Here is a 115,343-nt window from a genome sequence, read left to right as displayed (position 1 = left end):
TCGTAAATATTGGTTTGGCAGCACTCCGCCTCGGACGGTCTTTAAAATTCGATCCGGTAAAACAGGAGTTTATCGACGATGAAGCAGCTAATAAACTGATTAACCCTGTTATGCGCGCACCATTCACCATATAGTTCACCTCAACCAAATTCTACAACAATTTTTAATTGATAACAATGATCAAGAAATTAATATTTGCGCTGTTGGCTATTGTGATGTTGCAACAGGCGATATATGCACAAGATAAAACCGACCAGCGTACCACCACTACCCGTATTGCCGACTTGCTGGCCCAGCTGCCTGCACGCGATGCCAAACAACTGAAAAGAAATATGCAGGAAATTGCCGATTTAGGCGAAGATGGTTATGTAAACCTGATTGGTGGATTAGCCCCCGCGGCAAAAGGAAATGCAGTAATTGAATATGCTGTGAGCGGATTTTCGGCTTACGTGAGTCAAACCGGACAAGAAAACCTGCGTAAAATGAGTGCCGCTGCCTATTGCAAGGCATTGGCCAAATTAAGCGATAACCCCAATAAAGCTTTTGTAATCAGTCAGTTTGAACTGGTAGGCAACGATGCAGTAGTTGACTGCATTGCACCTTATTTAAAAGATGAAGTACTTGCCGATCCGGCAGCGAGGGCTCTGGCCAAAATCAATACCGAAAATGCTACCGCTGCCTTGCTGGCGGCATTGCCTGCAACAAGTGGTAAAGCACAACTGGCTATTGTAGATGCCCTGGGGCACAGCCATTCTAAAAAAGCAGCTGCAGCTATCCAGAACCTTTTTGCCGGGAAAATGAGCGGCGATGTGGCCAAAGTTTGTCTGTATGCACTCGCTAACATTGCCGATCCGGCTTCGAAAGCAGTACTGGCCAATAGTGCCGCCAGCGTAGGCTTTAAACCCGAAAATACCAATGCGGTTGATGCTTACATCGTTTATGCCAATAACCTGATGTTAACCGATAAAGCATTAGCTACCAGCATTGCGAAAGAAATATTAGAAAAGGCAAAAGGCGACGATCTGGTACATACCCGTACCGCTGCACTAAAAATAATATCAGCTACCGAGCCCGATTATTTGTTAACTGCTTTAAACGATCCGAATTTTAAATACCGTGCCGCTGCCCTGAAATTTGCCACAGCTAATTTGTTAGCCGGTAAAGGTACAGCCGATGCCTGGGTAAATAAACTGGCTAAAGCCGATACCGAAACACAAGTAGCCATTATTAAGATGCTGGCTCAGGCTAAAGTACAAACTGCATTACCTGCAGTAAGCAAACTTATAAACAGTAAAGATGAAAGTGTAAAGTTAGCGGCTATTGAAGCGACCGGAAGTATCGGGCAGGAGACTGCGTTAGCTACTTTACTCAAATCGATGGCTAAGGCTGATACCGCAACATTAAATGCCTACAGCAATGCCTTGCTTAGAATGAAAGGCGATGGAGTAACTGCACAGGTAGCAGCCTTTATTCCAAAAGTTAAACCAGCGGCTCAGGTAGCATTAATTAATGTACTGGCGGCCCGTGCAGCGCACAATGAGTTGCCAGCCATTTACAGCCTGCTTAAAAATAAAAACCCTGAAGTTAAAAGTGCAGCTTTCAAGGCTTTATCAACAACTGTAAATGCGCAGGATTTGCCTCAGTTGTTTACTTTGTTAAATGAAACTGCCGATCAGGCAGAATTGGTAAATGTACAGGATGCTATTATCTCGGCCGTAAAAGGAGGGAACGATGCCCAGGTAGATGCCATTTTAAAACAAATGGATGCGGCTACAGCAGAGAAAAAGCCGTTATATTATAAAATATTGGCCAGCCTGGGTGGTAAAAAAGCCTTAGCGGCTGTTTCAACAGCTTTCAGTAACGGTAACGATGCCGATAAAAGTGCTGCTTTACAGGCCTTATCATCGTGGAACGATAGCGGATCGGCTGATGAGCTGATTAAAATAGCACGTACCACCACCAATACGGATTATTTGAATCAGGCGCTTGTGGGTTACTTAAGGTTGATTAATACTTCAAATGCTGCTCCAGAACAAAAATTATTAATGTTGCGCAATGCCATGGCAGTAGCCAAAACCACGCAACAGCAGCAGGAAATCTTAAAAGCTGCCGATCAGGCCAAAACTTTCAATACCCTGGTTTTTGCAGGTAAATACCTTAACGATCCACAACTGCAGCAGGCCGCTGCTACTACAGTAATGAATGTGGTAATGGTCGGAAAATACAACGGCACCATTGTAAAAGACCTGATTAATAAAACCATTGAGGTGTTAAAAGGTGCCGATGCCGAATACCAGAAAGAAGGATTACGCAAGTACCTGGCAGAAATGAAAGCAGATGAAGGTTTTGTTTCTGTATTTAATGGCGCCGATTTAACCGGCTGGAAAGGTCTAGTTGCCGATCCGATCAAAAGGGCCAAAATGGATGCCGCTACTCTGGCAACTGAACAGGCCAAAGCCGATGCCGAAATGAGAGATAGCTGGAAAGTAGTTAATGGCGAACTGCAGTTTCAAAGCCATGGCAATAACCTGGCTACGGTAAAAAAATACGGCGATTTTGAAATGCTGGTAGATTGGAAAATCATCGACGATAAAAAAGGAGAGGGCGATGCCGGTATTTACCTGCGCGGTACACCACAGGTGCAAATCTGGGATAACGCCCGTGTAAAAGTAGGTGCCCAGGTGGGTTCGGGTGGTTTGTACAACAACAGGGTAAACCAAAGCAAACCATTGGTAGTTGCCGATAACAAACTGGATGAATGGAATACCTTCAGGATTTTGATGCACGGCGACCGTGTTACCGTGTACCTGAACGGACAATTGGTAACCGATAATGTGGTGCTCGAAAATTACTGGGATAAAAACCTGCCTATTTTTGCCGAAGAGCAAATCGAATTGCAGGCCCATGGATCGCCGGTAGCTTACCGCGATATTTTTATCAGGGAAATACCAAGACCAAAACCTTTTGAGTTAAGTGCGCAAGAGAAAAAAGAAGGCTATAAAGTTTTATTCGATGGTACCAACATGCATAGCTGGACCGGTAATACCACCGATTATATTATTGAAGACGGTAATATTGCCATCAGGCCAAAACCTGGTAAGGGATCGGGTGGCAACCTGTTTACCAAAGATGAATTCAGTGATTTTATCTATCGTTTCGAGTTTAAATTAACTCCGGGTGCCAACAACGGTTTAGGTATCAGGGCTCCTTTTGAGGGCGATGCTGCTTACGAAGGGATGGAACTTCAGATTTTAGACAACGAAGCACCAATTTACAAAGATTTGCATGTGTACCAGTACCACGGTTCTATTTACGGTACCATTCCGGCCAAAAGAGGATTTTTAAAACCCGTAGGCGAATGGAATTATGAAGAAGTTGTGGTAAATGGTCCGAAAATAAAAGTAATTTTAAACGGAACTGTAATTCTAGATGCTGATATTACCGAAGCAAGAAAAAATGGTGCTGCCGATCATAAACCACACCCGGGCTTGTTACGCGATAGCGGGCATATTGGTTTCTTAGGTCACGGCTCACCGGTAGAATTCAGAAACATCAGGATTAAAGAACTTAATAAGAAGAAATAAACAAATCAATATTTATGACTGAAGAAGTAAAAGATTCAGCTGCCGATAGTTCGAGAAGAAATTTTATTAAAACCACTGCCCTTGCGGCAGCTGGTTTTATGATTGTACCACGCCATGTGCTGGGTAAAGGTTATCTGGCGCCGAGCGACAGGTTGCAGGTGGCCGGAATTGGGGTTGGTGGTAAAGGCGAAAGCGATTTAACCGGTGTATTTAAAGGAGGGAAATCTGATATTGCTTTTTTATGCGATGTAGACGACAGACGTGCGGCCAATTCAGTAAAACGTTTTCCTAAAGCCAAATATTACAAAGATTACCGCCAGATGCTGGATAAAGAATCCAAAAATATTGATGGCGTAGTTATTTCAACACCCGATCATAACCATGCCATGCAAGCCATGGCTGCTATGCAACTGGGCAAACACGTATATGTACAAAAGCCATTAACCCACGATATTTACGAAGCCAGGATGCTTACCGAAGCAGCAAAGAAATATCAGGTAGTTACGCAAATGGGTAATCAGGGAGCATCTGGGGAGGGTGTACGCAAACTGAAAGACTGGCTGGATGCCGGCTTAATTGGTAAAGTGCACACCGTTTATTGCTGGACTGATCGCCCGGTATGGCCGCAAGGCATTTCCTGGCCGGCCACAGGCGGTAACATTCCTGCAGAACTGGATTGGGATTTATGGTTGGGCAGTGCGCCATTTAAACCTTATGTAGATAAACTGGTGCCCTTTAACTGGCGCGGCTGGTGGGATTATGGTACAGGTGCCATAGGCGATATGGGCTGCCACCTGGTTGAACCACCTTTCCGCATCCTCGAACTCGATACCCCAACCAGTGTTGAGTGTAGCGTAGGCAGCGTGTATGTTGATGAGTTTAAGCGCGGTTATTTCCCTGAAAGCTGCCCGCCTTCGAGCCATGTAATTATGACTTTTGATAAAACGAAAAAAACAAAAGGAAATTTGCAAATGCATTGGATGGACGGTGGTATTAAACCTGAGCGTCCGGAAGAAATGTTGCCAAACGAATCGTTCGGCGATAACGGTACCTTGTTTATTGGCACACGCGGTAAAATGATTTGCGATACCTATGGCGCCAACCCACGGTTACTGCCATTAACCAAAAATGCAAGCGACCGTACCAAACCAAAAGCGCCACGTGTACCGGGCGATGTAGCAGGACATTATACGCAGTGGGCCGAAGCTGCTATTGCCGGTTACGGTAAAATAGAGTTGAGCTCACCTTTCGAAATTGCCGGACCGCTTACCGAAACCCTTTTAATTGCCAACCTGGCCATTCGGGGTATCGATGTACAACGCGCTAAGGCTGATGGTAAGGGCTACACTTTTCCGGGCCGGGATATTAAAATGCTTTGGGATAAGCAAAATATGCGCGTAACCAATTTTGATGAAGTAAACCAGTTTGTAAAACGCGAATACCGCAAGGGATGGAGCCTTGGTGTGTAAACTGAAACAATGAGTTTAAAACAGAACAATATAAAAGTATTGGTGGTAGGCTGTGGCAATATGGGGACATCCCATGCCATGGCTTATCACATTTTAGACGGCTTCGAAATCTGTGGATTGGTTTCTACCGGTAACAGTAAAAACGTACTGAACGAAAAACTGGGCGGTGGCTATCCGCTGTTCAGCGATTTTTACGAAGCTCTGGCTGCTACCCAACCCGATGCAGTGTGCATTTCTACCTATCCCGATACGCATGAGGCCTATGCCGTAAAATCGTTTGAAAGCGGTTGCCATGTGTTTATCGAAAAACCATTGGCCGATACTGTTGAAGGTGCCCAGCGTGTTGCCGAAGCCGCTAAAAAGGCTGGTAAAAAGCTTTTGGTAGGTTATATTTTGCGTTACCATCCTTCCTGGGAAAAGTTTATCGAACTTTCGCAGAATATGGGTAAACCACTGGTGATGCGGATGAATTTGAACCAGCAAAGCCACGGACCTAAATGGACAGTACACCGCAACCTGATGAAAAGCCTGAGCCCCATTGTAGATTGTGCCGTGCATTATATTGATGTGATGTGCCAGATGACGGGATTGAAACCGGTACAGGTGAGCGCCATTGGTGCGCGTTTAACGGATGATGTGCCTGAATGGAATTACAATTATGGGCAGTTACAAATCCGCTTTGAAGATGGCTCGGTAGGTTGGTACGAAGCTGGCTGGGGGCCGATGGTGAGTGATAACGCCTTTTTTATTAAAGATGTTTTCGGACCGAAAGGTGCGGTATCTATTGTAGCCAAAGCTGCGGGTGCCGCAGGTAATTCGGATAATATTGATGCCCACACCAAAACCGAATCTATAAAAGTGCATCATGCTGCACTCAATTCCGCAGATGAGTTTGCAAAAGCAGATGAGTGGATCGACCTCAGCGATGAACCCGACCATCAGGAACTCTGCAACCGCGAACAGCGCTTCTTCTTAAAAGCGATACAGGAAGACCTCGACCTGACCCGGCCAACAGAAGATGCCGTTAACAGCCTGAAAATTGCCTTCGCCTGCGATGAATCGGTTAAAACCGGGGAAATGGTGAGGTTGTAGAAAAAGTAAATCGTCATCTCGACTGAAGCGTAGCGAAACGGAGAGATCTACTCGAGTTAGATTTCTCGACTGCGTTGCACTCCGCTCGAAATGACGATTTTTTATTAAGCATCCGGAATATTAGGCTCTACCAGCTTAGTCAGTTTTTCTAAAGATTCCTGCCAGCCCAGGTAGCACATCTCAGCAGGGATCATTTCCGGAATACCTTCCTGTAATACTTTCAAATCGGTACCCACCATTGTTTTTTCCAACCAGATGGAAGTAGTCATCACGCCCGGTAAATTAGGATCGTCGAACTTATCTGTATATTTTAAAAATGCATTTGGTTTAACCTCCAGGTATTCGCCGCCAAAAGAGTGGCCGTTACCAGTAGTGAAATTATGAAACGACATTTTAAAACTGCCACCTTCCTTTACGTCCATATGGTGTACAGTACAAAGAAAACCGTATGGAGGTAACCACGATGCAATGGCTAATGCTTCGGTAAAGGCTTTGTAAACTTTTTCAGGCGATGCTTTAATCACCCTGTGTAATGAAACTTTATTGGTTGACATAACATTAATTTTTTTGTTTTCTACTCATCTGGCTTTTCGTTTCGCCCGTTTTTGTAATGGTTGCTGCTCCACCGCCCATGTTGCCGGGGCTATAACAAAGGTGGGAGGAAAAACTGGTTTTAAGCGTGGTAGTATGCGACAATTTTATGGGTAATTTAAGACCGGTTTTATTGTTGTATCCTAAATAGAATTGTCATCCTGAAGGATAATTTATTTTTTGCCTTACAGCGCAGTCTTGCCTCGGCTCGCCACCGCCGAAGGGCTCTTTCTTTTTGGCATCAAAAAGAAACAAAAAATGCCGGCTGAAAATTTTTCTTTTGAAGCCAGTGAGCAGGCTGGGGCAGTGGAGACCGAAAAATTTGTTAGGCCGGATTTAAGTAGAACGGAGATTTAGTACTGAGGCCCTGCTGGGCTGAAATACTTTATCAGGGATTGTAAAGACTTAAGCTAATGTGACAAACACAAAAAAAGTAAGCCATATGATATAGCCTCTTTCTACTTCAATAGCCTCGCATTAGTCGCCCATGTAAAAAATCAAACTGCCACCATTAATCAGTTGCTGATGGGTAATTTTATTTTTACGCAACTGCTTGCCGTTTAACGTAATCCGGCTAATGTAATTGGCATTTTTAGTCTTTTTTTGTGTTTTAATCAGCAATGTTTTACCGTTTTTGAAAGTTATGCTGCTTTGGTTAAACAACGGACTGGTCATCTGGTAAACGCCTGAAACCGGATCGACAGGGTAGAAGCCCAGTGCTGCAAATACATACCAGGCCGACATCTGGCCGGCATCATCATTGCCGCTCAAACCTCCTGGTCCATCGCTATATTCCTCTTCAAGAATACGCGTAACCTGTTGCTGTGTTTTGCGCGGCGATGCCGTGTAATTATATAAAAACGGAATCTGATGCCCGGGCTCATTGCCATGCCAGTATTCTTTTTTAGCAAATAAAGAATCTAACTCATTTTCGAGTTTTTTTGCTCCACCCATCAGTTTAAACAATCCGGGCATATCCTGCGGCACATAAAAAGTATATTGCCGCGGCGTACCTTCTGTAATGTAGGGCTCGCGGTGGTCGGCTTGGAAGGGGCTATACCAACTGCCGTTTTCAAATCTGCCCCTTACCATGCCCACAGCAGAGTCAAATACATTTTTATAGTTTAGCGCCCTTTTCATCAAAGCATCATAATCTGCCTTTTTGCCCAGGTTTTTGGCCACGGTGGCCAGTGCATAATCATCATAAGCATACTCTAGCGTACGGCTTACCTGCTCTTTGGTATGGAAAGCATTAACAACAGCATCCTCCATCGGAATATAGCCATATTTGAGGTAGCTGTTAATGGCGCGGCGGCCCTTGCCCTGAAGGTAAGTGGCCGAATCGGGCATTTGAAATGCATTTTGCCGCATCAGGCGGTAGGCTTCATTCACATCGAAACCGCGAATGCCCTTGTTATAGGCCGAGGCGAGAAAAGCAGTAGCATGATCGCCAATCATGGCTGCGGTATAACTGTTCCAACAGGGAAATATAGGTAACCAGCCCCCTTGCTGCCCCTTTAATACCAAAGCATTCGCAAAATCGCCAACCAGACCGGGGTTTAACAATTCCATTAAGGGCAATTGTGCACGATAAATATCCCACATGGAGAAATCATCGTAATAATTACCTTTTTGCATTACTTTTCTGGTATAATTGCCAGCAAATGCCGGATATCCACCGTCTACATCGTTAAATAAACGCGGATGTTGCTGCGCATGGTAAAGTGCGGTATAGAAAATCCGCTTATTTTTTTCAACCGGATCATTAATCTTAACCTGCCCAAGTGATTCTTCCCAAACCTGGCTTGTTTTGGCCACAACTGTTTCGAAACTGGCAGCATTAATTTCTTTTTCGAGGTTAAGCTTTGCTGCGGCTATACTGGTAAAAGAAGTTCCGGCGTAAATGCTGATGGTTTCGCCTTTTTGTATTTTAAAACCGAGGTAGGCACCCAGGTCTTTCTGGTTTTCGATGTTTTGGTTTGCAGATACCCGGCCTTCGCTGAATACGCCACTGATGGAGAAATTCTTTTTAATGCGGATAAAGAAATAGCCACTGAAACCAGCAGGCTGGCCCCAGCCCTGATAAATGCGATGAACGGGGTTGTATCCTGAAATTTCACCTTTCTGTCGGTCAATTTTAATATAGCCTTTAGCCTGATCGCTGTTTGGGGTAATTAAAAGGTAAACACTATCTGCTTTTTGCGCGGTAATTTTAATCAGGCCACAACGCAGCGTTGCGGTGGCTTCAGTTAGCAGGTTGTATTCGGGTAAATTGGTTTTGTAATAAGCGGGAGTAGCGATTTCGTCCTCATGGGTATAACTGGTAGCGTAATCGGTCGCACGGGTTTTAAGCTTACCCGAAATGGGCATAATGGTAAAACTGCCATAATCCTGTGTGCACGAACCGCTAATCCAATGGCTGGCCCTGATGCCGTAAAACTGCTTATTGTTGTAATAATAGGGGGCAAGGCATTTTTTTTCCGAAAGCTGTGTTTGAGGAGTCCATTGCGTCATGCTAAAAGGAGGGGCAACGGCAGGAATGGTATTGGCCAGCTGTTCACTTTTAGCTTCTACATGCTGACTGGCCAGTGTGGTACTGGCCGAGGTACCTGAAAAGGGTTGTACATAGCGGATCAGCGATTGCTGGGCAAATACCGAGCTGCTGCTAATTATCAAAAGAGATAAGCAGGTATAAAAAAGTACTGATTTAAGATTATGGCGCAACTGGAAAAATGACTTCAGGATTTTCATAACGGTAAAGATAAATTATGGCAGCGTTTTTACCGCCTCTTTTATATTGGCCGGTTGTTGGGTGTTTTTAATAGCTGTATGATCTGTTTTTTTCAAAATGATGGTATGGGGATTTTCAGATTGCGCTATTTCAAGCCCGTCTATGTTGAGGGTACTCACCTCATGAAAAACAAAAGCAGGTCTGAAGTCGGCTTCTTTGTAATTGAGTTTTATGTTTTTAAATGAAATACCCTTTACATGTCGTACGTAAAAACCCCAGGCTGGCAATTCCCCAAACATACTAAACTCGGGATAACCTGCTTCGTTTTCGGTTACCTGATCCAGCTGCTCTAGCGGAATGTGGGCGATAGATTTGGACGCACCGCCACCGTATGTAATTTCAATATTTTCGAGGTTTACATTTTCAATAAAATGGCCGGGTATGCCGGCAATAACCGCTGGTAATAAATTATGCGGGCCTGTTTTAGGAAGTGGTCCTTCAAAGGGGTAGCCGGCATCTGGTTTGGCATTTGGAATATCAGCTTTCAGATTCGCAATACGGATGTTCTTTACTGAGCTGTATTGAGCATCTTTATTGCGGTGACCGAGGCGGATAAAAACCGCGTTGCCCGTATACTTTGCTGTAACCCCTTCAATATCTACATCCTCAATAAAGCCCCCGTCTACAGCTTCGAGGGCAATAGCAGAGCGATAAGTATTGTAAACAGTTATATTTCTCACTTTAATGTTCCTGAAGCCTCCGTAAGAACCTGTACCAATCTTAAACCCACTGGCACTCGAACGGATGGTACAATTGGCTACGCTAATATTTTCACAAATACCTGGCCGCCCTTCCGATTTCAGGCAAATGCCATCATCAGCAGCATCGATATTGCAATTGGTAATGCTAACATTTTTGCTGTTTACCAGGTCTATACCATCGTTGTTCCAGTATTCGGTACTTTCTACGGTTACACTATCAATAATTATTTTATTGCATCCGGCAAAGTCCTGTACCCAGCCTGCGCTGTTTTTAATGGTAAGGTTTTTTACCTTAATTTCTTCGCAATCAGTAAAGGCAATTAAACGCGGTCGGTTATATTCTGACGGACGTTTAACCATCCAGGTTTCATCCTGTAAAGTGCCATCGTGCAGCAACTGTAATAAACTTTTAACGATTTCGCGGCCTCTGCCATTAATAGTGCCTTTGCCGTTTAGGGCAATATTATGCTGACCATTAGCCAAAATGAGCGCGGTTGCAGCGGCTTTGCCATAATCAAGCCGGTTGATACTGCCCAGCAATTCGGCACCTTCGTTCAGGTAAAGTTCAACACCCGATTTTAATTCAACCGGGCCGGTAACAAACTGCCCGGATGGAACAATTACACGTCCGCCTGATTTGCCGGCGGCATTAATTGTGGTTTGAATGGCTGTGGTATTTAAATGCTCCAATCCGGGTTTTGCGCCAAAATCAACAATGTTGAATGTTTTGGTTTGTGCATTAACCGCAAGGCCATAAAATAAACATATCAGGAATAAGGTCAGGATTCTCATGAAATTTAAATTAGGTTTACTGATGTGTTATACCCATGGTTTTACGGTATTTCTGATACATTTCAAGCGCAACATTCACCGGGTTTCCAATAGTTTTAGTCGGGTATTCTTTATGCTGGTTAACCCATTTCCATTCCCAATTGCTTACTTCTTCTTTAAAAAGACTGGCGTTAAAATCGCTTTGCTGGTTTAACGATTGCCGGGCACGGGTAAAGAAAAGCTGCCACCTGGGTTTATAAAAATCGCTTAACAAGCCACTCCATTGCCTGCAGGCATACTCATTTAAAGGGCTTTTGGCATCGCCCCAGAGGGTGATTAGGTCTTTGGCATTCATTTCATAAAGTGCTTTTTCGGCCGGAGTTTCTCCCCACTGCCTGGCTGCGCTAACCCATGGACCCAGCATAAAATCTTTTCGGGTAGCCAAAAGGCGGTCCATATCATCAATAAGCTGTATAAACTTGCCGCTTTCGGTATTAAAAGCAGCGAGGTCTTTTTTGCGGTAAGCCGCTACAATTTTTCTTTGTACAGGTAAAGCGTAATTAGCCATTACCTGCCGGGTTACATCAACCAGGTCGTATTGAAACCCATCGCTGTTTTTGCACAGCGGAGCTGCTTTTACCAACTCATCCCAGCCTGGCAGCAGATCTTTTTCGCGATAGTTTAAGGTAGTTTTTGCCCAGCGGGTTAGCGAATCGAAAGTAGGACGGGCCTGGATAATCGATTCGGCACCATCCCTGATGTATTTGTCGGCAGGTACATTATAAACGGTTTTTCGTAATATTTCCCAGCCTTTCAGCGCATTTGCATTGCTTTTTCCGTAGCGGTTGCGCACAAATTTGAGCAGCCAGCTATTCAGGTCAATAGGTTTGGTCTGCCAGGTATTATCCATCATCAGTTCGTAGAGTACGGGATTTTGTTCTATGCCTTCCATACTCAGACCTATGCCTTTCATTTTGCCGCTTTGCGGATTGTTAAGGGCCTCGGCTGGTGCGGTAGCCACCACATCCATCCTGCCGAACAGGTTGGTATTTCCTCCAAAATTGTGAAGCATATTCCAGATCCAGGGCTTGCCGTAAAAGCCTTGCGTCCGCTTCCAAACCGGTTCAATTTCGGTAGCCAGATCGAGCAAAATCATCTTGTCGTTGGGTACTGCATTGAGTAAGGCTTCGGTTTGGGCTTCTTTCCAGAATTTGCGGTCGCTGTAAAAAAGCCAACCCTGCATTACCCAAATGGCTTTCGGGTCGGCGGCCGACATACCATCGTATATCCGGGCGCTGAGATTGCCCAAATAGGCCGGATCGGCAGAAGGTGGTTCATTCTCATTAAAGGTATCGGCTGAGTAAAGGTGATCGGTACCCAAGAGTTCGGTTTGCTTTTGCAGAAATTGTTTTCCAATCTGCGCAAACATAGGATCTTCCGAATCGAGAATATAGGTATCTGCAAAGCCATTGGTCCAGTTGGTGGCTTTGAGCTTTGCCTGGGGGAATTTATTTTTAAAGGCTGCAGGTACATGGCCGGTAAAGGCCGGCAATACGGGTTTCATGCCCAGTGCGCGTTGGCGGGCTAAAATTTTCTTTTGCAGTTCGAAGTGGCTTTTCATCCAGGCAAGCGGGAGCGGACCTCCCCAACCATCGATGTTACCCATCCAAAACCACGAAAAATAGGCTGGCCCGGTAAAGAAACCTTTAAGATCTTCGTCAGAAAAGCCCATATCTTTATAAACAAGATACCAGGTATATTCCTCGCCGGTAATGGCAAGGGGCAGGTTAATGCCATGCAACGCCATCCAGTCAATTTCCTTTTCCCAGCGCGGCCAATCCCACCAGCTCATGCTGTAATTAAAGGTGCAGTAGTTTAAATAGTAACGGTAATCGTAGGGTGTTTCTTTCCTTATTTTCTTTTTTACTGCAGGAAGGGTAGCTGGCAGTTTTAAGTTGGTGCCATTCCAGGTAACCTGACAATGCGCATATTCGGTTAAATAGTAATAAAAAGCCGAAGCCAGGGCAACGCCGCTGCTGGCGCTCAGTACGATCTTATTGTTTCTGCTCTCAATTTCAAAAACATCTTTACCGTTTAAGCTAGGAATACTTTGGGTAACAAATGCCTGGTGCCTGGTGGGTAAAATGCGCGCAATAAGCTGGTTGGAGGCGCCCAGATAAGGTTGAGACCACAGGTTAGTCGTCAGCAGCATAAACACTACGGCCGGGAACAGTATTTTTATTTTCATATCAAATTTTTAGGAACCACTTTTTATCGAAGAGGAACTTTAAGCCAAACAATTGTATGATGAGTACGCCAGTCCATAAACCGGCCTGTTGCCATGCAGTTGGTATGGCATTAATAATTCCGCCAAAAAGGAAGGATGAAGTGGATTCGAAATTAAACAGGCCATGTGCACAAACATAAATTAAAATCGAATTGGTACCTATCCATACCATGGGCATACACCATTTTTGGTAATTGCGCACATCAATCAGGTAATAGAAAAGGGCAAACAGTAAAATGCTCCAACCGCCTGCAAAGAGTACGAAAGTGCTGGTCCACATGGTTTTGTTGATTGGGAAAAAGAAACTTCCGGCTACTGCGATTAACAGCAGTACAATTCCAGAAAGGATCAGATACCCTACTTTTTTTGCAGGATTGGGGCATAACGCTTTATCCTGCATAAATTTTCCGGTAAATATGCCCAGCATGGCCGAACAAATAGCTGGAAGGGTACTCAGCAGGCCTTCGGGATCGTAAACCGTGCGGTGTAGTTTTCCGGGAAGCAATAAGCGATCCAGATAGGCCGAAAGATTGCCTTCAGGTGTAAATATTCCGCTGCCAAAACCGGGAACGGGTACGTATTTCATCAACAGGAAATATCCGGCCAGAATAGACACAAACCAGATAATTTGTTTTTTAAGCGAGGTGTTGAGGTAAATTAAGGCAGCGAAAAAAGTGGCAAGGCCAATTCGGCCCAGTACACTGGCAAAACGGATATGCTCATAGCCTTTCAATTGCAGCATGCCATTAACCACTGCACCTAGTAAAATTAAAATCAGTGTTCTTCTAATCAGCGCGTAATAAATTTTACCTGTCGAAGCATTTCCGGTTTCTTTTTCGGTAAAATACTTTTGATAGGAAAAGGGCATTGATACCCCTGAAATGAAGATAAATAGTGGGAAAATGAGGTCGTAAAAGGTAAAGCCATTCCAGGGCGAATGATGGAGCTGGTTGCTGATGCCTACCAGTATCCTTTCGATCAGGGAAAGGTTTGGGTTGGTGGCAATGGTCCAGTTGTGCGGATCCTGTATCAATGCATGATCTTCCTTAATGCCATTGGCCAGCCCATGAAAAATACCTTCGCCGCTTACAATCCAGAACATATCAAAGCCACGTAAGGCATCAAGCGAAAGCAACCGTTTAGGTTTATCTGCTGGTTTTGCTGTAACAGGAGGCATGGTACTGCTTGGTTGATCCATTATTGAGGTGATGTTTTATTTTGGATGGTTTAATCAGACTTGTACAAATAGGATGAGCTTTATGTACACGTAAGATACGGATATTGTGCCACCCGGATGCTAATTAAGCAAATCCCCCCTCCAAAGTGGAGAGGGGAATAAAATTTTAATAACTTTTAAGCTAATGGTCAGTTTTAATAACCTGTGTTTTGTACCAATGTATTGTTGGTCGCCATTGCTGTACTTGGAATCGGGAATATACGGCGATAGGTATCGGTATTGGTTTTCGATAAACCATAAGCGTTTTCGAATTTCCCAAATCTGATCATATCGTTACGGTGCCAGGTTTCCCAGGCAAACTCTTTCGAACGTTCGTTATACAAAACATCTAAAGTGAGTGCAGTAAGCGGGGCAGATGTGGTGCGGTTACTTCTTACACTATTAACCAAACCTAGGGCAGTTGCGCCAAGGGTTGGTGTGCCGCCTCTGAATATGGCTTCGGCTTTCATTAATATAATATCCGAGTAACGGAACAAAGGCATATCGTTGTTTTGGTTGCGGTTGGTTGGATTGGTGTAATCGGCTAAAAATTTAATGTTGCGGTAACCGGTATTCCAGGCAATTTCATCTTTTCCTAAATCGTAGGAATTGGCGCCTAAACGCGAGCTGCTTAAAGGCGTTAAATTTAGCTGATAAACATAGGTTGCAGCCGGCGAACCACCTGTGTAAAACTGATCGTAGCCTAAATTGGTGGTGCTCACCATAATCGGGCTGCCATCCTGCCAGTATTGCGGGCCGGTAAGCCATTGTTTGTTTCTAATGTCGTTAGCATCGTTAAAATTGGCATAAAACTCAGTTGTGGTCATTCTTGGTCCGCTGGGCTTATTGTTGGCGAGGCCACTACCGCTGCTTTGGTTCATTACCGGGTTAGTAAACGAGCCTGGGGTTGAGCCCGAATACAGATAGCGGATGCCCAGGTTACGGTTCAGGTCGTAGCGGGCTAAAAACATATTACCCGAAGTAGTGGCAGCATCAAAAGGAATGGCAAAAATAAACTCTTTTTGCGAGGGCCCGTTGGTGGGGTAAAACATCTGCAGGTAGGTAGACATGGGTTCTATGGCATATAAACCCGAGCTGATCATTTGGTCGCAGGCCGCTATACAATCATCGTAACGCGCTGTGCCAGTGTAAACCGCTGCATTCAGGTACATTTTGGCCAGAATAGAATAAGCGAGGTATTTGGTAGGTAAACCATAAGTTGCCACACCGGTAGTTGATTTGAGGTAAGGTATAGCTGCTTTTAATTCACTTTCTACATAGGTAAAAACCTGTGCCCTTGGCGAGTTTGTTTTCAATTGGGTAGCACCATAAAGGGTATCTAAAGGTACATTGCCATATAAATCCATCATCATAAAATAAGCCATGGCCCGCATCGTTTTCAACTCTGCAAGGTTGGTGCTTTTTGCCGGACCAGTAGGCGCCGATTGGTTGATAATAGAAATGGTTTGGTTGGCGGTACCAATTATGTTGGTCAGATAAGACCATCCTGCAGCCACCCAGGCGTTATCTTTGGTCCAGGTGTGGCGGTGCAATTCCAGGTATTTGTTGCCGTCAATCCAATCAGAAGCAAAGATGGGCAATACCGACTCATCGGTAGAGCAGCTTTGTAAAAAGAAATAGGTTGTGGCATAATCGCTTCTTAAATTGATATATACCGGACCTGATGCCGAAGTTAACTGTGCTGCAGTTTGCGGATAAGACTCAGGGGTAAGCTCAGATGTAATGGGTACCTCCAGTTTTTGGCAGGAGCTGAATATCAATGCCCCACTTAGTGCACACAATATTCCAAATAATATCTTTTTCATGTTTTTAAAATTTATTCGTTTTAAAATGATGCGTTAAGGCCTAGTAAAAAAGTACGGGTTCTAGGGTAGAAGTTATTGTAATCTACACCCGGAGCAACACCGCCCTGGTTAATTTCCGGATCGATACCCTTGTAACCGGTAATGGTAAACAAGTTGTTGGTTGATACATAAACCCTGATGTTGTTTACACTCTTAATAGGGTTGCGGAAATTATAACCCAGGGTTGCATTATCCAGCCGTACGTAAGAGCCGTTTTCAATGTAACGGTCAGAGTAAAATGAGTTTCTGGTATCCGTTATTTTATCGTCGGCTGCGCTGTTTAAGATGTTATTTACCGTAGCGCCTGCTGTATAAGATAAATCGGCCCTTGTTGCGTTAAAGATTTTGTTGCCGAAAGTACCCCTAATAAATACATTCAACTCCAGGTCTTTGTATTTAAAGGTATTGCTCCAGCCCATTAACACTTTGGGTTGTGCACTGCCCAGGTAAAAGTAATCGGTACCAATACTTGGTGTAGTGGTGGTAGAACCATCGCGTTTATAAAACAACGAGTTTCCGCTGGCATCTTTACCTGCATATTTTAGCGAGAAGAACTGCCCAAGCGGGTAGCCTACTTTTAAGATTTGTAAAGTGGCATTGGTTTGTCCGGGGCCCTCAGGATCGGAATAACGGACAGAGTCGCCGCTTGAGTATGGGCCTTTTAAACTGGTAATTTTGTTTTTGTTGTAAGCGGCATTAATGGTGCTCGACCAGCTAAAATTTTTGCCCGTTACCGGCGATGCACTTAAACTTACCTCAATACCTTTGTTGTTAATGCTACCACCGTTTGCCCATATTGCTCCACCCGGAACAAGGGATGCTGAAACATTGTATTTGAAAAGCATATCGGTGGTATTTTTATCGTAAACATCTACACTACCGGTAATTTTGTTGTTCAGGAAGCCAAAATCAACACCAATGTTTTTGGTTGCTGTTCTTTCCCATTTCAAATCAGGGTTTGAACCTTGTATCGGTGCATAAGCCGCTGCCTGTACACCATTGTTGTAATAGGTACCGCTTATGCCATAAATTAACTGACCGGTATAGGCCCCAATACCCGAAGAGTTACCGGTAACTCCATAACTGGCACGGATTTTTAAATCGCTGATAACCGATTGACTTTTCATAAATTCCTCTTCGCTTACCCTCCAGGCCAATCCAATTGAAGGGAAATATCCCCATTGGTTGTTTTTACCAAATACCGAGCTACCATCACGTCTGATTGATCCCTGAAGCAAATATTTGTTTTTGTAATTGTAGTTTAACCTGAAAAAGTCTGATATCATCAATATCCGGCCGTAGGTAAGGTCGTTACCTAAATTAATGCGGTACGAAGAAATAGCATAAGGATTTCCTAACGATAGGTTAGAAAAACCGATGTAATCACTTGGGAAATTGGTGCTTGAGGTCTGGAAGCCATCTCCATAAACATTATCCTGGTAGGTATAACCCAATACAGCATTAATGCTATGATCGCCAATTTTCTTATCCCAGGTTAAAAATGTTTCGAGGGTTTTGGTCGTGTTTTCGTAGTTGCTGCGCAAAGCCGAACCATTGGTGCCAAATAAACCACCAATTAAAGTGTGGGCAATGCCAATACCCGGATCGGGATTGTTGTAAAAGTTCGATGTTGGGTATTTACCAAAATAGCTGCTGTAAAACTCGCCGTGGTTGGCAGTGGTTTTCTGGTAAGACAGGTTAAGGTTGTAGGTAAAACCAAAAGGTAATTTCACTTCGGTATTAAAACCGCCTAAAAGTACATTATATTTAGTTTCGTCCTGCGCATTGTCTGAGATGGCAATCGGGTTAAAATAGCCTGAGTTGTTCAGGTTTTCGAAATAGCTGCCATCGGCATTGTAAATCGGCGAAATGGGCAAACGTTTAGCAGCCTGTAGCAAAACAATGTTTTGTAAAGGCTCGTTTATTGATTTGCTGCTCGAGTTAGAAAGGTTCAGGCTAAACTTTACTTTATCGTTAAAGGCATATTGATCGACATTTAAACGGCCGATAATGCGGTTAAGTGAACTTTTAGATAAAATACCCTCCTTGTCAAAATAGTTAAGACTGGCGCTGTAATTACTGTGATCGGAACCACCGCTAAAAGAAAGGTTATGGTTTTGCGAAAACGCAGTAGAACGCTCAATCGATTTCATCCAGTCGGTATTGGCACCCAGATCGTCGTTTGGCGAGAAAGCTACTTTGTTGGCGGTAACGTAGGCCCTTAACTGATCGGCATTCATCAAATCGAGCTGACTGCTTATTTTTTCTGCAGCAGCATAACCGCTGTAAGCCAGCTGTGGTGCTCCTTTTTTACCGCGTTTGGTGGTAACCATAATTACGCCACTGGCTGCGCGGTTACCATAAATGGCTGTTGCTGCGGCATCTTTTAATACATCGATTGATGCAATATCTGATGGTGCTATGGCCGCAATATCTGCTCCGGGAATCCCATCAATTACATAATATGGTGCTCCCGGGCTATTTACTGTCGATGCACCGCGCAAAATCACCGCTGCAGGTTTATTCGGGTCGCCACTGGCACTGATATTCATACCCGCTACCTTACCTTGTAGTAACTGGCCAACATCGGCTATGGCACCTTTGTTTAATTCTTCGGGTTTTACTGAAGTAATGGCACTCGATAGTGTTTTTCGGGTACTTTTACCATAACCTACCACCACTACATCGGTAAGCGATGCGGTAGCCTCGTTTATAGTTACATTGTAGTTAGAGCCTGCACCAATAGTGAGTTCTTTAGGCTCGTAACCCATAAAGGTGAAAACTAATTTGTCGCCCGTTTTAGCGGTTATACTAAATGCGCCCTTGTCGCCGGTAACAGTTACCTTGTTGGTCCCTTTTACCGAAACAGAGGCCCCAATTATAGGCATATTGGCGTTATCCAATAAATTACCGGTAATTTTTCGTTCAGTTTGCGCAAAGGCAACATTGAACGATTGGCTGATAAACAGAAAGAGCAAAATAATGCAGCCATAATTTAAGCTTTTGAATTTTGATTTCATGATTCGTGTAGCATTAGGTTCATAATTTGGTTTGTTAGTTTGGTATATTAATATTTGGTTTTTAAAACTTAATGCTGGCAGGTAGATATTTGGCCACAAGCGCCTCGTAATATGGCTTTAGCTCGGCCCAGCTTTTTTGGTTGGGGTTCTTCGAGTACAGGTCGTAGGGGTTAAAAAGCCTTACCCATTTAAACATTTCGTGGTCTTTCTTGCTCATTAAATGATCGTAAGCATTTTCACGGTGCTGCGCATAAAAAGAGTGGTACCTAAGCATGTACAAACCCGGTTCAGGGATGTAGGGCTTCATCATGTGGTACACATATTCATCGTGGCCCCACGACATGTGTACGTTATCCAAGCCGCAGTTTTGGCTATATACACCCAGTTTGGTTTGGTAGGTAGGGTTGTTAATATCAGGATTGAGCTGAAAGAACTCGGGGTACACAATTTTGTCAGAATAGGCACAACCTACCGGAAAAGTATCGCCCACTACAGCCCACTGTGGCTCACCGTACAGACAAAGTACTTTGCCCATATCATGTATCAGGCCAACCAGCACCATCCAATCGGGGTGACCATCGTTGCGGATGGCTTCTGATGTTTGTAAAAGATGCTGCATCTGGTCCAGGTCTGTATCCGGGTCAGAGTCATCAACCAGTTTATTCAGGAAATCAAAGGCACTCCAAATAGGCATTTCTTCCTTGTCAAATTTCAGGTATTCAGCCTTTTTCTGCTGCACAAAATCATAGGTCTGGTAAGTGTGGTTTAATTTGTAAAATTCCTTTACGCCATCTTTCTCCGTTTCTTCGTAGTTTCTGAATTGCTCTTCTTTTTTATCCGCGTTAATGGTTGTTGGATCGGGGTAGCGGATTAAGATATCCTCTTCCCATTGGTCGAGATTTTTCAATGGATTTTGATTGTCCTTCGAAAGTGTGTTTTCGTTACTCATAAGACTAGAAATGATTTGGTTAAAAAATATGCTTTGGTTGTATAAAGTTGAGTTTTTGAAAATTTAAACTTTTATGTTTGGCCAATTTTATTTACTTAAACGATTACGTAAATTTTTACTCTTTGTTTGTTATTAGTTGATATACAGTATTTTAGCTTGATTTTGTTCTGATGGAGCTGAAGTGTACATCTGCTGAAATAGAAATGTTAAATAACCGTTATTGTTACGATTATTTTGTATTTTCGTATAAACGGATCGGATTTGTTGCAGGCAGCAACCAGCCCGTTATTGATAACCAAATAGTTTACCCTGTAAAAGAAATGCAGCAAATTTAACCCAATGCATTTTAAGTTTTTCTGTTTTTGACCAGGCCTCAAAACATGCATGGCAGTTGAGTGGCTGGTGCTGCAAAAAACAGGGCGATAAGCGGTGTGGTTATCGGTAAACCAAACAAGAACTAACAATACTTAAGGAGATTTAAAGATGTCGGGAGAGGTGAATATCAAAAGGCTTGCGCAGGAGTTGAATATTTCTATAGCCACAGTTTCGAAAGCGCTTAACGATAGCTATGAAATTAGCTTAAAAACAAAAAACCGGGTGTGGACACTGGCCAAAGAACTGAACTACACCCCAAACCCGGCGGCGAGTAACCTCAGAAGCAATAAAACCAAAACCATTGCGGTGATTATTCCCTGTGTGGCCAATAACTTTTTTTCGCTGGCCATTAAAGGAATCGAAGAAATTGCCCGGCAATACGGTTACCATGTACTTATTTACCAAACGCACGAAGATACCGAAATGGAAATGTCGTTTACCAACAGCCTGCTCAACGGCCGTGTGGATGGGATTTTAACATCCGTATCCAGTAACGAATACAATAATGAGTATTACAAGAACCTGGTTAACAAAATTCCCATGGTATTTTTCGACCGGGTTTACGAAGAGCTCGATACTTTTAAAGTAACTACCGATGATTACCAGATTTCGTACACCGCTACCGAACACCTGATTGAACAGGGCTGTACTAAAATTGCCTATTTGTATGGGCTCGAAAAGCTGCCTGCGGGCAGGGCCAGGTTTTTGGGCTACTGCGATGCGCTGCAGGCACATGGTTTGTTAGCGGCCGAAGACCTGGTAGTGCATTACAGCGAAGATGAAGCAAATAACCTGCAAAATATCAAAACCCTTTTTCAGCAGCAGGCACCCGATGCGCTTTTCTCATCGATAGAAGAATTTATTATACCGGCTTACTCAGCCTGTCAGGAATTACAGTTGCAGATCCCAAAGGATGTTAAAATCCTGAGTTTTTGCAACATGAGTTCGGCCAAACTGCTTAACCCTTCGTTAACCACCATTACACAACCCGCATTCGAAATCGGGAACGAGGCGGCCAAATGCCTGTTTAAGGTTTTAAATAAAAGGGGAATTGGCGATGATAAAGATATTGTATTGCAATCAACATTGATTAAAAGAGCTTCTACAGGTGGGTAATTAGGGTATGTTTTGAGGGCTGTAATCCGAAAACGTTTACGTAATTAAATAAAAGCAACAGGCCTTTAACGTTGGGAATTTTTTCTGAATTTTAAAAAAACCAAATATAATCATCCCTTTATGAACCACCTTTCTGTGCTCGATTGTACCGTATTTTTCATCTACTTTATTATTGTATCGGCCTATGGCTACTGGGTTTACCGCAGTAAAAAGCAAAAGCAAACCGATACCAAAGATTATTTTCTAGCAGAGGGTTCACTTACCTGGTGGGCAATTGGCGCATCGATAATTGCGTCAAATATTTCGGCCGAACACTTTATTGGCATGTCAGGTTCGGGCTTTGCCATGGGGCTGGCCATTGCCAGTTACGAATGGATGGCTGCAGCCACACTGATTATTGTTGCGGTGTATTTTCTGCCCATTTATCTGAAAAACAAGATCTATACTATGCCGCAGTTTCTCTCAACGCGTTATAACAATACGGTAAGCACTTTAATGGCTGTTTTTTGGTTGCTCGTGTATGTGTTTGTGAATTTAACTTCTATTTTCTTTCTGGGGGCCATTGCCATCGAAACCATTACCGGCATTCCTTTTAATACTTGCATTGTATTTCTGGCTATTTTTTCGGCCATTATTACCCTTGGGGGGATGAAAGTAATCGGTTATACCGATGTAATTCAGGTGTGTGTGCTGGTGATTGGCGGATTGATTACCTGTTACATGGCTTTAAAACTGGTAGCCGAGAAACTCGATACGCACACCGTGCTGGGGGCGCTGCCACTTTTAAAAACCGAAGCATCCGATCACTTTCACATGATTTTTTCTAAAGGGGATAAATTTTACAATGAGCTGCCGGGCATTGCGGTGCTGGTTGGTGGCCTTTGGATTAATAATTTAAACTACTGGGGTTGCAACCAATACATTGTACAGCGGGCCTTGGGTGCCGATTTAAAAACAGGAAGGAGCGGTTTAATTTTTGCCGCTTTTCTAAAATTACTCATTCCGGTAATTGTGGTTATTCCGGGTATTGCAGCTTTTGTATTGTATCAGCGCGGCTATTTTCAAGCCGAAATGCTTGATGCAGCTGGCGTGGTTAAACCCGATCATGCTTACCCGGTACTGATGAATTTATTGCCTGCAGGCATTAAAGGATTGGCTTTTGCAGCCTTAACTGCCGCTATTGTGGCTTCACTGGCCGGAAAATCGAATAGTATTGCCACCATATTCACGCTCGATATTTATAAAAAATACATCAAACCCGAAGCATCCGAACGCAGATTGGTTGCCGTAGGACGCTGGTCGGTGGTAGTGGCTTCGCTTATTGCCATTGTGGTGGCACCTACCTTAAGGAGTTTCGATCAGGTTTACCAGTTTATACAAGAGTATGTAGGTTTTATTTCACCGGGAATATTTGCCATTTTTCTGCTGGGCTTTTTCTGGAAAAGAACCACCTCACGCGCCGCGCTTGCTGCTGCCCTGGTAACCATCCCTTTGTCCATTTTGTTTAAGTTCCTGCCAACCCTGAGCAATGGCTCAATTGCTAACATCCCATTCCTTAACCGGATGTCGTGGGTTTTTGGTATCGTTATTTTACTGATGGTGGTGATTACCTTAACTGATCCGAAGAGTAAGGATAACAAGCAGGGGCTCGAGGTAGACCGTTCTATGTTTAAGGTTACCCCGGCATTTGCTGTATGTTCGGTTATTATCTGTGGTATTCTGGCAGCGCTTTACATTGTGTTCTGGTAAGCTGTTTTATTAATCAAAGTCAATTCAACAATAATGAAAATTAAAGTATTCATTGTGCTTGCCCTGCTGTTTTCCGTAAGGGTAGTTGCACAGCAACAGTATAACATTATAAAATTCGGAGCCATTGGCGATGGGAAAACCAACGATGCAGTGGCTATTCAGAAGGCCATTAATGCCTGCAGTGCTGCTGGCGGCGGCCAGGTGATCGTACCTTCAGGCCATGTGTTTTTAAGCGGACCCTTTGATTTAAAATCTTTTGTTGAACTGAGGGTAGAAGGAGGTGCTAAAATTCTAGCTAGTCCAGATGAGAGCCTGTACACCAAAAGTGCCTTCCGCGAAAATAAGGGTGAGGGTACCATTTGGATTGGCGGCGAAAAGCTGGAGCAGGTGAGTGTTACCGGCACGGGGGTAATTGATGGAAATTGCATTTCTTTTATGGGCGAAGAACTGAGCGATTCTTATGTATTGAAACCTTTTAATATTGTAGATCCGCGTCCGCACCTGCTTACTTTAATCGATTGTAAAAAACTAAATATAGATGGGGTAACTTTTCAGAATTCGGCTTATTGGACAGTTCATTTGGTGGGCTGCAACGATGTTTCCATTTCGAACATTACCTTGTTAAACAGCATCAAAATACGAAATAGCGATGGTATTGATTTGGATCACAGTAAAAATGTACGGATCAATAACTGTTATATCGAATCGGGCGATGATTGCATTTGCCTTAAAAACCGCCGCGAATATGAAGAATATGGTGCCTGCGAAAATATTGTGATTAGCAATTGCACCATGACTTCGAGTTCCTGTGCCATTAAAATCGGGTCAGAAAATATGGATCGCATTAGCCATGTGCTCATCAACAACTGCAATATCCGCAACAGTAACCGAGGCCTGGGCATTCAGAACCGTGATGAAGGAACAGTAAGCGATGTTATTTTTTCGAATTGTCTGGTCGAATCGAAGTTGTTTTCCGATGTTTGGTGGGGCAAAGCCGAGCCCATTTACATTACAGCCTATCCACGTGCTACTGCCAATAACAAAGATGCTGGCTGGCGTTTGCCCAAAGGCCAAACCAAAGGCAAGGTAGGAGCGGTTAGCAATATTTATTTCAGTAATATCCGTTGTACGGGCGAAAGTGGCGTGTACGTTAGCGGCGAAAGCAAGGATAAGATTTCCAATATTTACTTCGATCAGGTAAGTGTACTCCTCAATAAAAGTACTAAAGAAACCGGTGGGGTATACGATCGCCGGCCAAGCAATGTAGAAGGCCTGGTAAAAAGCCCGATAGCGGGATTTTACTTCGAGAATACAGGATACATCAGTTTAATAAACAGTTCAGTAACCTGGGGAACACATAAACCTGTTTATGCGGGTAAAGCCCTCGAACAAAAGAATACAGCCGAAACCCGCGTGGTAAATTTCCATGAAAGTAAAATGGTTGAATAGTGCTGATTGTAAAGAAAAAGTGACGAAGTGGGAGCCGATTTACTTAAACGCTTTAGTAAGTATTTAATCGAATAACTTAAACGTTTACGCAAATAAATAGCCCGAATTTAGATTTAACAACCCAAATTTTTTAACAACTTAGCCCAACAGTAGTGCTGTTTAAAGCGTTTATACTGTGTATTTATTGGTTTGAGATGAAAAAAACTATAAACGTGTTGGTCGATTTATTTGGGCAGTCGATTATTGAACTGCCGGTTACCTACACCATTAGCACAGACGAAGCCAGACCCACCGAAGCGATGGTAATCTGCAAAATTACGCTGGCTGATGAGGATGTTCCCGGGTGGCTTTACGCCCGGAATTTCAGTTTCTTTTTCTCACAAACCGATAACGCCAATGGCTCAACACTCTCTATTTGCAGGGCTGCCGGAAAACAGAATGTTTACTATGAACAAATGCTCAACGTAGTTTCCGATTATATCTGGTTAAAGGAATTTTATCCGAAAAAGCAGGAAAACAAAGTGCTGTGCTAAAACCGGTCGCCTTCTGATTATCCAAATTGATTTATGACAACCCAATATAAAAAATTAGAACAAACCTGGCGTTGGTATGGCCCCAACGATCCGGTAAGCTTACAAGATGTAAAACAGGCTGGCGCAACAGGTGTGGTTTCGGCTTTGCACCATGTTCCGCATGGCGAAATATGGACAGTTGCCGATATCATGGAGCGCAAATCAATTATCGAAGCTGCAGGCTTAACCTGGTCGGTAGTAGAGAGTGTTCCGGTGCACGAGGCCATTAAAACCCGCAGGGCAGATGCCGGCCAATATATCGAAAACTATAAAACTTCGCTACAAAACCTGGCAAAGTGTGGCTTGAAAACCATCTGCTATAACTTTATGCCGGTGTTGGACTGGACGCGGACGCAGCTTGATCTTGAAATGGCAGACGGTTCGAAAGCACTCTATTTTAACTGGATAGATCTGGCCATTTTCGACCTGTATATCTTAAAAAGACCAAATGCCGAAGCTGATTATCCTGCTTCAGTTCTGACCCGTGCCAAAGAACGTTTTAATACACTCGATCAGCAAGCATTGGATGCACTGCGGGTGAATGTGTTGATGGGCATTCCGAACGAAAAGGAAATTGAACTCGAAACGCTTCAAAACAGTATTCAGGAATACCAGGCCATAGGTTTTGATGGTTTAAGGGCCAACCTGGTTTATTTTCTATCAGAAATTGCCGGTGTTTGTGAAGCAGAAGGTATTAAAATGACCATCCACCCCGACGATCCTCCTTATCCCATTTTGGGCTTGCCGCGAATTGCCAGCACGGCAGATGATTTTAAATTTATACTGCGCAGTGTAGATCAGCCTTTTAATGGGGTATGTTTTTGCACGGGCTCGCTGGGCGCAGGGGTAGACAACAATGTGCTCGAAATTTTTAATGTGGTAAAATCGCGTACCTACTTTGCACACCTGCGTAATGTTACTAAAGATAGCGACGGAAGTTTTTACGAAGCCGACCATTTAGGTGGCGATGTAAACATGTACGAAATCATGAAAGCATTGTCAGAAGAAAATGCATTGAGAGCTACTGCCATTCCTTTCAGACCCGACCACGGTCACCAGATGCTCGATGACCTGGGCAAACAAAGTAACCCGGGTTATTCTGCCATTGGCAGGTTGAGGGGCCTGGCAGAATTGCGTGGTTTGGAGTTGGGTGTAACCGGAAACTATTAACAAGCCAATCATTCATCAGCCATGCAGCAAAAGGTATCGATAAAAGACATTGCAAACCATGTTGGCACTTCCATTACGGCAGTATCTTTTGTAATTAATGGTAAGGCCAAAGAGAAATACATCAGCGATAAATTAGCTGCAAAAATACGCAAGGCTATTGATGAGCTGGGCTATCAGCCAAATTTGCTGGCGCGGAGCCTGAGAACCGGAAAGTCGAATATTATCGGCTTTCTGGTTGATGACATTTCAAAACCTTTTTTCTCGGGCCTGGCCAGGGCAATAGATGAAAAGGCTGCCGTTCATGGCTATAAGATTATCTTCAGCAGTACAGGAAACGACCGTGAAAGAACAACCGAAATCCTGAATATTTACCAGGAAAGACGGGTTGATGCTTATGTTGCCGCCCTTGCCGAAGGTTTAGAAAACGAAATTGGAGGCCTTATTGGTGGTGAAGCACCGGTTGTACTTTTTGACCGTTACCTGCCCGGGCTTGATGCCGATTATGTATTGACTGATAATTTTTGGTCGACCGCTGCCGCCACACAACACCTGCTTGATAATGGTTTCGAAAATATAGCTTTTATTACTATCGATACGCTGCAGCAGCAAATGCTAGATCGCCTGCGCGGATATACTGAAGTGATCGATCGGTCGGGGAAAAAGCAGGAAGTACTGAAAATCAAATACCAGGATTCGGAACATGCCACACAACTAATTAAAGCCTTTTTACAAAAAAACTCACATTTAGATGCCGTAATTTTTGCGGCCAACTACCTCACTATGGATGGGCTTAAATTATCGCGTACCGGCGATGAAGGGCTGCTTCAAAGCAAAGGGGTAATCTCTTTTGATGATTTTGAACTGCTTGAGTTTATCAGGCCATCCATTACGGCGGTAGAGCAACCCATCGAAGCTATAGCCGAAAATATTATTCAGCTCCTGCTTAAAAAACTAGCTGGTGGCGCTACAGCCAAAACGGCCAAACCCGTGGTAATTAATCTGCAGGCCAAATTAAATGTAAGGCAATCGAGCAAACCCCAAAATGCTCAATCTTAAGACATATCGCCCCGCTGCTTCCCCCATTAAATGATATTGCTATACTATTAAGCTAATTTGTCAAAAAAAAGATTTCTCAGCAGAGATCATTACCTTTAATTGTGAGGTAATGACCCAATTGTCGTTTAATCACGGTCATCTCAAATAATTTTTAACCAAATAGAAAGATTTAGCAGCTGCGTGTAGCTTTGGGGCTGGGTTGCTGAATAATGGGGAGCACTTGGTGTATCTCCGGTTTTGCAAAGCAAGATATTCAATGGAAAATCAACCATCAGGACGCCGTGCGTTCATTAAAAAGACTGGTTTACTGAGTATAGGCATCATGGTTGCCAGATTTCCGGTATGGGGGAGTAGTGTATTCGCTGCAGGCTATCCAAAACACAATATACCTGCAGAAAAAAATATAGATCCCAAATGGATCGCTACCCTGTACAAGCGGAGCACTGCCACCGCCTACAAGAAAAGCAAAAATGAACTACGCTATATCGGCATGCCCGTTGGCGGACTTCACGCCGGTACTGTATATGTTGGTGGCGACGGGCGTTTATGGCTATGGCAGATATACAATGAAACCTTCGAAGGTGCACAGGAAGGGATAGAACCCAAAATCGTAAACTGGAACGACGGTACTACGGTACGAAAAATAAGGCCCAGAGATGGATCGGCCTACATAGAACCTGCAATTGCCGATAATAAACGGATACTCGATCAGGGTTTTGCGCTAAAAACCACTGTTGCCGGTAAAACCATTATAAAAGAACTTAGTGCCGACCACTGGGATGAAGTCATATTTACCGGTTCCTATCCCCTTGCTGATATTGTGTACACCAGCAAGGATTTTCCCCTCGAAGTAAGATTGAAAGTATATTCGCCTTTTATCCCGCTTGATGCGGAGAAATCGGCGTTACCCGCTACCATACTCCGTGTTCAGGTGCTCAATAACAGTACTAAGGCACTTCCGGTTGATTTAATTGGCTGGATGGAAAATGGTGTAAATAAAGTGAGTGGCAAACCTGGCTCTGGGAGTAAAACCAATACCGTAAGTTTTGGCGCTGCATCGGTTGATATTGTTTCGGGTTTTACCACTACCGATGTCAACCTGAGCAATGCCAGTGATCATGGTAGCATGTGTTTTACCTATCATGGCAACGGAGGCAAAGCCAACCCCGCACTCGATCCCTGGCCGGTTGAAACTGTCGATTTTAATCAGTCGAAAGCCCAAACTGCAAAGGTTGATGGAGACGAAAAGCTCGTTGGAGGGATCAGCCTATCGCAGATGCTGGCACCGGGAAAAACCATGCAGGCAGATTATTCAATAAGCTGGCATTTTAACAACGTAAACCCGAAGCTTAAAAAACTGGTTAAAGATGCAGAACAAGGCTATCATTATGCCAGCCGGTTTAAGGATGCCAGGGCAGTATCGGATTTTATTAAAACTAATTTTAATGAGCTTACCAGCGGTACAGAACTTTGGAACAATACCTGGAATAGTTCTACCCTGCCACATTGGTTTTTAGAACGTACCTTTCTTAATATTGGCACTTTGGCTACAGCCAATACCTACCGTTTTGCCAGCGGCCGTTTTTGGAGTTGGGAGGGGGTGGGTGCCTGTGCCGGAACCTGTACACATGTTTGGCAATATGCCCATGCCATGGCCAGGATTTTCCCTTCACTCGAACGCGACCTGCGCGAAAGGGTAGACCTTGGCATTGGTTTCGTTAAAGATACCGGCGCCATTATTTTCAGGGGAGAGAACGAGACCAGGCCTGCTATCGACGGACAGGCGGGTACAATTTTACGTTTCTACCGCGAACACCAGATGAACCGCGATGATGCCTTTTTAAAAACAAACTGGGCAAAAATAAAACTCGCCGTACAGTTTATGCTGGCGCAGGATAAAAACGGCGACGGCATGACCGATACGCCCATGGAAAATACCCTGGATGCGGTGTGGGAGGGAGAAATTGCCTGGATAGTTGGTTTATGTATCGCGGCTGCAAGTGCTGCCCAGGCCATGGCTACCGAAGTTGGCGATACCGATTTTGCCGCGCTATGCAAAGCCTATGTAGAAAAGGGCCGCAATAATATGGAACGCGAACTGTTTAACGGCGAATACTTTATCCACCGGCCTGATGCTGTTCAGGGAAGAAAAAAACTGGGTTCTTACAATACCTGCCATATCGATCAGGTGTATGGGCAGAGCTGGGCCTTTCAGGTAGGGCTGCCGCGCGTGCTCGATGAAAAGAAGACCCGCAGTGCACTTCATGCGCTCTGGAAATATAACTTTACCATGGATGTTGGCCCCTATATTAAAACGCATATCGGTGGCCGGCCATATGCGTTGAGCGGAGAGGGTGGTATGGTAATGAATACCAATCCGCATAATGAAGAAGCGCCATTTGGCGAAGATGTAAGCTGGCAGCTTGGTTATTTTCATGAGTGTATGAGCGGATTTGAGCATCAGGTGGCTGCCCACATGATGGCTGAAGGCATGCATGAAGAAAGTCTGATCCTCACCAACAGGATTCATGACCGCTACCATGCTGCCAAACGAAACCCTTACAACGAGATTGAGTGCAGTGACCATTATGCCCGCGCCATGGCCAGTTACGGTACTTATCTCAGCGCTTGCGGTTTCAGTTACCATGGTCCCAAAGGGATAATTGGTTTTGGTCCTAAGTGGAACAAGGAAAATTTTGCTGCTGCCTTTACAGCTGCCGAAGGATGGGGGAGTTATAGACAGAAATTGCAGGGATCCGCTCAGGTACATCAGCTCCAGCTCAAATATGGTACATTAAGGTTAAATGAAATCCGGTTAGAAAAAATCGCAAAGCTCGATCCAAAGCGCGTTAAAGTTAACCTGATGGGGAAAATTATTAATGCGGTTATAGCTGGTAAGGGTGAGCAGTTCAATATCAGATTGGCTCAGGAAATAACCATTCAAAAAGGTCAGACACTCGAAATTTCAATTAGTTAAGAACAGTATGGATAAGTTCAAAAAAATAAAACAGTCAGGATTCATGGGCTTGCTGGTCTGTGCCATCTGGCTTGCCGCATGTACAGGTAAAACCGGCACAAATAAAAACGAACAAACAGCTGACTGGAAAACTGAATTTAGAAAGAAATTACCTCTCCTTGGCCATCGCAACTGGATTCTGGTGGTAGATAAGGCTTTTCCCTTGCAGCAATCGGCAGGTATGGAATATATTTATGCCCCCGAAGGTATGGAGGCGGTGTTGCGCGAGGTGATCCTGGGGATCAAAACAGCTGAGCATATAAAGCCTATTATTTACCGCGACAGGGAGCTCGAATTTGTTAAACCGCTCGTTGGCGCTAAAGCAGATCAGTTAATTCAATCTACCCAGGCCATCTTAAAGGGAACTGCAGTTAATACCATGCTGCACGATTCTGTTTTTAAGCAACTTGATCGCGAAGCCGGACTTTTTAAGGTGCTGGTAATCAAAACCAACGAAACTGTACCTTACAGCTCAACCTTTATCAAATTAGATTGTGGTTACTGGGATGCAGCTAAAGAGGCAGCAATGCGTAAAGAAATGACCAGATAAAAATGGTGTTTCTAGCTGTTTTTTGTTTTTGAGGGCTGTGAAATCATTAATCTGATGAGAAAGCAGGTGAGATTTCATTAAATTAAGGAGATCTTTCCGTATTTTTAATGCAGATCAGAACAGGTCAATAATTTTAGCTCTACAGATGTTATTAACGCCCCATACACTAGCTGTAAAAAATGCAGGATTAGTTTTATTGAACAATTATCTACCCATGCTTTTCGAAAGGCTTGGCCTGGTTACCCAACAAAAGTCTTTTACCGATCTTGCCAGTCAGTCCAAAGCCGTACAATATGCCCAGTTTGTGGTAACAGGCTTATCTGTTACTGCCGAAGAATTACTTCCACTCAATAAAATACTTTGTGGCTTGCCGTTGGCGCAGCCTGTGCCCGAAGAAATTGATATTGCCGAAGATCAAAAGCAATTAATTAACGGATTGCTCCGTGCAATGATTGGCCATTGGCCCGTTATTGGCAATACTTCAATTGATGGTTTCAGAGGAAACTGGCTGGTTCGCGACGGGCAGCTAACTGAACAGGAAACGCACTGGCAGTTGCTTGTTGAAAAACGTGCCTACGATTTGCTACTGGATAAATCGCCCTTTACATTTTCGATAATTAAATATCCATGGATGCCGAAGACCCTTCAGGTAACCTGGATTTTTTAAAACAATAGTTAAGTCGCAGATACTATTTTTTTACCACCTAAGACATGTAAGGTCAATTAAGACTGTATATGCATTTATTTGCCTTATATGGTTAACTATCGCGCAATTTTTTTTCACCACCTGAGACATGTAAGCGCACCTAAGACTATATGCACTTATATGTCTTATATGGTTAATTATTATGCTAATTTTTCGCCCACCTAAGACATATAAGCGCACCTAAGACTATATGCACTTATATGTCTTATATGGTTAATTATTATGCTAATTTTTCACCACCTGAGACATGTAAGCGCACCTAAAACTATATGTACTTATATGTCTTATATGGTTAATTATCATGCTAATTTTTCGCCACCTAAGACATGTAAGGGCATTTAAGACTATATGAACTTATATGTCCTATATGGCTAAATTATTAAACTAAATTTTTCCATTAAAAAATTAGCCATTCATAAGTAAACAAGCAGGCCTGGTATCTTTTTTTGCCCCTTAATCTCATTTACCCCCTCTTTTAACCGATTTTCTACCCTTTTCCTTTCAATTTTCATCTTTTTTTAAAGGCGAATATCACAGCTTTGGTTTAAGCAAACAACAAGTCGCTTCAGCTAACCTGGTAGCGATTAACTAACCATTAAGCGCATTAACAGTGCCGCTTATCAACAAAACTAAATACTAATGATGATTAAAGAACAGTTACTTCCGAAGGATGGCTTTTTGCCGGTTCCTCAAAAGTGGCCATTACTCCTTTTGTGCTGCCTGCTATCGTGCGCCGTTTCATTTGCTGGTACCCCAGTACCCGCGTCAAGCGCCGCAATGGTAAAGATCAAAAGTCTGATTGTAAAAGGAACCGTAAAAGACAGTAACGGACAGCCGCTACCCGGAGTAAGCGTGCTGGAGAAGGGAACAAAAAATGGAACAGCAACCAACGGCAATGGCGAATTTACCATTACCGTAAATGCTAAAGGCTCGGTATTGGTTTTTTCTAATATTGGCTATATCGCTAAAGAAATAGCAACCACCGGCCCAACTTTAAATTTAACGCTCGAAGAAGATAAAAAAACATTAGATGATGTAGTGGTAGTAGGTTACGGTACGCAGAAAAAGGCCAACCTTACCGGTGCAGTAAGTCAGATCGACTCTAAAATGCTCGAAAACCGCCCAACAGGAAACCTCGGGCAGGCATTACAGGGTTTAATGCCAAACTTTAACGTCAATATCTCGAACGGTAGCCCAAATACTGCGCCGAGTTATAATGTAAGGGGCGGAACTTCTTTTACTAAAGATCCAAGTGATGGCAAGATCAAATTTTCATCGGGTTCACCATTTATTTTGGTTGATGGTATCGAGATGGATCCTAATCTGCTTAATCCCGAAGACATTGAAAGTGTAACTTTGCTCAAAGATGCAGCCTCGGCGGCTATTTACGGTGCACGTGGTGCTTTTGGGGTTTTGTTAATCAAAACCAAATCGGGTAAAAAAGGTAAATCAACGGTTAACTATTCTAATTCTTTCCAGTGGAGTGCGCCAACCGCCATTCCCGATATTTTAGATGCCTACAGCATTCAGGAAGCCATTGTAAAAGCTGCCGCACTCGAAAACGCTTCTGCAGGGAGCAGTGAACTGGTTAGACTCCAGAAAATTAAAGAATACATGGACGATCCTGAGCATCAGGAACCTTATTATTTCGAAAATCCGCAGAGTAACACCAACACCATCGTTTGGCGGGGTAATGTAAACCCTTACAAAGAGGCCTTGCTCGATTATTCACCTATGCAAAAGCACAACCTCTCTATTTCGGGTGCTAATGATAAGAACAGTTATTATGGTTCATTTGGTTACCAAAACCAGGATGGTTTATACCGTATCAATACCGATGTGTTAAAACGCTATAATGCTTTACTTAATGTATCCTCGCAGGTAAATAACTGGTTTAAAATTGATTTTAAAACGGGTTTCAATACTTCTACTTATACCGAGCCTGTTAACCCGGCTGGTAAAGGTGGCTGGTGGACAGCCATGTCGCAGGAGCCTTCGCGTAACGTAAGTATGCCGATGCTTGTACCCGCTTCATTGGGCGTAAAAGCCAAATACACAGATAATATTTTATCATTTATGGATTACGGCTCTTCCAATAAAGAAACCAATTCGAACTTAATTTTAACCGCTTCGCCAACCATTACCTTAACCAAAGACTGGTCTGTTAAAGGCGATATTTCTTATTTGAACAATACCTCAGTTCAAAAAACCATTTTGCCTACTTTAGAGCGCCTGGAAACTACACGGAATGCTACCACTACGGTGCAAACCAATCCGGATTATATTTCCCGATATAACTTTAATTCGAATAAATACACGCTAAACTTTTATACCGATTATAAAAAGACTTTCGGCAAGCATAATTTTACAGGTTTGCTGGGTTATAACCAGGAATGGTATGTAGACCAGTCGGTATCGGCACAGCGCAATAATATCAATGTAAACGTGCCAACTTTAGGGCAGGCACAAGGCGAAAGAACGGTAGGCGATAGCGAATCGCACTGGGCAGTACAAGGGGTGTTTTACCGTTTAACCTATAACTACGCTGGTAAATACCTGTTCGAATCCAACGGTCGTTACGATGGAACGTCTAAATTCCCTTCGTATTCGCGCTTTAAGTTTTTCCCTTCTTTTTCTGCCGGCTGGCGATTGAGCGAAGAGTCTTTTGCGCAGTGGATGAAACCTGTGGTGAACGATTTTAAATTACGTGCTTCGTATGGTAGCCTGGGTAACCAGAATGTAAGGAATTACCTGTATATTTCTAATTATGTTACCGATTCGCAGCTTAAATACCTGCTTGGCGGGGTAAGGCCTGTAGGCAACAGTGCTCCAAACCTGATCGACCCTAACTTAACCTGGGAAACTGCTACTACGATTGATTTTGGTTTTGATTTGGTTACCCTTAAAAACTTCGAAATCAATTTCGATTGGTACAGAAGAAGAACAACTGATATTTTAACCGATGGTTTAAAATTCCCTTCCGTGTTGGGAGCAGGCTCTCCGCAAGTAAACTCAGGTACTATTGATACACGTGGCTGGGAGTTGGTGATGAAATATAGTAATACCACCGATTTTGGGTTGGGTTACGATGTTTCGGCGACCTTGGGCGACTATCAATCAAAAGTAGTTAAATTTGAAAATAACCCTAATTACAACATTGCCGATCTTTATGTTGGGCAAAATATGGGCGAAATATGGGGATACGAAACCTATGGTATCTTTCAGAGCCAGGCAGAAATTGCCGCCGCTCCATCACAAAGCTTAATTTCATCGGGGCTTTGGTTTCCTGGTGATGTGCGCTATGCTGATATAGATGGCGATGGGAAGATCGGTTTTGGAAATAATACAGTAGGAAATCCGGGAGATAGAAGGATTATTGGTAACAGTACCCCGAGGTACCAGTATGGCATCAACACTAACCTGCGCTACAAAAATTTTGACCTTAATTTCTTTATACAAGGTGTGGGTAAACGCGATATATGGATTGGCAATAACCTGTACTGGGGTGCTGGTGCTACCGGTACTTATGAAACCTACAACAACTCGTGGACTCCTGAGCGTACCGATGCCTTTTACCCGGCTTATAAAAATGCCTCGCGTAACCGCAACGTGCAAACCCGTTACCTGGCCAATGGTGCCTACCTGCGCCTTAAAAACCTGGCATTGGGCTACAACCTGCCAAACAGATGGATAAATAAAATCGGCTTCCAGAAAATCAGGCTAAATGCCTCGGCTTACAACCTCTTCGAGTTTAAACATGTACCAGATACTTTCGATCCGGAACTGGTAAGCATGTCGTACCCGATTATCCGCTCTTACGCTTTTGGCGTACAGGCTATTTTTTAATTGCCAAATGTGAAAAAGATTAATTTTTAAAATTGAAGGAAATGAAAAATACAATAAAAATATACCTGGCAGGCCTTTTATGCGCAGCAAGCTTATTTGCCTGTAAGAAAGATTTTTTAGACAGGTACCCACTCGATAATATTGTTGACCAGAATTACTGGAAAAACGAGAACGACCTGAAGTTGTTTGCCAACAGTATGTATCCGCGCTATATAGTAGGTTTTGGTACCGACTTTGCCGATGGTACCGTGCAGCCATGGGGCGTAAATGTGAATACCCTGGTGTATGGTGATGTAATTACTGATAATGCTGCACCTTTAACCTATTCGAAAGTAGGTACCAACGAGTACAATGCTTATCTGTCTGCTCAGGCTGGATCAAACGGATGGGATTTTACAGGCATTAAACAGCTCAACTTTTTTCTGGATAATTATAAAAGGGCAGAGCTATCAGCTGATGTAGCCAATAAATACCTGGGCGAAGTTTATTTTTTCAAAGCCATGGATTATTTCACCAAGGTTAAACTTTTTGGCGATGTGCCCTGGTTAAGCCACGCATTGAACATAAACTCTCCTGAGCTTTACGCACCAAGAACGCCAAGAGCACAGGTAATGGATTCGATCATTAACATCCTCGATAAAGCCATTGCTTACCTGCCTGCAAAAGGAAGCGAAGAAACTAACCGCATCAATAAAGATATGGCGCAGTTTCTTAAATCGAGAATTGGTCTATTTGAAGGTACTTTCCGTAAATACCATACTGAACTGGGTTTAGATCCGGTTAAATTCTTAAAATATTCTACTGATGCATCAGAAGCCTTATTGCCAAAATATGCATTAGTGCAGGGCGATAAAAACACGGTTTACAACAGCTTGTTTGCTACAGAAAGTTACCGTGGCAATACCGAAGTAATTATGTGGCGCGAATATTCTGCAGCTTTAACCTATGGTGCCGCTTTTAGTCGTTACTTTGCGCAGAATTTGAGGCACCAGTTTGGTGCAACACGGAGTTTGGTTGATGAGTATCTGTGTAGCGATGGGCAAACCATTTCTACCAGTCCGGTATTTCAGGGTAAGGGTTCTATTCAGGCTGAGTTGCAAAACCGCGACCCGCGTTTAACCCAAACCATCTGTAATTTTGGTACCTATGCTTTAGCCAATACTTCAATCCAAGGGGCTAACAATGCACCTTTGCCTAACCTGCCAGGTTTGAGTGGTAACAAATGCCCTACAGGTTACCGCCTGGGCAAATGGTTTTACAACAGCCCAACCGATTGGGATCGTGTAACCAATGGTCAACAAGCTGCACCTATATTCCGTTATGCCGAAATTTTGCTTAACTACGCCGAAGCCAAATACGAACTGGGCGAGGCTACACAGGCGGTAATTGATCAAACCATCAACAAATTGCGCGACCGCGTGGGTATGCCACGCTTAACAATCGGTAGTGAGCCGGCCGACCCAAGACTGGATGCCATTTACCTCACTTATGCGGGTAAAACCATCGCACCTTTGTTACGCGAGATTAGAAGGGAGCGCCGTGTAGAAATGGCTTTCGAAAATACTCGCTGGGATGATTTAATGCGCTGGAAAACCGGTAGGTTTATCGATGTGCCTGTAGAAGGAATTAAGTTTGTACAATCGCAGTTCCCAACCGTAGTGGTGAATAAGGATATATATTTAAGTACCGAAGGTTATATTCTGCCATACTTTAAAACCATTCCGGCAGGTCGTAAATTCGACGAAAGCAAAGCATACCTGTTCCCGATACCAAACGAAGATATTTTATTGAATAAAAATCTGAAGCAAAACCCGAACTGGTAAAAGCTTACCGGCACTGATATTTACCGGATCGTCATTCCCGCGCAGGCGGGAATCTGAAAGCATCAGATTACATACAATTAATCGTGGTTCCTGTTAAGGTGGGAGCCACGATTTTTTATTTATAGCATACTGCGCAAATTGTTTGAACCAGATTACCAATCAATTGAACGAATAAGCCAAGTGCCTTTGCCTGACGATAGCCAATTTTGTAAGCAACAAATCACTTAACAAAAAAGACTATGGCACTAACAGGTTTAGGAATTTTTCATACCATTATTGGTATCGCTGCCATTGTAGCGGCAATCGTTTCGTTTGTACGCTTTGGCAAGATTAATTTAACGCAGCTCAGCGGTAAAATTTACTTTTATACCACTGCTGTTACGGCTTTAACTGCACTGGGTATATCCAAACACGGAGGCTTTAATGCCGGGCATGTTTTTTCGGTATTCATTTTTATTTTGGTTGTAGTGGCTTTCTGGCTTTCGGTAAAGCGCAGTGCCAGCATAAAGGCCCGCTATGTTGAGAATTTTTTACTATCATTCAGCTTCTTTCTGTCACTCGTGCCCACCATAAACGAAACTTTTACCCGCGTACCGCTTGGGCATCCGCTGGCCAAAGGCCCATCCGATCCGCTGATTGCCAAAACATTGCTCGTACTTTTTATCGCATTTATTGCCGGTGCGGTTTACCAGTATATTAAACAGCGCAGGATGGCAAAATTGAATTAAGAACAATAATTAACAGGCTAATGTATGGTTGCTGAAAAAACCAAACCCTGCATTAGTTTTGCTATTTTTATAGCCGAAGGTTTTTGAATATGATTATCGACCATAAAAAATATGATCTGTTTGGCAAATCCATGGTGCAAAACATCAGGATTAAGGCACCCTTTACCTTCGATTTTCCCATTACCGATAACGCCTGCTTTTTGTACATGTTACAGGGCGAAATGCAGTACCACCGTGATGAAGCCCGCGTAAACATACCGCATAAACATGCTTTGTTTTTAAATTGTATCCAGGCCAGCAAAACCATCAGTAACCTCAATGCCGGTAGTGTTAACGAAATAATGATCGTTAATTTTCACCCCGATATTTTAAAGCGGGTTTACGATCGCGAGATGCCGTTTATTTTACAAGCTTCCGAACGCATGGTTTCCAACAAGAGCGTAGAGGTTTTAAACAACAATTTCTTAATCGAAAAGTACATTGAGGGGCTGTTGTTTTACTTTCAGCATCCGGCATTGGTTAACGATGATATACTGGTTTTAAAGCTCAAAGAAATTATCCTGCTCCTGGCCCAAACCCCAAATGCCAGAGCCGTACAAACCATATTTACGCAGCTCTTTTCGCCCACTACTTACACCTTTAAACAAATTATAGAGGCTAACCTGTTTACCCAACTCAGTATCGATGCCCTGGCCCGGTTGAATAATTTGAGTGTTTCTTCTTTTAAACGCGAGTTTGCCCGGCATTATAACGATACGCCTGCCAATTACATCAAAACCAAAAGGCTCGAAAAAGCTGCCGAACTGCTGGTTATTTCAACCGAAAGGATTAAAGACATTGCCTTTAATTGCGGTTTTAACGATCTGGCTAATTTTACCAAAAGCTTTCGGGAGAAGTATCAGTGTACGCCGGGTGAGTTTCGCGTGGGCTAAGATTTAGGTTAGGCCTAATGCTTTTTAAGCAAAAGCTTTATAACGTAAAAACCACCCTACCGCAAGATAGGATGTTTTTTATGCAATGGGTTTTGCTTTTATGGGTTTAGCTCAGGCTGGTCATCTACAAACACATAAAGCTTTTGCACTTTGCCGTTTTCAATTATAAACAAATCCATACCAGTTGTAAGAGGTGCTTTTCCGGCTTCGCCAAACTGCCAGAATAAACGGGCAACATCATGGTGTGTATCTGCAGGCTTGCGACTGGTAAATCTGGCATTTGGGTTTTTCTGTTGTAAACCATTTACGAAATTGTTAATCTCAGCTGCTCCGGTGGCGATAAAATGCCTGTCTACCATTTCAATATTGCTGGCATAAGCCGCTGTTATGATTTTGTTTCTGGTGTTAAGATCTTTTTCGTTCCAGATTTGAAGGTGTTTTTCGATAACCGATAAAATGCTGTTATTTTCCATGTTGTGGTTTGTTTTAGTAGTATTGATAAGCTGATCTTTAGGCGACCATAACTTTGTTTGAGGGTTGTTTTTTTCGTATCCTTTTCCATTGGGATAAGATACCAGCTCCATTTTAGATTGCCATGGCGTAAGAAAGTATATCCAGCTTTCACCAGCGGTATCTCCGGCAGGGGTAGTAAATACTTCTCCTAAAAACTGAACGCCCCTGGTTTTGAGATAAGCTACAGATTGGCCGATATCAGGTGTGTAAAAGGCAATGTGCGTAGCGCCGGCATCATCGCCACCCGGCTGTTGCAGGTCGCCTTTATTCGGACTGTAGGTAAAAAGCTCAATGTTCGCACCATTTTCACCCGAAACCATTTTTATCGTTACCGGTCCGGTTGCCGGGTTAATGTTGTTTGCCTTTTTCCATTGCGCATCTAAGGCGATAGGGCCAATTTGGGTAACAGTTTTAAAACCCAGTACATCGGCAAAGAACCGTTGTGCCTGCGCAAGATCCGGCACATTGATACCGATATGATCTATCCCCAAAAGTTTAGGGCTTTGCGCTGCGGCAGGTAAGCTATTGAAGAAAGCTATCGAAGCCGAAAGTACAGTTGAAATAGCTAGTTTTTTATAATGTTTCATGATCTATTAAAAAGATTAAGTGTATTAATTGGTATAAGCGGCTAACCATTTGGCTTTAATAGCAGCACGGGCATCAATAAATTCCTGATCTGTTCCCTGTGCAATCGCATCGAGCGGGAATCGCAAAGGACGTTCGCCTTTTTTCATGTTAACCAGCTCGAGTACACCATCGGCAATAGTTTGCGGATTCATATCGAATTGTTGCATTTTGCCAAACAGCGCTGTGCCCAGGGCGTTAAACTTATCGGTAGCTTCTTCGCCGTATTCGGCAATAACATTCGCCTTATCTGCATGTACACCTGCTTTACTGCCATTGTTCATCTCGGTTGGGTACACCCCCGGTTGTATGCTTACATTTTCGATGTTATAGGCTGCAAGTTCATCCTGAAGTCCTTCGGTAATACTCTCTACCACCAGTTTTGAAGAGATATACGGAATCATAAAAGGCAGGGTGTGTCCGCTTGCGCCAGTGGTGATGTTAATAATCAGCCCTGACTTTTCTTTTCTCATGGCAGGTAATACCGCCTGATAGGTGCGCAATACACCGTAAACATTCACTTCGAACATTTTGCGGATTTGATCTAATGAATAACCTTCCAGTAACCCGAAACCGCTTACGGCTGCATTATTGACCAATACATCAATTTTACCGTACTTGTTCAGTACATAATTAATGGCTGCCGTTACCGAGTTGTCGCTTGTAATATCAATATCTACTATTTCTATATTGGCTATGGCCGAAAGTGCTGCTGCCGCAGCTGCATTTGCACCGGTTACATTACGCATTCCGGCAATAACTGAGTGCCCTGCGTTGGCTAAAGTGATGGCAGTAAGTTTGCCGAATCCTGTACTTGTTCCTGTGATAAAAATTGTTTTTGACATTTTCTTATTTTTTAATTTGTGATTGATTGCTTTGAACACTACAAAGATGGCCGATGGCGAAAAGCTGCACATTGATTTGTAATAAGAAAGAAATTGATGTAGATCAAGCGGATGGCTGCTTATTCGAATTGTTTAGTGTTAAAAAGGGATTTTGTATTAACTTTAACGCCAGTATGTACGAAGTTTTTCAGCATTATATTGAGCAGCAAGCCACACTTAGTCCTTCAGAATCAGACCGCATCCGTTCGGTGGCCGTAATTAAAAAGCTGCGGAAAAAGCAGTATCTGTTACAGGAAGGTGATGTGTGGAAATACAATGCCTTTATTGCGAAAGGATGCCTCCGTACCTATTCTATTGATGAAAAGGGCAATGAGCATGTAATTGGATTCGGAACCGAATCCTGGTGGATGGGCGACCGCGAGAGTTTGCTGTCTGGTGCCCCATCCCGCTACAATATCGATGCGATAGAAGATAGTGAGCTGGTGTTGTTTACCAAAGCGAACTTTGATTTGCTTACGGCAGAAATTCCCGCATTTAATGAAATGGTAAATGCTATATTGCAGCGTAGCTTTATCGCCTCCCAGAACCGCATTAATGCCACTCTGAGTTTTACAGCCGAAGAAAAATACCTGAATTTTATTCAGAAATATCCGGGTTTTGCTACACGGATTCCCCAGTCCATGATCGCATCATTTTTGGGGATGACACCCGAAACCTTAAGCCGGATCAGAACCCAAACACTAAAAAAGAAGTAGCTATTAACCTGTTAAGGTTCCTGAGTTACCTTTTAAATTATTTGAATACTGGCGATCATGTTTTGGACAGCAGTAAGTTCAGTCTCATGAACAGGCAGAAACTTCTGGGCGCTATCAATGGTGAAGGTGCAGATAAAAATATCGTTATGCTTTCCCGTTATCCAGTAATAGGTAATATGTCCCTCGCCATCTTGCACCGATTCTTTTTGGTAATGTGCGCAGTTGTAATTGCCTAATCTGATGCTTTGACTCCCCTCGTTTTCTTCTATCTCGCTGGTAATGTATTCGGCTGCCCGATCTACATCAGGGTTTGTAGTATCAGGCCATTGGAAAGCAGTAATTCTTAAATTCCCCGTCCATGGCGATTCTGTTGCATGCCAGAATGCATGCGTAGCCTCATCGTCGTCATCGTATTCTGCCCATCCATCTGCTAGTGCGAAACTAAATGAGCCATCTCTTGAGATATAGTTATTTTCCATGTATCAGGTTAATTAGAATAAGCATCAATATTTATATCCCCCCAAATTTGTGCTTTGCATAAACAAGGCCATTCTGTTCGCTATCAAATTTATAAAATACGGTAAGTCCTCCGCCATTTCTTAAATCAAATCTTTTTCGCTTATACGTTGTATAAAAAGGTATTAAACTAACAGAGAAGTCATTATTGCTTACTTTTAGGGGTATTATACGAACCAGTGTAATATGCCCTCCATGAGTTTTTATTATTTTTTTTAATTGGATATAGTCGGGATATTGAATTTCAATGTTATTTATTTGTTTTGGTAAACTGTCTGTTAGCAAATAATTAGGTTCTACGTAAATAACTTTATTGTTTCCATTATTTTTTTGGATAGCATTACAATAAATGGCTAACGCATTTCTGTAAATATTGGTAGTGTCACTTTTTTCGGTATTAAATAAATTTTGTGCAAAACAAAAGTTCGAAAATAAGATCCCGAATAAGATAAATAAGTTTTTATTCATTTAATTGCTTTTAATACTGATTATCTGATGAAAGCGGATGAACCAAAAAGATTTTTATTGTGAGCATTGTGAAGCGTTTAATTTGATTTTGTTTTTGCAACCTACCAATAGTAAGCAAAATAAACAAGTAGTCTAATCAAAAACGATCTTTTAATAGCTTTTCTTCCGGGTTCTGACTGCGAGACAATTTTCAAAAATTTGCTCGGCTAATTTGCTGTAATTGGCGAAAGTTGCTGGTTATTTTAGTAGCTTCAACAACTAAACCATACTTAACCCATTATAACAACAACCATGACTAAAAAAGCAGAAACTACCGAACAGGAAAAACCAGCAACCGTACAAAAACGCCTGCCACGCAAAAAGAAAAAAATGGGTAAGAGCGGTAAAACCGGAGGATAATATTCATTTGATATGGAAAATACCACCGGACAGGTTAAGGGCAAAGGCGGAAAACCTAAAGCCATTAAAGATCCAAGAAGTTTTAAGGTAACCGATTACCTGGCCTTGCACCAGCTTCAAATTCCCGATGCGTACGACTGGACAACTGTAAAGAAAAGTGCATGGGGTGTATTCGGGAACGATAGCCTTAACAATTGCACCTGTGCAGCTGCTGGCCATATGATTAAATGCTGGTCTGCCAATGCCAGTACCGAATCTGAAATTTCGGAAGAGGCGATTTTAAACACTTACATCACACTCTCCAAATACGACCCCATCACGAAGCAAAACGATGATGGTGTGTATATGATTGATGCCTTAAAATACTGGCGTAAAAATGGCATCGATCAGCACCATATCCGGGTGTTTGCTACCGTACCGCACGACGCGAAATTGTAAAAGCTTCCATTTATCTTTTTGGCGGAATTTATGTTGGCCTTCAGTTGCCTAAAAGCAGCGAAGATCAGGAAATCTGGGCAGTTAAACCTGGTGGGCTCACAGGTGATAACGAACCCTGGTCGCTGGGTGGCCATGCTGTGGCTATTCTCGCTTACGATGAAACACACCTGACCTGCATTACGCTGGGGCAGGAAAAGAAAATGACCTGGGATTTCTGGGAAACCTATAATGACGAAGCCTATGCCATCATTACCCAGGATTTTATGAAAGGCGACAAAAATCCGCTGGGGCTTAATCTCGCAGCGATGGAACAAGACTTAATGAGGCTCACACAGGAGAAAATCAGGCTTGCCAAACGTTTAGCGGCAGACCACCCCGAAAACGTTAAGCCAATATGATCGAACTCATCAGACAGTTGGTGTTGGCTGAAGTTAAAATCGCGCCTGAAATTATCAACCGGATTTGCGATCAGGCCATCCCCAAGCCACATTACGATTTGGTGTACAGCCTCACTTATAATCAGGCGGAGCCAAAAACAGCTGACCTGATTGATTTGATGAAAGAACACGGCCTGGTAAACGGGCATCATATTATGGAAATTATGGCGGGAAACGGATATGAAAGTCATGAAGTGGCCCAAAGCCTCCCCGGTAATCATTACAGCTGTTTAGATAATGCCGGTTATTTTTCCCGCTTTCCCGGATTAACTTACCTCAAGGCTGACTGTACCGATATCCATTTCAGGCATACACAGCAGCAGGATCTCATTTTTATAGGCAGCGCCAATGCTTCCATGTGTATGCTCACTACCTTAAAGGAAGTGATGCGGCTGGGTGTTTTCCTCCAAAATAACATTAAGCCGGGTGGATTAGCCATGCTGGCTTACTTCGAAGAGGAAGCGCCGGTTTCCAATTTCATGATCGATTATTCGGTAAAGGCCATAACCAACCATGCGGTAACCGGTTTTAACGGTTTGTATGCGCATTGGTTTAGTGCCGTAAAATACGATGTTGAAAAGCAATTGCACCATTACCATGATTTGGTTGCACTTACGCCTGATGATGAACTAAGCACAAGTACTGCCTACCAGCAAATTGTTTACCATGCGCAACCTTTTATTGCCCGTAGCTGGCAAACAGCCATTGTAACCGAGCTGATGCAAACTGCCGGTTTTGAGTATGTGGGTAACAAATGGAACCCCGACTGCCGCTTTATGCCTTTTAAGAAAGTTGAAAATAAGGAGCAGGTAGACTATTTGGCTTATTGAGCGTAAAAAGCAAGTGCTGACACCGAATGCATCTAAACATCAAATTATTGCAAAATAAGTAGAGACATTGTGCTTAATACTATGGCCAGGGGGTTAGATAACTATTAATGCTGTTTTCGTTTCAGTTCAGAATCATTTAGCAATCATATGAATGGTATGTAGCCATGTTTCTACCAGCTGAATCCAGTTATTGATGGGTAAATTGGTTTTTCTCACACCAAAAGCATGCTTTCCGTCAGCATAAATATGGTATTCTGTTGGCACACCCGCTTTGTTCAACGCCATATAGTAAACTAATGATTCTTCAATATCATCAACAGGATCATTGCCTGCTTGCAGCAGGAAGGTTGGGGGCGTATTACTATCAATCGGGATGGTAGGATTTAAGTCATATTCTTTTGTGGTATGCTCACGCATGTGGCCAGGATAAAGTGCAATGGCAAAATTGGGTTTACAACTTTCCTTATCAGCTGAATCTGTTATAGGATATATTCTTTCCTTGTAATGTGTGCTGATGTTAGCGACTAAATGCCCGCCTGCAGAAAATCCAATTACACCAACTTTATTTGGGTCAATATTCCATTCTTTAGCATGAAATCGCACTAAGCCTAATGTTCTTTGGGCATCCTGTAAAGCAAGAGGTTTTACAGGGTCTTTTTGACAGTTACAGGTTGAATCCCAGTAAGGCCCTGATTTAGGTACACGATATTTCAAAAGTATCCCGGTAATACCTATTGATGCCAGCCATTCACATATTTCAGATCCTTCGATGTCAATAGCAAGACCCCGATAACCTCCCCCCGGAAAAACAACCACTGCCACACCAGTATTTTTTGCTTTGGGCGGATAAATTGTTATTCTTGGATTTGAAACATTCGTAATCCCTGTCCAATATCTCCCTCCAACAAGTGGTTTTGAGATTTTGGCCGTTGTTTCTATGCCTTTAATTATTCCCGAATCGGGCATAAATTTTGTCCATATTGGTATTTCTTTTTGAAGAGCTGTTAAATATTGATTGGATTTCTTATCGTATCCGTTTTGTTGATTTTGATTACAGGAAATAACACCGATACAGAGTATTCCTAAAAGAAACATGGGAAAAGACACTTGAATCTTTTCTCTAATGATATGCTGGGTTGAAAATTTTTTCATTTTATATATGAATTGATTAAGCAGGTGGCAATGTTCATTTCCAAATATCTCTTATGGTCATTAGCTTATTTTTTAAATAACTTGTTTAAGCATGACTTATTTAACTTCATAAAAATGAATAACTGCCTACTTAGAAGATGATGATAAAACTGACAAACAGAGGAGGAAACTACGCGTTTAGCGCAAATAGGCGGAGCCAATGATACTGATCTTATTCGATAAATGAAGTCTTTTTGATATGGCTCGCAAGAGCTTAGGCAGGTATTTCCCATAATCCTGATGGTATTTAGTTATATTATTATGGGATGAATTAAATCTATAAATAATTTTTATAGATCCAAAATTTATTGCAAATATTAAACCCCACCTACTATTCGTAGCATTCTGCCGGAGTGATAAGGATTAGCCAATAGAAAAGAGTCTTTGCTAAGCGCTTTATTTTATTACAATTTTCTTTTATTGATAATACTCATGAAATTTTCTCTGAATTTTTCGCTTATCGGTATGCGTTTACTAGCAATATAGATATGATTGTCTTCAATTTTAATGAGCTGTTTCGTATTGATGATATAGGAATTATGTACCCTGATAAAGGGTTGCGGAAGCTGTTCCTCAATATCTTTTAGCCTTCGATAAATGAGCAACTGTGTTTGTGCAGTAACCAATCGTGCATATTCTTTTTCGCCTTCAAAATAAAAAATATCATCCAGCAATATTTTATTCAAAACCTTGCCCGATTTTACAAAGAAATACTCATTACTAAAAGGTGCAGGAGCAGCCGGATCCGCATCATACTTTTTAAAATAAAACTCTATTTTTTGTACCGCGAATAAGAAACGTTTTAAGGTGATCGGTTTCAATAAATAGTCAATCGTTTCATAAGAATAACTTTCTGCTGCATGTTCGGAATAAGCAGTTGTAAACACAATTTTAGTTTGTGCAGGCAATAAACCAGCAAGTTCCAAACCTGAAAGCTGGGGCATATTTATATCCAGGAAGATAAAATCAACCTTGTTGGATTTAAAAAAATCAAGCGCTTCCAAAGCGTTATAACACTTGGCTTTCAGCTCCCATCTTGTTGATTGTTGAATCAATATTTCCAGCAGATTAACGGCATTCGGCTCGTCATCTACAATAATACAGCTTAGGTTCATGCTACCGGAATCTTTAAAAATGCAATAAACGTTTTATCATTTGTAGCTGTATCTAGTTCGAAGTTGGTACCATACAACATAGTTAGCCTTTTTTTGAGGTTAGCTATCCCAAAACCATTGAGTTTTTTTTGGGGATCGACCTCATATATTTTGTTGTTTGTTTTAAAGTACAGGCAACCATTTTGTTGTGTCAGCGCAATATCTATTTGGTTTTGGTTGCTTGATTTGTCTATTCCGTGTTTAAAAATATTCTCAATAAACGTCATCAACAACATAGGCGGGATGCGGATGTCAGGGTCATATACTTTTGTAAAATGAATATTGACGCCGTGCCTGATGCGTATTTTCTCCAGCGAAATATAATTTTCCAAAAATAAGATCTCCGTGTTTATTGCCACATCCTCCTTAATGGTTTCATCTACGAAGTAGCGCATAATTTCCGACAAGCGCTCAATCAGGTAAGCTGTTTTAGGCGCTTCTTTGTAAGCCTCATAGTAAATGTTATTGAGTGTGTTGAACAGAAAATGTGGTTGTACCTGCGACTTTAGCAAGTTCAACTCAGCCTGGCTTTTCTGTGCCATTATCTCTTCCGTTTGTTGTTTTAATTTGAAATATTCAATCGCAATGCGAAATACAAGGCTAAGTATATAAACCAGTATACCTGCTGTTATGTAGTTGAGCAATGCCCCAAGCGTGATCAACCTGGTTTTTCCCGGAAGGAAAAAATTATACGCACTTATAATTGCATAACCCCGTAACATCCCTGCAATTATTAAAAATAATATAACAAACAGGACATACCATATCCGCCTGCCTTTTTGGTAAAACACCGGGTACAGCAGCAGAATATTAACGTATATGATAACTGCGTAAAAAAAGGTATTAATCACCGTATAGATTACGGACTTCCCGGCACCCTCCATCGGCAGCATAGAAAAAAAAGTAAGCAGCAAAACAGCCAGCCAAATCAGAATTTGCAGCAATGTGGTATTGGGTTTCGATTTCAATAATTGCATGCTTAAAATTACCATCCTTTTGCAATAAAAAAATAAGATTTTAAACCGATTGCCCTGATTGCTCAATAAATGGCCGCAAAAAATCAATCGTTGCTGACATGATCAATTATAGCGTAAATATCCTTATTTATTAAGAATAAATGGCCAATAGTTGAAATGTTTTTTGAGAGCGCGGCACAAAGCCCAGCTTTGGTGTATAAACAAAAAATATAAACAAAATGCAAAAGAACAGAACAACAATTGGCAAAAAATGGCTCGCTGCATTATTTTTTACGTCTACCATCATTGCATACTCATCCTGCAGCAAAAGAGGTAAATGGAGTAACACAGCAGTACACGAGCATACAATGAAGTTTATTGTTACAGCAACTATTTCTGCAAGCTTTAAAGATGTTATAAACGTATCTTTTGATGGTGCACCGGTTTCTGACAGCTGTGGCACATTGCGAAGCGTGAATGGTGCAACACAAGCAAATCAATCGGGATTTGTATGTAACGCCGATGCCTTTCCGCCCGCGAAGACAACCACCTTGTCCATGCAATCTGTTATGCCCATATCAAAAGCCGGCATGGGCATATCCTTTCAAAATGCGCTAAATATACCAGGCTGCATGCTAAGCTACCAGGCTATAGTTGATAGATAAACTGTAAATAATGATCAAAACATCAACATCACTTCTAACAACAGTTATGCGCACAATTAAAACTATGGTATACACACTAAAAACAAAGTGCCATTGTACTATTAAATGAGTAAAATAAAAAACATAAAAACATGAAAAAGTTAAAATCAATAGCAATCACCCTCATTATCCTTTTTACTTCAGCTGGAAGCTTTGCACAACAAAACAAGCCCAGAATTAGCTTGCCGGATACCGCAAGAGGAACAATAGGAAAAGCCAATATCATCATCGCTTATAGTAAACCATCCGTGAAGAACAGGGAGATATGGGGAGGCCTTGTAAAGTTTGATTCGGTTTGGCGCGCGGGAGCTAATGAAGCAACAACATTTGAGACAGATAGAAATATAAAAATAGAAGGGAAGTTGTTGCCGGCTGGAAAGTATGCTTTCTTCCTTATCCCTAAAGAAAAAGGTAAATGGATTACCATTTTTAACAAGGTACCCAAACAATGGGGAGCATTCAAATATGACCAGTCGAAAGACCAATTGCGTCTGGAGATAGCGCCTGAAAGGGTTGCCGATAAGCAGGAAGTTTTGATGTATTCCATAACCGCGACAGGCTTTTCTCTGTTATGGGAAAACGTAGTTATACCGATTCGCATTAAAGCCCAATAAAATTAGCGTATTGTGTTTGCGCAGCAAATATTTTTCTTGATGCTGATTTTATCGCTAATTACTAATGTATCAACGAATAACATTGATCTACTATGATGCATGTCTCCTTGCCAAACGAGAGGAAAGGCTACGGGTAGACAGGCACGAAAATAAATGACCCTATGAACAATCTTTTTATGGCTATTAAGTCCATTTTATCAATTCTATTGTTAATTGCCTGTACTAATGTATCGGCACAAAATAATGGAAACATCAGCGGCACGCTATTAGATGCAATGTCATCTGAAAAAATGATTTCGGTTACGATAACAGTGTTGGATAGGCAAACGAATACCATCGTGAAAAAGGCATTGACAGATACTGCCGGGATATTTACGATTAATAATTTGCCCGAAGGGTTATTTGTTTTAAAAGCAGATTATCTCGGATATCGTCCTTTTGTTAAGGATAGCATTGCGATTACTGCCAGTAACGGAAATATAAATTTAGGAAAGATAGAGATGAAAATATCGGAAAAAAATACGCTACAGGAAGTGGTGATTGCTTCGACAAAAAGCAATGACAAAATAAGCATTGGCACCAAGAAATTTGCCGTAGAGCAAAGCCTGGTAAGCAAAGGCGGAACGGCAACAGATTTATTGCAGAATATTCCGACAGTGACGATAGATGGCAGTGGTAATATAAGTTTGAGAGGATCATCAAAAGTGAATATTCTGATCGATGGTAAACCATCCCTTATTGGTGGGGGAGACATTACGCAAGTGCTTCGATCGCTTCCGGCAAGTTCGGTCGAAAGTATCGAGCTGATTACCAATCCATCTTCGAAATATGAGGCGGCAGGTGATGCCGGTATCATTAATATTATACTAAAGAAAAATAAAAAATCAGGATTTAACGGCACTGCAAATGTCTTTGCAGGTACACGGAATAATGATAACGGAGGAGTCGGCCTAAGTTTTGAAAACAGTAAGGTCAATTTGTATACAAATTATGATTTCCATCGCAGTAATGTCTGGAGTAATGGCCACCAGGATATATTGTATTTAAACCCGGCTGACAACATCGTTTATGCCAATGAAATTTTTCCATCTACCACTATCACCAATGCACATAATATCAAAGCTGGTATTGACTATTACGTGACACCCAAGAGCCTGCTCAGTTTTTCTGGTGGTTTTAATTCAACAAAACTTAACAGGAACGAGTCTTTAAGCATTCAGCAGTACAATGGAGATAAAGCTTTGTTACAGCGTGTTAATAGTATTAATCTCATGAATAAGAATGGAACAGCTTTTAACGCAAACATCGATTTCGTTAAAACATTCAATAAACCCAAAGAAGAACTGGTTTTTAGTATAGGGTATGCGCACGGAAATGGCAATGAACTACAAAATTATACGTCATACATTGCCAACATAAACAACCCTGTGAATACATTAGATACGACTATTTTTCATCCTGTTAATGATTATAACAACAGTTATTATAACGTACAGGCAGATTATACCTTACCAATTGGTACAGGAACGCTGAGTGCCGGCTATCGCACACAGGTACGTTTGGATAATAGAAACCAAACCGCATACAGCTTTAACGCAGGCACGCGAAACTACGACGAGTACTGGCCTTACAGTGCGTATTTCCACAGCAACAACCAGATACATGCCTTGTACATTAGTTACCAGGGTGAGGTAAAGCGCTTTAGTTATCAAATTGGTGTAAGAGGAGAAGCAGCAAATCTGAAAGGGAATGTTGCGGGCTATGATCTAAACAACAATCCATTGAATACGCCTGTTCAGGTGATCAATAACAGGTTATACCCCAGTGTAACGCTATCGGAAAAACTGGGAAACAACCAACAGTTACAGTTAAGTTATACCCGTAGAGTTATACGTCCTACACCACGTAACTACAGCCCTATACCCGACATCTCAGATCCGGTTAATTACGATGTAGGTAACCCCAATATTCAACCAGAAGATGTTCATGCTTTTGAACTGGGTTATCAAAAAAACTGGAACAAAATAAATTTCACCTCCAGTCTTTATTACCGTATTACAAATGATTTTGTAACGCATGTGGAGCTTCCTCCGGTTAACGGCATCATTACAACTACGGCCGAAAATATTCCACATGCTTACACAGGCGGGCTGGAGGTAATTAGCCGCTTTAATTTAGTAAAGGCATGGAACTTTACTGCAAATGTAAACGTGTATGAGAACAAAACGGATGGCTTACCCGCATACGGCATTACGAAAAGTAGCGGTTTGAGCTGGAATGCTAATATTACCAACAATTTTACGATCGCTAGAAGTATTTCATTGCAAATACGTGGTGATTACCAGGCGCCGAATGTTACTGCCCAGGATAATAACCGAGCAAACTTTGGTGTAGATGCCGGTGCCAAAATAAACTTGTTGCATAATAAAGCAACCCTAACCATTAACGGAAGAGACATTTTTGCCACCCGAAAATGGGCTTTCCTAAGAGAAGGGAATGGAATTTTATTAGATTTCGAAAGGAAAACCACAGGAGCAAGAGCGGGCATTAGTTTTACCTACAATTTTGGTGGTGCTATTTTTAAGAAAAAAAGCATAGAACATAGTGCAGAACACCAGGAAAACTAACGTATCTCTTGATAAAGCATCTCTAAATCAATCTACCCCTTTACCATGTCAAGAAGATACTTTCGCCAAAGTAAAATGACCACTTGCGCCATCCAAATTGCCTCCCTTCGAATTGCATTGGTTTACTCAAGATCCTCTTTTAAAAAATGATACAAAGCCAGCGAATGCCCATGACCTAAGCCAAAATCTGCTTTGAGCCATGCAATTACTTCAGCTGGTTTTACGGCAGATTTCAATTTTCCTTTTTCAAAATATCCTTTAGTAATTGCGAGTTGTTTAAAGTCGGCAGGCGTTTTTCCCGTTTTTGTTTTAATTGTTTCAAAGTATTTATCTATCGGGATTTTGTTTGCCATTTGTATAGTGATTTAAAATTATTAATTGCCAAACTGCCTGAGGTGATGGTCGGTATGTTTGTAAATAAATTGTCCTAACTGGGCTTTGGTCATCTTTCCAAAGAAAAAATGCACGAACGCTTCGTTATGGAATGTTGCATATTTTTCTACTGTTGATTTCCATTTTTGCTTTTCGGCTTCTACATCTTTTATATCTCCCGTTACTTTAAAAAAAGGTGAAGTAGGTGCATTTTTTGAAAGGATAGCGCTATTATCTTTCAATATTTTATTTATGGCAATTTTTCCAAAAATCCTCCCTAAAAAAGACCTGTTAACTTTTGTATTGCCCAAATAATAATCATCGGTAAGTGAGCAGTGTAGCATCATTTGCGCCACTGTCATTTTTCCCCAAAGAGGACTACTGTTTGCATTAAGGGCATCAATTCTCTTAATTACGTCGTCTCTTGTTTCGCTGTCAAATATGGATTTCATAATTAGGATTGTTTTGCTTTTTGTGTCAACGAAAACCAGTTGCCCGAATCATCTTTAAACACTGCAGCCACGCCGTAAAATTCTTCTTTTGGCGCTTGTGCAAATTCTACGCCTTTGCTTTTCAGTTCTTCATAAGTTGCATAAATGTCGTTGCACTCAAAACCACCGTGCCCGAATGTTCCTTTTCTTATCAGCTCTGTAACCGCCTTTACAGATTCTTTGGTGAACATCTCACCTTCAGTTACCAACAGCAGGGAGATTTCAATTTCGGGCTGGTCGGGCGGCGTAACGGTCAGCCACCGGTTGTCTTTTCCGATAGGTGCATTGGTATGCACTTTGAAACCTAACTTGTTTACATAAAAATAGTAAGCGCTTGCCTGGTTTAAAACATAAACGGTTGCGAAAACTAATTTGTTAATCATTGCTTTTTATTTTTATTGTTAATAATATAGCAAAGATGAATCAATGATTTGTAAGCCGTTATTCCAAAATTGCTATTTTTTGTGCCAGCCGAACTGGTGGGCAAAACAACCCGGAATAAAGCGGAATGGTTTGTTCTGTACCTGCATTTTTCTTTGCTGCTGCGCTTCCAAAAAACCTGATGGTGTACTGCCTACCACACGCTTAAAAAGGCTTCCGAAAGAACTTAAACTTTCAAAACCTACGGCATAGCAAACATCAGTAACCGGATGGTTGGCCTGTAATAATCGGATCGCGTTTTGTATGCGCACTGCGCTTAAATACTGGTGCGGTGTTTTGCCGTATATTTTTTTGAAAAGACGGATGAAATGAAATTTAGAAAAATACGCCTCGTCGGAGATATTGTCGATATCAATTTTATCAGCATAGTTTTGATCAATGAATAGCTTTGCCTGAACAATTCTTTTGTACAAATAATTTTTCGGGTATTGTTCTGATGTCATTTCTCTCGCTTAATTTTTATCGAAGATAATGGGAAACGGCTTGGCAAAGCAATCGAAGTACTTCCGTTAAACTAATATAAAAAAAATAATAAAAGTACACAAGCCGAAATTTACCCTTGGCTTCTACACTTAAAAAACGTGAAATGTGATGCGCGGCATTATTGAAGTTCAAAGTCAAGCCCATTGGAATAGGGCTCCATGCGTTCAAAGACCCCTTCTCTTATAATCTGCACCACAAAACTGGCATTTAGCCCGGTTGACTATCGAAAAATCGCTGCCATCTTCTCAAAGCATTGCTCCAGCCCTATTTGTGCAAAATTGCTCATCCAATGAAAGTCTAAATCTAATTTAAACAGCCTAATCTTTGCACCGATACTCCCAGGTTTTTTTCTGGTGAATCCGGTGTGACGTGTTGAGGGTTTTCCGGCACAAGATAGGCCAGTACCTACTGAATTATTTTAACCGACTTCTTGTGTTCATCTATGGCAACGAAAGTAAATTCGCCGTGTACTGCCAGATCACGCCCTTCAGCATACATCTGTTCCACATAAATTTCAACCGATACTTTCATACTGGTATTGCCAACATGTTTAATGCGGCCCACCAATTCAATGATCGTACCAGCGGGAATTGACTTTTTAAAATCAATGCGGTCGCTGCTTACTGTCACCATCACCTGGCGGCTGAAACGTGTGGCGGCCATAAAAGCCACCTCGTCCATCATGGCCATGGCGGTGCCGCCAAATAGCGTATCATAGTGGTTGGTGGTATTGGGGAATACGGTCTTGAACACCCGTGTTTCTGAAGCTTGAATACGTTCCTTTAAATTCATCATCACTTAATTAAATTGACCATCTACTATTTGTGTAGCATTTTCTTCGTTCCAACATGGATAATCAATATATCCTTGTTCTCCGCCACCATACATGGTCGCCCGGTCAGGCTCCATAAGAGGAGCATTTTTTACAAACCGTTCAGGCAGGTCGGGGTTTGCGATGTATAACCTGCCAAAGGAGATCAGCCTGGCAATACCTTTTTCAAGTTCTGCTTCGGCGGAAACCTTATCATACCCTGCATTGGCAATAACTATCTGGCAAATCTTCCTGCCAAATAGCTCGATTTCGTCTTCAACCGCATAGTGTTCAGGAGAAGGAAAATTTGGGCTGCACCTCATGAGTTCCACATAGGCGAAGTCCATATTGTTCAGTTTTTCGATCAGATAGGTATAGGTAGCAGCAGGGTCATCCAGTACCATCTCACCATAGCAGTGGAAAGGAGCTATTTTAATACCCACCTTTTCACCACCCACCACGCGGATCAATTCCTGCATCACCTCCAGTACGAAGCGGACTTTGTTGGGGATGCTGCCGCCGTAAGCATCCGTCCTTTGGTTGGAACTTTCAGCTAAGAATTGGTTGGGCAAATAGCCATTGCAGGCGTGAAGCGCAACCCCATCAAAACCTGCTGCTATCGCATTTTTCGCGGCTTGGCCATAGTCTTTTATGGTCTGCCTGATTTCCGCGATCGTCATTTCCTGAGGTATCTCGAAATCCTTTCTGCCTTGAGAAGTAAAATGCTGCATTCCCAGGATAGGCAAGGGTGATGGCGCAAGCGGGAGCTTGCCGTTCCGGTCTACAGAATGTCCCATACGGCCAGTGTGCCAAAGCTGGGCGATTATTACGCCGCCTTTATCATGTACGGCTGTGGTTACCTTCTTCCAGGCTGCTATTTGCTGATCGGTAAAAATACCAGGCGTAAGCGGACTGCCGGTAGCCTCTTCACTGATCCTGATGGCTTCGCTGAACAGCAAACCTGCACTTGCCCTTTGTGCATAGTATTCTACCGTGATATCACCCACCAGACCATTGGGGTCTACACGGCCCCTGGTCATCGCTGCCATGGCTATTCTGTTTTTTAGGCTGACATTGCCCACCTGTATTTTTTCTAAAAGCTTCATAGGACTATTTTTCTTCTTTTCGCCGGGCCATACCCTGAGCGATGATGCTGGCGGCTATCAATTGCAGGGCATGATAAAGCATGAGTGGCAGCAATACAATACCGGTGATCGTACTGTGCTGAAAGAGCACTTTTGACATAACGGTACCATGTACCAATGACTTTTTAGAACCACAAAATAATACTGTGATGCGATCGTCATCTGAAAAGCCGAACAAACGGCTGAGTAATCCGACGCAAAAGAATACGGCAAAAAACAAAGCCATCATCCCTGCGGCAAGTCCCGCCAGTTCAAGCGCGGTAAAGCCTGCGAACAGATGTTCGGAGAATGACTTACAGAAAGACGTGTAAATGATGGTAAGGATGATTGCCTGGTCGAAATATTTCAATTGTTTCTTATACTTTTCGGCAATGGCGCCAAAACGTGCGTTGAGACTGATGCCAATGATGACAGGTAACAACACTTGAAGAACCAACTTGATCACGATTTCGGTGACATCAAAATCGCCTGTTGCAGAAGCGATGAACAGCCCAACCCATAGCGGCGTCACCACTACGCCGATCAAACTGGAAATGCTTGCATTGAAAATGGCCGCGGGAATATTGCCTTTAGCGATGGAAACCATGACCACCGAAGAGGAAACGGTGGATGGTAAAGCCGCAAGAAAAAATATACCCAACCAAAGCACTTCGAAATCGGTACCAACGAACAGCGGGCGGAACGCCAGAACGATGAGCGGAAAAAACAAAAAGGTGGTCAGCTGGACGATGATGTGCATTTTCCAGTTGACAAGCCCGGCTTTAAGTTTCTCTACACTCAATCTTATTCCATAAAACAAAAAGATCAGCGAAACGCCCACACCTGCGATCTGCTCCAGCGAAACAGGTTCTTTGACCATGCCCGGCTGCGGTAAAAAATAGGCCAGCAGGATCATCAAGCCTATCATGAGCAGGAAACCGTCGAAACCTGCTTTACTTAATATTGCTAATAACTTCTTCAATGTAATTTAATATATTCCTAACCCGCAAATTCCTTGCGTATGATCTCTGCGCCTGCGCTCAGAGCATTTAACTTTCCTCTGGCTACCACTCTTGACAAAGGCGCCATACCACAATTTGTAGAAGGATAAAGATTTTCGATATCTACGAACTTAAGGGCGCTGCGCAGCGTATTGGCTACTTCCTCAGGTGTTTCGATTGTGCCCGTTGCCACATCAATGGCGCCAACCATTACTTTTTTACCTCGAACAAGTTCCATTAGATCCAAAGGAACATTTGAGTTATGGCATTCTAATGATACCACATCAATTTTAGATTTTTGAATTTTGGGAAAAATTTCCTCGTATTGACGCCATTCTGAACCCAATGTTTTTTTCCAATCGTTATTGGCCTGTATGCCGTAACCGTAGCAGATATGCACCGCAGTTTCGCACTTTAAACCTTCAATTGCCCTTTCCAGCGTCGCCATTCCCCAATCGTTTACTTCATCAAAAAAAACGTTAAATGCAGGTTCATCAAACTGGATAATATCTACTCCAGCATCCTGCAATTCCCTGGCTTCTTGGTTGAGTGCTTTGGCAAATTCCCAGGCTAATTTTTCACGACTTTTGTAATGACCATCGTACAACGTATCTACCATGGTTAACGGTCCCGGGAGTGCCCATTTGATGGGTTTATTGGTCTGTTTACGTAAAAATTTGGCGTCGTCAACAAAAACTGCTTTTTGTCGGGCAACATCGCCAACAACCATAGGAACACTCGCATCATAACGGTCACGGATTCGCACCGTTTTGCGATTCTCAAAATCTACACCGCTTAGATGCTCGATAAAGGTGGTTACGAAATGTTGGCGTGTCTGCTCGCCATCGCAAACGATATCCAGTCCTGCCAATTCCTGTTCCTGCAATGTAATGCGTAAAGCATCCTGTTTCCCTTCAAGCAACTGATCGCCTTCCAATTTCCATGGTGACCACAGTTTTTCGGGTGGTGCAAGCCAGGCAGGTTTAGGCAAACTTCCCACAATTGAGGTGGGCAATAATAATTTCTTCGTCATAGCAAAATTTTAATGTGTCGTATTAATTAAAGTGAGAAATTGGCAGACCATTGCTCAAGAACATCCTGGTAAGGTTTGATGAAATGCTCTTCGGCATATTTACCCTGTTCAATGGCCAACCGGCTACGCTCTTCGCGGTCATACTCTACTCTGGTTAGTGAATAATCTTCGTGTTTAAGACTAGGTTGATAGATTTTCCCGGCCACTGAATTTGCATTGTAAATTTCAGGGCGATAAATCTTCTGGAAAGTCTCCATTGTGCTGATCGAACTGATCAGTCCAAGATCAGTATAATCACTGAGCAGCTCTCCGGAATGATAAAAGGCCATCGGTGCCACAGCGCTTGGAGGCATGAAAAAACGAACTTTTAAGCCCATTTTAGCGAAATATTCATCGGTGAGCGAATACTGGTCCTGCTGGTACTCAAAACCCAGAACGGGATGTTGGTACTCCGTGCAGGTATAGGTTTTATTGCCCGATACGCTTAAACAAATGATTGGTGACATCTTAAAGTGCTCTTTATAGGTTGCTGAATTCACAAAGCACTTGTAAAGTTTTCCATGTAAATCGCCAAAATTTTCAGGAACGGTAAAACTAGCTTTATCTTTATTGTAGTCAATCAATAAAACACTGAAATCATAATCACGCACGTAAGAAGAAAAATTATTTCCGGCAACACCTTCGATTTGCTGACCGGTCTTGCGGTCAAAAATATTCGTTTTTAAAACTTCGATCATCGGCAGATCGTTAATGCCGTTCTTATCATCGATATGCATCGTTACGGTGAGGATTTCGAGTTCTACATGGTAACGATCGCCTTTTGGATTATCTACATGAGCTAATGCATTGAATCGATTATTAATCATATTTAAGGCATTACGTAAGTTTTGCTGGCGGTTAGCTCCTCTGGCCAGATTTGCGAAATTGGTTGTCAGACGCGTCTGACTTGAAGGGTGATAGTTTTCATCTAAAGAAGTGCTCTTTAGCGTGAACACAAATTCATTTCCCTTGGTATCTTGGATATTTTCCATGTATTTCTTTAACTTTTTAAATGGTTAATAATCATTAAAAATTCCTTGATTATTCAGGATACGACAGGCAAAAGAAAGGATTTAAGAAGGAGAGATATACACAAACGGGCACGATCAACCCCTGAGGGTTTGCACCTTTAAGCTATACAATCTGACCAATAACCTCTTTACGCGGAAGTATCGTCAATTCGGAAAAGGCAGGTATCCTGACTTGTAACGGCTTTTACCAGCCTTCCCGTTTGCACAGTGACCATGTTTGGTAAAACCTTTTGCGTTACTTACAGTTGCGCGACAGTTCGTGATTTGCACACGATTCCCTATTAATTCACCACTAAGTAAAACCTTTCCCGATTGCTGAAAAAAGCAAAGAACCATGAGTTTTAAACTCTGTACAAAGTTATAAAAACAGTTATTAAAGTCGATTATATAAGTTATTTCAGTCAAAATTACTTTAAATTAAATATTTGTTGATTTTTTATGCGGTTTATTCTTACTTTTATCTGCTGAAACAGTGATTTATGCTATGGAACAATTGGATGAGATCGATCTGAAACTCTTAAAAATATTAGGCAACGACTCAAGTCATACCATCAAAGAGCTCGCTGCGAAGGTAAATTTGACGCCATCGCCGGTTGTGCAACGCGTAAAACGCCTGGAAACCAGTGGTTATATCAGGAAATATATTGCGCTGCTTGCCCCGGAAAAGTTCAACCAGGGTTTTATTGTGTTCTGCAATATCCGGCTCAAACAGCATGACCGAAAGGTGGGCCACAGCTTTGTAGAGGATATTCTCAAAATCGAGGAGGTTGTAGAATGTTATAATATCTCCGGCGATTATGATTTCTTTCTGAAAGTGTATGCCAAAGACATGAAGCATTACCAGGACTTTGTTTTTAATAAATTAGGCTCCGTTGAAAGTATTGGCAGTACACATAGTACTTTCGTGATGGCCGAGATCAAAAATACACACAACATCAGTTTTTAATATCGGCGGAAGTTAGGGGTAATGGGTACCTGTTTTTCGTTCCCCAATCCATCAACGTCCGGTACAGAGCAGCTATACTGAACGGGGAGCCCAGGCAAAATACCGTTAACTTTCAAACTAGAGATATTTCTCTTAAAGTAGGCAGTGCATTATCAAAAGTATTAATTTCTGAACCCAAAAGTTGATACGAATGAATTTCACCGAGGGCATTTCGGCAAAAATGGACCAAACTAACGGACTGTTTCGGTCCAAGCTGTACGCGCTGATCTTTAGATCAGGATTTCTTCACTCAGCGGGTCCAATTAATTTTCTAAGTTCGGGTCAAATTAAAGCCTCAGAATCAAAATCGATATCTGATGTAATATTGGCTCCATCAGATGGGATTTAGTCGCTTCTGCGTATCTTTTTAATTGGTTTTTTGCTTACATCAGAAGAATGATCAAAAAAATGATCTGGAGTAAAACGTGAAATGTGGACATTGAATCAAATGCTTTAGAGTGCCCGAGGGAAGAAAGCAATTTGCAGCCAGGCCGCTATGAGTTCAGAAGGAAAGGGAATGAATTAACAAAAAATCCGGCAGCCAGATTCGCGTACAGTTTGGACCGAAACGGACTGTACAGTTTTAGTGAAATATGCAGCTAATGAAAGGGAAATGAAATATCTTCAGAAAAATAAAAAACATATTTTTACGAAGTGAAATTTAAAACGTAAAAAGGTTAGATATGAAAAAAATTAATGCCTCAATCAATATCAATGACAAAAAATATTCCTCGTATCTCAAAAATAATGCTTGGACATTGTGCTTAGGAGCGGGAATTTGTCAAGGAATACTCCCTAACTGGTTCGAATTAACGAGACGGGTAATCAATTCTACTTTTAAGTACAATTGGGACGCATTTACATTTAAAACTATTACCGAATCAATCCCATTTTCGCTAGACGGATGGCTTCAAGCTTGTCAGAATCATCTAGTTTCTAATGGTTCGACAATCGAAGATTTCTACTCAATCTTGGAGCAGTCACTTTACTATGAATTAGTGGAAAAAGCCAAAGTCAAAAAATTGGAAAAGGAGTTGAAGATATTTTTAAACAATCCGAAAAGACTAACGAAGTCTCAACTATTGCCTTTATGTGATTTTTTTGATTCCGAGTATCAAAGGACTACCATTCTTCAGCTTAAGGATATTTTGTTAAATAAAGATCGTAGAATAACTCGCCCTGCAGAGATTATCACCTTTAATGCAGATCCTTTGTTAAGTTCACTTTTGATAATATATGCTGTGAAACTTGGATATGAAGAAACAGGGATTTATAATTTTCAGTATGAAGAATATATTAAAGTTACGCGTCCTTTTGAAACCGGAGTGAAAAAAATTCCAATTTATCATCTACATGGGTCGATAGCACCGCCACAGCTGGATTCTTTTTTATCCAAAAAAGAAGCGAGAGATAATCTTGTCTTTGCTGAAGGTGCATACACTAAGATTGCTGGAACGATGCTGTCATGGGCTCAGAATATGTTTCTTCATTTTGCTATCAATCGCAAGATGGTATTTTTAGGCTTGTCAATGTCCGATCCAAATATCAGAAGGTGGCTCAGTTGGACCACTGAAAACATGAAGGCACAACTTGAAATCTATACTAAATCCAACCCGGACTTTACAAAACATTTATGGATAACGCGAATTAATAAGAACTCAGAACTAAATGTAGTATTAGAGGCTTCATTAAAACACATGTCTGTCAAACCTGGTTGGATAAATAATTGGAATGAACTGGAATTGGGACTATTAAATCTAATGGGGAAGCATTGATGGTTGGTGATTTGTATTTTAAACTCTATGGTGAAATTACCCTAATATCGGTAGAGTTCCGCAGGAAATATATAGATTATCCAATGGAAATGAGTATCCGTGGATATTTCGGTAAAAGTGGGGAAGAACCACTTTCGCTGAAATATGCATTCAAATATAACCAGATTTGAATTTCCCGCTCTTCGCCATGTTCCCCAAGCCATGTCGAAGTATTAATAAATCAGGATTTCTAATCCTAAATATCAATTCCTAATTTAAAAGATTTTTAAACAAAAAAAGCCCATCTTTCGATGAGCTTTTTAGCAGTAGAGTCAATCCGCGGAAGTTCGAACTTTTATGAGCATTGCGAAGCGATAGTAAACTTTGAAAAAGTGGTGAAGAATAAAATTGAGGGGCAGTATAGGAAAAAGAAATTATTGTAAGTGTTTTTCTGTATCTGTTGATGACAAGCTAAGGCAGGATGAGACATCTTTCAGGTTCAGGTTTTACCTGTTCAGAACAATATGGATTATATACACCTAATTGTAGGCTATTTCTGTTTCCATTTGGCAGACACCTAAACTTTGTAGCTTATTTTTCTATCGTCCTAAATTGAAATATTTATCTAAATCATTCTTTATAGATCATTATAAAAAGAACAATTGTGGTTTTGGCCATACTATTATTTACAGCTACCGCCTTTGTCCAAATACATATAAGCCATCATTAAATACGCCAATATAAATCAGGTACTTCCCGGAGCTACATTAAAGACACTCAACCAATTGCCTCATAAAATGTAATAAGGTTTCCGTGAAGATCAAGTATCGAGAAATCCCTATGCCCCCAATGCTGTTCTTCGATGTCTGAATGTTCATTGTGGAGCACTCCCTGTGTTTTATACTCTTGATGTAGTTCATCGATTCCCTCTACCTCTATCCTGCAGCTCGCTGTCCCTGCTAGAAATGTTTCTGCGCCGCTCCAGATTGGCTTTAGAAAAAGCATTATGCTTCTATATTTCCAGCTCCGGTCACAAGATGCCCATAGGTGAATTTCGATTCCACCCCGTACAACTATTGCGAATGTTTCCTCTTTGTGACGCGTAGTGAAACCCATCCTGTTCTCATAAAATTCTACAGCCTTCGCTATACTTACAACCGGCAGTGCCGGAATGCTTTTTTTAAATCCTATCATAAAAATTTATCTATTTTCCAGCATTCGATAAGCGCTTTTTTTTTGCTGTTCTAAAAGAATTATTTGGCAGAACAGCAGGTTCTGTTTTCCTGTATCGGTGGACACTTTACTGTTCCGTAACTACAGAAGACACAGCAGTCACCCTGTAATGGTTTTAAGCGCTCGTGACAGTTTTCACATTCGTAAAAATACTGGCAGGCATCCGTAGGCATTGACTCTTCCTTTTGATGCTGGCAAAGTGGGCAGGTGATTATTGATTGCAGGAATATTGTTTTAGTTGACATCTTTTTTTTTGCTTTTTACTTTATAAACGGTTTCATGTTCGATGGAAGAGACTAACTGCACAATTGATATCTGGGTACTGTCGAACTTTACAAAGGATTCACCTTTTAAATATGAAGTTCTGACTTCCAGCACACCCTTTCTTTCCCGCAAGGCATGATTTACATGACCTTCACAAGAAGAACAGCTCATTCCCTGAATTTGAATAACAGTCTGTTGAACATTGGAGTTAATGCTAATTTCTTGTTTTGGCAATTTCTTTTGGAGGAACTTTGCATAATACGGAAAAGAAGCCAGCACGATTGAAAGTGCTGTTACTATCCATAAGAAGCCTTTGGATTGCAGCCAGTTTTTCCTTTCCGGGCAACCACATCCATCTTTTGGAGTGGGTTTATATGCCCTGTAAAAGGCAAAACCTAAAATCAGGGCAGTTGCCATTAACAGGTATGGCCTTAAGGGAGCGATCCAACTGAACATGGATAAGGTACTTCCCGTGGTACCCAGCAGTGCCAATAATGGAACAATACAGCAAAGGGAAGAACTGAGTGCCAAAAGTATTCCCGAACCTATGAGTTTGTTGTTATGTTTTACTTTGCTCATACTGTTTCAATTAAAGCATTGGCTTGATTAATCATAGTAAAGAAAGGCTGCATCAGTCTTAGGTGTTCATTCCGAAGGGAATAGAATATTGTCTGACCGTCTTTTCTGAATCCTATAATATTGCCATCTTTCATCTTACGCAGATGTTGAGAAACTGCCGGGATGCTCATGCCAAGGATATCACTTAGATCACAGGGACACAACTCCTTTTCCTGTTGCAACAGATAAAGTATTTTCAGGCGGACTTCATTTCCAGCTAAGGATAATATACCCGACAATTGGGAAAAAGAGTATGCGTTTTCCTTGATCTTGTTTCTGCATCCATTAATCTGCATCGGGTTTGCTTTTTCCCGGATACAGTTACTCAGATTGTCCGTGTTTTTTATCATCAAGGGCTAAAGGTATGGGTATATAATTATTTAAGCAAATGCTTAAATACTGTCTTTTTGATTTTTTTTATACGGAAAGTATATGATTTGTTTTGACGGATACTTTGAACCTGACCGACTGCAATCATAATCTTATAACATTTTCCGGAAATTATATAAACCTGTAATCTGATTTCAGGTTAACTTTACTTAGTTCATCTAAAATATTCTTATATTAGAATTGTGAAACGTACAGCAGTCATAATAATAACAGTGATCTACATGCTATCCTCTTTAGGGATGGCTGTAAACCGTTTTTATTGCTGTGGAAGACTGGCTTCAGTAAAACTTATCCTTGCTTTACCAGACCAGAACGATGTTAAGGCCAAAACAAAGGATAACTGCTGTAAGAACGAAAGGAAAAGCCTTAAAATTAAGGACACCCATTTCAGTGCTGATGTGGTGACCTTGGATGTTCCTATGCCAGCGGTCCTTCCCGAACCTATACGGTTTTCACAGGTAAATCTCTTTACTGATCGCGCCGACGTTCAGCCTTATCAGGCCAATGCCCCGCCCAGGCAGCCCGAGACACCGATCTATATCCTCAACTGCACTTACCGGATTTAATCCTCTTTTCTGCCTTTTCCTCTCTGGAAAAGATTGCGGAGCATTCCGTTTTTAATCAATTTTCTTAATTATAAATCACGCGTAGGCCATTGTTTGGCTCTATGCCATTATTCAATTCCTAAAATTCCAACACATGAAAAAATTAGTTTTTGTGGCATTTGCCATGCTGTTTTCTGGTATCTCCCTATTTGCGCAGACACCCGCCAAGCCCACCAAACAGGCTACCGTAAAAACAAAAAAGGCTGTTGTGCCCAAAGTGCAGTACACCTGCACGATGCACCCGGAAGTTTTAAGCGATAAGCCCGGGAAATGTCCCAAATGCGGCATGACGCTCGTAAAAAGGGAAGCGCCTAAAAAGCAAACAGGTAAAATGAAAATGTAAGTTCATCATGCCCGGAACGGCGTGTTCCGGGCCAATTATAATTAAGATGATCAATCAACTTATTTCCCTGTCCTTAAAGAACAGGTATATTGTCCTGCTGGTCGCAATAGCCTTATTTGCATGGGGCAGTTATGCCATCCGCGAAAACCCAATCGATGCCATACCCGATCTTTCGGAAAACCAGGTAATCGTTTTTACCGAATGGCAGGGCCGGAGTCCCCAGATCATGGAAGACCAGGTGACCTATCCCTTGGTGAGCAACCTTCAGGGCATTCCCAGGGTCAAGGCGGTCCGTGCTACATCCATGTTCGGGATGAGCTTTGTTTATATTGTTTTTGATGATAAGGTAGATGTCTACTGGGCACGGAGCCGTGTGCTTGAACGGCTAAACTATGCACAACGTTTATTGCCTGAAGGTATTACGCCAACACTTGGCCCTGATGGAACTGGGGTTGGGCATGTGCTTTGGTATACCCTTGATGCGAGGGGCATAGATCTTGGCGAGCAGCGCGCACTCCAGGACTGGTATATCAAGCTCGGCCTGCAGACGGTTCCCGGCGTAAGTGAAATCGCTTCCTTCGGAGGGTTTGAAAAACAGTACCAGATCAATATTGACCCACATAAACTCAATTACTATAACATTCCTTTATCCCAGGTACTTAAGGCCGTCAAGAGCAACAACAACGATGTCGGTGGCCGCAAGTTTGAAATGAACGGAACCGGCTACATTGTCCGTGGCCTCGGTTATATCAAAAGCCTGAAGGATGTTGAGGATATCTCGATCGGCACGATAAAAAGTGTTCCTGTCAGGGTACGCGATATTGCCACCGTTCAGATGGGCGGAGACCTGCGCCTGGGCATCTTTGATGAGAACGGCACAGGTGAGGCCGTTGGGGGGATCGTGGTGATGCGTTATGGCGAAAACGCAGACCAGGTTATCCACGCGGTCAAGGACAAGATGAAGGAGATCGAGCGCGGACTGCCTTCAGGTGTAAAGTTTAAGATTGCTTACGACAGGAGTGAACTGATCGAAAGCGCCATCAGCTCGGTAAAGCATACACTGATCGAGGAGATGATCACCGTATCCATTATTGTCATCCTGTTTCTGTTCAGTTGGAGAAGTGCCCTGAGCATCATCATCCAGATACCCATTACCATCGCAGCAAGCTTTATCCTACTCAATGCATTTGGCATCAGCTCCAACATTATGTCCCTGACCGGTATTGCACTTGCCATAGGCGTTATTGTAGACAACGGCATTGTCATGGTCGAAAATTCACACCGCAACCTATCCATTGCACAAGAAGAAGAAACGTTATGACCACATCCGAAAGAATCAAAATTATAGAAGCCTCCTGCAAACAGGTTGGCCGGGGTGTCTTTTTCTCAACCCTGATCATTGTCGCTTCTTTTCTGCCGGTATTTTTGCTCGAAGGGCAGGAAGGCAAGCTGTTTGGCCCGCTGGCATGGACAAAGACATTTATACTGGCCATAGATGCTGTTCTGGCAGTAACACTGGCACCCGTGCTGATCTCGTTTTTTCTAAAGGGAAAGCTAAGGACTGACGCGCATAACCCATTGAACCGAACCCTTGAAAAAATCTATCAGCCCATCCTCAGCTGGTGCATGAAATGGAGGAAGACAACAATCGGGATCAATATCATTGCACTTCTGATCAGTGTCCCATTGCTGCTCAGTCTGGGCAGTGAATTTATGCCCCCGCTTGACGAAGGATCGATCCTGTTTATGCCGGTAACCCTGCCCGATATTTCCAATTCGCAGGCCAAACAGTTATTGCAGGTACAGGACAGGATCATTAAAAGTGTACCCGAAGTCAAAAATGTACTGGGCAAAGCCGGCAGGGCAAATACAGCCACGGATAATTCTCCAATCAGTATGGTAGAAACGATTGTTCTTCTAAAGCCCAGGAGCGAATGGCGCAAGGGCATTAAAAAAGAAGACATCATAAATGAACTCAATGCGAAGCTTCAGATCCCCGGGGTGGTAAACGGATGGACCCAACCGATCATCAACCGCATCAATATGCTCTCTACCGGTATCCGTACCGACGTAGGTTTAAAAGTTTATGGGCAGAACCTGGATACCCTCTACGCTTTATCCGGCAGGATGAAGCAGGCACTACAGGGACTGAACGGGGTCAAGGATCTATATGTGGATCCGATTACCGGCGGGCGCTACTTGGATATACAGGTTGATAAGGAAGCAATAGGAAGATATGGACTCAGTGTAGACGATGTAAACCAGGTGGTAGAAAGTGCCCTGGGCGGCATGAACGTTACGCCAACCATTGAGGGCCGGAGGCGCTTCAGCGTAAACCTAAGGCTGGCACAGGATTATCGGAGCAGCCTGGATGAGATCAGGCGCACACTGGTGCAGACCCCATCATTCGGGCCTGTCCCGCTATCTTCGGTTGCCCATATTACCATCAGTGACGGGCCGGCGATGATCCAGTCAGAAAACGCACTGCTGCGCGGAACGGTACTCTTTAATGTACGTGGCCGTGATCTGGGCAGTACAGTCAAAGAAGCGCAGGATAAACTGAACGGTATGGCGAAAACCCTGCCCAAGGGATATTTTATAGAATGGAGCGGACAGTACGAGAACCTGATCCGTGCCGAACGTACGTTGAAGCTCGTTATGCCCATTGTGCTGCTGATCATTTTCGCCTGCCTGTATTTTGCTTTTCATTCGATAAGGGAAGCCTTCTTCAGTCTTATCTCTATCCCCTTTGCCCTGATCGGCGGGGCATATATGGTTTATTTTTTTGGTGTGCATTTATCTGTTGCTGTTGCAGTAGGTTTTATTGCCCTGTTCGGTATTGCCGTTGAAACGGGGATCGTGATGGTCATATACCTCAATGATGCCATGCAGCGGCTGGTCGCGGAGAAAGGTAATTCCAGCGAAACAATCAGTAAAGAAGACCTGCGGACCTATGTGATGAACGGCGCGGTAAAGCGGCTGCGCCCAAAACTGATGACTGTCTGCGTCGCCCTATTTGGTCTGGTTCCGGTATTATGGGCTACAGGGACAGGAAGTGACGTGATGCTGCCGATCGTGCTTCCCATGATTGGCGGTGTATTAACCTCTTCAACGCATATACTCCTTGTTACCCCACTCATTTTTCTAATGGTCAAAGAGCACGAACTCAGGAAGTATGGCAAACTGGAAGTGCTGGACGTAAAAGAATAAAGCCATGAAAATAAATCATCGAATAATATACGGCCTATTGTTGTGTACCCTTAGCTTAACGGTTAAGGCACAGCAGGAATACCTATCATTGGACAGCGTGCTGGCAAGGGTTGCGGCCAACCCCTTATTGCGGACTTACGACGCGCAGATCAATGCGCAGAATGCCTACGCGGGCTCTGCCAGAAGCCTGGATGCCCCAAAGCTGAGCGCAGGACAGTACCAGACGCCTTATCAGCTTAAGCCCGATGGCGGTTCCTTTATGGTTACTGCCGATCAGATGTTCACCAACCCGGCCAAGCTCCGTGCAAAGGAAAACTACATGAAAAGCATATCCAGGGTTACCGCCGAAGAAAAGAAATACATGAACAACCAGTTGAACGCACAGGCCAAACAATATTATTTTGAGCGGGCAATCCTGGAAAAGAAACTGGCAGTTTTGGATAACACCAGTGGCTTACTGGAATACATGTTAAAGGCTTCCAATATCCGGCTTACCTATGGAAAGGAAAAACTGGATAATATCTATAAGACCAAAGCTGAACTGTTTCAACTGGACAATAGCCGGGAAGAAATTAAAAGTGAAATCAAACAGAAAAATATCCTGCTCAATACACTGATGAACCGGGACAAGGGGCAGGATTTTATGGTAGACACGAGTCTTGTGGTCAGGGATTATGCGGCTACAGTGACCGATACGGCTACACTTGCATCGGTACGGAGCGATATCAGGGGGATTGATCGCAGTATAGAACTGCAACAGCTTAATGCCAAAGTAGAATACAGTAAACGTAAACCCGACTTCGGGCTGCAGGCGGGACATATGTTCAGTTATGGCGGGATGCCCAACCAGTACATTTTAATGGGTTCAATCACCATCCCAATTGCACCCTGGTCTTCCAAGAGCTATAAAGCAAACCTGAAGGGCAATCAATACGAAATAGATCAGCAGCGCGAACGCAAGATCTCGCTCCTCAACCAGGCAGAAGGAGAGCTGGCTGGACTGAAGGCTGCATGGACAGGTAAATCCAGGCAGTTGAAAAACTACCGGCAGAACATTATTCCCGCCCTACAGAACAGTTATAAAACATCGCTCCTCGTCTATGAACAGAATACCGGTGAACTGCTGCCAGTACTGGAAAGCATAAAAAGTCTGCAGACAGCAAGGATAGATGCTTTAGAACGGTTAGGGGAAATATTATTAATACAGGTAGCTTATGAAAAAGAAAATGAAATGCATTAAGATCATATTACCGGTCATTCTTTTTGGTATGTTGCTGATCGCCGCCTGTTCCAATCCTAACCAGGCACCGGTCGGGTCTCAATCCAAAACCGCTGTACAATATACCTGCCCGATGCATCCACAGGTACTGGAGGATCATCCTGGTAATTGTCCGATCTGTGGGATGACACTGGTAAAAAAAGCAGGTCAGGCAAGCGAGGGTTCGGGCATCAGCTTAAAAACAGTTTTGGAGCCTGTTAACAGTACGGTGATCTCCTCGGTGGCTTTTGCCTTGCCCCAAGAAAAAGAAGTGGCCACGCAGGTCTCCGCAGAAGGTTATCTGGATTTTGATACCCGGACATTTAACAATATCGCCTCGCGTTTTTCCGGACGCATCGAAAAGGTGTACATCAAATTTGCCTTTCAGAAGATCCATCCGGGACAGCGCATCTTTGATATATACAGTGCAGATATGGTAACCGCTCAACAGGACCTGATCTATATCGCAAAGAATTCTTCAGGCGAAACCGAGTTGCTCAGGGCTGCTAAGCAAAAACTATTGCTGCTTGGAATGACAGCTGTCCAGGTTGAGCAGGTAGTCAGAACGGGCAAAGCATTTTATAGCTTACCAGTATACAGTGCCTACGAAGGGCATGTCCATGATGCTGCACATAGCCAGATGGCTGGGGCAGTGGGTTCAGACCAAGGCCCTGATTTCAGTCGTAACATGCCCCTTGCTATAAAAGAGGGGATATATGTAGAAAAAGGACAGACTTTGTTCAATGTTGTTGACCCCCATAGGCTGTGGGCCATTATCAAGATTGACAGAAATTCACTGGCCAGCTTACAGTTAAATCAACCGGTTAAGATTACACTACCCGATCTGCCAGGTAAAACGCTATATGGGAAAGTAGATTTTATTGAACCTACCCTTCAGCAAGGTGACAAAACAGTTAGCGTCAGGGTTTATCTGGACAATATGGAACATCAGCTGAAGGTAAACAGTTTAATCAATGCCTCGATAGGGACGGGAAAATCCAAAGGGCTTTGGATACCGAGGTCTGCTCTGCAGGATCTTGGGCAGACAAAAATAATCTGGTTAAAAAAAGGCGGCTCATACTATGCACATAGCGTAAATATTGGGACTTTCAATGGGAACGAAATACAGATAACAAGAGGCCTTTCCGCAACCGATACGCTGGCAGTAGATGCAGGGTATTTAACAGACAGCGAGAGTTTCATCAAAACAAAGGGTCATGAATAATATAAAAAGAATTAACCTGAAAAGGATCTGTGTCTTGCTGTTTGTGGTGCTTTCAGTAAGTATATTCAACAGCTGTAAACAAAAAGTACAGCCGGTGGTAAAAGTAAAAAGCAAATTTTACTATACCTGTTCGATGCATCCACAGATACATGAAGACCATCCGGGCAACTGTCCGATCTGTGGTATGAAGCTGATCAAAGTTGAGCTTACTGGTTCAGGGAATTCAGCCACGGAAAAAATAACATTAACCGCAAGTCAGATCCAGTTAGCCGGAATAATGGTTGATACAGTAAGGAAAGAAAATACAGGGGGTGAAAAACTGCTGACCGGAACTGTTGTTACAGATGAAAGTAGGGCAGAAGAGATCAGTGCAAGAATAGCCGGACGGATACAGCGTTTATTTGTTAGGTCTGTAGGAGAGAAAATAACAATTGGTCAGGCAGTGTATTCCATTTATAGTGAAGACCTCTTATCGGCCGAAAAAGAATACCTTTTGGCAAGACAGCAACAGAAAGTTTTAAATAATCCCGATGTAGATTATGAGGCCCTGATCAAGACAGTAGAGCACAAATTATTATTGTGGGGGCTGAACACCGCCCAGATCAAAAGCCTTTCTTCTTTATCCAAAGCATCGGCAACAGCTACCATATACAGTAAGGTCAATGGAACGGTAAGTGATATAGCGGTCCATGAAGGTGACTATGTAACCGAAGGGATGGCTATATTAAAAACCCAAGGGTTGAACAGTCTATGGATAGAGGCGCAGTTATATGCCAGCGAAAGCGGAAACTATAAGGAAAATGACATGGTGAATGTCTCTTTTCCAGACCTGAACGGACAGGTTATTAAAGGTAAGGTCGGATTTTTAAATCCTGAACTATCAGATGAATCTAAGGTTGTGCTCATCCGGATCGCAGTTCCAAATACGCAAGGGCTGATCAGGCCGGGGATGTTGGCATACATTTCCATTGATAATGGAAAACAGAATGCTGTTGCTGTGCCCAGATCTTCAATACTCGCAGGAGGTAAAGGCAATAAGGTATGGATCAAAAATAGTGATGGAAGTTTTTCTGGAAGAAAGGTCAGTACCGGAGCAGGGAACGAGGGTTATGTGCAGGTATTGTCCGGCATTTCACCAGGTGAAATAGTGGTCACAACTGGAGCCTACCTGTTGGAGAGTGAATCGATATTTAAAAATGGAGGGTAAGGTTATGATTTGGTGCGTCATATGTTATGGATAAATACCCATGGTAAGTAAAATTTGGCATAGTATGTAACTTGATTGCGCTAAATACTGTCTGGACTTTGTAGAAAAGCAAATCCAGCATTTGACAGGTCGGAGTCGGCGAAACGAAATTACTTTTCGAGGGGCCGAAAAATATTGAAACAAGTTCAATGTCAGAAATTTGAGGTGATTTTCTAATATAATTATATAAAAGATATGGAAAATTATATAAATTTAATTTCGCATCTTTATATAGATTTGTAGTCTGATGAAAACCAAAGCCATCTTTCTTTTAGTGATTTTTCTGCTCAACACTGTTGTTGGCTTTGCCTGTGCAGTTGGAATGGAAAGAGATAATCATGGAGAAAGTGGTGTACATGTTTCCTCTAAAAAGAATAATCACAAACATGATCATCAGCATAAAGGGGCACATGTGCATAAACACAGCGCTTCAAATGGACCGAATCTTTCAAAAGAAGAACCCTGTTGCAATACTCTTGTCAACGACCTTGTGGTTCAGGGGAAGCTTGTTCCCCAAAGCGTTAAAAACCAGGTTATCCTACCTGTTCTATTGCTTCCAGATTATCATTACAATTTTTTAATTCCTTCTGTCAAACTGGTTCTCAAAAAGAGTGTTTACGCCGGACAGCGGGAGCGGCCACCCAATAGGGACATCCGGATAACCATCAATAGCTTTCAGATATAAGATTTCACCACGAATTACCAATAGAGCCCGTGTTACATTGACATGGTGCCTGACTTTCGCGCGGACAAAACTCCTGCGGAAATAGCGTAAACATTTAATCTTAAAATCATGAAAAAAATATTTCTTCTGGTTGTCCTATTGGCAATCGTTTTCACTGGCCGCGTCATTGCGCAAAATAGCCAGACACAGTCACTTTTAACTTCTTATTACGATATCAAAAATGCATTGATAAATGCAGATGCGACAGTCGCCGCCTCAAAAGCCGCTGAGTTTTCCAAAGAGTTGGTCAATATGGACATGAAATCAATGGCAGAAGCCGATATGAATATATTTATGGGTTTGAAGGATAAGCTTGCCTTTGATGCCAAACACATATTGGAGAGTAAGGATATTGCCCATCAGAGAGAACATTTCGCAACTTTTTCTGCCAATCTTTTTAAACTGGCGAAAGCGGTTAAACTCACCAAAGCGCCTGTTTATTATGCCTACTGTCCGATGAAAAAGAGCTATTGGCTTTCTGATAACGCTGGCATCAAAAACCCTTATTTCGGTAAGCAGATGCTGACCTGTGGTGCAGTAAAAGAGACTATCAAATAATTCATATTGTTATTGAACGGACATTTAGCATTGAGATGTTTTGGTCCGTTCAATATAGCTGTGCATATATTCTACATACAGCTCGAAATAATTTATTCAAAATATATCAATAACAATGAAAACATTAATATATAGCCTTCTGGGCCCACCATTTTTCCTTGCCGCCTGTACAAATGGCAAAAATGAAAAGCAAGATTCTGCTGTAGCGGATTCCACGACCAAAAATGTTTCTAGGGAAACCAATAAGGTAAAAAAAAACCAAACGGCTGCGCTTTTATCCGGCTATCTGAAACTGAAAAATGCCCTTACCACGGACGATGATAAACAAGCTGCTGCCGCAGGCAGTGAAATAGTCGCAGGGTTCGCCAGTTTTGATGAAAAATCATTGACCTCGGAGCAGGCCAGGGCATATAGCGATATTCGGGATGATGCCAAGGAGCACGCAGAGCATATCGGTTCCAATGCAGGCAATATTGCCCATCAACGTGAGCATTTCGATATGCTGAGCAAAGACATGTACGACATGATCAAGCTCCTTGGCACTGACAAGCCCCTGTATGTTGACCGTTGTCCCATGTACAACAACAACAAGGGTGCGATGTGGGTGAGTGAGGTAAAGGAGATCAAAAACCCTTACCTTGGAAAAACGATGCCGACCTGTGGTACTGTTAAGGAAGAACTGAAATAGCACAAAAATGACGGGCATAAAGAAAATCTTTCTTGGGCTATTAGTTATCTTCCTGCTTATGCAGATCTTACAGCCTGCACGCAATAAAAGCGCGCAGGTTATGCCTCAGGATATATCCACACTTGTTCCTGTGCCTGATGATGTACAGGGGATACTTAAAAAATCATGTTATGACTGTCATAGCAACAACACAGAATATCCATGGTATGCCTATGTTCAGCCGCTTCACTGGTACCTTAACAGTCACATACGATCGGGAAAAGAGGAGCTAAACTTTAATGAATTCGCCGGCTATACCTTGCGAAGGCGTCAGAACAAACTTCGGGCCATAGAAAATAGCTTAAAAGATGGTACAATGCCGCTTTCTTCTTATATCATGATCCACAGAAATGCAATATTAGATCCGAGGGAAAAGTCGATACTCATAAAGTGGGTACAGGATTCAAGGGATAGTTTGACCAGAAAGAATCTCACTGCTCTTTAAATTAACAAAGAAATGAAAAATATATTAACAGTCTTTTTATTGATACTCTATTCTGTGGTTTCCGCCCAGGATATGAAGGGAATGAAAACGGACAAGAACGGCAGTGCTGGTCAGTCCAGGGTGATCTATACCTGTGTGATGCACCCGGAAATACAATCGGAAAAACCCGGGAACTGTCCAAAGTGCGGAATGAAGCTTATCCTGCAGAAAGGTAAAGCGGATAAGGCAAAGACAGCTGATCTACTCAATAAGAAACAGGAAGCAAAAAAGGGGGCTATGGAAGTCATGAAAATGCCGGCAGAAAAATTGGAAAGTAAGCCGAAACCAGAATCAGTAACCTATACCTGCCCAATGCACCCCGAGATCCATGATTCCAAACCTGGCAACTGTCCCAAATGTGGGATGAAGCTTGTTAAGGAAAAGCCCAAGGCTAACCCTGAGAAGAATGGGGAAATAAAGGAAAGTTCCAAAAAGAGTGAGGATATGGGTGATATGGCGGGCATGGCAATGGATGATAACGGTTCTGACATGGAAAATATCAAAACTGCAAAGGCTAATTTGGGCCCGATTAGAACCGTTTCGAATAAATTTCCGCCACGCACCGTGCGTTATGATCTTTACATAGCCGATACAACGGTAACTTATGGAAAAAAATCAAAGCGGGCAATTGCGGTAAACGGACAGATTCCTATGCCGACACTGACCTTTACGCAAGGCGATACCGCACTGATCTACGTGCATAATAATCTTGACGAGGAAACCGCACTGCACTGGCACGGACTTTTTCTTCCGAACAAGATGGACGGTGTTCCTTTTCTGACCCAAATGCCGATCAAACCGCACGCTACTTACATCTATAAGTTCCCCATCGTCCAGCATGGAACGCACTGGTACCACAGCCATAGCGGCCTTCAGGAACAGATAGGTATGTATGGGGCATTTATAATGAACAAACGTACGGAGTGGGATATTCCAACCCTTCCAGTAGTCATTAGCGAATGGACAGATATGAAGCCCGAGGAGGTTCATAGAAGCCTGAAAAATGCCAACGACTGGTTTGCAATCAAAAAAGGGACTACCCAGAGTTATGCAGAAGCGATCAGGACCGGACATTTTAAAACAAAGGTAGCCAATGAATGGAAGCGCATGAATGCCATGGATGTGAGCGATGTGTATTATGAAGCCTTTCTCATCAATGGGAAAAATCAGAACGAACAGCCGCAGTTCAAGGCTGGGGACAAGGTAAGGCTGCGTATTGCAAATGGGGGTGCCTCAGATTATTTCTGGCTTAAATATGCAGGGGGCAAGATTACCGTTGTGGCGACTGATGGAAATGATGTGGAGCCTGTAGAGGTCGACAGGCTGATTATAGCGGTTTCCGAAACCTATGATGTAGTGGTCACGATTCCGGAAAATAAGAGCTATGAATTTTTGGTCACTCCTGAAGACCGTACGGGATCAGCATCGCTATGGCTGGGCAAGGGAGAAAAGGTGCATGCAGAGAAAATGCCCAAACTGAAATATTTTGCCGGAATGAAGATGATGAACGATATGATGGATATGAGCGGCAATATGGTACAGATGGAAGGCATGAAGATGCAGAACCAGCTTATGGATATGAATACGGTGATGTACCCGGAGGTAACCGGCGAAGAAAATCCGAAAACAGAGAAAAAAATGAAAGGGATGCCGGGTATGCAGATGTCTGTTGACAAGACCATGGCAGGGATGAATATGGAGGCAGAAACCGCCGATATCGTTACTCTGAACTATAATATGCTTCGAGATCCAAAGAAAACAACCCTGCCAAAAGGCCCATGGAAGGAACTCAAGTTTGACCTTACGGGAAATATGAACCGTTACGTCTGGACGCTGGATAACAAAACTGTTTCTGAAAGCGATAAGATACTGATAAAAAAGGGCGAAAATGTTAGGATAATCCTTTACAACAACAGTATGATGCGCCATCCTATGCACCTTCACGGCCATGACTTCAGGGTAATTAACCGGCAGGGAGAATATGCCCCAATGAAGAACATTATCGACATCATGCCCATGGAGCGGGATACCCTTGAATTTGCAGCAACAGAGCCAGGAGGCGACTGGTTCTTCCACTGCCATATTCTCTACCATATGATGAGCGGTATGGGAAGGGTATTCAGTTATGAGAATTCTCCGCCTAATCCCGAAATTCCGGACCCCAAGCTGGCACAGCGAAAACTTTTCAGTGATGACAGGGCATTTCATCCAATGGCACGGGTTGGGATTGAAACAAACGGAAGTGATGGTGAGTTTATGCTCGCCAATACCCGTTACCGCTTTACCACTGAATGGCGGATTGGGTTTGACAAGGAAATGGGCTATGAAAGTGAAAGTCATTTTGGAAGATATATCGGGCGAAACCAATGGCTATTGCCCTATGTCGGATGGGATTTTAGAAAAAGAACGGTTGATCCCTTGGACAAGAATGTTTTCGGGCAATCACTTTCGCCGGGAAACAATCTTTTCGGGCAGGGAAATACCAAAAATTTCAGGCAGGTATTTCATTTGGGAGTTCAATATACCCTACCGCTGTTGATCGTTGCAGATGCTTCCCTCGATCACAAGGGGAATGTCAGGTTTCAGCTGATGAGGGAAGATATCCCTGTTTCCAAAAGACTGCGCTTCCAGTTTATGGTCAATACCGATAAGGAATATATGGCCGGATTCAGGTACATCGTTACGAAGTACTTTGGGCTTTCAACACATTACGACAGTGATATGGGCTATGGCGCCGGATTGACATTAAGCTACTAACAAATCAAAAACATGGAACACACCTATAAAATAACTGGAATGAGCTGTCAGGGCTGTCGGAGCAAAGTTGAAAATGTGCTGAATGCGATTGATGGCGTTTCTGCACAGGTAACCCTTGAACCTGCTGAAGCCGTCATAACTATGCAAGAACATATCCCCATAGAAAAGCTGCAGGAGGCTCTTTCTGCCGCCGGACATTATGGTATTGAAATGGCAGTTCAGGGAAAACATGTTCTAAATTCGTCAGAACATCATAATCAGGATCATTCAGCCAATGAGCAAAGTCCCGCGGCTCAAAATGATGATAAAAATGAAGAGGGAGGCCTGTTTTATTGTCCTATGCACTGTGAAAGTCAGAAGACTTATGATAAGCCAGGTCACTGCCCTGTATGCGGGATGGACCTGGTAAAACAGCCTGCCAAGAAACAGGCATCTCAATTTACCTGCCCCATGCATCCCGAGATTATCAGGGACAAATCAGGATCATGTCCGCTCTGCGGAATGGACCTGGTGCCTACTGGGACAAACCTTGAAGAAGAAGATAAAACTTATGAAACCCTGCTCAAAAAGTTCAAGATAGCAGCAGGTTTTACCATACCCATTTTTGTTATAGCCATGACTGAAATGATTCCAAATAATCCATTGTTTGATCTATTGGAACTTAAATACTGGAATTGGGTTCAGTTTTTTCTTTCTATTCCGGTGGTCTTTTATGCAACCTGGATGTTCTTTCAGCGGGCATGGCAATCTATAATAACCTGGAAACTGAACATGTTTACACTGATTGGGATTGGTGCCGGGGTTGCCTGGGGCTTCAGTATTGTTGCCCTTCTATTCCCCGGAGTTTTTCCTGATCAGTTTAAAACACATCATGGCACCGTTTTCGTTTATTTTGAGGCGGCAACCGTGATTCTTACGCTGGTACTGCTCGGTCAGCTTTTGGAAGCCCGGGCGCATGGCAAAACCAACAGCGCCATTAAGGAGCTGTTGAAGCTGGCCCCTAATTCAGCAACAAAAGTGGTTGGGGACAAGGAAATATCAGTATCTATTGATGATATTCAGAAAGGAGATCTGCTGAGGGTCAAGCCTGGTGACAAAATTGCGGTGGATGGTAGTATTAAGACCGGGGAAGCTATAATTGATGAATCAATGATCACAGGAGAACCCGTTCCTGTTGAGAAAAAAATAGGCGACAAGGTAAGTTCAGGCACCATCAACGGCAATAAGACTTTTGTGATGCTTGCCGAAAAAGTGGGCTCAGAAACACTGCTGTCACAGATCATCGAAATGGTCAATTCCGCCAGCCGCTCAAAAGCGCCCATCCAAAAGATGGCGGATAAAATCTCAGGTTATTTCGTGCCTGTTGTGGTATTGATTTCCATCGCAACGTTCGTGGTGTGGGCAGTATACGGCCCCGATCCAGCCTACGTTTATGCTTTTGTAAATGCAATCGCGGTATTGATTATTGCATGTCCATGTGCGCTGGGCCTGGCTACCCCAATGTCCGTAATGGTGGGAGTAGGGAAGGGCGCCCAGTCTGGGATACTGATCAAAAATGCGGAATCCCTTGAGAAAATGAATGCGATTGATGTAGCGGTCATCGACAAGACGGGTACGGTTACAGAAGGTAAACCTTCGGTAGAAAAGGTGGTCAGTGTAAATCCAGATTTTTCTCAGAAGAATATACTCGAAAAAATTGTGGCTTTGAACAGCAGCAGCGAACATCCATTGGCTCAGGCAACTTTGCGTTATGGGGAGGAAAACGAAATATCCGTTAAGGCTATATCTGACTTTGAGGCCGTTACCGGGAAGGGAGTAACAGGCAGTCTGAATGGGGAAAGACTGGCTTTGGGGAACCAAAAACTGATGGAGCATGTTAAAGCGGTGATTGATCCAAGTCTGGCCGAGCAGGTTAGTGCCGCTCAAAGGCAGGGTAAAACAGTTTCTTATTTGGCGGTTGAAAATCAGGCAGTGGGGTTTGTCGTGATTTCGGATAAGATCAAGCCTTCCAGCGCAGCTGCGATTCTAAAGCTCCAGCAGGAAGGCATCAAGGTGATTATGTTTACCGGAGACAATGAGGATACAGCGAGGGCAGTAAGCTCAACTTTAAATCTGGATGGTTTCAAAGCTCAGATGTTACCGGAAGATAAGCTGAATGAAATAAAAAAACTACAGGCCCAAGGCAAAAAGGTAGCCATGGCAGGTGACGGCATCAATGATGCCCCTGCACTTTCCCAGGCTGATATCGGGATTGCGATGGGCACGGGAACGGATGTAGCGATCCAGAGCGCCGCGATTACATTGGTGAAGGGAGATTTAAACGGGATCGCAAAAGCAAGGTTGTTAAGCCATAACGTTATGGCAAATATCAAAGGAAACCTGTTTTTTGCCCTGGGATACAATATATTGGGCATTCCGATAGCGGCAGGTATTTTATATCCGTTTTTTGGAATTTTACTTTCTCCAATGATCGCTGCACTCGCGATGAGCTTTAGCTCGGTTTCAGTTATATTAAATTCCCTGAGATTGAGAAATGCCAAAATCGACTGATATTTTTTAATTAAGAAATAAGGTAGATGCTGTTACCGATGGACGTTATTGAAGTACCTAATAGATCGCAGGCTTTGGTTTTTTCAAGCGGATGAAAACGTAAAATGCAGCTTTTTGATTTTCTAGTCAGCACAAATAAAAATCAAATTAATTTTGGGTTATTGATTTTATATCGTAATATTGCGATATAAAATTATGGGACTTACAAGATCAGAAATATTCACCGACGAGCAGAACCAGCTTTCCACACTGCTGAAAGCAATTGCGCATCCTGCCCGCATCGCCATCCTGCAAAGGATCCTTATATCCAATACCTGTATCTGCGGGGATCTGGTAGAGGAATTGGGCTTAGCACAGGCAACCATTTCGCAACACCTTAAAGAACTTAAAACAGCCGGGATCATTCAGGGAACGATCGAAGGCGTGAGTGTCTGCTATTGTATCAACCCTAAAACCTGGAAATTATTGGAAGAACAGTTGGGTACATTCTTTGGCTCGTACAAAGGCGAAACCAGCTGCTGCTAACCTTTTTTTATTTATATCAATCGTTAAATTGCAATATTATGAACAATGCAGAATTGACTAACTGGCAAACATTCAAAGCCACATTAGAACAACATCCAGAACTGATCCTTCAATTCCAGTATGCGGAAGGTAAGTGGGTAGACGCTTCATACCATATTACCGAAATCAAACAGGCACCGATCGTATCTGTGGATTGCGGAGGAAAAATGAATACCTGGACAGAAATTATCGTACAGCTTTGGGAGCCATCCGTACAGGAAAGCGAAAGGGCCATGCAGGTTAGCAAAGCGTTGTCGATTGTAAGTCTGGTAGAAAAATCTTTACCACTTAACCCCCTGGGAACCGTTAAGATAGAGTTTGGAAACTCACAGTTTGATACCAGACAGATGTATCCCGGCGAATTTTTGATCGATGGCGATAACCTGATCGTTAACCTGATCCCTGATTTTACGCAGTGCAAAGCAATCGGACGTGGGGGAAGTTGTGGAACAACAGAAACAGGGGAAGAATGCTGTGCACCAGCGGTGAAAGAAGAAAAACCAAAATTACAGATGGTAAACCTTGCTGGGGCGGGACAGACCTGTGAACCCGGTTCGGGCTGCTGCTAATCAGCGTATGGAAATTATAGAATTACTCCCCTTGCACTGGGAAGAGGTTAGAATTATTTATCTACAAGGTATCGCCACTAAGCAGGCTACCTTTCAGACCGATGCCCCGGCATGGGAAGAATGGGACAAAGGCCACCTGGCTGGTCTCCGCTATGTTGCTATCATTGATGGTAACGTGGCAGGCTGGGCAGCTTTAACCCCTGTTTCAGGCAGATGTGTCTATGCAGGGGTAACAGAAGTGAGCGTTTATATACATGAAGGCTATCGAGGTAAAGGGATAGGTGGGGCGCTATTGCAAAAGCTGGTTACCGAAAGTGAGGCCAGTAACATCTGGACGCTGCAATCAGGCATCTTTCCTGAAAATACGGGTAGTATCGCCCTGCACGAAAAGCTTGGTTTTAGAGAAATCGGTTATCGCGAAAAGATCGGCAAGATGGACGGGGTATGGCGGGATACAGTGCTGATGGAACGAAGAAGTAAAATAATAGGACAAGAATAAAAACATGAAAAAAATATTAGTACTCTGCACAGGAAACAGCTGTAGAAGCCAGTTGGCAGAAGGTTATTTAAGGCATTTTGCCGGAGATCAGGTGGAAATATACAGCGCAGGGATTGAAACACATGGCGTAAATCCAAAAGCTATCGCAGTCATGGCAGAAGATCATATCGATATTTCGGGACATACCTCGAACCATGTAGATGAATATGGCGGAATTGATTTTGATGCAGTAATCACTGTTTGCGATAATGCCAATGAAGCCTGTCCTTTCTTTCCGGGAAAAGTAGACCGTTTCCACAAGAATTTCCCTGACCCTGCAAAGGCTACAGGAACGCCAGAGGAAATGATGGACGAATTCAGAAGGGTACGTGAGCTGATCAAAGCCTATTCAGCAGATTTTGTAAACCAGTATATAAACAGATAAACCATGAGTGCAAACAATTGTGCCCCCGTTGAAGAACGAAAAAAACTGGGATTCCTTGACCGTTACCTGACCCTATGGATCTTTATCGCGATGGCGATAGGGGTTGGCATCGGCTATTTTATCCCATCATCTTCCGGTTTTATCAATTCCTTTTCCAGCGGTACAACCAACATCCCACTGGCCATCGGCCTGATCCTGATGATGTACCCGCCACTTGCCAAGGTAAAATATGAAAATATGGGCGAAGTGTTTAAGGATACCAAAGTGTTGAGCGTTTCCCTGGTGCTGAACTGGGTGGTCGGTCCGCTGTTGATGTTCTTTCTGGCCATTACTTTTTTAAGGGACTATCCTGAATATATGGTTGGCCTGATCCTGATCGGGCTAGCACGTTGTATCGCCATGGTGGTGGTATGGAACGAGCTGGCAGAAGGTAACCGCGAATATGCCGCTGGCCTGATCGCATTGAACAGCATCTTCCAGGTATTGTTATACAGCGTGTTTGCCTATATATTCATTACCGTATTGCCACCTTTCTTTGGCCTGAAAAGCCTTGAGGTAAATATAACCATTGGTGAGATCGCAAAAAGCGTGGGCATTTATTTAGGATTGCCATTTGCAATGGGTGTTATCAGCAGATATGCACTGATCAAACTCAAAGGTGAAGACTGGTTCCAGAACAGGTTTATCCCATTTATATCTCCTATAACCCTGATCGCTTTGCTGTTTACCATTGTCATTATGTTCAGCCTGAAAGGTAACCTGATCGTACAGATACCAATGGACGTGGTTCGTATTGCCATACCGCTGGTGATCTATTTCTCTATCATGTTCATCGTCAGCTTTTTTGCAGGCAGGTATTTCGGGGCAGATTATTCTAGAAGTACTTCCATTGCCTTTACTGCCACTGGTAACAATTTTGAACTGGCGATCGCCGTGGCCATTGGTGTGTTTGGAATCAATTCGGGACAGGCACTTGCCGGAGTAATCGGACCTTTGGTGGAAGTACCCGCATTGATTGCCTTGGTTAATCTGGCCTTCTGGTTCAGGAAAAAATATTATACCACAACAGAGGCTACTAACTAACAAACAATTCTAAACACCTTTTCAGATATGAGAATTGCATTATTTTCTGACGTCCATGCCAATTTCCCCGCTTTTGAAGCCATGCTGCAAGATATGGACAGCCAAAAGCCCGATGCCGTATATTGTCTGGGGGATCTTGTAGGCTACCATATCTATCCCAATGAAGTCATTGATGAAATCCGCAGAAGAGGGATTGCAACCTTAAAAGGCAACCATGACGAAAAAGTTGAAAATATCATTACCACTCCTGAAAGTTTAAATGAACCGGAAAAAAAATATGCTTATCACCTGATTCGTGAGGATAACAGGGAATATCTGACAACGCTTCCGGCACATATCAGGTTAGAATATAAACTGAACGGTGAAAAACTAAACCTTGTTTTTGCGCACGGCAGTACCAGGAGCATAGATGAATATATCCTGATAGACACAGATGCAGACTATGTTTTGGAAATGCTTAAAGAAGCTGAGGCAGATCTGCTTTTTGTCGGGCACTCCCATAAACCGTATCACCGAATCTTAGAGACACGAGATGGACGGCTTAAACATTTGATCAACCTGGGATCCGTCGGAAAGCCTAAAGACGGTGACCTAAAGGGATGTTACGTTATAGTTCACTTAAATGCAGGCAGTTCCACAACCGATAAAAATAGTATCGAAATTGAATTCAGACGTGTTGAGTACGATGTGGAAGCATCCGCCATAGCTATCATAAACAGCCCCCTCCCCGATGAGTTCGCTGATGCCTTGAGGCTTGCAAAATAGGCATAAGGGATATACCGAACCTTATTTTTGCAAAAATTAGAAGACATTGGCAAATTCTTGGTAAACGGATGTATTAAGCCTTACCCCAAAATTTGTTTTGAGCTATAAATTAGACCAGGACATGCTCTTATATGGAAGCTATGCACGAGGTTTCCGTGCCGGGGGATTGAATACAAATGCTACCGATCCGGCTCAGGTTCCTTATGCACCGGAGAATTCAGACAACTTTGAGATCGGTTGGAAGAATATGTTCTTTGATCACAAGCTAAAGCTTAACCTGACTGCATTTTATCTAGAACAGCACAATCAGCAGATTAGTACTGCAATGGATGGCATCAACGCACTCATCTTAAATGTGGGTGAGATGCGAAATAAGGGTCTGGAACTGGAACTTACTGCGTTGCCTGTTAAAGGCTTGCAGATCGACTGGAATGCAAGCTTTTCCCGCGCACGTTATTCCTCGCTGTTACTTTATAGTGCAGATCAAAATGCAGTGGTTAACTTCAAGGGAAACCAGCCAATTAATACTCCACCCCTTAGTTCTATGCTTGCTGCACAATATACCTACAATTTTGCCAGAAGTAAACCAGGGCTATCTGTTTTTGGCAGGGGAGAGTATCGATACTTGGGCAGGTTTTATTTTGATTTTATTAACGGCCTGAGCCAGCCAGGATACACTCTTTTTAACTTCAAGACAGGTATTACGACTAGGAGATTTGAGCTTAGTGGCTGGATGAGAAACGCATCCAACGCGAAGTATGTAGCCTACGGCTCATTCAGATCCTTCATGCTTGGAAGCCCTAAAACTTATGGAACAACATTTACCGCAAAATTTTAATTCTATCCAAATGAAGAAAGTAATTTTAGCTGCATTGCTGACAATTATTATGGCAGCTTGCACAGATAAAAAAAAGGAAACAAAACAAGACGGTAAAGGTGCAGAAAAGCAAAGGATTGATTTTCCTGCACCTAAGTCAAAGATAAAAACTGTGGGTATTCTGCTGTATGATAATTACGCGTTGCTGGATGCAACGGGTCCATATAATATATTTAGTGAACTGATGGGAGCAAAGGTGTTCTTCGTCGGCCGTCATAAGGGAATGATCTATACTTCCGGTATGAGCGTGCAATGCGATAGTTCCATTAATGAGGTCAAGCAACTTGATATTCTGGTCATCCCGGGGGGCTTAACAGATCCTATTCATTGACAAAGGATACTACCTTGCTGACTTGGATCAGGAACATCGACAAACGCTCGAAATACACAACCAGCGTATGTACCGGTGCATGGTTACTTGCCGCAACAGGACTATTAAAGAACCAACAGGCTACAACACACTGGTACGGGAAATCATTGTTAAAAGATGAGTTCGGGATTAGTTCTCAAAATAAGCGTTACGTAAAAAGTGGTAAGTACTGGACCAGCGCAGGTGTTTCTGCCGGAATCGACATGAGCCTTGCAGTGATAAAGGATATCATGGGCGAAAAATATACGCAGATGGTTATGCTAGATCTGGAATATGATCCCCAGCCACCAGTTAAAGGTGGAAGAACGGATAATACTGACCCCTTCGTTGTAAAGGACATGAAGGAAATGTACGATGGGGGAATGGAAGCTGTACTGCATCCTCAATCAATGAAAACTGGCTATGCTATTGATAATAAGGCCGACCCAGTTTGTCAGATGGCCGTGGCTTCTAGTGTTAGAGATACAGTCCATTATAAGGGTAATATCTACGGCTTTTGCTCGGGCAGCTTCCAGGTTTAAGCAACATCCAGCAGCTTACAACCAGTAATAAATTTAGCTTTTGACCTGCAAATTGTAATCACGCTCTATATCTATTAGGTCTTAAGGCATAAATTAACAAAAAACAATTATAGATTTTCACCTCTCGACTTAGAGAGGTGGAAAATTGCTTTATTCGTTTTCCGTCTTAAATCCTAAAATAAGTGAAATAAAAAGTACATTATTCACTTGCCTTTTCAAGCCAATCCGCAGCCCATCAATGCAAATGATAGACCAGCTTAAATGTGAGCGGAACCTCGCAATGAAAATACTGATGCGCATAAATTATTTAATTTTTTTTGCACAGATCGCATAATACACCTATAGGTAAAGGGGCTGGATATTTGATGTTTTATCGGGTCCTATTGCAAAAGTTAATCGTGTAGCTTAAAAAGCGACCTTCGTTACTAACGCAATCTGATATTTTATATTTAACGCTATATTTATTAACTTTTATTGTCCGAAAATTTTTTTTACTTCTTTCCATCTCAAAAAACTCACAAGTTGGTTATTTTCACTATTATCTTCAATAAACTGATAGTTATCAGTTTTTCTTCAGTTCAATTTTTTGAGAAAATGTTTTGATTTAGGTGGTTGATAAAGAGATAAAGCGTGTTATTTGCCTCCATAGATAGCCCGCAGTAATTAAATTATTAAATATTTAAATTCCTTTTGGGTGCATCCCGACACAGCACATTAATTTTCTATCTCGTTTTTTAACATAAAATTTGTATTTGCAAATAAATGCATATATTTGCTTAAATTTTTCAGAATGAAAAAATATATTCTGTTTTTATCCTTCATTATCGTATCTATGAGCTGCATGCCTTGCAGTGACATATTTGCTATGGGTAAAATGTCGAATATTCCTTCTACTGAAAAGAGTGTATCCACACATTCTAAAAGTGATCAAACCAGCGATTTATGCTCTCCATTCTGTGTTTGTTCTTGTTGTAATACAACATCTGAAGTTTTACTTATCAATAGTCTTGTCATCATTTCTACATCTGTGAGCACTGAATTTGATGAGGCTTACAAGGGAGAGGTTATCTCATTGCCTTTATCTGTTTGGCAACCGCCAAAATTAAGTTAAAAATCGATTTTCATTTCGATGCTGATTTTTGCCTGCATAATTGTTTGCTGGGCAATCTCTTGCGTTGATCTGTTTTTTTTATTTTTTACTTAATTAAACAAATAATGCTGAAAAAAATTATTCAGTTTTCCATAGCGAACAAGCTAGTTGTAGCACTGTTTACATTGGGCCTGATCGCATGGGGAATTTATTCCCTAAGACAACTTCCTATTGATGCTGTACCCGATATTACCAATAATCAGGTTCAGGTCATTACCCTTAGCCCATCACTAGCTACCCAGGAGGTAGAAAGACTCATTTCCTATCCGGTAGAACAGACCATGTCCACCATACCTGAGATCGAACAGGTACGTTCCATTTCTAGATTCGGACTCTCTGTAGTTACCATCGTTTTCCATGATGATGTTGACATTTATTGGGCCCGTCAGCAAGTAAACGAAAAGTTAGCTGAAGCCAAAAATAATATTCCCTCAGGACTTGGCAATCCTGAAATCTCACCGATATCAACAGGACTCGGGGAGATTTACCAATATGTAATCCATGCCAAGCCTGGTTTCGAAAAGAAATTCAATGCCCGTGAACTCCGAAGCATACAGGACTGGATTGTAAGGAGACAGCTTCTGGGAACTCCGGGCATTGCCGAGGTCAACAGTTTCGGAGGCCTTCTAAAACAGTATGAAATTGCCCTAGATCCCGATAAACTAAGAAGTTTAAACCTGAGCATCAGTGATGTTTTTGCTGCGCTTGAACAAAATAACCAGAATACCGGGGGGGCTTATATAGACAAAAAACCTAATGCTTATTTTATCAGGAGTGAGGGCTTGGTCGGTAATCTCGATGACATTAACAAGATCGTTGTCAAAAACAATGCAAATGGTATACCCGTGCTCATACATGATATTGCCACCGTGCAGATCGGAAGTTCTATCCGCTATGGCGCTCTGACCCGGGCGACTAAACAAGGTGAAGGAGAAGCTGTCGGAGGCATTGTGATGATGCTGAAAGGTGCAAATGCAAACAATGTTGTTAAACAGGTAAAGGAAAAAATTGCTCGTATCGGCAAAACCCTCCCTCAGGGCGTAACCATTGAACCTTTCTTGGACAGAAGTGCACTTGTTGACCGGGCCATGGGCACGGTTGCCAAAAACCTGATCGAAGGAGCGTTAATTGTAATTTTCGTTCTGGTCTTGTTCCTTGGGAATTTCAGAGCCGGACTGGTGGTTGCATCGGTCATCCCGCTTGCCATGCTATTTGCGATTTCTATGATGAACCTTTTTGGGGTCTCGGGTAATCTGATGAGCCTTGGTGCGATTGATTTCGGACTCATTGTGGATGGCGCGGTAATTATCGTGGAAGCTACCATGCACATACTTTCGGAAAACAAATTGGGCAGGGCATATACCCAAACCGAGATGAATGAGCAGGTTGAAAAATCTGCCGTAAGGATGATGAGCGCTGCTGCATTTGGACAGATCATTATTCTGATCGTTTATCTTCCTATTCTTGCCCTGGTAGGTATTGAAGGTAAGATGTTCGGACCGATGGCACAAACGGTATCATTCGCCATCATGGGTGCCTTTATATTATCACTTACCTATGTGCCGATGGTGTCTTCTATTTTCTTGAGTAAGAAGGGCGCACATAAAAGGAATTTTTCAGACCGTATGATGGATTTTTTCCAGCGTAAGTATTCTCCGATGATCAAGGGTGCGCTGAACAGACGTTTTCTAGTCGTTGCATTCTCTGTTGTGCTGTTGGCCATCAGTGTTTTCATATTTACGAAAATGGGAGGAGAGTTTATTCCCACTTTAGAAGAAGGCGATTTCGCGGTAGAGACCCGGTTATTGACCGGTAGTTCGCTATCACAGACCATTGACAAAGTAAATCAGGCGTCCAAGATCCTGGTTGAAAAATTTCCTGAGGTTAAAGAAGTGATCGGAAAGGTTGGTGCAGCAGAAATTCCCACAGATCCCATGCCCATGGAAGCCTGCGATCTGACGATTGTATTAAAGGATAAAAAAGATTGGACAACAACCCACGATAGGGAGGAACTGGCAGAGATGATGAGCAAGGCACTTGAAGAAGTTCCCGGCGTTAGCTTTGGTTTCTCTCAGCCGATCCAGCTCCGATCAAATGAACTGATCTCCGGGGTAAGACAGGATATCGGGATAAAGGTCTTTGGCGATGACCTTGAAGCACTAACCAGCATTTCCCAAAAGATAGGTAAGATCGTTTCAGGTGTGGAAGGAGCAAAGGATCTGTACCTTGAACAGGCAACCGGTCTTCCGCAGATCGTCGTAAAAATCAACCGTGATCGCATCGCCCAATATGGGCTGAGTGTAGGCACGGTCAACCAAGCTCTTAACACGGCATTCGCAGGTCAGTCCGCCGGGCTAGTCTATGAAGGTGAACAGCGTTATGATATCGTTGTGCGTCTTTCCCAGCAAAATCGTCAAGGGATAGATGATGTTAAAAACGTATACGTAACCGCACCGAATGGCAACCAGGTACCACTGGATCAGCTGGCACAAATCGAATTCAAGATCGGTCCAAACCAGATTCAGCGGGAAGATACCAAGCGAAGGATTATCGTAGGCCTTAACGTCCGCGGTCGGGATATCCAGAGTGTGGTTACGGAGATTGAATCCAAGATCAATCAGCAGATCAAGCTTCCGGCAGGATACTATATCACTTATGGCGGCCAGTTTGAAAACCTGAAGGAAGCAACCTCAAGACTCTCTGTCGCAGTACCTGTAGCGCTTTTACTGATCCTACTGTTGCTATATTTCTCTTTCGGGTCTGTGAAACAATCCATACTCATCTTCTCGGCTATTCCCATGGCGGCAATTGGTGGTATACTTGGCCTTCTTTTAAGGGGAATGCCTTTTAGTATCTCAGCAGGCGTAGGTTTCATTGCGCTCTTTGGGGTGGCGGTACTAAACGGAATTGTTCTGATTACGGAATTCAACAGGCTCAAGAAAATGAATAAATACAGTATCCGCGATATTGTACTCGAGGGAACTTCCATACGTTTGCGACCAGTGTTGATGACTGCAACAGTTGCCTCTCTTGGATTTCTTCCCATGGCGATATCAAGCGCAGCAGGTGCGGAGGTGCAAAAGCCGCTGGCTACCGTCGTGATCGGTGGATTGATTACCTCAACAATATTAACCCTAATCGTACTTCCCGTGCTTTATACTTATTTTGAAGGTTGGAAAAGCAAGAAAACTGCCCTTCCAACAACTGTAGTTGCCATTGCAATGTTCATCGGACTGCTTTCAATGTCTCCTCAGACGCAAGCGCAGACCATTCCCAATCAGGGCATGAGCCTCGAACAGGCTCTGAACACCGCTTTGAACAATAATCAGGCTGTCAAGTCCTCTACCCTGCAGATTGGCCGTCAACAGGCACTCCGCGGATCTTCAACGGATCTGGGGAAAACGACTGTCGAACTACAGTACGGACAGATCAATACCATTAAACGTGACAATAACTTCTCAGCATCCCAGAACATTCCCTACCCTGGGCTATTTAAAAGCCAGCGTAATCTGTATGATGCGCAAATCAGGGGAGCGGAGATCAGCCTGCAGGTGACCCAGAGGGAACTGTCCTACCAGGTAAAAACTGTATACGCCCAGCTGGAGTATTTTATTGCCCTTCGAAAACTTTACAACAGTCAGGACAGTGTATATAGCAATTTCCTGAAAGCGGCCTCACTAAGGTTTCAGGCAGGGGAAACCAATCTGCTGGAAAAAACTACAGCTGAAACCCAATACAATGAGGTACGCAACCAGATGAGCAAAAACGAAGCTGATATTTTAGCTTACACAGCTGAACTTAAGCGTTTACTTAATACCCGGGAACAAATCAGCATTATGAATGCTGAATTTACTCAGGTATCCTGGAACATCAATCCAACCGATACCGTAACCGCTGAAAATCCAATTCTTGCACTTCAGGCCCAGCAGATTCAAATTGCCGATAAAGCCATCAGGCTGGAACGTTCACGTTCAGGTCCCGATTTCAGTGTTGGTTATTTCAATCAATCCATTATTGGTGCCCAGAACGTTGGCGGCCAGGACCTTTATTTCAATGGTGGCAAGCGTTTTCAGGGTGTTTCAGCTGGAATATCCATTCCACTTTTCTTTAAACCCTTTGCCTCCAGGATAAAGGCGGCAAAGATTGATAAACAAGTAGCAGAAAGTGATTTTGTCCTCTCCCAAACTGACCTGCGCGGGCGGTATGAGCAGGCTTTTCAGGACCTCCAAAAGAATTCCAGAAGTATAGCCTATTATAAGAATAGTGCCCTTCCAAATGCCAACTTGATTTTAAAACAATCTCAAATTGCCTTCCAGGCAGGGGAGATCGGTTATGTGGAATATCTTCAGGCCCTTAGAACTTACTCAGATATCCGTTTCAACTATCTGGAAGCCATCAACCAATACAATCAATCCGTATACACATTACAGTACCTAAAAGGTCAATAACAATATTAAAATGAAAAAATTATTTAAAATCCTAAGCCGATTATCTTATGTAGCCGCACTAGCGGTGCTTCTCTCTTCCTGCGGTAGCAAGGAAAAAGATGGCGCTGGAACGGAAGGCGCTGCGGATAGTACGGCAACTGAAGAAAGCAATTCTGTAGAGCTCAGCCAGTCACAGTTCAAGACTGTGGGTGTAGAACTTGGAAGTCCCGAACTCCGCGCACTCAGCGGTATGCTCAAAGTCAACGGATTTATAGACGTTCCCCCGCAAAATCTGGTTAGCATAACGACCCAGATGGGCGGCATCGTAAAATCAACTCCATTATTACAGGGAACAAAGGTAAGTAAGGGCCAGGTGATCGCTATACTTCAAAACCAGGAATTTGTTCAGATGCAGCAGGACTACCTTGAAAGTAAGAGCCAACTGGAGCTGTCAGATTCAGAATACAAAAGACAGCAGACTCTTGCTCAGCAGAACGTTAATGCACAAAAGACCCTGCAGCAGGCAAAAGCAGCTTATCAAGGGAATCTTGCCAGGGAAAATGCGTTGAGACAACGCCTCCAGCTTATCAACATCAGCCCCTCTACGCTCACCGCCAATAACATCCGCAGTCAGGTGAATATCTATTCCCCAATCAGCGGATATGTAACCAAGGTAAACGTGAATACCGGAAAATTTGTAGCACCCAACGATGTAATGTTTGAGATCGTCAACAGTTCAAACCTTCACGTCGAGCTAAATGTGTTTGAGAAGGATGCACAGATGGTCAAAAAAGGTCAAAAGGTACTTTTTACACTGACCAATGATTCAACCCAACGGACTGCAACCGTGCAACTGGTGGGCGGTGAGATCAATACCGATAAAACAGTGACCGTTCACGCGATTGCCCAGGGAAGTACGGGATTTATACCTGGTACTTACCTGAAGGCTTTAATCGAGACCGGTACCATGCAGGTTACCGCCTTGCCTTCTGCAGCGGTTGTAGACTTTGAGGGTAAAAAATACATTTTCGTCAAAAATACAGCAGATAAAAAAGCAAATGAACCTGCGAAAGCGGAGAACGGGGCTACAACGGCAAGCAGTGGAACAGTGCACCATTTCGAAATGGTGGAAGTGACAACAGGAATATCCGATGGTGGTTATATTGAAGTAACCATGCCCGCTGGAAGAGATTTCGCGGGTAAGGTCGTATTAAAGGGAACTTACGATCTCCTGTCCAAAATGAAGAACAGCGAGGAAGAGTAGCTTCCCGGACAGATATTTTTCAGTACACACAGTTGAATAAGGTGCCTCGTTAGGGAGGCATCTTTTTAAAGAAAAATATGATCCCAAAAAGGCGATAAGTATACCTCAAGTTCTTGCACTGAATATCCAATTAAATCAATCTACCCCGACATGGAAAACAAGAATAAAAAATCTGAAACTAAATCAACTGGCAAAAAGCCCGTAATCCGGGAAAAAGGTCCGGATGCCAAAGAAGTTAAAAAGGAGGAGACTCAGCAAGACAGTAAAACTGCAAAACGCATCACTCCGGAAACGCAACCTAATAGAAAAAAAGAAACGACTAAGAAAAAGGATTCAAATAAAGACCATACTAATGAAGAAGGCGAAGATCATGAACATGGCGGGATTTTCGGTAAAAACACCGAAATGATCTTTGCCATCATCTGTGGGGTGGCCTTAGGGACAGGATTTGGGATTTCCTTCATCGAAGGTGTGCCAGAATGGGCAAGCCTGGTGCTCTACATAACGGCCTATTTCTTTGGTGGTTTCTTTACGGCCAAGGAAGCTGTGGAGACCATACTGAAAGGTGGGTTTGAAATTGATTTTTTAATGCTGGTTGCAGCAATAGGCGCGGCTATTTTGGGTTCATGGGCTGAAGGTGCACTGCTGCTGTTTTTATTTAGCTTGGGACATGCCCTGGAGCATTATGCTATGGGCAAGGCCAGGAAAAGTATCGAAGCTTTGACCAGCCTCGCACCACCTACAGCTCTGGTAGTCAGAGGTGGTAAAGAATCCGAAGTGAGAATCGAGGAACTCGAGCTCGGGGATGTCATTATCATTAAACCAAACAGCAAGATCCCGGCAGATGGGGTTGTTGTGAAGGGGGAAGGTAGCGTTAACCAGGCGCCAATCACAGGGGAAAGTGTTCCTGTAGATAAATCTCCCGTTCCTGACCCCGATACCGACTACACCACCGATAAGAAGATTAAGCCGCAATTCCGCGTTTTTGCAGGAACCATAAACGGCGCTTCGGTTCTTGAAGTAAAAGTCATTCGCGAGGCTAAGGACTCCACCATTTCCCGTTTGGTGAAAATGGTCAACGAGGCGGAAAAACAAAAATCACCTACCCAGCTTTTTACCGATAAGTTCGAAAAATATTTTGTTCCAACAGTATTGGTGCTGGTAGCACTACTATGTTTTGCCTTTTTGGTGATCGATGAACCGTTTAGCAAAAGCTTTTACAGGGCAATGTCGGTATTGGTGGCCGCAAGCCCATGTGCATTGGCAATCTCTACGCCTAGTGCGGTGCTCAGTGGCGTCGCCCGGGCAGCACGTGGTGGCGTTCTGATAAAAGGCGGCAGACCTCTCGAGGATCTGGGTGCACTTAATGCCATTGCATTTGACAAAACCGGCACACTTACCGAAGGAAAACCCCAGCTCACAAACGTCATTCCGCTCAACGGTGTTGATGAGCAGGATTTAATGGCTATCTCCATAGCCGTAGAGAAACTAAGCGATCACCCGCTCGCCGAAGCTATTGTTAAGGGGGCAGGTGAGCGAATGAAGAAAAAAACGCTTCCCCAGGCCCATAACGTGAAAGGGATCACGGGTAGGGGCGTTCAGGCAGAGGTGGACGGCAAAAAGGTATTCATTGGGAACAAAGCGCTCTTTGAAAAAGATGGCATTCCGGACGATATCAGAAAGCAGGTTGAAGATCTGGAAAAGGGTGGACATACTTCGATGCTGGTCAGAGTGGAAAAGAATTTCATTGGTATACTTTCTCTCATGGACGTTCCCAGGGATGAAGCCAAGAATGTGCTTAAAGAGCTTTCCGAGCTAGGGATCAAAAAGATGATCATGCTTACCGGTGATAATCAACAGGTTGCCGAGGCGGTAGCCAAGCAGATTGGGGTAACCGAGGCCTGGGGGAACCTGATGCCCGAGGATAAAGTGAAGGCGGTACAGAAGCTTGCCAAATCAGAAAAGATGGTCGCCATGGTGGGGGATGGCGTGAACGATGCTCCAGCCATGGCCAAAAGCACAGTTGGGATCGCTATGGGTGCTGCAGGATCTGATGTAGCACTGGAAACGGCCGATATCGCCCTGATGGGCGACAAGCTGGAAAGCCTTCCCTTTGCTATCGGACTCAGTCGCAAAGCTAAAGGTATCATTAAGCAGAACCTATGGATTTCCCTTGGCGTTGTTGGTGCTTTGATTCCCTTGACTATTGCAGGGATCGCCACAATCGGTCCTGCGGTGATTGCCCACGAGGGTTCAACCCTTGTTGTTGTATTCAATGCGCTAAGGCTTCTCGCTTATAATAATAGCTATAATAAGAAAACTCCAAAAGGGAAGAAAAAATAAAGCATGTTTAAAAAGGTTAAAAAATTCCTGAAGGCCCTTGGGCCGGGCATCGTTACCGGTGCGAGTGACGATGACCCATCAGGTATTGCCACCTATTCGCAGGCTGGAGCGAAATATGGCCTTGCAACACTTTGGACAGTGATCATCACATTTCCCCTGATGGCAGCAATTCAGGAGATCTGTGCTCGGATCGGGCTGATCACAACGGTCGGCCTGACCACTACGCTTAAAAACCACTATCCCAAATGGGTACTGTACCTGATGATTATATTCAGTGTTCCCGCTATTGTGCTAAACATAGGCGCTGATATCGCTGGAATGGGCGCAGTGGCACATCTTATATTTCCTGGTATCCATGCCATAATTTTCAGTGTGCTGTTTACCGGGATTCTGCTATTTTTTATCATCTACCTGCCTTATTCAACATTCGTCTCGGTGTTAAAGTATCTGTGCCTGACACTAATGCTTTATATTATCGTTCCCTTTTTTACCAAGCCCGATTGGGCAGCCGTGATGAAGGCTACCTTTATTCCAACTATCAAATGGAACAAGGAGTTTATTGGCATGTTGGTAGCGATTCTGGGAACGACCATATCACCATATCTTTTTTTCTGGCAGACTGCAATGGAAGCTGAGGATGTAAAGTCTGTAAAAAGGCAGATGATGGTCAATAAAAGACTGGTCAGTATCAATGGGGAAAAACTCACAGGCGAGGAACATAAGAAAAAAGAAAACAAACTCCTCGGACTACTCATCAGCAAGATGTCGCTGGACGTGAACCTGGGTATGTTGCTTTCCAACATGATTATGTTTTTTACCATCCTGGCTACCGGAACTGCTTTGTATAACCAGGGTATTCGTCAGATCGATACCGTGGAGCAGGCTGCCAAAGCACTTGAACCCGTTGCAGGGAAAGCATCTTACCTTCTTTTTGCCCTCGGGGTGATCGGAACAGGGTTTCTTGCAATCCCCGTACTCAGCGGAAGCTTGTCCTATATCATCTCTGAGACATTCGGATGGAAAGGCAACCTGGACAGGAAGTTCAATCAGGCAAAGCCATTCTACGCAGTTATTATTGTATCGGTAATTCTGGGCTTACTAATGAACTATATTGGAATCAGCCCCGTGGATGCACTGCTCTACACGGCTATACTTTATGGTGTGACCTCGCCGGTGATCATTGCCATATTGTTGCACATTTCCAATAACCGAAAGGTTATGGGAGAATTTACCAACGGCAGAATTTCCAATATCCTTGGCCTGGCAACATTTCTGCTGATGGCAGTATCGGCAATATTCCTGATCTACCTCCAATTTACCTCATAAATAACAGGCAGCCACAACCTTCGATAAAAACATGAAAGATAAGATTCCATTTCCGGTTCTAATTACAGGCTTAGTTTTTTTAGGTCTGATGGCTATGTTTACGTTTGCCGATACCCATATTTTAAGCTATCTTAAAAACCAAGATGAGCTTCTGCTTTTTCTGGCCAATGAAAAGCATTCTCGTTTCTGGGACCTGGTATTAAAGGAGTCAGCTAGCTTTTGGTTCTGGATACCCTTTTATTGTTTCCTCTTACTAATGCTACTCGCTTATGACCGGGTCAGATTCTTAAGAAAAGTCATTTTTATTCTTATTTATTTATTGGTTTCAATAGGAAGCCTGACGGCTTTAAATAGGATTTTTGGTCATCTGAGGCCCCTATACGACCAATCTTTCAAAACCGAACTTAAAATCAGTATCAATGGTGCGGGTGAGCTTTACGGTTGTCTTCCGATTCCTTCTATTGCAGCAGGTCTCGCGATTCTCATGGTCCTGTTCTTTGGCAGGCGCCATTTGATTCTAAATGGGGTGATTGGACTTTGGGCTTTGCTTTACATGTATAGCAGGGCCTATAATAGCTGGAACTATCCCAGCGAAATTATTTTCGGTGCAGGCTTTAGCCTCGCCCTTGGATATCTTTCCTTTTATGCCTATAACCTTTATTTAAAAAAGAGCTATGCAGGTTAATCAACTGATATCAGTTAATATACTGCTGTTTGCAGTCGTTCCGGTTATTCTGCTATTGATCGGAGGCATGATTGTTACCTGGAAAAAGCCAACAGTCGCGCTGCAGAGTACGATCCTTCACTTCGCCGCGGGAGTGGTCTTTTCTGTGGTTGCAGTGGAACTTTTGCCTGATATGATCAGGATCCATGATACCACCGCAATCATAATAGGCTTTACCCTGGGTATTTCGGCCATGCTAGTCATCAAATGGTATACCGCCAGGCTTGAACTTAAAATGGGCGGATCAAATGATGGAAAGCTTTTGCCATGGGGAATGCTAATTGCAGTAGGCATTGACCTGTTGCTGGATGGGCTTCTCCTCGGGATCGGATTTGCAGCAGGATCAAAAGAAGGAACCCTGCTTGCACTGGCGCTTGCCATGGAATGCCTTTCGCTTGGCCTTGCGGTAGGAACCAGGCTGACCAAACTTGGAAGTTCCAAAAGCAGGCTGATGCGCATCCTTTTGATTTTTGGACTCGTTTTTTTATTGGGAACCGCAGGTGGTTTTTTCATGCTGCATTTTACAGGAGAAAAAGTGTTAGAGCTCGTGCTCTCCTTTGGCAGCGCAGCCTTATTGTTTTTAGTTACTGAGGAACTGCTGGTGGAAGCCCATGAAGAAAAGGACTCCCCATTTTTCACAGCCGCCTTTTTCGCCGGATTTCTATTATTTATGGTTCTGGGACTCATCATTTAATCAATGCCAATGCAAAACGTAAAAAAAATCAGCCAACTCGATGCCCATCATAAGCTTTACATCTCGCTTGGTGTTGCCATTACTGCCCTCGGAATATGCTATGCTGTGGAACTGGAGAATTCGCTCAGGTGGATGATTGCATGGCTTAGTTATGCGCTCACGAGCATCATCCTTGTCTGGATAACGATTCGTTCCGCTCATCCCAGTCAGATCAAACACGATGCCCATGCCCAGGATTCAAGCAGAACATTTATTTTTTTATTTGCCGTTGCCGCTGCTTTCGCCAGTCTTTTTTCCATTATCATGCTGCTGCGGGAGAATTCTGATAAGACTGATCAGAGCATGTTGACGGAGATCATCGTTCCCCTGCTTTGCGTGGTCAGCTCGTGGTGGCTTGTCCATACCGTCTTTACGATGCGATATGCACATTTTTATTACTGTGACATCGACCATGAGAAGAAAGGGAAAGTAGAAAAGCCGGGCGGACTCATCTTTCCTGGCGGGCAAGATCCGGATTACATGGACTTTGTTTACTTCGCCTTCGTGGTTGGAATGACCTTTCAGGTATCCGATGTAGAAATTTCCGCCAAACGTATCCGCAGACTTGCCTGGATGCATGGGGTACTTTCTTTTGCTTTCAATACGGTCATTGTGGCCCTAACAATTAATGTGCTCTCGGGCATGGTTCAAAAATAATTTAAACAACAAAAAATATATAAAATGGCCTGGACAGAACAGAATTTTCCGATGGAAATGAAAGACCTCGACCCAAGGGTGAGAGAGAAAGCACTAGAGATTGCCAATGAACTTAAAAATACAAGAGAAGTAAGCGAACTACATATAGTGGAAGTCGCCATCAACAGGGCTCAGCAATGGTTCATGAACCTTGAGGGGTAATAATAACCGATCAAATACAATATGATTTAAAAAGTGGTCAGGAGTTCAGAAATCTTCGGGCCATTCAAAAGAATTTAATCAAATGCAGAACAAAAGAAACATAAAGGCCCGGCCCGCTGCTGCCGGGACTGGCGGAAACGCCGCAAGGAAGAAAAAGTTGAAAACCCCAAGGACTTCCATATATCGAATGGTTTTTTATTGGATAATGACACTGCTCCTTATGCTTGGCGTTTATTCGAAGGCTAGGCATTTTTTCAGGATCCACTGGAACAAAGATAAAAAGCCAATAACCCAATCAGCCTCCCCCAATCAAAAAACCGAAAAATGATAAGATCTATTTTCATCAAAAGTCGCTACAGCCTCCTGCATTATTTTATGCTAAGTTTTCTTGTCGTCTCCAGTTTCTTCAGGATCATTTTAATCGCGATGTCCTTCAGCAAGGGAGGGCTCAAAACCATAGACATATTTACTGCACTTGCAAAGGGCGTGGTTTTCGATCTGGGGGTGAGTATCTATTTTTGCTTATTTTATGCCGTTTATCTGCTTTGCCTTCCCCAAAAATGGAACGGGTCAGCTTTTGACCGCACCTTTACCAGGATATTATTGTTTCTAATGGTACTGATATCGGTATTCTCTTTCTTTGCTGAATTTACCTTCTGGCTGGAATTTGAAAGCCGCTTCAATTTCATAGCAGTAGATTATTTGATCTACACTTACGAGGTACTGCACAACATCAATGAGTCTTACCCACTCCCGCTTTTAATTGCAGGCGTTGTACTCATTTCCCTGCTATGGAACTATCTCATGCGTGCAGCCTTCAGGATCAGTTTCCGTTCAGTTACCCCTGTTCTCCACAGGTTTTTATTTACCCTACTGATTGTTTTGATGGCAATATTTTATGGCCAGAAGGTGGACAATTCCTGGGCCGAGCGTAGCAGTAACCGATATGTAAGCGAAATTTCCAAAGCGGGGATATATTCATTCATTGCAGCGTTCCGCTCAAATGAGCTGAACTATGACCAGTTTTATCCCATGACATCAGAGATGGTCGCATTTAATACCACAAGAAAAGAGCTGTCATCTCCATTGGCAAGATTTATGCCAGGGGAAGGTTCGATTCGCCGAATCGTTTCCAATGGCAATGGCCAAAGCAGATCGAACGTGATCATGGTGGTAATGGAAAGTTTTAGTGCGGATTATATGGGAACCTTTGGTAATGCACAGGGACTTACGCCAACACTTGATACCCTCGCAAAACAAAGCGTTTTATTTAAGCGGATGTATGCCACTGGCACACGAACGGTACGCGGTATGGAAGCGCTTTCCCTAGCCCTTCCGCCAACCCCTGGAAACAGCATTGTCAGAAGAGAAAATAATGCAAATCTAACCACCATTGGAAGTATATTTTCTAAACGCGGGTATTCAACTTCTTTTTTTTATGGTGGGGATGGCTACTTCGACAATATGAATCAGTTCTTTGGTAACAATGGATACGAGATAACCGATAGGGGCCGAAAACTAACAGTGGGAGATACCTATAAGGTAAAACGAACGATCCTAAAGGATGATCAGGTTGCCTTTGAAAATGCCTGGGGCATTTCTGACGGGGACCTGCTTTCTGCAGTGATCCGTGATGCGGACAAACGTTTCCAGACAAAAAAGCCGTTCTACGATTTTGTGATGACCACATCCAACCATCGTCCTTTTACCTATCCCGGAGGAAAAATTGATATCGCCCCGGGAACGGGGAGGGAGGGGGCCGTGAAGTACACTGACTTTGCCATCGGTGAATTTTTAGAAAAAGCCCGGAAAAAACCTTGGTTCGACAATACGATATTTATATTCATTGCTGATCACTGCGCTGAAAGTGCAGGGAAAAATGAAATCGATATCTCCCGGTACCATATTCCCGCTATGATCTATAATCTTAAAGGACAGGTCCCTTTGACAATTTCAGCCCTCTGTTCTCAGATCGACCTCTACCCAACCTTGTTTGGATTGCTCAAATGGGATTTCCAGGGCAATAACTATGGAATGGATGTACGCTCAGTAGCCTATCGCCCAAGGATCATGCTGGGGACCTATCAAAAACTTGGCTATCTCCGCAATGACACGCTTGTGGTACTCAGCCCACGAAAAGCCCCCCAGAGTTATAGGTACGATTTCACTACAAACGTACAAACGCCCGTAAAGACGCCAAAAAAGATAAGTCTGGAAGCCATCTCGCTATACCAGAGCGCCTATCATCTTTTTAAAAATGGTGGATTAAAACAATAACAATCATATGAACAATTATTTTTTATTGCTAATTGGTTTGTTTTTAGGGATACTGGCGCTCTTAATAGGAAACTATTTTTTCAAGTTAAGAAGGAAAAATGTATTTGATCTGCTTTTGGAGGAGACCGAGGCTTACGTTAGTCAACTCTTTCAACAGCACTGGCATACCGATCTGGTATACCATGACCTCGAACACACAAAGCTTGTAGTTAGCCGAACACGCGAAATTGCTTCGAACTACCGCCTGGACAAGCTCCGTGAGTTTGTACTCTTCGCCGCAGCTTGGTTTCACGACACCGGGCAGCTTTTGGGCAGCCCCGCTGGTCATGAAGAGAGAAGCGTGATTTTAATGCGAGAGTTTATGCTCGATAGAGGAATTGAACTAGATGTTATTTTCGATATAGCGGCTTGCATTCGGGCAACTACAATACCTCATGATCCCAGGAATACGATCCAGGAGATCATCTGTGATGCGGACACCTATAACCTTGGAAACGAGGAATTCCTGATAACTGATGAGAAGGTGGCAAGAGAGGTCAATAAAAGAAGCGGAATGGATTTGACAGAATGGGATAATAAAACACTCAACTTCTTAACTGCACATCGTTTTTTTACTCCATACTGCAGGTCTTTACTGGCAACAGGAAAACAAGCAAATATTGAAACGGTCAAAGCGCGGATAAAGAAAAAACAACACTAAAAAATGGAAATGGAAAACGAATGGGATATAATCCTAAGGCTTCTTGTAGCTTTCATTCTTGGATGCATCATCGGTCTTGACCGTGAAAAACATGGCAGGAGTGCCGGAATACGTACTTATGCCGCGGTGTGTCTCGGCGCCGCACTCTTCACCGCCATTGGCGAGCATATGGGGGACACAGCGGCAGCCTCTAGAATCATTGCCAACGTTCTGGTGGGCATTGGTTTTTTGGGTGCAGGAATCATTTACAAGAATGATCAAACCAACACTTCACAAGGCCTCACTACCGCAGCTACCCTGTGGTGTACCGCGGGAATCGGTGTGGCCGTAGGACTTAACATGTTCCTCATCGCAGTAGCTGCTGCCCTGGGAATCTATTTCTTGCTGAGTCTTCATCACCAGAAATGGTACGTAAAATGGAAAAAGAAATTTAAACATGAGAATGACTCGCATACCGCTGATGATTAAAATATATATAAGATGAGTTTTTTTAGAATATTATTTTGGTTGCTGTTCACATTCCTGCATCCCTTTGCATCCTTTTCACAAAAACCAGGGGATACGTTGCTGATGAAAAAACAGACCCTTGCGGACGGCATAACAGAACACGGCGACTTTAAGATTCGGATGTCACCAATAGTGGGAGCTGCAGCCTCAGCAAGTATAGTTTACGGATTTGTAAAGCTGGGAAGCCACGAACTCACAGACCTTGATATTGCCGCCAGGCAGGAGTTTGCACTTGAGCATCCGCACAATAAGTTTAGGATAGATGACTATCTGCAGTTCGCCCCCGGGGTATTGGCGCTAGGCCTGAGCACGGCTGGCATACAAGGAAGAAATAAAACCATTGACCAGGCCGGGGTCTATCTGCTGAGCAATATCATACTTACCGCCACCTGCCAATCCCTTAAAAGGATCACCCAGGTGACCAGGCCGGACGGATCCAGCAACGCATTTCCTTCAGGGCATACCGCAGAGGCATTCGCATCGGCAGAACTGCTCAGTCAGGAATATAAGGAAAGATCAGTTATTTACCCCATTTCAGGCTATGCTGCCGCAGTGGCAACCGCATATTACCGGATGTATAATAATAAGCACTGGCTCAGTGATGTTGTAGCAGGAGCAGGGATAGGTTTTCTTTCCACGCGGGCATCTTACTGGCTATATCCAAAGATTAAAAAAATCTTTACACAAAAGGAAATCGGGCGTTCAGTAGTAATGCCCAGCTACAGTCACGGAGCAATTGGAGCCGGTATGTTCAGTTACTTTTAAAAACAGTGCGGTTAGAATATAATTTCGTTACCGCTGCAATTTCAAAATAGGTTGCACCGCTGCGCGTAAAGTCAAGCGTAGAATCGCAATAATGCACAGGATGCTGAAAACATCAAGCAATAAACAAAATAAATTAAAAGTAGGACATCTTCTTATAGTACTTGTTAGGCTATAAAGTTACCAAAAAAAGGTGATAAGCACAGGAGATTTCCAGTAAAAATAGATTAAGGAATTCATGAGAAAAAATAAAAAGAACCCATATACCCAAGCAGTCCCTCTCCATGTCTCTGGCCGAAGAAAAATGCTACTCAGGGTGTTGATTATAGCGGCAGTGACACTCTTTACAATACTTTTATGGTTCATGGCCTTGATATCCCCTAAAGGACATGGGCATAAGGGTCGTATTGAAAGTAAGTCAGTTCCAGGTTCAAATCGATCGCGGTTGAAAGCAATGTAAATAAATTCATTATGAACTTCCGCCTGGTCTACACCGTTCTTTTACTTGCATTCAGTTTCCTGCTGGATCAGTGCCTCGTGCTCGAGAATCCACACAATAAAATTTCACAGTATAATCAGCGTGCTAAACACGGTGCCGGGGAGTTTGAAACTGTCCTGCATGCCATCATTTTATCTTCAAGCCATCAGGAAGTTAATCAGGAAAAAGATAAATTTAGTTTCGACACTTTCAGAACACTCAACCATCCGTATTTTTTTCTGACCTCCCACCTGTTGCAGGCGAAACCGGTTCTCCAAAATTCCTCAATACGTACTTATTTTCTTAAATCTCCCTGTTTTCGAGGACCACCGAAATCCGTTTATAATACTTTGGCCGGCCTCTCTGACTTGCAAAGCATGTCTTAAGGAGAACTTTCAAACCCCTTGCCGCGGCGTTACTGGCCAATATTACTTTTTACATAACTGTTTACCCGAACAGCAGGCCTAATGTTGCCTGCCGTCTAAATCTTTTTTACATGTCATGCGAAAAAACCTAACTGCCGGCCTATCTCCAGCTGTTTTTTATATGCTATGTGCTATCCTGGTCATTCGTGTTATTGCTGTGTTTTCAATGGGACCAATGCCGCAGGATGCGTATTACTTTTTTTATGCCAGCCACCCCAGTCTTTCCTATTTTGACCACCCTCCGGCCATTTCCTGGTTAATCAGGATTTTTACAGAAATTTTTGGCAAAAATCCAACTGCCATTAAGCTCGGGGATTCGGTACTCACCGTTCTTACCTCCATTGCCGTTTTCAATCTGTCACTTCGGTTCTATCCTTCAGGTCAGTCAAAAAAAGTAATTGTGCTATTTTTATCCACCTTAATGGTAAGCATCCTTTCCTTGATTTCCACCCCGGATACCCCGCTGCTTTTCTTCTGGGCACTTGCCCTTTGCAAAATCCATGATGCAGTGTTCAGAAAAAGAAAAATAGACTGGATTTATGCCGGTATACTTATGGGACTCGCTTTTGATAGCAAATATACAGCCGTCTTCCTTCCTGCAGGAATGTTCATTTTCTTATTGTTTTCCTCCTCAAACAGGAAACAACTTCTGACCATATGGCCCTGGCTATCAGTGTTGCTGATGATAATGGTTTCTTCACCGGTGATTATATGGAACTGGAATAACAACTTTGCATCTTTCGCTTTTCAGGGTACAAAACGCATGAATTCTGTTTCTGAACTTCAGTTTAGCCCAAGGTTTATCTTTGGTCTCTTTGGCCATCAACTCGCGCTGCTTATCCCTGTCGCTTTTGCCTTTTTGTTTCGCGCTACTTATCTGATGTTCAGCCTGAAAGAAAAAGGTAGATTCAAGCTTTCTGCAGGGCAGATCTTTTTGCTCGCTTTCTTTCTGCCCATTTTCATGATTTTTCTCTCGCTCTCGCCTTTTTACTGGGTAAAGATTAACTGGATGATGCCGGCTTATATCACAGGCATTATTCTGGTAGGTGGGATAATCCCGGACCGTTGGATAAAGATTCAGCTTATCATTTCACTGATTATCCATGCAGGGCTTTTCGTGGAGATAGTATTCTATCCCGTACCGGTTCGTTCAGATGATACATGGGTAGGATGGGAAGAACTCCATAGGAAATCACAAATCCTTAAAACACAATATAAAGCCGACTTCATCTTTTCTGCTGACAGTTATAAAACATCAGCTGAACTCAATCTCTTAAGCCGGGAATTTATATATGGGCAAAACGTGATCGGCGAGCACGCACTACATTTCAGCTACATTGGAACGGATCTTTCCAAGCTAAAAGGTAAAAACGCAATATTTCTGGATTCAGAGCCATCGTTTAAAAACCTGGCAAGGAAAGCTGGAGATCCACCTGCAATAAATGGCCATTTTACAAGTGTCAGGCAGCTCCGGCCAATTGTAATTTTCAGAAACGGAAGACCGGTAAGAAAATTTCTGGTCTATTTCTGCCAGAATTATATCCCTTGAAGAGTCGGCTAAATCAAATGCCAAACACCAATTAAAATTCTTTTTGCAAAACGAAACAACCATAAAATGAATTTGCAAAGTGAAAGCGGAAACTATATATTTATTTGGATAATAACAAAATATCAATCACTGCACAACGTGCATTTCATGCTAAATAGACAAAATAAGAACATGCTTATAAATAAAAAAATATCAGTGCTATACTTCTTTAGGTTAATAAAATGGGATATCATAACAATTGGAATATATGCCATAGTTGCTGGAACGCTCGATCATTATGGTTTCTTCGAACAAATTAAAATCCCTTTGGCGCTTTCTGCCTTTGTGGGTACGACCCTTTCGCTCTTGCTTGCTTTCAGGACCTCGCAGTCTTATGAACGCTGGTGGGAAGCAAGAGTGGTTTGGGGCGCAATAGTGAACGATAGCAGGACACTGATAAGGCAATTGACCCTATTCCTTCCAAAACACAAGGATAGAGCTGATTTACTTGAATCATTTGCGACTCGTCAGGTGATCTGGTGTTTTGCGCTCTCAGAGTCGCTGAGGAAGACTGCTCCTTCTACAAAAGTGAAGAATTATTTTATCAAGCATAATCTCAACAGTGAAAACCAAGCAAATTTATTACTCATCCGCCACAGCTCAGCGCTGGCCTCGGCCAGTGAACGTGGTCAGATGGATCCCAACAAAGTTGTACAAATCGATTCCACCATTGCCCGCCTGTGCGATTCAATGGGAAAATGCGAACGAATTAAAAACACGATCTTTCCACGCTCATATAGTGTACTCATTCATTTTCTGATCTATGTCCTAATGACTATTATGCCTTTTGGACTGGAAGATGAAACACCAGTTGTAGAAATAATGTTGATATTTCTCGTTCCGATTCTCTTTATTATGATCGAAAAAACAGCAATCATTATGCAGGATCCATTCGAAAATGTTCCCACCGATACGCCGATGACAGCAATCTGCATGACCATAGAGCGGAATCTGATGGAGATGATAGAACACCCACCGATGGCGCAGCCAAAAGCTGATAACACATACTTTATTATGTAATGGCAATATCAGGAATTTTCTACAGATATTAGATGGTTTATTTTATTGGATACAAAACTGCCAAGGCCCCTATTCAGACAGGGATACTGATAATAGATGAGGTTGATCTTTACAAACCTATTACTTTGATAGTTAATAAGTGGAAAGGAATATCGGCTCGCACATTCCTTTCCAAACTGCCATAATTAACTTTTTTTTGTGTTCTTATGTTCATCATCGTTATGGTGTTCAGCCTCAGAATGGTGTTCTTTCTCTTTGTGATGTTCCATTTCATTCGCATGCTCAGGCCCTTCATGATGCTCTTTGTGGGGGTGATGCTCCTGATGTTCATGGTGTTCCGGATGCTTTTGACTCTCTTTTTTTGAATTTTCTGTGTTCATGACTTTAAATTTTAGTGATTAAAAATTATTTACCAGAGCGCTTGATTTTAGAGGTGTTTTTGAGAAAAAAAGTGTCAGCAAATGCTTTCATCACCCTATCTAACTGGATGGTAGGAAAGTGATGGCTTTTTGTTGATAAGTTTATTGCGTTGAGCTTACGTATACCTTTATTTATTGGTAATTCTAACCTCCATCGGCCAGCCACGAAGACTTTGTTTGTTGGATGACCGTCATCATCGAATAAAGAAAACCCTTTCCAGCTTTTTAATTTTTGAATTGTGTTTGCCAGTAGTACATCAGAGGCCGAAAGCCCGGTTTCCAGGGCTATAGCCAAATTAATATTATCCCTGTAGCAAAATCGTATAGTATGAAGGTATAGGGCAGCCGGAATAACAGTTTCCACATTTTTCATTATAAACTGATGTTTTGTTATTATAAAAACAACAGTGAAGCGAATTAGTTTAAAAAATGTTGATGTATTTTCGTGCGAATGGGAAGACTGCTGCTGACCCTTGGTACTTAATCTATAACCAAAATAGTGCAACGAAAAAGTGTGTCTTCCAATCTGTGAGGCATTGTTACTCACGTTTTATCATGACTTATATAGGAGCGCCGGCAGCTATTTATGTATGGTGAGCGTCAAGTTTGATAATATCGGTATAGCTGTAAAGACTTTCTGTTAATATTGATTATTATTCTCCGGCCTTTTATTTTATTTTTGTGTGAATGTTTCTTTTATCAGTATTTTGAAACCTATGTTCGAAAGTTATTTTGATTTTTGTCTGGTTACACTAAAGTTATTCCGGGCAGGGTAAAAGATAGAAGTAAAATAAAAAACTCCGATAAAATAGATCGCCACAGACTTACATTTTCAATTCCTGGAATGAAGTAAGCCATTGTAGGCCAAAGACGCTGTTTGACAATACCTCTGCCGTACGCTTCTCAGCACCAAGGCTTCGAATCGGATAGGTTGAAACTGAAGATAGACAATGCACAGCACCTTGTTATCAGAGTAATATTTGGCATGATACATGGAGAGGTTTATCACTGAAAAAGTACAATAAAAAATCATATTATGAAGGACTGTTGCGAAAACGATGATATTAAGGCAGAAGCACCGAAAAATAATATTCGGCAAACTGCTCCAGCTTATAAGGCGGAAGCCGGCGCGCTTCATATTAACGAAGATAGCGTTGCGGATCATGATCGCAAAACGGGTGCCGGTGATAAGCCACAATGGCAACAGCATCTTGGACTGCTATCGGGCCTGGCGATATTGATATGCGTTCTGGTGATGGACTATGGATTTAATATTAAACTTTCTAGATGGGTTTCATTAGCCGTCAACAGTATCGCCTATCTTCTCGCTGGATGGGGAGTACTTGTTTTAGCTTTTAGAAAAGCGATAAGGGGGGATATCTTCAATGAGTTTGTGCTGATGAGTGTGGCAACCTTAGGCGCATTCTTTATAGGGGAATATTCCGAAGGTGTTGCTGTAATGGTCTTTTACTCAATTGGTGAATGGTTCCAGGATGCAGCAGTGGACCGTGCGAAAGCAAGCATAAAAGCCCTGCTGGACATAAGGCCCGATAAGGTTACCGTAATCAGAGATGGGAAAGCTGAGCTCGCTGGCTCTGCTGATGTAGAGCTCGGAGATACCATACAGGTGAAAGCTGGTGAAAAAGTTGGATTGGACGGCGAGCTACTCTCAGAAAAAGGATCCTTTAATACCGCTGCATTAACTGGAGAGAGTCGTCCTGACAGTAAATATAAAGGTGAAACCGTGCTGGCAGGAATGATCAATATAAACACCGTCTCAGAGATCAAGGTAACTGCACTGTTCAGGGACAGTAAGCTTAGCAGGATTCTGGAAATGGTACAGGATGCATCCTCAAGAAAGTCGCAGACGCAGCTTTTTATTTCAAAATTTGCAAAGATATATACGCCCATAGTTTTCTTTTTGGCCTTAGCGCTAGCGCTGGTTCCGTATCTGTTTGTTGAAAATTATGTCTTTAATGACTGGCTTTATCGCGCGCTGGTATTTCTGGTGATCAGCTGCCCATGCGCACTTGTCGTATCTATTCCTTTAGGATATTTTGGCGGGATTGGCCTGGCTTCGAAAAATGGGATTCTATTCAAGGGAGGTAACTTTTTGGACGTAATGACCAAGATAGATACCATAGTAATGGATAAGACGGGAACATTGACCAAAGGGGTTTTCAAAGTTCAAAAAATAGTGCCCTCAGGGCTTGCCGAAAAAGATTTAATCAGACTGGCAGCAATTCTGGAAAAGAATTCAACCCATCCCGTTGGACAGGCAATTATTGAATATGCAGGAAAGGACGCAAGCGAGGGCACTGCAACTTCAATTGAAGAAATATCCGGACACGGACTTAAAGGAGTAGTAGATGGAAAGCATGTGCTCGCAGGGAACCTTAAGCTACTAAAAAAATATAAGGTGGATTTTCCAAAGGATGTTGAGGAGATCTTAGATACCATTGTTGTGATCGCGGTGGATGAAAAATATGCCGGTTATATTACTATAGCAGATGAAATAAAAGAAGATGCGGGAGAAGGTGTTAAGCAGATGCAGGCCTTAAATATAAGGACTGTTATGTTGTCCGGCGACAAAAAAGCTGTAGTAGATCAGGTTGCAAACAGACTTAATATTGACTATGCTTTTGGCGATCTTTTGCCTGAAGGAAAAGTAGAAAAGATGGAGGCTTTGATAAAGGAGGGACGCCATATTGCTTTTGTGGGCGACGGGGTAAATGATGCCCCTGTAATTGCCCTGGCCGATGCGGGTATTGCCATGGGTGGGCTTGGAAGTGATGCAGCCATTGAAACGGCTGATATCGTAATACAAAATGACCAGATAACAAAGATTGTTTTAGCTTTGAAGATAGGCAAGCTGACCCGTAACATCGTCTGGCAGAACATTATTTTGGCAATGGCAGTGAAGATCGCCGTGCTCTCTCTTGGGGCCTTCGGTGTTGCGAATCTCTGGGAGGCTGTAATTGCAGATGTGGGTGTAGCTTTCTTAGCTATTCTCAATGCAGTAAGAATACAGCGTAAAGAGATTGGGCAGTAAAAACCTGTAACGCATACGATGTAGAGCAGCTCATGCGGCACTTATTACCATGCAGAGTCCTATTGTGAATCCAAACAGAGCATCGATAACATTATTTTGGCGCCTGATTGAGAGTACCGCCAATGCATACCAAACAGTACGCGACTGATTTTACAGTCCAGAAAATTTGTGTCGATCTAAAAGTTTCCCAAAGTGCGGGTCAAAGGAAACAAATTGCCAGGTCAGTCACCTCCAGAAATGGAATCCGTAGATAGGCTTCTTTGGCACCTTCTAACAAATGGTGGGCAGGGTCAAGAAATATAGCTCTAATTGGGGCATTCCCAATACTCAAATTACTTTATTGCATCCTCATTGGCATCCATTTATTCGTTTAGGTTAAAAATTCCTAGGAAGATAAGAAAAGTTCGCAGTCGGTTTGTTAGCCTGTCTCTGGGTACTCGGCAGCGGTTGCACCCGCTATTGACGCAGGATGGTTTTTCAGTTTTGCTACTCATCCACGAAATCGTGTTTTTGGGACACAAACCGTCCATTCCCTGGGGTTTGTTGATAAATGCTGCCTGCTGTGGCCTCTCAGATATACATCGGGAAATCCTCTTTAGATTCCGGCTAAAATAGATGACAGAATTAAAAATAGGTTGATACACCTAACTGGAATGCTCCGGTTCTGGCAGCCGGGTTTCCAAGAATATCCTTCTGCCACTGTTTTCGGTAGGAAAACCTCAGTACAGTCTGTTGCCTCGGCCTGAAACTGATGCCGGGCATTACGCTGAAAAGCTCATCACCAATATTCCCACCGGTCTCCCTGAATTTCCCTACATTCCAGTCCACATAATCTACCCTGCAGGCTAAACTTACAACAGAATGCTGCCAGCCCAGAATCGTTTTTTTGATCACAGGTTGAACTATATCCATATATCCCCCCATCTGACGGCTCCCGAACTGCTGGGAATAGGTATCGGGAACATCTACCCTGATCCATGCCCACTCAGCGGTGATGAAGGTCTTAAGTTTGGGAAGTGTCGTGTTAAAGTCTATGGCAAAAACATTTAGCCTGCGTTTGTCATCGATAACAATCCCGTCCGACCGCCATTTATTGTAAACACCCCCCATATAGGATAGGCCGAGTTCGCCTATATTGTTCCTGCGTACCGCAACTTTTCCCGTTAGAAGCGGCTGCCCGCTTGCAATTTCTTCAAACCTTTCCGGATTCCTTTTTGAGGCAGCCAGAGAGGTTCTGTTTTCAGGGTTTGCAATAATGGAATCGTCAAAGCTGCTTGTGGCATATAACTCGTAGCCCAGCATCCAGTCACCGCTATAGTTCTTGCCATAAATCCCGAATCCTGCACTGCTCCAGGTTGCAGGCAGCATCTGTGTCATGGCGATCGGACGGTCGGTGAATTCCCATTTAGGACCGTCATGGTTCTGGTTGAATGCACCAATGGGATTCAATATCATTCCACCCCTTAAATTAAGCAAGGGGTGCAATTCCAGATCCAGCGCAGCAAATTCAACCGCTATCTCTTTTTCAGCAGGTTCAAATTCGATCTCGGAAAGGAACTTGATGCGCTTGGAAATGGTTGAGGCTACAAATAGCGTCATTCTTCTGAACTGGAACTGCTGTCCTTCAGAGATCCCCTCTGTACCCTGATACTGCCAGTTGGCCTCCATATATCCGCCCACCGACACCGGAAGTTTTCCCACGGCAATAAAAGGCCGTTCATAAACTGCATCCATGTTGAGTGAGTTTTTTGCGGTATCACTGGGTTTGGCCCTTAAAAGTTTCGGGTCGATCTGGGCAAAAGCCATCTGACCGATACCAATAGATATGATAAGCGTAAAGAGTTTTTTCATACTGCCTTCAGTGAAATTTTGATCCTGGTTTTTTCTATGGTAATGGGGAAAGTTCTTAAGTTTGCTTCTGCCGGACCATTTGTCATTCTGCCCTTATTGTCAAATTCACTTCCATGGGCCGGACATTGAAGCCTGTCTCCGAAAGGCTGGAGCTCGGTTCCCTGGTGGGTGCACTGCATCCATAGTGCAGAATAATTCAGTTCATCATGCCGGTAGATACAGATGGGATATCGGAGCAGGTCATTGCTGACTACAATGTATCTTTTGAACTGGACATTTTTTCCCTGTCTGAGTTCAAAGTCCTTCATTTCTACGACCAGGTTATCCCCTGCAATCTCGCCCGTCGCCGGCACCAGGCTGCTGCATCCACTGATCAACGTGGTGATCCCAAGGCCTCCAAGGCAGGCCATTCCACAGCCTTTTATAAAATCTTTTCTTTTCATTTCTATAGTGATTCTAAAAATCTCAGCATGGCATTTTTTTCTGCCCCAGACAGCTGGTTGAACCTGTTGCGGCTTGCAGATGCCTCTCCTCCATGAAGGGTTACCGCCTCTTCGATGCTTTTTGCCCTTCCGTCATGCAGCAGATGATAAGATCCCCCCTGCGAGTTCATCGAAAGTCCCAGTCCCCATAGCGGCGGGGTTCTCCATTCGGAGGTTTTTGCCGATCCTTCCGTATAACCATCGTCCAGCCCAGGCCCCATATCATGGAGCAACAGGTCGGTATAGGGATGGAATTCTTTGTTGGACAGAGCGGCCACCGGAGAAAAACCTGTTTTTAGGGTAGGCTTGTGACAGCCTGAACAGTTAATCTTTTCGAACAGTTTCCTGCCAGTTTCAACTTCCGCATTCCCCGCATCGCGCTGCATGGGTGCTTTTAGCGTCTGTAGATAAAACACCACGTTATTCACTGTAAGTGTGGGGATTTCAGGGTCAATCACCATCCGCGTATAGGCATCCACAGGATCAAAGCTTGAAGTTATCCCGATATCCTGGTTGTAGGCATTAACAGTCTGGTGGAGCAGGTTATATGCTGCCGCCTTTTTTCCAAAACGATGGATATATTTTTCCTTCAGTGCAATAGCGTTGTTAAAGGCCTGAACATATGACGGAAGCACTGCGTAATTTGGGACACCAGAAATGCCGTCATTATCCAGATCCTGGGGGTCAGCCATAGCTAGTATATCTGCATCAGCTACCAGTTCGAGAAAGCCAAGGCCGGTATTGGCAGGCGGTGTAAATTTTGAAAAGGTGGCCCCTGATGGGATTTGCTCAGGTTTGTACCCGGGAATAGCCCTGTTCTGCAGTTGTGGGCCTCCCTGGTCCAAAAATTTATTGCCTGTTTCATCGTTCTGCCCGAAACGGACCAGCGTAGTGAAGGGATGGCCTTTGCCGTCACCCGCATGGCAGCTTCCACAGCTGGTTGCGACAAAGCCAGGACCAAGGCCATTCGCAGGAGTAAATATCTCATTGTTAAAGGCCGCATCTCCCAAAGCGAAACGTCTGAGCTGGTCATAGCTGAGTCCTTCCACCGGGCCATCAAGAATTTCATCCTCTTTTGGAGAAGAAGGGATTATCTTCTCACAGGACACCATTATAGCAACTAGGCTCATAAGTGAAAGCAGGACAATGGGTAATCTTTTCTGCATGTTATCTGATTTTTTGTAAATCTAATAATAAAAATAGAAAAGGCTAAAAATAAATTTAGATTTATCTAAAATATATTTTAGATCTGCCGTTTTTTTTGTGTCGTTCTGTCACTGTCTCACGCTTGAGTGTTTAGGCGTTGATCATTTCAACCGAACCTGCTTAAAGAACATTATATCTTCGCAGTACTTTTACGCCTGGTGCAGAATGCTGCGAATCGTTTCGTTTTGGAAATTAGAAACCGATTTCCATCTGACCGTGTGGGTGAAAGCGCTATACGAGAAAGGCATTTCTAAAAGATAGAATAGTTTTGTATTTGAAAGCGAAAACGAGGGCTTTTTATTTAATCTGGGAGAAAGGTAACTGGTGCAAAACGGAAAAAAAGTTACAGTCATTGTCTTGTGAACAATTCACGATAGCCGCCATACCGTGGGGATTAGCATTTTTCAGAAAAATAGTAATTGAACTAAATGAAACTAGCGTTCACTAAGGCAAGATGTGCAATGAGTTTAGAAATAGACACGGGGACTGAACGGTGTCCATATCCCCGATATCTAAATTAACGCTCTCAAGGCTAAGATAGCATTCCATTGTATGGAATCAAAATCCTCATCACCAATGTTATCTCACTTTTTAGTTGGTCGACTTTCAAACCTTATGAAAAAAGTGAAACTTACAAACTTTAGAAGCAGGCTTCTTAAAAGTTTCCTTAACTAAAGACTTCTGGTTGAAGATTGGCATGTATCATCACTGTTTTTTAGGCGGGTGGGGGGTATTGACATAGCTAGTTTTATCAAAAGTGGTAATAATTTATCCTGATTTTAGTAAAAAGGTTAGACGCAGAGAACGCAGGCGACAATTGTATTTCCCTAACTGCAGAGAGCACCCATACTTTTGACGAAAATATTCTGAGAGAAGCTTTGTCCTAGCCAAAATATATTCTTGAGCCAATAAAAGCTTTCTTTTCAACCCTATAATTTTATTTTTGTATATTGAGAAAAGCTTTCCGAGGAAATATAGTGGTAGGAAAATAATGTTATGAGTGCAAATAAAATAACTCTCGCCTATGCGGAAGATGAGCGCTGGTTTCGGGAACCAATGGTAGAAATGTTGGTCGAAAGTGGCTTTGATGTCATTGGCGCTTTTAGTGATGGCAGAGAGCTTCTTACTTTCTCAGAAAATTGCTCGACTTTGCCTGATTTGTTTTTAACGGACCTGCGCATGCCCAAATTGAATGGTCTTGAGTTGACAAAAGAAATTTTGAAGAAATGGCCCCACGCGAAAGTGATTGTCCTAACTTCAGAGATAGAAAACTTTTACATAGAGGAGGCAAAGAAAGCTGGCGCTGTATGCTTTTTACATAAAATTATCGACTACAAGAATATCAAACACGCCCTCTTGTGTGTATTTCGGTGAAAGTGACCCCTCTGTTTCGGGCCAAACTGGCCACCAATTTGATTACCGGATGATGCACATCTAAGTTCCTTTCCCTCTGAACAAATATACACTTCGGATCCAAATCCATTTTCCTCAGGACTTTTCGGTTTAATCCATCTTACTGCCGGATTTATCCTCAATTCAGACCTTTCTAGCGATCAAAATCCATTCGCAGGTACTAGAACGCGCAAAAAAACGCCATACCCCCTTCAAAACAGCGAAGTGACCGTAGTCCATCCCGAATAGTAGATATGCTCCCAGGAGCCTTTATTTTATGCAGAAATTGAAAAATTATTCCCGAAAGCTAGTTGCGAAAAAAGCTGATCGAAAGATCAGAACGGCCAGTTTGCCCCGAAACAGGTGGTCACTTTAAAGCGAAATGGGGTGACAGTTTAAATGCGGAACGGCTGGCCATTTTTGCCGAAATGCCCA

96 protein-coding genes, 2 pseudogenes and 1 riboswitch (1 of these 99 running past the window's edge) are annotated in these 115,343 nt (G+C 42.9%); of the genes and pseudogenes, 65 read left to right on the top strand and 33 right to left on the bottom strand.

Annotation, left to right across the window (positions count from 1 at the left end):
• The 4 genes in view from OC25_RS08995 to OC25_RS08980 are tightly spaced (at most 42 nt apart) and all read left to right on the top strand, a layout consistent with a single transcriptional unit that may run on beyond the window.
• Positions 1-134, top strand: the end of a protein-coding gene (locus OC25_RS08995; protein WP_039474569.1) for a Gfo/Idh/MocA family oxidoreductase. Its footprint begins 1,147 nt before the window's first position; only the last 134 of its 1,281 coding nucleotides appear in the window; its start codon lies off the left edge, out of view; the stop codon is at positions 132-134.
• A gap of 42 nt (positions 135-176) precedes the next feature.
• Positions 177-3,584: a 3-keto-alpha-glucoside-1,2-lyase-like domain-containing protein gene (locus tag OC25_RS08990; RefSeq protein WP_156131436.1), complete on the top strand. Its 3,408-nt coding sequence runs from the start codon at positions 177-179 to the stop codon at positions 3,582-3,584.
• Positions 3,585-3,598: 14 nt separating this feature from the next.
• On the top strand, positions 3,599-5,053 hold the full coding sequence (locus OC25_RS08985) for a Gfo/Idh/MocA family protein (RefSeq protein WP_039474567.1): 1,455 nt from the start codon (positions 3,599-3,601) through the stop codon (positions 5,051-5,053).
• 9 nt (positions 5,054-5,062) lie between these two features.
• On the top strand, positions 5,063-6,145 hold the full coding sequence (locus tag OC25_RS08980) for a Gfo/Idh/MocA family protein (protein WP_039474566.1): 1,083 nt from the start codon (positions 5,063-5,065) through the stop codon (positions 6,143-6,145).
• A 104-nt stretch (positions 6,146-6,249) separates the two neighbouring features.
• Here OC25_RS08980 and OC25_RS08975 read toward each other — a convergent pair whose 3' ends face one another.
• The 8 genes from OC25_RS08975 to OC25_RS08940 form a co-directional block, all read right to left on the bottom strand.
• On the bottom strand, positions 6,250-6,699 hold the full coding sequence (locus OC25_RS08975; protein WP_039474563.1) for an SRPBCC family protein: 450 nt from the start codon (positions 6,697-6,699) through the stop codon (positions 6,250-6,252).
• 514 nt (positions 6,700-7,213) lie between these two features.
• Positions 7,214-9,487, bottom strand: a complete 2,274-nt coding sequence (locus OC25_RS08970; protein WP_052266082.1) for a GH92 family glycosyl hydrolase — start codon at positions 9,485-9,487, stop codon at positions 7,214-7,216.
• Positions 9,488-9,502: 15 nt separating this feature from the next.
• Complete coding sequence (locus OC25_RS08965; RefSeq protein WP_039474561.1) at positions 9,503-11,020, bottom strand: glycoside hydrolase family 28 protein; 1,518 nt, start codon at positions 11,018-11,020, stop codon at positions 9,503-9,505.
• Between the two features lie 16 nt (positions 11,021-11,036).
• Positions 11,037-13,247 carry an alpha-N-acetylglucosaminidase gene (locus OC25_RS08960; protein WP_039474560.1) on the bottom strand — a complete coding sequence of 737 codons (2,211 nt, stop codon included), beginning with the start codon at positions 13,245-13,247 and terminating at the stop codon, positions 11,037-11,039.
• A 1-nt stretch (position 13,248) separates the two neighbouring features.
• Positions 13,249-14,484, bottom strand: a complete 1,236-nt coding sequence (locus OC25_RS08955) for an acyltransferase family protein (protein WP_245221943.1) — start codon at positions 14,482-14,484, stop codon at positions 13,249-13,251.
• Between the two features lie 173 nt (positions 14,485-14,657).
• Positions 14,658-16,328, bottom strand: coding sequence for a RagB/SusD family nutrient uptake outer membrane protein (locus OC25_RS08950; RefSeq protein WP_039474558.1), 1,671 nt, complete (start codon positions 16,326-16,328; stop codon positions 14,658-14,660).
• A gap of 20 nt (positions 16,329-16,348) precedes the next feature.
• Positions 16,349-19,387: a SusC/RagA family TonB-linked outer membrane protein gene (locus tag OC25_RS08945; RefSeq protein ID WP_052266081.1), complete on the bottom strand. Its 3,039-nt coding sequence runs from the start codon at positions 19,385-19,387 to the stop codon at positions 16,349-16,351.
• Between the two features lie 61 nt (positions 19,388-19,448).
• Complete coding sequence (locus tag OC25_RS08940) at positions 19,449-20,336, bottom strand: inositol oxygenase family protein (protein WP_039474556.1); 888 nt, start codon at positions 20,334-20,336, stop codon at positions 19,449-19,451.
• Between the two features lie 483 nt (positions 20,337-20,819).
• Between OC25_RS08940 and OC25_RS08935 the strand changes: the two genes are divergently transcribed.
• The 13 genes from OC25_RS08935 to OC25_RS08875 all read left to right on the top strand — a co-directional run bounded on the left by OC25_RS08935 (position 20,820) and on the right by OC25_RS08875 (position 39,424).
• The gene (locus tag OC25_RS08935) at positions 20,820-21,827 is read left to right on the top strand and encodes a LacI family DNA-binding transcriptional regulator (protein WP_039474554.1); all 1,008 of its coding nucleotides are present in this window, start codon (positions 20,820-20,822) and stop codon (positions 21,825-21,827) included.
• Between the two features lie 120 nt (positions 21,828-21,947).
• Positions 21,948-23,576 carry a sodium/sugar symporter gene (locus OC25_RS08930; protein WP_039474552.1) on the top strand — a complete coding sequence of 543 codons (1,629 nt, stop codon included), beginning with the start codon at positions 21,948-21,950 and terminating at the stop codon, positions 23,574-23,576.
• A 33-nt stretch (positions 23,577-23,609) separates the two neighbouring features.
• A complete protein-coding gene (locus OC25_RS08925) occupies positions 23,610-25,025 on the top strand; it encodes a glycoside hydrolase family 28 protein (RefSeq protein ID WP_039474551.1) in 1,416 nt (471 codons plus the stop codon).
• A 194-nt stretch (positions 25,026-25,219) separates the two neighbouring features.
• On the top strand, positions 25,220-25,558 hold the full coding sequence (locus OC25_RS08920; protein WP_039474549.1) for a hypothetical protein: 339 nt from the start codon (positions 25,220-25,222) through the stop codon (positions 25,556-25,558).
• A 33-nt stretch (positions 25,559-25,591) separates the two neighbouring features.
• Positions 25,592-26,767: a mannonate dehydratase gene (gene uxuA, locus OC25_RS08915; RefSeq protein ID WP_039474543.1), complete on the top strand. Its 1,176-nt coding sequence runs from the start codon at positions 25,592-25,594 to the stop codon at positions 26,765-26,767.
• A 21-nt stretch (positions 26,768-26,788) separates the two neighbouring features.
• A complete protein-coding gene (locus tag OC25_RS08910) occupies positions 26,789-27,823 on the top strand; it encodes a LacI family DNA-binding transcriptional regulator (RefSeq protein WP_039474540.1) in 1,035 nt (344 codons plus the stop codon).
• Positions 27,824-28,079: 256 nt separating this feature from the next.
• Positions 28,080-30,800 (top strand): GH116 family glycosyl hydrolase, encoded by a 2,721-nt coding sequence (locus OC25_RS08905; protein ID WP_052266080.1) that lies wholly within the window; start codon positions 28,080-28,082, stop codon positions 30,798-30,800.
• Between the two features lie 7 nt (positions 30,801-30,807).
• The gene (locus OC25_RS08900) at positions 30,808-31,389 is read left to right on the top strand and encodes a hypothetical protein (protein ID WP_052266079.1); all 582 of its coding nucleotides are present in this window, start codon (positions 30,808-30,810) and stop codon (positions 31,387-31,389) included.
• A 145-nt stretch (positions 31,390-31,534) separates the two neighbouring features.
• Positions 31,535-32,056, top strand: a complete 522-nt coding sequence (locus tag OC25_RS08895) for a contractile injection system tape measure protein (protein ID WP_156131435.1) — start codon at positions 31,535-31,537, stop codon at positions 32,054-32,056.
• A 678-nt stretch (positions 32,057-32,734) separates the two neighbouring features.
• A complete protein-coding gene (locus OC25_RS08890) occupies positions 32,735-35,941 on the top strand; it encodes a SusC/RagA family TonB-linked outer membrane protein (RefSeq protein WP_082018561.1) in 3,207 nt (1,068 codons plus the stop codon).
• Between the two features lie 41 nt (positions 35,942-35,982).
• Positions 35,983-37,764, top strand: coding sequence for a RagB/SusD family nutrient uptake outer membrane protein (locus OC25_RS08885; protein ID WP_039474535.1), 1,782 nt, complete (start codon positions 35,983-35,985; stop codon positions 37,762-37,764).
• 239 nt (positions 37,765-38,003) lie between these two features.
• Positions 38,004-38,492, top strand: a complete 489-nt coding sequence (locus OC25_RS08880; RefSeq protein ID WP_039474532.1) for a hypothetical protein — start codon at positions 38,004-38,006, stop codon at positions 38,490-38,492.
• Between the two features lie 89 nt (positions 38,493-38,581).
• Positions 38,582-39,424 (top strand): helix-turn-helix domain-containing protein, encoded by an 843-nt coding sequence (locus tag OC25_RS08875; RefSeq protein WP_039474529.1) that lies wholly within the window; start codon positions 38,582-38,584, stop codon positions 39,422-39,424.
• Between the two features lie 98 nt (positions 39,425-39,522).
• On the opposite strand, the gene OC25_RS08870 is transcribed toward OC25_RS08875, so the two are convergent.
• A complete protein-coding gene (locus OC25_RS08870; RefSeq protein WP_039474526.1) occupies positions 39,523-40,524 on the bottom strand; it encodes a VOC family protein in 1,002 nt (333 codons plus the stop codon).
• A 24-nt stretch (positions 40,525-40,548) separates the two neighbouring features.
• A complete protein-coding gene (locus OC25_RS08865) occupies positions 40,549-41,406 on the bottom strand; it encodes an SDR family NAD(P)-dependent oxidoreductase (protein ID WP_039474623.1) in 858 nt (285 codons plus the stop codon).
• A 53-nt stretch (positions 41,407-41,459) separates the two neighbouring features.
• Here OC25_RS08865 and OC25_RS08860 point away from each other — a divergent pair, with 53 nt between their 5' ends.
• Entirely contained in the window at positions 41,460-42,161 is a 702-nt protein-coding gene (locus OC25_RS08860; protein WP_209435584.1) for a Crp/Fnr family transcriptional regulator, read from the top strand.
• A gap of 32 nt (positions 42,162-42,193) precedes the next feature.
• Here the strand turns inward: OC25_RS08860 and OC25_RS08855 are convergent, their stop codons facing one another.
• Positions 42,194-42,640 carry a DUF3805 domain-containing protein gene (locus OC25_RS08855; RefSeq protein ID WP_039474522.1) on the bottom strand — a complete coding sequence of 149 codons (447 nt, stop codon included), beginning with the start codon at positions 42,638-42,640 and terminating at the stop codon, positions 42,194-42,196.
• Positions 42,641-42,671: 31 nt separating this feature from the next.
• On the bottom strand, positions 42,672-43,145 hold the full coding sequence (locus tag OC25_RS08850; protein WP_039474520.1) for a hypothetical protein: 474 nt from the start codon (positions 43,143-43,145) through the stop codon (positions 42,672-42,674).
• 411 nt (positions 43,146-43,556) lie between these two features.
• Here OC25_RS08850 and OC25_RS08845 point away from each other — a divergent pair, with 411 nt between their 5' ends.
• The 3 genes from OC25_RS08845 to OC25_RS08835 are packed head-to-tail and all read left to right on the top strand — an operon-like array spanning position 43,557 to position 45,249.
• Positions 43,557-43,982 (top strand): hypothetical protein, encoded by a 426-nt coding sequence (locus OC25_RS08845; protein ID WP_039474517.1) that lies wholly within the window; start codon positions 43,557-43,559, stop codon positions 43,980-43,982.
• A gap of 44 nt (positions 43,983-44,026) precedes the next feature.
• Positions 44,027-44,380: a hypothetical protein gene (locus OC25_RS08840; RefSeq protein ID WP_039474514.1), complete on the top strand. Its 354-nt coding sequence runs from the start codon at positions 44,027-44,029 to the stop codon at positions 44,378-44,380.
• On the top strand, positions 44,377-45,249 hold the full coding sequence (locus OC25_RS08835; protein ID WP_039474511.1) for a hypothetical protein: 873 nt from the start codon (positions 44,377-44,379) through the stop codon (positions 45,247-45,249). The genes OC25_RS08840 and OC25_RS08835 overlap by 4 nt, the downstream gene beginning before the upstream one ends.
• 132 nt (positions 45,250-45,381) lie before the next feature.
• On the opposite strand, the gene OC25_RS08830 is transcribed toward OC25_RS08835, so the two are convergent.
• From OC25_RS08830 to OC25_RS08820, 3 genes are all read right to left on the bottom strand, one after another.
• Positions 45,382-46,401 carry an alpha/beta hydrolase gene (locus tag OC25_RS08830; RefSeq protein ID WP_209435583.1) on the bottom strand — a complete coding sequence of 340 codons (1,020 nt, stop codon included), beginning with the start codon at positions 46,399-46,401 and terminating at the stop codon, positions 45,382-45,384.
• A 443-nt stretch (positions 46,402-46,844) separates the two neighbouring features.
• Entirely contained in the window at positions 46,845-47,555 is a 711-nt protein-coding gene (locus OC25_RS08825) for a LytR/AlgR family response regulator transcription factor (RefSeq protein WP_039474508.1), read from the bottom strand.
• A complete protein-coding gene (locus OC25_RS08820; RefSeq protein ID WP_167335379.1) occupies positions 47,552-48,445 on the bottom strand; it encodes a sensor histidine kinase in 894 nt (297 codons plus the stop codon). Before OC25_RS08820 ends, OC25_RS08825 begins: the two co-directional genes overlap by 4 nt.
• Positions 48,446-48,789: 344 nt before the next feature.
• Here OC25_RS08820 and OC25_RS08815 point away from each other — a divergent pair, with 344 nt between their 5' ends.
• From OC25_RS08815 to OC25_RS08805, 3 genes are all read left to right on the top strand, one after another.
• Positions 48,790-49,215: a hypothetical protein gene (locus tag OC25_RS08815; protein ID WP_039474502.1), complete on the top strand. Its 426-nt coding sequence runs from the start codon at positions 48,790-48,792 to the stop codon at positions 49,213-49,215.
• Between the two features lie 131 nt (positions 49,216-49,346).
• Positions 49,347-49,868, top strand: a complete 522-nt coding sequence (locus OC25_RS08810; protein ID WP_039474498.1) for a DUF2911 domain-containing protein — start codon at positions 49,347-49,349, stop codon at positions 49,866-49,868.
• Between the two features lie 161 nt (positions 49,869-50,029).
• Positions 50,030-52,495 (top strand): TonB-dependent receptor, encoded by a 2,466-nt coding sequence (locus OC25_RS08805; RefSeq protein WP_082018560.1) that lies wholly within the window; start codon positions 50,030-50,032, stop codon positions 52,493-52,495.
• Between the two features lie 122 nt (positions 52,496-52,617).
• Here the strand turns inward: OC25_RS08805 and OC25_RS08800 are convergent, their stop codons facing one another.
• The 9 genes from OC25_RS08800 to OC25_RS08760 form a co-directional block, all read right to left on the bottom strand.
• A complete protein-coding gene (locus tag OC25_RS08800; RefSeq protein ID WP_039474496.1) occupies positions 52,618-52,848 on the bottom strand; it encodes a DUF4287 domain-containing protein in 231 nt (76 codons plus the stop codon).
• 21 nt (positions 52,849-52,869) lie between these two features.
• Positions 52,870-53,319: a DUF1569 domain-containing protein gene (locus OC25_RS08795; protein WP_039474494.1), complete on the bottom strand. Its 450-nt coding sequence runs from the start codon at positions 53,317-53,319 to the stop codon at positions 52,870-52,872.
• Positions 53,320-53,321: 2 nt separating this feature from the next.
• A complete protein-coding gene (locus tag OC25_RS08790; RefSeq protein ID WP_039474492.1) occupies positions 53,322-53,741 on the bottom strand; it encodes a VOC family protein in 420 nt (139 codons plus the stop codon).
• 72 nt (positions 53,742-53,813) lie between these two features.
• Positions 53,814-54,242, bottom strand: a complete 429-nt coding sequence (locus OC25_RS08785) for a helix-turn-helix domain-containing protein (RefSeq protein WP_039474490.1) — start codon at positions 54,240-54,242, stop codon at positions 53,814-53,816.
• 445 nt (positions 54,243-54,687) lie between these two features.
• Entirely contained in the window at positions 54,688-55,074 is a 387-nt protein-coding gene (locus tag OC25_RS08780) for an acyl-CoA thioesterase (protein WP_039474487.1), read from the bottom strand.
• 6 nt (positions 55,075-55,080) lie between these two features.
• Positions 55,081-56,199 carry an alkene reductase gene (locus tag OC25_RS08775; protein ID WP_039474484.1) on the bottom strand — a complete coding sequence of 373 codons (1,119 nt, stop codon included), beginning with the start codon at positions 56,197-56,199 and terminating at the stop codon, positions 55,081-55,083.
• Positions 56,200-56,203: 4 nt separating this feature from the next.
• Positions 56,204-57,199 carry a bile acid:sodium symporter family protein gene (locus OC25_RS08770; RefSeq protein ID WP_039474480.1) on the bottom strand — a complete coding sequence of 332 codons (996 nt, stop codon included), beginning with the start codon at positions 57,197-57,199 and terminating at the stop codon, positions 56,204-56,206.
• Between the two features lie 17 nt (positions 57,200-57,216).
• The gene (locus tag OC25_RS08765) at positions 57,217-58,251 is read right to left on the bottom strand and encodes a methionine synthase (RefSeq protein ID WP_039474477.1); all 1,035 of its coding nucleotides are present in this window, start codon (positions 58,249-58,251) and stop codon (positions 57,217-57,219) included.
• A 26-nt stretch (positions 58,252-58,277) separates the two neighbouring features.
• Positions 58,278-59,282, bottom strand: coding sequence for a DUF1852 domain-containing protein (locus OC25_RS08760; protein ID WP_039474475.1), 1,005 nt, complete (start codon positions 59,280-59,282; stop codon positions 58,278-58,280).
• Between the two features lie 179 nt (positions 59,283-59,461).
• Positions 59,462-59,643: riboswitch (cobalamin riboswitch) on the bottom strand.
• A 162-nt stretch (positions 59,644-59,805) separates the two neighbouring features.
• On the opposite strand from OC25_RS08760, the gene OC25_RS08750 reads away from it, so the two are divergent.
• Positions 59,806-60,267 carry an Lrp/AsnC family transcriptional regulator gene (locus OC25_RS08750; RefSeq protein ID WP_039474469.1) on the top strand — a complete coding sequence of 154 codons (462 nt, stop codon included), beginning with the start codon at positions 59,806-59,808 and terminating at the stop codon, positions 60,265-60,267.
• A gap of 722 nt (positions 60,268-60,989) precedes the next feature.
• Positions 60,990-62,081, top strand: coding sequence for an SIR2 family protein (locus tag OC25_RS08745; RefSeq protein ID WP_039474466.1), 1,092 nt, complete (start codon positions 60,990-60,992; stop codon positions 62,079-62,081).
• Between the two features lie 756 nt (positions 62,082-62,837).
• On the opposite strand, the gene OC25_RS08740 is transcribed toward OC25_RS08745, so the two are convergent.
• Genes OC25_RS08740 through OC25_RS08730 form a run of 4 tightly spaced genes read right to left on the bottom strand, consistent with a single transcriptional unit; the run spans position 62,838 to position 64,525 of the window.
• Positions 62,838-63,254 carry a bleomycin resistance protein gene (locus OC25_RS08740; protein WP_039474464.1) on the bottom strand — a complete coding sequence of 139 codons (417 nt, stop codon included), beginning with the start codon at positions 63,252-63,254 and terminating at the stop codon, positions 62,838-62,840.
• Positions 63,255-63,313: 59 nt separating this feature from the next.
• Positions 63,314-63,538, bottom strand: a complete 225-nt coding sequence (locus OC25_RS28445) for a GDCCVxC domain-containing (seleno)protein (RefSeq protein ID WP_082018558.1) — start codon at positions 63,536-63,538, stop codon at positions 63,314-63,316.
• On the bottom strand, positions 63,528-64,136 hold the full coding sequence (gene merTP, locus OC25_RS08735) for a mercuric transport protein MerTP (RefSeq protein WP_039474459.1): 609 nt from the start codon (positions 64,134-64,136) through the stop codon (positions 63,528-63,530). The genes OC25_RS28445 and merTP overlap by 11 nt, the downstream gene beginning before the upstream one ends.
• Positions 64,133-64,525, bottom strand: coding sequence for an ArsR/SmtB family transcription factor (locus OC25_RS08730; RefSeq protein WP_039474454.1), 393 nt, complete (start codon positions 64,523-64,525; stop codon positions 64,133-64,135). Before OC25_RS08730 ends, merTP begins: the two co-directional genes overlap by 4 nt.
• A gap of 222 nt (positions 64,526-64,747) precedes the next feature.
• On the opposite strand from OC25_RS08730, the gene OC25_RS08725 reads away from it, so the two are divergent.
• From OC25_RS08725 to OC25_RS08555, 37 genes and pseudogenes are all read left to right on the top strand, one after another.
• A complete protein-coding gene (locus OC25_RS08725; protein WP_425339063.1) occupies positions 64,748-65,131 on the top strand; it encodes an HYC_CC_PP family protein in 384 nt (127 codons plus the stop codon).
• Between the two features lie 133 nt (positions 65,132-65,264).
• A complete protein-coding gene (locus OC25_RS08720; RefSeq protein ID WP_039474446.1) occupies positions 65,265-65,513 on the top strand; it encodes a heavy metal-binding domain-containing protein in 249 nt (82 codons plus the stop codon).
• A gap of 46 nt (positions 65,514-65,559) precedes the next feature.
• Positions 65,560-66,834 carry an efflux RND transporter permease subunit gene (locus tag OC25_RS08715; protein ID WP_039474443.1) on the top strand — a complete coding sequence of 425 codons (1,275 nt, stop codon included), beginning with the start codon at positions 65,560-65,562 and terminating at the stop codon, positions 66,832-66,834.
• Entirely contained in the window at positions 66,831-68,723 is a 1,893-nt protein-coding gene (locus OC25_RS08710; RefSeq protein WP_039474440.1) for an efflux RND transporter permease subunit, read from the top strand. Before OC25_RS08715 ends, OC25_RS08710 begins: the two co-directional genes overlap by 4 nt.
• Positions 68,724-68,727: 4 nt before the next feature.
• Entirely contained in the window at positions 68,728-69,963 is a 1,236-nt protein-coding gene (locus OC25_RS08705) for a TolC family protein (RefSeq protein WP_082018557.1), read from the top strand.
• On the top strand, positions 69,938-71,206 hold the full coding sequence (locus tag OC25_RS08700; protein ID WP_039474437.1) for a heavy metal-binding domain-containing protein: 1,269 nt from the start codon (positions 69,938-69,940) through the stop codon (positions 71,204-71,206). The genes OC25_RS08705 and OC25_RS08700 overlap by 26 nt, the downstream gene beginning before the upstream one ends.
• Positions 71,199-72,413, top strand: coding sequence for an efflux RND transporter periplasmic adaptor subunit (locus tag OC25_RS08695; RefSeq protein ID WP_052266075.1), 1,215 nt, complete (start codon positions 71,199-71,201; stop codon positions 72,411-72,413). The genes OC25_RS08700 and OC25_RS08695 overlap by 8 nt, the downstream gene beginning before the upstream one ends.
• A 286-nt stretch (positions 72,414-72,699) precedes the next feature.
• Positions 72,700-73,137 carry a hypothetical protein gene (locus OC25_RS08690; RefSeq protein ID WP_039474435.1) on the top strand — a complete coding sequence of 146 codons (438 nt, stop codon included), beginning with the start codon at positions 72,700-72,702 and terminating at the stop codon, positions 73,135-73,137.
• Positions 73,138-73,245: 108 nt separating this feature from the next.
• Positions 73,246-73,734 (top strand): DUF3347 domain-containing protein, encoded by a 489-nt coding sequence (locus OC25_RS08685; RefSeq protein WP_039474432.1) that lies wholly within the window; start codon positions 73,246-73,248, stop codon positions 73,732-73,734.
• A gap of 115 nt (positions 73,735-73,849) precedes the next feature.
• Entirely contained in the window at positions 73,850-74,422 is a 573-nt protein-coding gene (locus OC25_RS08680) for a DUF3347 domain-containing protein (protein WP_082018556.1), read from the top strand.
• Positions 74,423-74,429: 7 nt separating this feature from the next.
• Positions 74,430-74,906, top strand: coding sequence for a heme-binding domain-containing protein (locus OC25_RS08675; protein ID WP_039474427.1), 477 nt, complete (start codon positions 74,430-74,432; stop codon positions 74,904-74,906).
• A gap of 12 nt (positions 74,907-74,918) precedes the next feature.
• Positions 74,919-77,702 (top strand): multicopper oxidase domain-containing protein, encoded by a 2,784-nt coding sequence (locus OC25_RS08670; RefSeq protein ID WP_082018555.1) that lies wholly within the window; start codon positions 74,919-74,921, stop codon positions 77,700-77,702.
• Between the two features lie 12 nt (positions 77,703-77,714).
• Positions 77,715-80,252 carry a heavy metal translocating P-type ATPase gene (locus tag OC25_RS08665; RefSeq protein ID WP_039474424.1) on the top strand — a complete coding sequence of 846 codons (2,538 nt, stop codon included), beginning with the start codon at positions 77,715-77,717 and terminating at the stop codon, positions 80,250-80,252.
• 195 nt (positions 80,253-80,447) lie between these two features.
• Positions 80,448-80,777, top strand: coding sequence for an ArsR/SmtB family transcription factor (locus tag OC25_RS08660; protein WP_039474421.1), 330 nt, complete (start codon positions 80,448-80,450; stop codon positions 80,775-80,777).
• A gap of 38 nt (positions 80,778-80,815) precedes the next feature.
• Complete coding sequence (locus OC25_RS08655) at positions 80,816-81,385, top strand: DUF6428 family protein (RefSeq protein WP_039474418.1); 570 nt, start codon at positions 80,816-80,818, stop codon at positions 81,383-81,385.
• Positions 81,360-81,884, top strand: a complete 525-nt coding sequence (locus OC25_RS08650) for a GNAT family N-acetyltransferase (protein WP_280740760.1) — start codon at positions 81,360-81,362, stop codon at positions 81,882-81,884. Before OC25_RS08655 ends, OC25_RS08650 begins: the two co-directional genes overlap by 26 nt.
• 4 nt (positions 81,885-81,888) lie before the next feature.
• Positions 81,889-82,308 (top strand): arsenate reductase ArsC, encoded by a 420-nt coding sequence (locus tag OC25_RS08645; protein WP_039474411.1) that lies wholly within the window; start codon positions 81,889-81,891, stop codon positions 82,306-82,308.
• A 3-nt stretch (positions 82,309-82,311) separates the two neighbouring features.
• A complete protein-coding gene (gene arsB / locus OC25_RS08640) occupies positions 82,312-83,391 on the top strand; it encodes an ACR3 family arsenite efflux transporter (RefSeq protein ID WP_039474408.1) in 1,080 nt (359 codons plus the stop codon).
• Between the two features lie 27 nt (positions 83,392-83,418).
• A complete protein-coding gene (locus OC25_RS08635; protein ID WP_039474405.1) occupies positions 83,419-84,156 on the top strand; it encodes a metallophosphoesterase family protein in 738 nt (245 codons plus the stop codon).
• Between the two features lie 91 nt (positions 84,157-84,247).
• Positions 84,248-84,994: pseudogene (locus OC25_RS08630) on the top strand (TonB-dependent receptor domain-containing protein); the annotation flags it as partial.
• A pseudogene (locus OC25_RS28540) lies at positions 84,966-85,924 on the top strand (DJ-1/PfpI family protein). The pseudogenes OC25_RS08630 and OC25_RS28540, both read left to right, overlap by 29 nt.
• A gap of 790 nt (positions 85,925-86,714) precedes the next feature.
• The gene (locus OC25_RS27870; protein WP_131538569.1) at positions 86,715-87,035 is read left to right on the top strand and encodes a DUF6660 family protein; all 321 of its coding nucleotides are present in this window, start codon (positions 86,715-86,717) and stop codon (positions 87,033-87,035) included.
• Positions 87,036-87,139: 104 nt separating this feature from the next.
• Positions 87,140-91,522 carry a CusA/CzcA family heavy metal efflux RND transporter gene (locus tag OC25_RS08620; RefSeq protein WP_039474400.1) on the top strand — a complete coding sequence of 1,461 codons (4,383 nt, stop codon included), beginning with the start codon at positions 87,140-87,142 and terminating at the stop codon, positions 91,520-91,522.
• Positions 91,523-91,532: 10 nt separating this feature from the next.
• Positions 91,533-92,765, top strand: coding sequence for an efflux RND transporter periplasmic adaptor subunit (locus tag OC25_RS08615; RefSeq protein ID WP_039474397.1), 1,233 nt, complete (start codon positions 91,533-91,535; stop codon positions 92,763-92,765).
• A 150-nt stretch (positions 92,766-92,915) separates the two neighbouring features.
• Positions 92,916-95,108 (top strand): heavy metal translocating P-type ATPase, encoded by a 2,193-nt coding sequence (locus tag OC25_RS08610; RefSeq protein WP_052266072.1) that lies wholly within the window; start codon positions 92,916-92,918, stop codon positions 95,106-95,108.
• Positions 95,109-95,111: 3 nt separating this feature from the next.
• Positions 95,112-96,434, top strand: a complete 1,323-nt coding sequence (locus tag OC25_RS08605; RefSeq protein ID WP_039474395.1) for an NRAMP family divalent metal transporter — start codon at positions 95,112-95,114, stop codon at positions 96,432-96,434.
• Between the two features lie 31 nt (positions 96,435-96,465).
• Positions 96,466-97,119, top strand: a complete 654-nt coding sequence (locus OC25_RS08600) for a phosphatase PAP2 family protein (protein ID WP_039474392.1) — start codon at positions 96,466-96,468, stop codon at positions 97,117-97,119.
• Complete coding sequence (locus OC25_RS08595) at positions 97,109-97,852, top strand: ZIP family metal transporter (protein WP_039474389.1); 744 nt, start codon at positions 97,109-97,111, stop codon at positions 97,850-97,852. The genes OC25_RS08600 and OC25_RS08595 overlap by 11 nt, the downstream gene beginning before the upstream one ends.
• Positions 97,853-97,861: 9 nt before the next feature.
• Positions 97,862-98,548 (top strand): DUF1345 domain-containing protein, encoded by a 687-nt coding sequence (locus tag OC25_RS08590; protein ID WP_052266086.1) that lies wholly within the window; start codon positions 97,862-97,864, stop codon positions 98,546-98,548.
• Positions 98,549-98,572: 24 nt separating this feature from the next.
• Positions 98,573-98,749 carry a DUF2188 domain-containing protein gene (locus OC25_RS28110; protein ID WP_167335378.1) on the top strand — a complete coding sequence of 59 codons (177 nt, stop codon included), beginning with the start codon at positions 98,573-98,575 and terminating at the stop codon, positions 98,747-98,749.
• A 324-nt stretch (positions 98,750-99,073) separates the two neighbouring features.
• Positions 99,074-101,026, top strand: coding sequence for an LTA synthase family protein (locus OC25_RS08580; RefSeq protein ID WP_039474382.1), 1,953 nt, complete (start codon positions 99,074-99,076; stop codon positions 101,024-101,026).
• A 7-nt stretch (positions 101,027-101,033) separates the two neighbouring features.
• Positions 101,034-101,726 (top strand): HD domain-containing protein, encoded by a 693-nt coding sequence (locus OC25_RS08575; RefSeq protein ID WP_052266071.1) that lies wholly within the window; start codon positions 101,034-101,036, stop codon positions 101,724-101,726.
• A gap of 9 nt (positions 101,727-101,735) precedes the next feature.
• Positions 101,736-102,194 (top strand): MgtC/SapB family protein, encoded by a 459-nt coding sequence (locus OC25_RS08570; RefSeq protein WP_231491317.1) that lies wholly within the window; start codon positions 101,736-101,738, stop codon positions 102,192-102,194.
• 12 nt (positions 102,195-102,206) lie between these two features.
• Positions 102,207-102,998: a phosphatase PAP2 family protein gene (locus tag OC25_RS08565; protein ID WP_082018554.1), complete on the top strand. Its 792-nt coding sequence runs from the start codon at positions 102,207-102,209 to the stop codon at positions 102,996-102,998.
• Between the two features lie 468 nt (positions 102,999-103,466).
• Positions 103,467-103,859, top strand: a complete 393-nt coding sequence (locus OC25_RS27865; protein ID WP_156131433.1) for a hypothetical protein — start codon at positions 103,467-103,469, stop codon at positions 103,857-103,859.
• Positions 103,860-103,974: 115 nt separating this feature from the next.
• Complete coding sequence (locus tag OC25_RS08560; protein WP_039474376.1) at positions 103,975-105,447, top strand: ArnT family glycosyltransferase; 1,473 nt, start codon at positions 103,975-103,977, stop codon at positions 105,445-105,447.
• Positions 105,448-105,513: 66 nt separating this feature from the next.
• Positions 105,514-106,506: a bestrophin family protein gene (locus OC25_RS08555; protein WP_245221938.1), complete on the top strand. Its 993-nt coding sequence runs from the start codon at positions 105,514-105,516 to the stop codon at positions 106,504-106,506.
• A gap of 185 nt (positions 106,507-106,691) precedes the next feature.
• On the opposite strand, the gene OC25_RS08550 is transcribed toward OC25_RS08555, so the two are convergent.
• Together OC25_RS08550 and OC25_RS08545 are read right to left on the bottom strand one after the other, a co-directional pair.
• Positions 106,692-106,886, bottom strand: coding sequence for a hypothetical protein (locus OC25_RS08550; RefSeq protein WP_039474374.1), 195 nt, complete (start codon positions 106,884-106,886; stop codon positions 106,692-106,694).
• Positions 106,887-106,911: 25 nt separating this feature from the next.
• A complete protein-coding gene (locus tag OC25_RS08545; RefSeq protein ID WP_039474370.1) occupies positions 106,912-107,298 on the bottom strand; it encodes a hypothetical protein in 387 nt (128 codons plus the stop codon).
• A 663-nt stretch (positions 107,299-107,961) separates the two neighbouring features.
• Between OC25_RS08545 and OC25_RS08540 the strand changes: the two genes are divergently transcribed.
• On the top strand, positions 107,962-109,977 hold the full coding sequence (locus OC25_RS08540) for a heavy metal translocating P-type ATPase (RefSeq protein WP_082018553.1): 2,016 nt from the start codon (positions 107,962-107,964) through the stop codon (positions 109,975-109,977).
• 624 nt (positions 109,978-110,601) lie between these two features.
• Here OC25_RS08540 and OC25_RS08535 read toward each other — a convergent pair.
• The 3 genes from OC25_RS08535 to OC25_RS08525 are packed head-to-tail and all read right to left on the bottom strand — an operon-like array spanning position 110,602 to position 113,476.
• The gene (locus OC25_RS08535) at positions 110,602-111,828 is read right to left on the bottom strand and encodes a hypothetical protein (protein WP_039474368.1); all 1,227 of its coding nucleotides are present in this window, start codon (positions 111,826-111,828) and stop codon (positions 110,602-110,604) included.
• Positions 111,825-112,271 (bottom strand): QcrA and Rieske domain-containing protein, encoded by a 447-nt coding sequence (locus tag OC25_RS08530; protein WP_052266068.1) that lies wholly within the window; start codon positions 112,269-112,271, stop codon positions 111,825-111,827. Before OC25_RS08530 ends, OC25_RS08535 begins: the two co-directional genes overlap by 4 nt.
• A gap of 2 nt (positions 112,272-112,273) precedes the next feature.
• Positions 112,274-113,476, bottom strand: coding sequence for a di-heme oxidoredictase family protein (locus tag OC25_RS08525; RefSeq protein ID WP_039474363.1), 1,203 nt, complete (start codon positions 113,474-113,476; stop codon positions 112,274-112,276).
• A 1,036-nt stretch (positions 113,477-114,512) separates the two neighbouring features.
• On the opposite strand from OC25_RS08525, the gene OC25_RS08520 reads away from it, so the two are divergent.
• Positions 114,513-114,890 carry a response regulator gene (locus OC25_RS08520; RefSeq protein WP_052266067.1) on the top strand — a complete coding sequence of 126 codons (378 nt, stop codon included), beginning with the start codon at positions 114,513-114,515 and terminating at the stop codon, positions 114,888-114,890.
• Positions 114,891-115,343 lie beyond the last annotated feature (453 nt).

Source organism: Pedobacter kyungheensis (assembly GCF_000812965.1).
GTDB lineage: Bacteria > Bacteroidota > Bacteroidia > Sphingobacteriales > Sphingobacteriaceae > Pedobacter > Pedobacter kyungheensis.
This window is presented reverse-complemented; position numbering and strand designations above follow the sequence as displayed.

Bases quoted from the DNA above. Each gene is read 5' to 3' on its own strand.
- OC25_RS08715 (WP_039474443.1), top strand. From the start codon at position 65,560: ATGATCAATCAACTTATTTCCCTGTCCTTAAAGAACAGGTATATTGTC.
- OC25_RS08545 (WP_039474370.1), bottom strand. From the start codon at position 107,298: ATGAAAAATGTGGAAACTGTTATTCCGGCTGCCCTATACCTTCATACT.
- OC25_RS08845 (WP_039474517.1), top strand. From the start codon at position 43,557: ATGGAAAATACCACCGGACAGGTTAAGGGCAAAGGCGGAAAACCTAAA.
- OC25_RS08955 (WP_245221943.1), bottom strand. From the start codon at position 14,484: ATGGATCAACCAAGCAGTACCATGCCTCCTGTTACAGCAAAACCAGCA.
- OC25_RS08800 (WP_039474496.1), bottom strand. From the start codon at position 52,848: ATGGCAAACAAAATCCCGATAGATAAATACTTTGAAACAATTAAAACA.
- OC25_RS28110 (WP_167335378.1), top strand. From the start codon at position 98,573: ATGGCCTGGACAGAACAGAATTTTCCGATGGAAATGAAAGACCTCGAC.
- OC25_RS08890 (WP_082018561.1), top strand. From the start codon at position 32,735: ATGATGATTAAAGAACAGTTACTTCCGAAGGATGGCTTTTTGCCGGTT.
- merTP (WP_039474459.1), bottom strand. From the start codon at position 64,136: ATGAGCAAAGTAAAACATAACAACAAACTCATAGGTTCGGGAATACTT.
- OC25_RS08780 (WP_039474487.1), bottom strand. From the start codon at position 55,074: ATGAATTTAAAGGAACGTATTCAAGCTTCAGAAACACGGGTGTTCAAG.
- OC25_RS08610 (WP_052266072.1), top strand. From the start codon at position 92,916: ATGGAAAACAAGAATAAAAAATCTGAAACTAAATCAACTGGCAAAAAG.
- OC25_RS08655 (WP_039474418.1), top strand. From the start codon at position 80,816: ATGAACAATGCAGAATTGACTAACTGGCAAACATTCAAAGCCACATTA.
- OC25_RS08945 (WP_052266081.1), bottom strand. From the start codon at position 19,387: ATGAAATCAAAATTCAAAAGCTTAAATTATGGCTGCATTATTTTGCTC.
- OC25_RS08785 (WP_039474490.1), bottom strand. From the start codon at position 54,242: ATGACATCAGAACAATACCCGAAAAATTATTTGTACAAAAGAATTGTT.
- OC25_RS08880 (WP_039474532.1), top strand. From the start codon at position 38,004: ATGGCACTAACAGGTTTAGGAATTTTTCATACCATTATTGGTATCGCT.
- OC25_RS08875 (WP_039474529.1), top strand. From the start codon at position 38,582: ATGATTATCGACCATAAAAAATATGATCTGTTTGGCAAATCCATGGTG.
- OC25_RS08660 (WP_039474421.1), top strand. From the start codon at position 80,448: ATGGGACTTACAAGATCAGAAATATTCACCGACGAGCAGAACCAGCTT.
- OC25_RS08675 (WP_039474427.1), top strand. From the start codon at position 74,430: ATGACGGGCATAAAGAAAATCTTTCTTGGGCTATTAGTTATCTTCCTG.
- OC25_RS08990 (WP_156131436.1), top strand. From the start codon at position 177: ATGATCAAGAAATTAATATTTGCGCTGTTGGCTATTGTGATGTTGCAA.
- OC25_RS08665 (WP_039474424.1), top strand. From the start codon at position 77,715: ATGGAACACACCTATAAAATAACTGGAATGAGCTGTCAGGGCTGTCGG.
- OC25_RS08595 (WP_039474389.1), top strand. From the start codon at position 97,109: ATGCAGGTTAATCAACTGATATCAGTTAATATACTGCTGTTTGCAGTC.
- OC25_RS08970 (WP_052266082.1), bottom strand. From the start codon at position 9,487: ATGAAAATCCTGAAGTCATTTTTCCAGTTGCGCCATAATCTTAAATCA.
- OC25_RS08740 (WP_039474464.1), bottom strand. From the start codon at position 63,254: ATGATAGGATTTAAAAAAAGCATTCCGGCACTGCCGGTTGTAAGTATA.
- OC25_RS08860 (WP_209435584.1), top strand. From the start codon at position 41,460: ATGGCGAAAAGCTGCACATTGATTTGTAATAAGAAAGAAATTGATGTA.
- OC25_RS08815 (WP_039474502.1), top strand. From the start codon at position 48,790: ATGCAAAAGAACAGAACAACAATTGGCAAAAAATGGCTCGCTGCATTA.
- OC25_RS08570 (WP_231491317.1), top strand. From the start codon at position 101,736: ATGGAAAACGAATGGGATATAATCCTAAGGCTTCTTGTAGCTTTCATT.
- OC25_RS08960 (WP_039474560.1), bottom strand. From the start codon at position 13,247: ATGAAAATAAAAATACTGTTCCCGGCCGTAGTGTTTATGCTGCTGACG.
- OC25_RS08790 (WP_039474492.1), bottom strand. From the start codon at position 53,741: ATGATTAACAAATTAGTTTTCGCAACCGTTTATGTTTTAAACCAGGCA.
- arsB (WP_039474408.1), top strand. From the start codon at position 82,312: ATGAGTGCAAACAATTGTGCCCCCGTTGAAGAACGAAAAAAACTGGGA.
- OC25_RS08600 (WP_039474392.1), top strand. From the start codon at position 96,466: ATGAAAGATAAGATTCCATTTCCGGTTCTAATTACAGGCTTAGTTTTT.
- OC25_RS08810 (WP_039474498.1), top strand. From the start codon at position 49,347: ATGAAAAAGTTAAAATCAATAGCAATCACCCTCATTATCCTTTTTACT.
- OC25_RS08870 (WP_039474526.1), bottom strand. From the start codon at position 40,524: ATGAAACATTATAAAAAACTAGCTATTTCAACTGTACTTTCGGCTTCG.
- OC25_RS08835 (WP_039474511.1), top strand. From the start codon at position 44,377: ATGATCGAACTCATCAGACAGTTGGTGTTGGCTGAAGTTAAAATCGCG.
- OC25_RS08560 (WP_039474376.1), top strand. From the start codon at position 103,975: ATGCGAAAAAACCTAACTGCCGGCCTATCTCCAGCTGTTTTTTATATG.
- OC25_RS08565 (WP_082018554.1), top strand. From the start codon at position 102,207: ATGAGTTTTTTTAGAATATTATTTTGGTTGCTGTTCACATTCCTGCAT.
- OC25_RS08920 (WP_039474549.1), top strand. From the start codon at position 25,220: ATGAAAAAAACTATAAACGTGTTGGTCGATTTATTTGGGCAGTCGATT.
- OC25_RS08575 (WP_052266071.1), top strand. From the start codon at position 101,034: ATGAACAATTATTTTTTATTGCTAATTGGTTTGTTTTTAGGGATACTG.
- OC25_RS08705 (WP_082018557.1), top strand. From the start codon at position 68,728: ATGAAAATAAATCATCGAATAATATACGGCCTATTGTTGTGTACCCTT.
- OC25_RS08730 (WP_039474454.1), bottom strand. From the start codon at position 64,525: ATGATAAAAAACACGGACAATCTGAGTAACTGTATCCGGGAAAAAGCA.
- OC25_RS08760 (WP_039474475.1), bottom strand. From the start codon at position 59,282: ATGGAAAATATCCAAGATACCAAGGGAAATGAATTTGTGTTCACGCTA.
- OC25_RS08615 (WP_039474397.1), top strand. From the start codon at position 91,533: ATGAAAAAATTATTTAAAATCCTAAGCCGATTATCTTATGTAGCCGCA.
- OC25_RS08775 (WP_039474484.1), bottom strand. From the start codon at position 56,199: ATGAAGCTTTTAGAAAAAATACAGGTGGGCAATGTCAGCCTAAAAAAC.
- OC25_RS08910 (WP_039474540.1), top strand. From the start codon at position 26,789: ATGCAGCAAAAGGTATCGATAAAAGACATTGCAAACCATGTTGGCACT.
- OC25_RS08900 (WP_052266079.1), top strand. From the start codon at position 30,808: ATGGATAAGTTCAAAAAAATAAAACAGTCAGGATTCATGGGCTTGCTG.
- OC25_RS08985 (WP_039474567.1), top strand. From the start codon at position 3,599: ATGACTGAAGAAGTAAAAGATTCAGCTGCCGATAGTTCGAGAAGAAAT.
- OC25_RS08855 (WP_039474522.1), bottom strand. From the start codon at position 42,640: ATGGAAAATAACTATATCTCAAGAGATGGCTCATTTAGTTTCGCACTA.
- OC25_RS08520 (WP_052266067.1), top strand. From the start codon at position 114,513: ATGAGTGCAAATAAAATAACTCTCGCCTATGCGGAAGATGAGCGCTGG.
- OC25_RS08720 (WP_039474446.1), top strand. From the start codon at position 65,265: ATGAAAAAATTAGTTTTTGTGGCATTTGCCATGCTGTTTTCTGGTATC.
- OC25_RS08745 (WP_039474466.1), top strand. From the start codon at position 60,990: ATGAAAAAAATTAATGCCTCAATCAATATCAATGACAAAAAATATTCC.
- OC25_RS27865 (WP_156131433.1), top strand. From the start codon at position 103,467: ATGAACTTCCGCCTGGTCTACACCGTTCTTTTACTTGCATTCAGTTTC.
- OC25_RS08605 (WP_039474395.1), top strand. From the start codon at position 95,112: ATGTTTAAAAAGGTTAAAAAATTCCTGAAGGCCCTTGGGCCGGGCATC.
- OC25_RS08930 (WP_039474552.1), top strand. From the start codon at position 21,948: ATGAACCACCTTTCTGTGCTCGATTGTACCGTATTTTTCATCTACTTT.
- OC25_RS08700 (WP_039474437.1), top strand. From the start codon at position 69,938: ATGAAAAAGAAAATGAAATGCATTAAGATCATATTACCGGTCATTCTT.
- OC25_RS08895 (WP_156131435.1), top strand. From the start codon at position 31,535: ATGTTATTAACGCCCCATACACTAGCTGTAAAAAATGCAGGATTAGTT.
- OC25_RS08525 (WP_039474363.1), bottom strand. From the start codon at position 113,476: ATGCAGAAAAGATTACCCATTGTCCTGCTTTCACTTATGAGCCTAGTT.
- OC25_RS08670 (WP_082018555.1), top strand. From the start codon at position 74,919: ATGAAAAATATATTAACAGTCTTTTTATTGATACTCTATTCTGTGGTT.
- OC25_RS08695 (WP_052266075.1), top strand. From the start codon at position 71,199: ATGAATAATATAAAAAGAATTAACCTGAAAAGGATCTGTGTCTTGCTG.
- OC25_RS08635 (WP_039474405.1), top strand. From the start codon at position 83,419: ATGAGAATTGCATTATTTTCTGACGTCCATGCCAATTTCCCCGCTTTT.
- OC25_RS08805 (WP_082018560.1), top strand. From the start codon at position 50,030: ATGAACAATCTTTTTATGGCTATTAAGTCCATTTTATCAATTCTATTG.
- OC25_RS08535 (WP_039474368.1), bottom strand. From the start codon at position 111,828: ATGAAAAAACTCTTTACGCTTATCATATCTATTGGTATCGGTCAGATG.
- OC25_RS08925 (WP_039474551.1), top strand. From the start codon at position 23,610: ATGAAAATTAAAGTATTCATTGTGCTTGCCCTGCTGTTTTCCGTAAGG.
- OC25_RS08540 (WP_082018553.1), top strand. From the start codon at position 107,962: ATGAAGGACTGTTGCGAAAACGATGATATTAAGGCAGAAGCACCGAAA.
- OC25_RS08905 (WP_052266080.1), top strand. From the start codon at position 28,080: ATGGAAAATCAACCATCAGGACGCCGTGCGTTCATTAAAAAGACTGGT.
- OC25_RS08795 (WP_039474494.1), bottom strand. From the start codon at position 53,319: ATGAAATCCATATTTGACAGCGAAACAAGAGACGACGTAATTAAGAGA.
- OC25_RS28445 (WP_082018558.1), bottom strand. From the start codon at position 63,538: ATGTCAACTAAAACAATATTCCTGCAATCAATAATCACCTGCCCACTT.
- OC25_RS08710 (WP_039474440.1), top strand. From the start codon at position 66,831: ATGACCACATCCGAAAGAATCAAAATTATAGAAGCCTCCTGCAAACAG.
- OC25_RS08830 (WP_209435583.1), bottom strand. From the start codon at position 46,401: ATGAAAAAATTTTCAACCCAGCATATCATTAGAGAAAAGATTCAAGTG.
- OC25_RS08580 (WP_039474382.1), top strand. From the start codon at position 99,074: ATGATAAGATCTATTTTCATCAAAAGTCGCTACAGCCTCCTGCATTAT.
- OC25_RS08865 (WP_039474623.1), bottom strand. From the start codon at position 41,406: ATGTCAAAAACAATTTTTATCACAGGAACAAGTACAGGATTCGGCAAA.
- OC25_RS08685 (WP_039474432.1), top strand. From the start codon at position 73,246: ATGAAAAAAATATTTCTTCTGGTTGTCCTATTGGCAATCGTTTTCACT.
- OC25_RS08935 (WP_039474554.1), top strand. From the start codon at position 20,820: ATGTCGGGAGAGGTGAATATCAAAAGGCTTGCGCAGGAGTTGAATATT.
- OC25_RS08645 (WP_039474411.1), top strand. From the start codon at position 81,889: ATGAAAAAAATATTAGTACTCTGCACAGGAAACAGCTGTAGAAGCCAG.
- OC25_RS27870 (WP_131538569.1), top strand. From the start codon at position 86,715: ATGAAAAAATATATTCTGTTTTTATCCTTCATTATCGTATCTATGAGC.
- OC25_RS08940 (WP_039474556.1), bottom strand. From the start codon at position 20,336: ATGAGTAACGAAAACACACTTTCGAAGGACAATCAAAATCCATTGAAA.
- uxuA (WP_039474543.1), top strand. From the start codon at position 25,592: ATGACAACCCAATATAAAAAATTAGAACAAACCTGGCGTTGGTATGGC.
- OC25_RS08530 (WP_052266068.1), bottom strand. From the start codon at position 112,271: ATGAAAAGAAAAGATTTTATAAAAGGCTGTGGAATGGCCTGCCTTGGA.
- OC25_RS08750 (WP_039474469.1), top strand. From the start codon at position 59,806: ATGGAACAATTGGATGAGATCGATCTGAAACTCTTAAAAATATTAGGC.
- OC25_RS08980 (WP_039474566.1), top strand. From the start codon at position 5,063: ATGAGTTTAAAACAGAACAATATAAAAGTATTGGTGGTAGGCTGTGGC.
- OC25_RS08550 (WP_039474374.1), bottom strand. From the start codon at position 106,886: ATGAACACAGAAAATTCAAAAAAAGAGAGTCAAAAGCATCCGGAACAC.
- OC25_RS08950 (WP_039474558.1), bottom strand. From the start codon at position 16,328: ATGAAAAAGATATTATTTGGAATATTGTGTGCACTAAGTGGGGCATTG.
- OC25_RS08590 (WP_052266086.1), top strand. From the start codon at position 97,862: ATGCAAAACGTAAAAAAAATCAGCCAACTCGATGCCCATCATAAGCTT.
- OC25_RS08680 (WP_082018556.1), top strand. From the start codon at position 73,850: ATGAAAACATTAATATATAGCCTTCTGGGCCCACCATTTTTCCTTGCC.
- OC25_RS08965 (WP_039474561.1), bottom strand. From the start codon at position 11,020: ATGAGAATCCTGACCTTATTCCTGATATGTTTATTTTATGGCCTTGCG.
- OC25_RS08555 (WP_245221938.1), top strand. From the start codon at position 105,514: ATGAATTTGCAAAGTGAAAGCGGAAACTATATATTTATTTGGATAATA.
- OC25_RS08765 (WP_039474477.1), bottom strand. From the start codon at position 58,251: ATGACGAAGAAATTATTATTGCCCACCTCAATTGTGGGAAGTTTGCCT.
- OC25_RS08825 (WP_039474508.1), bottom strand. From the start codon at position 47,555: ATGAACCTAAGCTGTATTATTGTAGATGACGAGCCGAATGCCGTTAAT.
- OC25_RS08885 (WP_039474535.1), top strand. From the start codon at position 35,983: ATGAAAAATACAATAAAAATATACCTGGCAGGCCTTTTATGCGCAGCA.
- OC25_RS08850 (WP_039474520.1), bottom strand. From the start codon at position 43,145: ATGAATAAAAACTTATTTATCTTATTCGGGATCTTATTTTCGAACTTT.
- OC25_RS08620 (WP_039474400.1), top strand. From the start codon at position 87,140: ATGCTGAAAAAAATTATTCAGTTTTCCATAGCGAACAAGCTAGTTGTA.
- OC25_RS08975 (WP_039474563.1), bottom strand. From the start codon at position 6,699: ATGTCAACCAATAAAGTTTCATTACACAGGGTGATTAAAGCATCGCCT.
- OC25_RS08690 (WP_039474435.1), top strand. From the start codon at position 72,700: ATGAAAACCAAAGCCATCTTTCTTTTAGTGATTTTTCTGCTCAACACT.